106 protein-coding genes, 1 tRNA gene and 1 pseudogene (2 of these 108 running past the window's edge) are annotated in these 115343 nt (G+C 50.0%); 43 read left to right on the top strand and 65 right to left on the bottom strand.

Annotated elements, in window-relative coordinates:
* A protein-coding gene (gene aat, locus CWE21_RS01410; protein ID WP_198675039.1) for a leucyl/phenylalanyl-tRNA--protein transferase crosses the window boundary here: on the top strand, positions 1-281 show its end. 445 nt of this gene lie to the left of the window's left edge; 281 of the gene's 726 nt are visible here — the last part of the coding sequence; its start codon lies beyond the left edge, outside the window; its stop codon occupies positions 279-281.
* Positions 282-337: 56 nt separating this feature from the next.
* Positions 338-556, top strand: coding sequence for a translation initiation factor IF-1 (infA, locus tag CWE21_RS01405; protein WP_054487875.1), 219 nt, complete (start codon positions 338-340; stop codon positions 554-556).
* Between the two features lie 13 nt (positions 557-569).
* Here the strand turns inward: infA and clpA are convergent, their stop codons facing one another.
* The gene (gene clpA / locus CWE21_RS01400) at positions 570-2843 is read right to left on the bottom strand and encodes an ATP-dependent Clp protease ATP-binding subunit ClpA (RefSeq protein ID WP_126832432.1); all 2274 of its coding nucleotides are present in this window, start codon (positions 2841-2843) and stop codon (positions 570-572) included.
* Positions 2844-2893: 50 nt separating this feature from the next.
* Positions 2894-3214 (bottom strand): ATP-dependent Clp protease adapter ClpS, encoded by a 321-nt coding sequence (gene clpS, locus CWE21_RS01395; protein WP_126832430.1) that lies wholly within the window; start codon positions 3212-3214, stop codon positions 2894-2896.
* A 237-nt stretch (positions 3215-3451) separates the two neighbouring features.
* Here clpS and cspD point away from each other — a divergent pair, with 237 nt between their 5' ends.
* Positions 3452-3661: a cold shock domain-containing protein CspD gene (gene cspD, locus CWE21_RS01390; RefSeq protein WP_126761954.1), complete on the top strand. Its 210-nt coding sequence runs from the start codon at positions 3452-3454 to the stop codon at positions 3659-3661.
* Between the two features lie 253 nt (positions 3662-3914).
* Here the strand turns inward: cspD and CWE21_RS01385 are convergent, their stop codons facing one another.
* Complete coding sequence (locus CWE21_RS01385; protein ID WP_241970190.1) at positions 3915-4589, bottom strand: APC family permease; 675 nt, start codon at positions 4587-4589, stop codon at positions 3915-3917.
* Between the two features lie 197 nt (positions 4590-4786).
* On the opposite strand from CWE21_RS01385, the gene CWE21_RS13395 reads away from it, so the two are divergent.
* The gene (locus tag CWE21_RS13395) at positions 4787-4933 is read left to right on the top strand and encodes a hypothetical protein (RefSeq protein WP_008172239.1); all 147 of its coding nucleotides are present in this window, start codon (positions 4787-4789) and stop codon (positions 4931-4933) included.
* Positions 4934-5062: 129 nt separating this feature from the next.
* On the opposite strand, the gene CWE21_RS01375 is transcribed toward CWE21_RS13395, so the two are convergent.
* The 5 genes from CWE21_RS01375 to CWE21_RS01355 form a co-directional block, all read right to left on the bottom strand.
* Positions 5063-6166: an ABC transporter permease gene (locus CWE21_RS01375; RefSeq protein WP_008172526.1), complete on the bottom strand. Its 1104-nt coding sequence runs from the start codon at positions 6164-6166 to the stop codon at positions 5063-5065.
* Positions 6166-7260 (bottom strand): ABC transporter permease, encoded by a 1095-nt coding sequence (locus CWE21_RS01370; protein ID WP_126832428.1) that lies wholly within the window; start codon positions 7258-7260, stop codon positions 6166-6168. Before CWE21_RS01370 ends, CWE21_RS01375 begins: the two co-directional genes overlap by 1 nt.
* Positions 7257-8987, bottom strand: a complete 1731-nt coding sequence (locus CWE21_RS01365; RefSeq protein WP_058091965.1) for an ATP-binding cassette domain-containing protein — start codon at positions 8985-8987, stop codon at positions 7257-7259. Before CWE21_RS01365 ends, CWE21_RS01370 begins: the two co-directional genes overlap by 4 nt.
* A gap of 6 nt (positions 8988-8993) precedes the next feature.
* On the bottom strand, positions 8994-9956 hold the full coding sequence (locus CWE21_RS01360; RefSeq protein ID WP_157982715.1) for an HlyD family secretion protein: 963 nt from the start codon (positions 9954-9956) through the stop codon (positions 8994-8996).
* A 175-nt stretch (positions 9957-10131) separates the two neighbouring features.
* On the bottom strand, positions 10132-10392 hold the full coding sequence (locus CWE21_RS01355) for an MBL fold metallo-hydrolase RNA specificity domain-containing protein (protein WP_241970189.1): 261 nt from the start codon (positions 10390-10392) through the stop codon (positions 10132-10134).
* Here CWE21_RS01355 and CWE21_RS01350 point away from each other — a divergent pair.
* Positions 10381-11080, top strand: a pseudogene (locus tag CWE21_RS01350) (IS630 family transposase); the annotation flags it as partial. The gene CWE21_RS01355 and the pseudogene CWE21_RS01350 overlap by 12 nt on opposite strands.
* A 1052-nt stretch (positions 11081-12132) precedes the next feature.
* Here the strand turns inward: CWE21_RS01350 and yejK are convergent.
* Entirely contained in the window at positions 12133-13176 is a 1044-nt protein-coding gene (gene yejK / locus CWE21_RS01330) for a nucleoid-associated protein YejK (protein ID WP_126832424.1), read from the bottom strand.
* An 81-nt stretch (positions 13177-13257) separates the two neighbouring features.
* On the opposite strand from yejK, the gene CWE21_RS01325 reads away from it, so the two are divergent.
* The 3 genes from CWE21_RS01325 (at position 13258) to CWE21_RS01315 (ending at position 15247) form a co-directional block, all read left to right on the top strand.
* Positions 13258-13473: a YejL family protein gene (locus CWE21_RS01325; RefSeq protein ID WP_126832422.1), complete on the top strand. Its 216-nt coding sequence runs from the start codon at positions 13258-13260 to the stop codon at positions 13471-13473.
* An 18-nt stretch (positions 13474-13491) separates the two neighbouring features.
* The gene (locus CWE21_RS01320; protein ID WP_126832420.1) at positions 13492-15096 is read left to right on the top strand and encodes a DUF3413 domain-containing protein; all 1605 of its coding nucleotides are present in this window, start codon (positions 13492-13494) and stop codon (positions 15094-15096) included.
* 74 nt (positions 15097-15170) lie between these two features.
* Positions 15171-15247 (top strand) — tRNA-Pro (locus CWE21_RS01315).
* Here the strand turns inward: CWE21_RS01315 and CWE21_RS01310 are convergent.
* The 7 genes from CWE21_RS01310 to CWE21_RS01280 form a co-directional block, all read right to left on the bottom strand.
* Positions 15236-16588 (bottom strand): GTPase/DUF3482 domain-containing protein, encoded by a 1353-nt coding sequence (locus tag CWE21_RS01310; RefSeq protein WP_126832418.1) that lies wholly within the window; start codon positions 16586-16588, stop codon positions 15236-15238. The two genes, CWE21_RS01315 and CWE21_RS01310, sit on opposite strands and share 12 nt — an antisense overlap.
* The gene (locus tag CWE21_RS01305; protein WP_126832416.1) at positions 16575-17864 is read right to left on the bottom strand and encodes a DUF2868 domain-containing protein; all 1290 of its coding nucleotides are present in this window, start codon (positions 17862-17864) and stop codon (positions 16575-16577) included. Before CWE21_RS01305 ends, CWE21_RS01310 begins: the two co-directional genes overlap by 14 nt.
* An 87-nt stretch (positions 17865-17951) precedes the next feature.
* Positions 17952-18191: a hypothetical protein gene (locus CWE21_RS01300; RefSeq protein WP_126832414.1), complete on the bottom strand. Its 240-nt coding sequence runs from the start codon at positions 18189-18191 to the stop codon at positions 17952-17954.
* Between the two features lie 138 nt (positions 18192-18329).
* Positions 18330-18671, bottom strand: a complete 342-nt coding sequence (locus tag CWE21_RS01295; protein ID WP_126832412.1) for a YbjQ family protein — start codon at positions 18669-18671, stop codon at positions 18330-18332.
* Positions 18668-19099: a zf-HC2 domain-containing protein gene (locus tag CWE21_RS01290; RefSeq protein WP_126832410.1), complete on the bottom strand. Its 432-nt coding sequence runs from the start codon at positions 19097-19099 to the stop codon at positions 18668-18670. The genes CWE21_RS01295 and CWE21_RS01290 overlap by 4 nt, the downstream gene beginning before the upstream one ends.
* On the bottom strand, positions 19099-19617 hold the full coding sequence (locus CWE21_RS01285; protein WP_126832408.1) for an RNA polymerase sigma factor: 519 nt from the start codon (positions 19615-19617) through the stop codon (positions 19099-19101). Before CWE21_RS01285 ends, CWE21_RS01290 begins: the two co-directional genes overlap by 1 nt.
* Before the next feature lie 88 nt (positions 19618-19705).
* Positions 19706-21532 (bottom strand): ABC transporter ATP-binding protein, encoded by a 1827-nt coding sequence (locus CWE21_RS01280; RefSeq protein WP_126832406.1) that lies wholly within the window; start codon positions 21530-21532, stop codon positions 19706-19708.
* A 135-nt stretch (positions 21533-21667) separates the two neighbouring features.
* Here CWE21_RS01280 and CWE21_RS01275 point away from each other — a divergent pair, with 135 nt between their 5' ends.
* Genes CWE21_RS01275 through CWE21_RS01265 form a run of 3 tightly spaced genes read left to right on the top strand, consistent with a single transcriptional unit; the run spans position 21668 to position 24625 of the window.
* Positions 21668-23344 (top strand): carbon starvation CstA family protein, encoded by a 1677-nt coding sequence (locus tag CWE21_RS01275; RefSeq protein WP_126832404.1) that lies wholly within the window; start codon positions 21668-21670, stop codon positions 23342-23344.
* Positions 23325-23597: a cory-CC-star protein gene (locus CWE21_RS01270; RefSeq protein ID WP_126832402.1), complete on the top strand. Its 273-nt coding sequence runs from the start codon at positions 23325-23327 to the stop codon at positions 23595-23597. The genes CWE21_RS01275 and CWE21_RS01270 overlap by 20 nt, the downstream gene beginning before the upstream one ends.
* The gene (locus tag CWE21_RS01265) at positions 23597-24625 is read left to right on the top strand and encodes an ArsA family ATPase (protein WP_126832400.1); all 1029 of its coding nucleotides are present in this window, start codon (positions 23597-23599) and stop codon (positions 24623-24625) included. Before CWE21_RS01270 ends, CWE21_RS01265 begins: the two co-directional genes overlap by 1 nt.
* Positions 24626-24635: 10 nt before the next feature.
* On the opposite strand, the gene CWE21_RS01260 is transcribed toward CWE21_RS01265, so the two are convergent.
* The 3 genes from CWE21_RS01260 to CWE21_RS01250 form a co-directional block, all read right to left on the bottom strand.
* Positions 24636-25238 (bottom strand): YqaA family protein, encoded by a 603-nt coding sequence (locus tag CWE21_RS01260; protein WP_126832398.1) that lies wholly within the window; start codon positions 25236-25238, stop codon positions 24636-24638.
* On the bottom strand, positions 25235-26551 hold the full coding sequence (locus CWE21_RS01255; RefSeq protein ID WP_241970204.1) for a M28 family metallopeptidase: 1317 nt from the start codon (positions 26549-26551) through the stop codon (positions 25235-25237). Before CWE21_RS01255 ends, CWE21_RS01260 begins: the two co-directional genes overlap by 4 nt.
* A gap of 65 nt (positions 26552-26616) precedes the next feature.
* Positions 26617-27063 carry a hypothetical protein gene (locus tag CWE21_RS01250; protein ID WP_126832395.1) on the bottom strand — a complete coding sequence of 149 codons (447 nt, stop codon included), beginning with the start codon at positions 27061-27063 and terminating at the stop codon, positions 26617-26619.
* A 125-nt stretch (positions 27064-27188) separates the two neighbouring features.
* Here CWE21_RS01250 and CWE21_RS01245 point away from each other — a divergent pair, with 125 nt between their 5' ends.
* From CWE21_RS01245 to CWE21_RS01235, 3 genes are read left to right on the top strand one after another with little or no spacing between them, the layout of a single operon-like run.
* On the top strand, positions 27189-28337 hold the full coding sequence (locus CWE21_RS01245; protein WP_126832393.1) for an efflux RND transporter periplasmic adaptor subunit: 1149 nt from the start codon (positions 27189-27191) through the stop codon (positions 28335-28337).
* Positions 28338-28340: 3 nt separating this feature from the next.
* Positions 28341-31448 (top strand): efflux RND transporter permease subunit, encoded by a 3108-nt coding sequence (locus CWE21_RS01240; protein ID WP_126832391.1) that lies wholly within the window; start codon positions 28341-28343, stop codon positions 31446-31448.
* A 17-nt stretch (positions 31449-31465) separates the two neighbouring features.
* Positions 31466-32029, top strand: coding sequence for a DUF2937 family protein (locus CWE21_RS01235; protein WP_126832389.1), 564 nt, complete (start codon positions 31466-31468; stop codon positions 32027-32029).
* Here CWE21_RS01235 and CWE21_RS01230 read toward each other — a convergent pair.
* From CWE21_RS01230 to CWE21_RS01210, 5 genes are all read right to left on the bottom strand, one after another.
* A complete protein-coding gene (locus CWE21_RS01230) occupies positions 32004-32354 on the bottom strand; it encodes a hypothetical protein (protein WP_126832388.1) in 351 nt (116 codons plus the stop codon). The two genes, CWE21_RS01235 and CWE21_RS01230, sit on opposite strands and share 26 nt — an antisense overlap.
* A 48-nt stretch (positions 32355-32402) precedes the next feature.
* Positions 32403-32960 (bottom strand): YgjV family protein, encoded by a 558-nt coding sequence (locus CWE21_RS01225; protein WP_126832386.1) that lies wholly within the window; start codon positions 32958-32960, stop codon positions 32403-32405.
* A 104-nt stretch (positions 32961-33064) separates the two neighbouring features.
* Positions 33065-34729 (bottom strand): M28 family metallopeptidase, encoded by a 1665-nt coding sequence (locus tag CWE21_RS01220; RefSeq protein WP_126832384.1) that lies wholly within the window; start codon positions 34727-34729, stop codon positions 33065-33067.
* Entirely contained in the window at positions 34726-35253 is a 528-nt protein-coding gene (locus CWE21_RS01215) for a DUF192 domain-containing protein (RefSeq protein ID WP_126832382.1), read from the bottom strand. Before CWE21_RS01215 ends, CWE21_RS01220 begins: the two co-directional genes overlap by 4 nt.
* Before the next feature lie 153 nt (positions 35254-35406).
* Entirely contained in the window at positions 35407-36381 is a 975-nt protein-coding gene (locus CWE21_RS01210; RefSeq protein ID WP_126832380.1) for a DUF4382 domain-containing protein, read from the bottom strand.
* 313 nt (positions 36382-36694) lie between these two features.
* Here CWE21_RS01210 and CWE21_RS01205 point away from each other — a divergent pair, with 313 nt between their 5' ends.
* Together CWE21_RS01205 and CWE21_RS01200 are read left to right on the top strand one after the other, a co-directional pair.
* Positions 36695-37615 (top strand): gluconeogenesis factor YvcK family protein, encoded by a 921-nt coding sequence (locus CWE21_RS01205; RefSeq protein WP_198675038.1) that lies wholly within the window; start codon positions 36695-36697, stop codon positions 37613-37615.
* Between the two features lie 13 nt (positions 37616-37628).
* Positions 37629-40313: a M14 family metallopeptidase gene (locus tag CWE21_RS01200; protein WP_126832378.1), complete on the top strand. Its 2685-nt coding sequence runs from the start codon at positions 37629-37631 to the stop codon at positions 40311-40313.
* On the opposite strand, the gene dcd is transcribed toward CWE21_RS01200, so the two are convergent.
* Positions 40310-40900: a dCTP deaminase gene (gene dcd, locus CWE21_RS01195; protein ID WP_126832376.1), complete on the bottom strand. Its 591-nt coding sequence runs from the start codon at positions 40898-40900 to the stop codon at positions 40310-40312. The two genes, CWE21_RS01200 and dcd, sit on opposite strands and share 4 nt — an antisense overlap.
* Positions 40891-41952, bottom strand: coding sequence for an iron-sulfur cluster carrier protein ApbC (gene apbC / locus CWE21_RS01190; protein ID WP_126832374.1), 1062 nt, complete (start codon positions 41950-41952; stop codon positions 40891-40893). Before apbC ends, dcd begins: the two co-directional genes overlap by 10 nt.
* Before the next feature lie 127 nt (positions 41953-42079).
* Here apbC and metG point away from each other — a divergent pair, with 127 nt between their 5' ends.
* The 4 genes from metG to CWE21_RS01170 are packed head-to-tail and all read left to right on the top strand — an operon-like array spanning position 42080 to position 46599.
* A complete protein-coding gene (gene metG, locus CWE21_RS01185; protein WP_126832372.1) occupies positions 42080-44122 on the top strand; it encodes a methionine--tRNA ligase in 2043 nt (680 codons plus the stop codon).
* Between the two features lie 17 nt (positions 44123-44139).
* Positions 44140-45330 carry a class I SAM-dependent rRNA methyltransferase gene (locus CWE21_RS01180; protein WP_126832370.1) on the top strand — a complete coding sequence of 397 codons (1191 nt, stop codon included), beginning with the start codon at positions 44140-44142 and terminating at the stop codon, positions 45328-45330.
* 46 nt (positions 45331-45376) lie between these two features.
* Entirely contained in the window at positions 45377-45751 is a 375-nt protein-coding gene (locus CWE21_RS01175; RefSeq protein ID WP_126832368.1) for a histidine triad nucleotide-binding protein, read from the top strand.
* A gap of 11 nt (positions 45752-45762) precedes the next feature.
* Positions 45763-46599 carry a sterol desaturase family protein gene (locus CWE21_RS01170; RefSeq protein WP_126832366.1) on the top strand — a complete coding sequence of 279 codons (837 nt, stop codon included), beginning with the start codon at positions 45763-45765 and terminating at the stop codon, positions 46597-46599.
* Here the strand turns inward: CWE21_RS01170 and CWE21_RS01165 are convergent.
* Genes CWE21_RS01165 through CWE21_RS01150 form a run of 4 tightly spaced genes read right to left on the bottom strand, consistent with a single transcriptional unit; the run spans position 46517 to position 50599 of the window.
* Positions 46517-47167: a CDP-alcohol phosphatidyltransferase family protein gene (locus tag CWE21_RS01165; RefSeq protein WP_126832364.1), complete on the bottom strand. Its 651-nt coding sequence runs from the start codon at positions 47165-47167 to the stop codon at positions 46517-46519. The two genes, CWE21_RS01170 and CWE21_RS01165, sit on opposite strands and share 83 nt — an antisense overlap.
* Entirely contained in the window at positions 47164-47853 is a 690-nt protein-coding gene (locus CWE21_RS01160) for an ATP-binding cassette domain-containing protein (protein ID WP_126832362.1), read from the bottom strand. Before CWE21_RS01160 ends, CWE21_RS01165 begins: the two co-directional genes overlap by 4 nt.
* Positions 47854-47864: 11 nt before the next feature.
* Entirely contained in the window at positions 47865-49472 is a 1608-nt protein-coding gene (locus tag CWE21_RS01155; protein ID WP_126832360.1) for an ABC transporter permease family protein, read from the bottom strand.
* Positions 49469-50599, bottom strand: coding sequence for an ABC transporter substrate-binding protein (locus CWE21_RS01150; RefSeq protein ID WP_126832358.1), 1131 nt, complete (start codon positions 50597-50599; stop codon positions 49469-49471). The genes CWE21_RS01155 and CWE21_RS01150 overlap by 4 nt, the downstream gene beginning before the upstream one ends.
* Positions 50600-50681: 82 nt before the next feature.
* Between CWE21_RS01150 and CWE21_RS01145 the strand changes: the two genes are divergently transcribed.
* Positions 50682-51413 (top strand): DUF1499 domain-containing protein, encoded by a 732-nt coding sequence (locus CWE21_RS01145; RefSeq protein WP_241970188.1) that lies wholly within the window; start codon positions 50682-50684, stop codon positions 51411-51413.
* 21 nt (positions 51414-51434) lie between these two features.
* Positions 51435-52565 (top strand): peptide-methionine (R)-S-oxide reductase MsrB, encoded by a 1131-nt coding sequence (gene msrB, locus CWE21_RS01140; RefSeq protein WP_126832356.1) that lies wholly within the window; start codon positions 51435-51437, stop codon positions 52563-52565.
* Here msrB and ggt read toward each other — a convergent pair.
* The gene (gene ggt / locus CWE21_RS01135; protein WP_126832354.1) at positions 52562-54331 is read right to left on the bottom strand and encodes a gamma-glutamyltransferase; all 1770 of its coding nucleotides are present in this window, start codon (positions 54329-54331) and stop codon (positions 52562-52564) included. The two genes, msrB and ggt, sit on opposite strands and share 4 nt — an antisense overlap.
* Before the next feature lie 103 nt (positions 54332-54434).
* Here ggt and CWE21_RS01130 point away from each other — a divergent pair, with 103 nt between their 5' ends.
* A complete protein-coding gene (locus tag CWE21_RS01130; RefSeq protein WP_126832352.1) occupies positions 54435-55067 on the top strand; it encodes a rhomboid family intramembrane serine protease in 633 nt (210 codons plus the stop codon).
* A 1-nt stretch (position 55068) separates the two neighbouring features.
* Here CWE21_RS01130 and CWE21_RS01125 read toward each other — a convergent pair whose 3' ends face one another.
* The 11 genes from CWE21_RS01125 to gyrA form a co-directional block, all read right to left on the bottom strand.
* Positions 55069-55389: a ComEA family DNA-binding protein gene (locus CWE21_RS01125; protein WP_198675037.1), complete on the bottom strand. Its 321-nt coding sequence runs from the start codon at positions 55387-55389 to the stop codon at positions 55069-55071.
* A gap of 97 nt (positions 55390-55486) precedes the next feature.
* On the bottom strand, positions 55487-56185 hold the full coding sequence (pyrF, locus tag CWE21_RS01120) for an orotidine-5'-phosphate decarboxylase (RefSeq protein ID WP_126832351.1): 699 nt from the start codon (positions 56183-56185) through the stop codon (positions 55487-55489).
* Entirely contained in the window at positions 56186-57343 is a 1158-nt protein-coding gene (gene lapB / locus CWE21_RS01115) for a lipopolysaccharide assembly protein LapB (protein ID WP_126832349.1), read from the bottom strand.
* Positions 57336-57599, bottom strand: coding sequence for a lipopolysaccharide assembly protein LapA domain-containing protein (locus tag CWE21_RS01110; protein ID WP_126832347.1), 264 nt, complete (start codon positions 57597-57599; stop codon positions 57336-57338). The genes lapB and CWE21_RS01110 overlap by 8 nt, the downstream gene beginning before the upstream one ends.
* 100 nt (positions 57600-57699) lie before the next feature.
* A complete protein-coding gene (ihfB, locus tag CWE21_RS01105; protein ID WP_126832346.1) occupies positions 57700-57984 on the bottom strand; it encodes an integration host factor subunit beta in 285 nt (94 codons plus the stop codon).
* 45 nt (positions 57985-58029) lie between these two features.
* Positions 58030-59706: a 30S ribosomal protein S1 gene (rpsA, locus tag CWE21_RS01100; RefSeq protein ID WP_126832344.1), complete on the bottom strand. Its 1677-nt coding sequence runs from the start codon at positions 59704-59706 to the stop codon at positions 58030-58032.
* Between the two features lie 108 nt (positions 59707-59814).
* Positions 59815-60519, bottom strand: a complete 705-nt coding sequence (gene cmk / locus CWE21_RS01095; protein ID WP_126832342.1) for a (d)CMP kinase — start codon at positions 60517-60519, stop codon at positions 59815-59817.
* 114 nt (positions 60520-60633) lie between these two features.
* Entirely contained in the window at positions 60634-61914 is a 1281-nt protein-coding gene (gene aroA / locus CWE21_RS01090; RefSeq protein WP_126832341.1) for a 3-phosphoshikimate 1-carboxyvinyltransferase, read from the bottom strand.
* 1 nt (position 61915) lies between these two features.
* Positions 61916-63016 carry a histidinol-phosphate transaminase gene (gene hisC, locus CWE21_RS01085; RefSeq protein ID WP_126832339.1) on the bottom strand — a complete coding sequence of 367 codons (1101 nt, stop codon included), beginning with the start codon at positions 63014-63016 and terminating at the stop codon, positions 61916-61918.
* A 44-nt stretch (positions 63017-63060) separates the two neighbouring features.
* On the bottom strand, positions 63061-64146 hold the full coding sequence (gene serC, locus CWE21_RS01080; RefSeq protein ID WP_126832337.1) for a 3-phosphoserine/phosphohydroxythreonine transaminase: 1086 nt from the start codon (positions 64144-64146) through the stop codon (positions 63061-63063).
* A 7-nt stretch (positions 64147-64153) separates the two neighbouring features.
* Positions 64154-66811 (bottom strand): DNA topoisomerase (ATP-hydrolyzing) subunit A, encoded by a 2658-nt coding sequence (gene gyrA / locus CWE21_RS01075; RefSeq protein WP_126832335.1) that lies wholly within the window; start codon positions 66809-66811, stop codon positions 64154-64156.
* A 168-nt stretch (positions 66812-66979) separates the two neighbouring features.
* Here gyrA and ubiG point away from each other — a divergent pair, with 168 nt between their 5' ends.
* The 6 genes from ubiG to CWE21_RS01045 all read left to right on the top strand — a co-directional run bounded on the left by ubiG (position 66980) and on the right by CWE21_RS01045 (position 72861).
* The gene (gene ubiG, locus CWE21_RS01070) at positions 66980-67708 is read left to right on the top strand and encodes a bifunctional 2-polyprenyl-6-hydroxyphenol methylase/3-demethylubiquinol 3-O-methyltransferase UbiG (RefSeq protein WP_126832333.1); all 729 of its coding nucleotides are present in this window, start codon (positions 66980-66982) and stop codon (positions 67706-67708) included.
* Positions 67705-68373 (top strand): HAD family hydrolase, encoded by a 669-nt coding sequence (locus tag CWE21_RS01065; RefSeq protein ID WP_126832331.1) that lies wholly within the window; start codon positions 67705-67707, stop codon positions 68371-68373. Before ubiG ends, CWE21_RS01065 begins: the two co-directional genes overlap by 4 nt.
* Positions 68374-68730: 357 nt before the next feature.
* The gene (gene nrdA, locus CWE21_RS01060; protein WP_126832329.1) at positions 68731-71070 is read left to right on the top strand and encodes a class 1a ribonucleoside-diphosphate reductase subunit alpha; all 2340 of its coding nucleotides are present in this window, start codon (positions 68731-68733) and stop codon (positions 71068-71070) included.
* 18 nt (positions 71071-71088) lie between these two features.
* A complete protein-coding gene (gene nrdB, locus CWE21_RS01055; protein WP_126832327.1) occupies positions 71089-72219 on the top strand; it encodes a class Ia ribonucleoside-diphosphate reductase subunit beta in 1131 nt (376 codons plus the stop codon).
* 5 nt (positions 72220-72224) lie between these two features.
* Positions 72225-72485 carry a class I ribonucleotide reductase maintenance protein YfaE gene (gene yfaE / locus CWE21_RS01050; protein WP_126832325.1) on the top strand — a complete coding sequence of 87 codons (261 nt, stop codon included), beginning with the start codon at positions 72225-72227 and terminating at the stop codon, positions 72483-72485.
* Between the two features lie 109 nt (positions 72486-72594).
* On the top strand, positions 72595-72861 hold the full coding sequence (locus CWE21_RS01045) for a GrxA family glutaredoxin (protein ID WP_126832323.1): 267 nt from the start codon (positions 72595-72597) through the stop codon (positions 72859-72861).
* Here the strand turns inward: CWE21_RS01045 and hrpA are convergent.
* The 3 genes from hrpA to CWE21_RS01030 all read right to left on the bottom strand — a co-directional run bounded on the left by hrpA (position 72841) and on the right by CWE21_RS01030 (position 78130).
* Positions 72841-76578, bottom strand: a complete 3738-nt coding sequence (gene hrpA / locus CWE21_RS01040) for an ATP-dependent RNA helicase HrpA (protein ID WP_126832321.1) — start codon at positions 76576-76578, stop codon at positions 72841-72843. The two genes, CWE21_RS01045 and hrpA, sit on opposite strands and share 21 nt — an antisense overlap.
* A gap of 69 nt (positions 76579-76647) precedes the next feature.
* Positions 76648-77070 carry a CBS domain-containing protein gene (locus CWE21_RS01035; RefSeq protein WP_126832319.1) on the bottom strand — a complete coding sequence of 141 codons (423 nt, stop codon included), beginning with the start codon at positions 77068-77070 and terminating at the stop codon, positions 76648-76650.
* Between the two features lie 43 nt (positions 77071-77113).
* Positions 77114-78130: an isoaspartyl peptidase/L-asparaginase family protein gene (locus tag CWE21_RS01030; protein WP_126832318.1), complete on the bottom strand. Its 1017-nt coding sequence runs from the start codon at positions 78128-78130 to the stop codon at positions 77114-77116.
* 158 nt (positions 78131-78288) lie between these two features.
* Between CWE21_RS01030 and sbcB the strand changes: the two genes are divergently transcribed.
* On the top strand, positions 78289-79722 hold the full coding sequence (sbcB, locus tag CWE21_RS01025) for an exodeoxyribonuclease I (RefSeq protein ID WP_126832316.1): 1434 nt from the start codon (positions 78289-78291) through the stop codon (positions 79720-79722).
* A 2-nt stretch (positions 79723-79724) separates the two neighbouring features.
* A complete protein-coding gene (locus CWE21_RS01020; RefSeq protein ID WP_126832314.1) occupies positions 79725-81341 on the top strand; it encodes a GMC family oxidoreductase in 1617 nt (538 codons plus the stop codon).
* 16 nt (positions 81342-81357) lie between these two features.
* Here the strand turns inward: CWE21_RS01020 and CWE21_RS01015 are convergent, their stop codons facing one another.
* The gene (locus tag CWE21_RS01015; protein ID WP_126832312.1) at positions 81358-83697 is read right to left on the bottom strand and encodes an efflux RND transporter permease subunit; all 2340 of its coding nucleotides are present in this window, start codon (positions 83695-83697) and stop codon (positions 81358-81360) included.
* A gap of 7 nt (positions 83698-83704) precedes the next feature.
* A complete protein-coding gene (locus CWE21_RS01010) occupies positions 83705-84904 on the bottom strand; it encodes a YCF48-related protein (protein WP_198675036.1) in 1200 nt (399 codons plus the stop codon).
* Positions 84905-85118: 214 nt separating this feature from the next.
* Between CWE21_RS01010 and CWE21_RS01005 the strand changes: the two genes are divergently transcribed.
* Positions 85119-86474: a DUF1329 domain-containing protein gene (locus tag CWE21_RS01005; RefSeq protein WP_126832308.1), complete on the top strand. Its 1356-nt coding sequence runs from the start codon at positions 85119-85121 to the stop codon at positions 86472-86474.
* A gap of 100 nt (positions 86475-86574) precedes the next feature.
* Here CWE21_RS01005 and CWE21_RS01000 read toward each other — a convergent pair whose 3' ends face one another.
* From CWE21_RS01000 to CWE21_RS00985, 4 genes are read right to left on the bottom strand one after another with little or no spacing between them, the layout of a single operon-like run.
* A complete protein-coding gene (locus CWE21_RS01000; protein WP_126832306.1) occupies positions 86575-87444 on the bottom strand; it encodes an NAD(P)-dependent oxidoreductase in 870 nt (289 codons plus the stop codon).
* The gene (locus CWE21_RS00995; protein WP_126832305.1) at positions 87441-88331 is read right to left on the bottom strand and encodes a diacylglycerol/lipid kinase family protein; all 891 of its coding nucleotides are present in this window, start codon (positions 88329-88331) and stop codon (positions 87441-87443) included. Before CWE21_RS00995 ends, CWE21_RS01000 begins: the two co-directional genes overlap by 4 nt.
* Positions 88318-89100, bottom strand: coding sequence for a methyltransferase domain-containing protein (locus CWE21_RS00990; RefSeq protein ID WP_126832303.1), 783 nt, complete (start codon positions 89098-89100; stop codon positions 88318-88320). The genes CWE21_RS00995 and CWE21_RS00990 overlap by 14 nt, the downstream gene beginning before the upstream one ends.
* Before the next feature lie 31 nt (positions 89101-89131).
* On the bottom strand, positions 89132-89914 hold the full coding sequence (locus CWE21_RS00985; RefSeq protein ID WP_126832301.1) for a Nif3-like dinuclear metal center hexameric protein: 783 nt from the start codon (positions 89912-89914) through the stop codon (positions 89132-89134).
* A gap of 90 nt (positions 89915-90004) precedes the next feature.
* Here CWE21_RS00985 and CWE21_RS00980 point away from each other — a divergent pair, with 90 nt between their 5' ends.
* The gene (locus CWE21_RS00980) at positions 90005-90379 is read left to right on the top strand and encodes a hypothetical protein (protein ID WP_126832299.1); all 375 of its coding nucleotides are present in this window, start codon (positions 90005-90007) and stop codon (positions 90377-90379) included.
* A 73-nt stretch (positions 90380-90452) separates the two neighbouring features.
* On the opposite strand, the gene CWE21_RS00975 is transcribed toward CWE21_RS00980, so the two are convergent.
* The 10 genes from CWE21_RS00975 to CWE21_RS00930 form a co-directional block, all read right to left on the bottom strand.
* Positions 90453-90980 carry a DUF3833 domain-containing protein gene (locus tag CWE21_RS00975; protein ID WP_126832297.1) on the bottom strand — a complete coding sequence of 176 codons (528 nt, stop codon included), beginning with the start codon at positions 90978-90980 and terminating at the stop codon, positions 90453-90455.
* Positions 90980-91519, bottom strand: coding sequence for a chalcone isomerase family protein (locus tag CWE21_RS00970; protein ID WP_241970187.1), 540 nt, complete (start codon positions 91517-91519; stop codon positions 90980-90982). Before CWE21_RS00970 ends, CWE21_RS00975 begins: the two co-directional genes overlap by 1 nt.
* Positions 91503-92042 (bottom strand): DUF2878 domain-containing protein, encoded by a 540-nt coding sequence (locus tag CWE21_RS00965; RefSeq protein WP_126832295.1) that lies wholly within the window; start codon positions 92040-92042, stop codon positions 91503-91505. Before CWE21_RS00965 ends, CWE21_RS00970 begins: the two co-directional genes overlap by 17 nt.
* The gene (locus tag CWE21_RS00960; protein WP_126832293.1) at positions 92033-93268 is read right to left on the bottom strand and encodes an SAM-dependent methyltransferase; all 1236 of its coding nucleotides are present in this window, start codon (positions 93266-93268) and stop codon (positions 92033-92035) included. The genes CWE21_RS00965 and CWE21_RS00960 overlap by 10 nt, the downstream gene beginning before the upstream one ends.
* Before the next feature lie 53 nt (positions 93269-93321).
* Positions 93322-94065 (bottom strand): DUF1365 domain-containing protein, encoded by a 744-nt coding sequence (locus CWE21_RS00955; protein ID WP_241970186.1) that lies wholly within the window; start codon positions 94063-94065, stop codon positions 93322-93324.
* Positions 94055-95335 carry an NAD(P)/FAD-dependent oxidoreductase gene (locus tag CWE21_RS00950; protein ID WP_126832291.1) on the bottom strand — a complete coding sequence of 427 codons (1281 nt, stop codon included), beginning with the start codon at positions 95333-95335 and terminating at the stop codon, positions 94055-94057. The genes CWE21_RS00955 and CWE21_RS00950 overlap by 11 nt, the downstream gene beginning before the upstream one ends.
* Positions 95336-95370: 35 nt before the next feature.
* A complete protein-coding gene (locus tag CWE21_RS00945; RefSeq protein ID WP_126832290.1) occupies positions 95371-96087 on the bottom strand; it encodes an SDR family NAD(P)-dependent oxidoreductase in 717 nt (238 codons plus the stop codon).
* Positions 96084-96590, bottom strand: a complete 507-nt coding sequence (locus tag CWE21_RS00940) for a nuclear transport factor 2 family protein (RefSeq protein WP_126832288.1) — start codon at positions 96588-96590, stop codon at positions 96084-96086. The genes CWE21_RS00945 and CWE21_RS00940 overlap by 4 nt, the downstream gene beginning before the upstream one ends.
* 71 nt (positions 96591-96661) lie before the next feature.
* The gene (gene phrB / locus CWE21_RS00935; protein WP_126832286.1) at positions 96662-98065 is read right to left on the bottom strand and encodes a deoxyribodipyrimidine photo-lyase; all 1404 of its coding nucleotides are present in this window, start codon (positions 98063-98065) and stop codon (positions 96662-96664) included.
* Positions 98066-99004 (bottom strand): YbgA family protein, encoded by a 939-nt coding sequence (locus CWE21_RS00930; protein ID WP_126832284.1) that lies wholly within the window; start codon positions 99002-99004, stop codon positions 98066-98068.
* A 148-nt stretch (positions 99005-99152) separates the two neighbouring features.
* Between CWE21_RS00930 and CWE21_RS00925 the strand changes: the two genes are divergently transcribed.
* The 3 genes from CWE21_RS00925 to CWE21_RS00915 are packed head-to-tail and all read left to right on the top strand — an operon-like array spanning position 99153 to position 101122.
* Positions 99153-99764 carry an LON peptidase substrate-binding domain-containing protein gene (locus CWE21_RS00925; protein WP_126832282.1) on the top strand — a complete coding sequence of 204 codons (612 nt, stop codon included), beginning with the start codon at positions 99153-99155 and terminating at the stop codon, positions 99762-99764.
* 55 nt (positions 99765-99819) lie between these two features.
* Positions 99820-100440, top strand: a complete 621-nt coding sequence (locus CWE21_RS00920) for a sigma-70 family RNA polymerase sigma factor (protein ID WP_126832280.1) — start codon at positions 99820-99822, stop codon at positions 100438-100440.
* A complete protein-coding gene (locus CWE21_RS00915; protein ID WP_126832278.1) occupies positions 100433-101122 on the top strand; it encodes a ChrR family anti-sigma-E factor in 690 nt (229 codons plus the stop codon). Before CWE21_RS00920 ends, CWE21_RS00915 begins: the two co-directional genes overlap by 8 nt.
* Positions 101123-101223: 101 nt before the next feature.
* On the opposite strand, the gene CWE21_RS00910 is transcribed toward CWE21_RS00915, so the two are convergent.
* The 4 genes from CWE21_RS00910 to pheS form a co-directional block, all read right to left on the bottom strand.
* A complete protein-coding gene (locus CWE21_RS00910) occupies positions 101224-102114 on the bottom strand; it encodes a hypothetical protein (protein ID WP_126832276.1) in 891 nt (296 codons plus the stop codon).
* Positions 102115-102326: 212 nt separating this feature from the next.
* On the bottom strand, positions 102327-102620 hold the full coding sequence (locus CWE21_RS00905) for an integration host factor subunit alpha (protein ID WP_126832275.1): 294 nt from the start codon (positions 102618-102620) through the stop codon (positions 102327-102329).
* Between the two features lie 3 nt (positions 102621-102623).
* Positions 102624-105011: a phenylalanine--tRNA ligase subunit beta gene (gene pheT / locus CWE21_RS00900; RefSeq protein ID WP_126832273.1), complete on the bottom strand. Its 2388-nt coding sequence runs from the start codon at positions 105009-105011 to the stop codon at positions 102624-102626.
* A gap of 14 nt (positions 105012-105025) precedes the next feature.
* A complete protein-coding gene (gene pheS, locus CWE21_RS00895) occupies positions 105026-106006 on the bottom strand; it encodes a phenylalanine--tRNA ligase subunit alpha (protein ID WP_126770080.1) in 981 nt (326 codons plus the stop codon).
* 198 nt (positions 106007-106204) lie between these two features.
* Here pheS and gmtY point away from each other — a divergent pair, with 198 nt between their 5' ends.
* The 7 genes from gmtY to CWE21_RS00860 form a co-directional block, all read left to right on the top strand.
* Positions 106205-107662, top strand: a complete 1458-nt coding sequence (gene gmtY / locus CWE21_RS00890; RefSeq protein ID WP_126832271.1) for a gamma-mobile-trio recombinase GmtY — start codon at positions 106205-106207, stop codon at positions 107660-107662.
* A complete protein-coding gene (gmtZ, locus tag CWE21_RS00885; RefSeq protein ID WP_126832269.1) occupies positions 107662-110319 on the top strand; it encodes a gamma-mobile-trio integrase GmtZ in 2658 nt (885 codons plus the stop codon). Before gmtY ends, gmtZ begins: the two co-directional genes overlap by 1 nt.
* On the top strand, positions 110319-110996 hold the full coding sequence (gene gmtX / locus CWE21_RS00880) for a gamma-mobile-trio protein GmtX (protein ID WP_126832267.1): 678 nt from the start codon (positions 110319-110321) through the stop codon (positions 110994-110996). Before gmtZ ends, gmtX begins: the two co-directional genes overlap by 1 nt.
* Complete coding sequence (locus tag CWE21_RS00875) at positions 110996-111433, top strand: VPA1267 family protein (RefSeq protein ID WP_126832266.1); 438 nt, start codon at positions 110996-110998, stop codon at positions 111431-111433. The genes gmtX and CWE21_RS00875 overlap by 1 nt, the downstream gene beginning before the upstream one ends.
* On the top strand, positions 111430-113595 hold the full coding sequence (locus CWE21_RS00870) for an AAA family ATPase (RefSeq protein WP_126832264.1): 2166 nt from the start codon (positions 111430-111432) through the stop codon (positions 113593-113595). The genes CWE21_RS00875 and CWE21_RS00870 overlap by 4 nt, the downstream gene beginning before the upstream one ends.
* Before the next feature lie 494 nt (positions 113596-114089).
* Entirely contained in the window at positions 114090-114434 is a 345-nt protein-coding gene (locus tag CWE21_RS00865; protein ID WP_126832262.1) for a VOC family protein, read from the top strand.
* A gap of 87 nt (positions 114435-114521) precedes the next feature.
* Positions 114522-115343, top strand: the 5' portion of a protein-coding gene (locus CWE21_RS00860; RefSeq protein WP_126832261.1) for a glycosyltransferase. The gene runs 483 nt beyond the window's last position; only the first 822 of its 1305 coding nucleotides appear in the window; its start codon is at positions 114522-114524; the stop codon falls past the right edge of the window.

The following is a 115343-nucleotide window of genomic DNA, read 5'->3' as shown; positions in this document are numbered from 1 at the left end:
CGATTGCAGGTGTATTCTGTGGCGAAAGTATGTTTCACCATGCGACCAATGCCTCGAAACTCGCATTTTTGACCTTTAGCGAGGCGTTTTTCGCCGCTGGCGGACAACTTCTGGATGCGCAAGTACCGAATGAGCATTTGGCATCGCTTGGACAAATCGATCTACCACGTAGCCAGTTTCTTTACCTAATACGACGTTACGCCGCCAAAAAGCAAAGCGTAGCACCCGATTTCTGGCTCCCGAGAGAGCTAAACCATAAATCGAGTGGTAATTCAGCTTAAAAACAGCTAGAATTCTGACCACTTTTTCCGAGCTTAGCAAAAAATCGAGGATTTGAATGGCAAAAGAAGACAGTATTGAAATGCAGGGTACGGTTCTTGAAACCCTACCTAACACGATGTTCCGCGTTGAATTAGAGAACGGCCACGTGGTCACTGCGCACATCTCAGGTAAGATGCGTAAGCACTACATCCGTATTCTGACCGGTGACACTGTGACCGTGCAGCTGACGCCTTACGATTTGACCAAAGGCCGCATTGTCTTCCGCGCGCGCTAACACGCGCCTGCCGTTAGCCCGTAGTTGAGCTACGGGCTTCGCGCTCTTCAATTTTAAGCGTCAATTCATCACCCGCGACGCTCACCAACACATCACCACCATGGGTTAGTTTGCCAAAGAGAATTTCATTGGCGAGCGGCTTCTTCAGGTGCTCTTGAATCACTCGCGCCATCGGCCGAGCGCCCATTGCTTTGTCGTACCCCTTCGTCGCAAGCCATTTACGTGCCGCCTCGTCTAGCTCTAAGGTAACTTGCTTGCGATCCAGTTGCGCTTGCAGTTCGGTCACAAACTTATCAACGACTTGGGCGATAACTTCAGGGCTCAAGTGATTAAACCACACGACCCCATCGAGACGGTTACGGAATTCAGGACTAAAGGTGCGGTTGATTTCCAACATAGCATCCGGCGCGTGATCTTGCTGTTTAAAGCCAATCGACTGGCGCACCGTTTCTTGCACCCCGGCATTGGTGGTCATGACTAAAATCACATTACGGAAATCAGCCTTACGACCGTTGTTATCAGTGAGCGTACCGTGATCCATGACTTGCAACAGTATATTGTAGATATCGCTGTGGGCCTTTTCGATTTCGTCCAGTAATACCACCGCATGGGGATGTTTAATGACCCCTTCGGTGAGCAAACCGCCTTGGTCAAAGCCAACATAACCTGGAGGTGCGCCAATTAAACGGCTGACCGCATGGCGTTCCATATACTCCGACATATCAAAGCGCAAGAACTCGATACCCAGCGCTTTCGCTAATTGTTGGGTGATCTCAGTTTTACCAACGCCCGTTGGCCCGGCGAACAAAAATGAGCCAATCGGTTTATGTTCAGCACCCAAACCGGAACGTGAAAGCCTGATGGCGGCACTCAACTGGTCGATGGCTTGGTCTTGACCAAACACCACTAATTTTAAGTTGCGGTCGAGTTGCTTCAGTAATTGTTGATCAGAGCGCGAAACGCTTTGCTCTGGAATCCGTGCAATCTTCGCGATGATTTGCTCTATATCGCCGACGTTTATCGTCTTTTTACGTTTTGACGGTGCTACCAAGCGTTGGCTCGCGCCCGCCTCATCAATAACGTCAATCGCTTTGTCGGGCAAGTGACGCTCGTTGATATAACGCGCAGAAAGCTCCGCTGCAGCTCGAATCGCAGGTTGTGTGTAACGAATACCATGATGCGCTTCGTAACGCTCTTTGAGGCCCATTAGAATCTTGGTCGTATCATCCACTGACGGCTCAGTGATGTCGATTTTCTGAAAACGACGTACCAAAGCTCGGTCTTTCTCAAAAATATTCTTGAACTCACTATAGGTTGTTGAACCAATGCATTTCAGCTCACCACTACTGAGCAAGGGTTTGAGTAGGTTAGAAGCATCCAGCACGCCGCCGCTTGCAGCTCCGGCACCGACAATGGTGTGGATCTCATCGATAAACAAAATAGCGTGTGTTTTCGCTTTCACTTCTTTCAACAGCGCCTTGAAACGCTTTTCAAAGTCACCACGGTACTTAGTGCCGGCCAACAAGCCGCCCATGTCTAATGAATAAATGGTTGCATCAGCCATCACTTCGGGCACGTCATTGTTGACGATGCGGTAAGCTAAACCTTCAGCTATTGCGGTTTTACCGACGCCAGCCTCACCAACCAACAATGGATTGTTCTTGCGGCGCCGACACAGCACTTGTACGCAACGCTCGAGCTCTAAATCACGGCCAATAAGTGGATCAATTTTGCCCTCTTTGGCACGTGCATTTAAGTTGGTACAAAAGCGTTTAAGGTAGCTTTCCTGCTCTTCTTTACCGCCCTCTTGCTGCTCAATTTCTTCTTCATCCTGACGAATAATTGGGTCATCAACTTTTGATAAGCCGTGCGAAAGAAAATGCACGACGTCCAAGCGCGTAATATCGTGCTTGTTCAACAAATAAACCGCATGGGATTCTTGCTCACTGAATATCGCTACCAACACGTTGGCGCCGGTTACTTCGCTGTTGCCCGACGACTGCACATGAAACACCGCACGTTGTAAAACGCGCTGAAAACCTAGTGTGGGTTGGGTTTCGCTTTCGGCTGTTTCGCTATCGAAGCTGGGAGTGCTGCGATCAATATAAGCGAGCAATTCTTGTTTGAGCTTGGTAAATTCGAGGCCGCAGGCGCGTAGCGCTTTCGAGGCTTCAGGATTATCAAGGAGTGCTAGCAAGAGATGCTCAACCGTCATCAGTTCGTGCCGACGATCGCGAGCTATGCGAAAGGCATCGTTCAGGGTAATTTCTAGAGCTTTATTTAACATACGCACTCCTCATTCGGACCAGACCACGACAACGCAGGTGAGACAGCCATTTAGGCTTTTTCCATGGAACATAACAAAGGATGTTCATGTTCACGCGCATACTGGTTCACTTGTACTACTTTGGTTTCGGCGATTTCCGCCGAGTAGACCCCGCATACCGCACGGCCTTTATAATGAATGGTCAACATGGTGTCGGTGGCCCGTTCTTGATCCATCCGAAAGAACTTAATGAGTACTTCAACCACAAAATCCATGGGCGTGTAGTCATCGTTGTTCAAAATCACCTTATACATGGGCGGTGGTGCGAGCTTCTCTTTTTCGCTCTGTCGATCATGTACCGCTCCATGTTGCTGTTGGTCCATACTACTCATAACTATGCTTAACCTATTTATAGCTAGAAAACGAGAATTTCGCTCACTTTCCGATTAATTTTACTCAGCAGGTGCTCATTATTTGTGCGCGTCGATTATAAAATCAGCAAATTTGGCTTGACACTCCACAGAACTCACCTAGAGTAAAACATGGCGTTAACAAATGGCTTTTTAAAGGCCTCGACGTCATTCTAACAATAATTAAATAGTAACTGCAGAATTAAAGGAAGTAGAAGTATGGCAACCGGTAAAGTGAAATGGTTCAATAACTCAAAAGGTTTTGGATTCATTGAAGCAGAAGACCGTGAAGGTGATATCTTCGCGCACTATTCAACGATTGAGATGGAAGGTTATCGCACTCTCAAAGCAGGCCAAGATGTCGAGTTTCAACTCGAAGAAGGGCCAAAGGGTCTTCACGCCACGAATATAACTCCTGTGCAGAAATAACCCGTGCAGAAATAGCAAACTTTAAAGCTAAAACGCCAGTTCAGGGTTCTGAGCTGGCGTTTTTTGGGTATACGGATTTAATGGTTGATTGAGCTCTCTCACCCCACCAACCTGATACCGCCGTCAGATGGTTGATAGATCGACCCCGTAGTTGAGTTCCTCTGCGAAGTCCGGCAGCCCACCAACGTATAGATCACCACGCAGGCTGCAATGGAAATAATGATCGCCCGTCCTACGTTCCGCTTGGGGTCTATTACTTCGGAGCCGCTGTTGGTAATGGTATGGTGAAGCCCTTGAAAGCTAGAATTCCGAGCGCGGTTGCTCCAAGGAAGTTGCCCACAGTTCCGGCCTCTCCGGGATTCGAGAAGTCAACCGATATGGAGTCGGCGACCCATACCCCCACCAACCCGAAAATCAGTATGCCGCCGATTTTCAGGACGCCGATAAAGGAAGCCACACCCTGAATCATCCGGTTACCCAGCAGATTTATGAGAAACGCTGCCAGGATCAGTGACACCCCGAGAATGGGCACCATTCGCCCGCTTTCGTCGCCACCGAAGAGCTGCATGGTGTAGGAGCCGAACGTGCGGGCCAGAAAACTCTGGGCGATCACCATGGAAAAGTACATCAGCAAGGCGTTAAATGCGGTCGGCAGCCGGTTTCCGTAGGCCTTGTGTAAGTACATGCCGATACCGCCCGCAGACGGGTACGCATCGGAAATTTTGATGTAGGAATAAGCACTGAAGCTGACGATCACGGCGGCCGCCAGAAACGCCAGGGGGAACAGAACGCCCGTCATCTGTGCCATCTGTCCGGTCAACGCAAAAATACCAGCGCCTATCATGACGCCGGTACCCAGCATGACGGTTCCTGGCAGGGTGAGACTGCCTTCCTGATAGCGAGTGGTTCTGTCTTGCTCCCTGCTCATTCAACCTCCGGTTATTGTCGTTTCTATTTACGCTTCATAGGTGGGATTTTGGAACAGCAAAACGGATCATGTTTTGCGTTGGCCCGAACATTGTCGTCTGTAAACCGACACCACGCCAGTTTCCGCTGGGTCCACCACCCGGCCTGCAACCCGCCTCCGTGGGTTTTGATCAGTTCCATTAACTCGTCAAGAGACCAATGGGTTCCATCGTAGACGACATGCAGCTGGTTGTTCGGTTTGCGCTCGGCAAAATCAACACAGGGATGATGGTTGAGTTCATGGATGAAATCGCCCCACTGACTCTCGCCAAATCACTCACCATTTTGGCACGTAGATGCCGGTGAGGTGAGGAGGAGTCCATCCCATTGATTCAGGTTACTGATGAAAATGAATAATCACGGTAATCCTGATGCCTATGCGCCGTATCCTCTTGGCCGTGTAGCGACAAACGTCAGGCACTCACCCAACCGATCTCATTGTACCCGGCGTCGAAAGACCCAAAGGGAGAAAATAAACAGCGTGACACCGATTACCAGCAAGGCGAGAGCCTCATCCCAGAGAACCGCCAGGCCGGCGCCTTTGAGGAAAATACCGACGATGATATCCATGTAATAACGCAGTGGACTCAGCAGGGAGAGGCTTTGCAGGAAAGGCGGCATGGCTTCTACCGGCGTCAAACTGCCCGACAGGAACATCAGCGGGAAAAGTCCGAAAAAGGAGAGCAGCAACGCCTGCTGAAGGGTCCGGCTGTAGGCGGCAATCAGTACGCCCAGCGCAATCGCACTGAGCAAAAAGATGGCGGTCAGCACCAGAAATAAAAGCAGACTGCCCTGAAGGGGCACATCAAAGACTCTGACAATCACCAAACTCGGAAAGATGGACAGTACGCCCATGATCAGCGTGGGTGTGACCTTGGCCAGGAACAGTTCCAGGGTGGAAATGGGCGTCACCAGCAGCTGCTCGATAGTGCCTCGCTCCTTTTCCCGGACAATAGAGGCGGCCGGGTGAATAACGCCCACCATCATACCGGCCAGAGCAATCATCGATAACACGATAAAACCCGATGTTGTCAGATCGGGGTTATACCAGATACGGATCAGGGGTACCGCGACCCCCTTCTTCCCGGCAGCAGGGAGCGCTTCGCGCTCCTGGCGCTGGACGATCTGCAGAGCATCATTGACGGCATTGGCGGCAATGTTGGAATTGGTGCCGTCCTGGAGCAACTGGAGCTGAGCACTCTTACCAGCGAGAAGAGCACCTTCGAACCCGGCGGGAACGACCAACACCATGGTGGCATCGCCTTTCTCCAGGAGGTCAGTGGCGGTTGCCACACGGGTTTCCTGAAATTTCAGGTCGAAGGTTTCGCTCACCGCAAATTTCTGGATCAACGAGCGACTCAAGGCGCTGCGATCCTCGTCCACCACCGCCAGGGGCAGGTGGCTTACATCAAAACTGAGCGCAACGGCACAAATGACGACTTCAATGGTGTAAAGCCAAAGTATCAGGGTCAGTATCAACCGGTCACGAAAGAACTGCACGAGCTCCTTGCGCAACAAACCAAATAAGGCAATTCCCATCAGGCCACCTTCTGCTTCATTCGCCAGGCCGCGAAGACAAATACCAGGACCGTATAGACGATCAACATCATCAGATTTGGCAGAACGGCTTCAAGGCCGGCTGATTTCAGTACGATGCCCCGGGAGATTTCCATAAAATAACCGGCAGGGAAAAGCCAGCTATACAGTTGCAGGGCAAGAGGCATGGTGAACAGAGGGAACAGAAAACCGGAAAACAAAAACGACGGCATCAAGGTGACAATCAGCGTTATCAACATGGCCGCCAACTGGGTACGGACCAGGGATGAGACCAACAGGCCGATACCCACCGTGGTCAGCACATAAACGAAAGCGGACGTCAGCAGCAGTATCGGGCTGCCGGCAATGGGGACCTGAAACCAGGCAAACCCCACCACCATGACCATAAGAATCTCCAGGAAAGCCACCAGACCGTAGGGCACCAGCTTGCCGACAACAAACTCGGTTGAGGTGACCGGCGATGCATAGATCTGCTCAATCGTACCGGTCTCTTTCTCACGCACGATCGCCAGGGCGGTCAGCAGGGGTGGGAACGCCATCAGGATCACGGCAAATAACCCGGGGATGACGAAATTGACGCTGCGCAGGGAGGGATTGAACCAGACCCTGGCCTGGACCCGGACGGCGCTCTGACGCGGGGCGGGGAAATTTGCGATTACCGCCTCGGCATAGGCCGATGCCAATCGACCCAGAACAGGATAGCCGCCGTCCACGATCACCTGGACAGGCGCCTCGTCGCCTCTGAGCAGTTGCCGGGCGAAGCCGGCTGGAATCACCACGCCCATGCTGATGGTCGAGCTTTGCAGTGCCGACTCCAGATCGCGGAGATCGGTCGTTTTCTGCTCTAATTGAAAATACCGTGAGCTGTCGAAACGGGCTGACAGGTCGCGGCTTGCCGGCGTGTTGTCCAGATCGTAAATGCCCACGGCAACCTGTTCCACATCCAGATTGACCGCATAGCCGAACAGAAAAAGCATGATCAGCGGCATGATCACGGCCAACGCAATGGTAACCGGGTCGCGAATCAGCTCGCGACTTTCCTTGACGATGAGGGCTCCAAGCCGATGAGCCTTCATGGTCCCAACGCCCGGGAATTGGCCGTTCCCGCCTGTTCTATGGCCGCCGTGAAGAGCATCTCCACCGTGGCGTCGGCTTCGAGGCCGAGCGAATGATTCAGCGATGATCGGCTACCGTGTGCAAGCAGCCGCCCGTCCAGCATTAACGCCAAACGATCACAATAGGCCGCTTCCTCCAGGTAGTGGGTAGTGACCAGCACGGTCATACCGCTGGCGGCCAGCTCACGGATAACCCGCCAGAAACGGTACCGGGCGACGGGATCGACACCCGAGGTGGGCTCATCAAGGAACAAGACCCGGGGCCGGTGAAGCAGGCTGCAGGCCAGCGCCAGACGCTGGCGCAAGGCACTTGAAAGATCACCGGTGAGCTTGTCGGGAATATCTGTCAGCCCCGTTACTTCCCTGGCCCAGTCGATCGCAGCCCGCGCCGCGCCTCCGGCCAGGCCGTAGGCATTGGCAAAGAAGCGGAGATTCTCCCAGGGGGTCAGTTCCAGATAGAGTGAAAACCGTTGTGACATATAACCAATTTGCCGGCGCAATGCGGTGCTACCCCCGCCGGAGCTCACCCCGGCCACCCGGGCGTTGCCCTCATCGATGGCCACCAGCCCGCACAAGGCCCTGATCAGGGTTGTCTTGCCCGCCCCGTTGGGCCCCAGCAACGCAAGCAGTTCGCCAGATGGCGCCTCGAAACTCACCCGGTCAACGGCCTTGAAATGTCCGAAGCGGACGCTCAGGCCGGTGGCCACCAGCCCTTCCTCTTTTCCCCTGTCTTGCCGGGCCAATTCCGGAAACTGCTGCTCGCCGGCCCTCCTGTCCGTCCGCAGCACAAACAGATCCTCGAGCCGGGGCTCGGCCGCCGCCAGGTGGGTTCCCTCGGGCAATAACTCGGCGAGCTGGTTTTCAGCGATGTCCGCGTTCATCACCAGTCGCAGGTGATCCGGCAACCACTGCACTGAATGGACGCTGTCAATTTGAGCCAGGATGCCGGACAACTCCCGCAAGCCTCGTCCGGTATCTCCAGCATTTACAGTGAACACCCTTCCGGCGGCGGGCCTCAGCAGCTCTTCCAGCGACCCATCCGCAAGAACGCGGCCCTGTTCCAGCAGCAGTATCCTGTCGCAGCGCTCCGCCTCGTCCATGTAGGAGGTAGCCACAACCATGGTCAGGCCCTGCGACCGGAAGCGGTCGAGCATGGTCCAGAGATGGCGCCGGGACAGGGGGTCGACGCCGAGCCCCGGTTCGTCAAGGATCAGCAGCTCCGGTTCATGGACCAGATTGGTACATAGCGACAACTTTTTCTGCATGCCACCGGACAGTTTGGCGGCGGGCCTGTCAGTAAAGCGGCCAAGCCCCGACATGGATAGCAACCTTTCTGAACGCTCCCGATAGAGTTCGTCGGGCACATCCCGGATGCGAGCGGCAAAGCTCAGGTTTTCCTTGACGCTGAGTCGATCGTAAAGCGTAAATCCCTGGGACATATAGCCAATCTGGGCAGCAACCTGCTTGGCCTCACGACGGGTATCGAAGCCCAGGACCCGGCATTCCCCCACAGTGGGGTCCAGGATGCCAGCCAACATCTGTAACAGCGTCGTCTTGCCAGCGCCATCAGCACCGACAATGCCCACTCGTTGGCCGCGATCAACGGAAACATCCAGTGGCTCGATGACAACATTGTCTCCGAATTGGCGGCCAAGGCCTTTGGCGACGATGGGTTCCGGGGAAGACATGACGGCTCAGCGCGCCGGAACCGAGAGGGTCGCTGGCCACTCGGCGTCCGGATCCCAGCGAATCCAGGCATCTGCCGGCATACCCAGTTTCAGAGCATCGGCCGGATTATCCAGCACCAGGGTAACGCCATAGACCATCCGAACTCTCTCGTCGGGCATGTGGACATCGCGGGGGGTGAACTGGGCGAAATCGTCAATCCTGCCGACTTTGGCGGAAAAGTCCCCGGGCAAACCGTCCACGCGGATTCTGGCGGGATCCCCCAAGCTGATCCGGTTGAGGATATCACCGGGGACATAGACCTTGAGTTCGAGCTGCTGCAGATTCACCATCGTGGCCAGCGGCTGGCCGGTATCGACAACCTCTCCCGTCTCCACCGCCCGGATCAGGATGGTTCCGGAGAGCGGAGCGGCAACCTCCGCTTTGTCCAGTTGCGATTCAGCCAGTGCCACCTGCGCCGCCCTTGCAGCCACCTGTTCTTCGGCGGCATCCTTCTGCCGCTGGAGAGACTCAAGTCGGCCCCGGGCCTCACTGACGGCATTTTCCTCCTGATCCAGATCACTCGAGCTGGCCAGATTGCGGGACCGCAAGTCCCGGATCCGCTGCCGTTGTTTCTCGGCATTCTTGAGATGATGACGCCAGGTGGTGATTTGGCTGTCGAAGCCGTCACGGACTTCCCGCGCCGAGGCCAGCTCGGCCTGTGCCGAGCGCAGGCGGTCTCTGGCATCGGCGGGGTCGATCACGGCTACCGTGTCGCCAGCCGAAACCTTGCTGCCTTCCGCGAGATGGTGCTCGATGACCCGACCGGCCACTTCGGCCGCGATCCGCACTTCCCGCCCCTCGATATGGCCATTGCCATAGACGATTCCCTGCGGCAAGGGCTCTTCCCCAAACAGAACAAAAACCCCATAAGAACCGCCGGCGAGCACCAACACCGCTATCAGAGACCAGAGCCAGGATTGGGATTTCACCAAACACTCCTTATGACATTACTGTTCAGGTTGGAGCCGGGATCAGGGCCACTGCCTCTCACTCCAGCCAATGAGATTGTCCACTATAGCACTCGGCAGCCGCCGCGGTCAAGGTCGTTGCCGGATCTTAAGCGGCTCATTCAGGTCGCCCTCGAAGATGGCCGTCAGGGCATCGTCAAAGACGCAAAATGGATTGGTAGCCTGCCACATCCACCTCAAACCGGGTGTTCTGACGCAAGTGATCCCTCAGCGCCTCCAGCGCCTCCGGATCACCGTGGATCAGGTTGATCGGCGTTTCGGGGGCCAGGTCACTCTGAGCAAGCCACTGTTCAATCTCTGCGAAATCCCCGTGCCCGGAAAGCCCACTCAACACTTCCAATCTGGCTTTGACAGGAAACCAGTCACCGTGGATCTTGATCCTTTCCGCTCCTTGCATGCCCGCTTTCAGGAAGAGACCGGGAAAAACATCAGCATGGTGACGCTCCGCAGGGCGCTGAAAAAAAAATAGGCTCAGCTTCAAGCGTATTCGGCATTCACTAAAGGCACGGCGCGACGAAACGGATTTCCGCAACACTCAAGGCCTTCTCAAGGTGCTTCAGGAGCGGGAAGACCTGGGTGAGCACGAGCTCTATTACTTCGATGAGTCGGGCTTTTCGCAGTCGTCACCGGTTCCATACGCGTGGAGTCCCATTGGGCAGCCCTTTGAGATGACCGCCTACTCCCATAGCCGAAGGTTGAACGTACTGGGGTTCCTCAGCCGAGCCGGGAAGCTGGTCTACCATACCTCCACGGAGCCGGTGACTACCGAGACAGTCATCGAAGCATTTGATCAATTTGTGGCCCAGAAAGACCCCGATACCTTCGCCATCGTGGTGCTCGACAATGCCAGCATGCATCGCTCCAAGGCCTTCAGAAGGAAGATTATGGAGTGGATGTCGCATCGTGTGCATCTGGTCTACCTATCGGCTTACTCGCCGGAGCTTAACCTGATAGAGATTCTGTGGCGGCAGATGAAGTACGCATGGCTACCGTTGAGTGCCTATCTCTCATTTGACCACCTCAGCAAGGAGGTCTGTCGCCTACTCGGCGGCTACGGGTCTGAGCGCACGATAAATTTTGAATAGCCACTTAACTCCCGCTGGGTCAATCCTCCACCACCACGCTGCAGGCAGACCATGGTGAACCATCGAGCCTGGGTAACCCCAAGGTCTTTCAAGCGCTCATCCAGTAAACTTGCGCCAGCGCCTTGCCACCCGAGCACTGGTGAAAGGAAACTGATCTCGAGGGATTTGTGGGTCCATATCGCTGTCCTGCTATTGCTGACTCAGTAACAGTAAATCGTAAGCTAATCATTGAGGCCAACATAAGTCACACATTGATCTGGGATCAGGCTTGCGCCAGATCAATATGCAACATCACGCGGATTCCGAGGCTAGCTAAGGAACTTCTCCTTCCAGTGAGACAGGTAACTCCTCACTTTTTCAGAGACAGGAGGCCTTCAGCGTATTGTCGCCCTGGTAGACACCCTTGCACCGTGACCGGCAACCGGCTTAAAAAAGCTGGCGCCGAGCGCTCCACAACGCTGTAGCATCTTCACTCAAACCAGCCCGGTCTTCGGCACGACGTCTTCCAGGCAATCCGCATCCGCTAAGGTCAGTCCCCAGTCGGGTAGAGTATGCGGGGTCGACAACAAGGCCAAGTTCCGCTTATCGGCCAGAATGGCATGTACTCGGGAGGTTGGGTGACCAAAAAATCAGTAGTTCAATAGGTTGAGAGTGTTTTTGCGCTATTTTTCGCGTTTGTCTGCCAGCCCTCTATAACAGCGCCACGCAATTCAGCCGTGAATATAACCAAGTATTCGGCGCACCACCACTGCGCGACATTAAGCATTTACGACAGTCTGTTTCAAAAAAGATATAGATCGAAAGTTATTTGCTAATAATCAATTTTTCGCTCATGCAGTGGGCATTGTTGTCTTTAATTCGGCTAGCCGCACGATTCTTAGTTGACTATGAATTTTCTTACGTATGGCAAGTTAGTTGCTGCACAGCTACCTCAGGAGACCTCCACCAACCATTTTTTCCGTAGAGAAAATGAAAATAAAGGTTTTACGCACATAAGCTATCAACCAGATATTCCGTATACCCCGTTTTTTATTACCTGTTTTGCGGGTAAATCAACTATCAATGCCAAAATAACGACGCAACTGATCACGCAGGTTCGGTGGGGTACCATGAATCGTCAATTTATCACTGTGAGGATCATATTCGACACGTTCGCCTAAAAGGTCCTGATCAAAGCCAACGCTTAAACCGCCGCCCTGCCCCTGAAACTTCACCAGCTTTTTTAGCGTCGAACGATCCGTCGGAAACTCCGCAACGAGAGCACGTTCTTCTTGGCTTTGGTTAAAGTCAGCAAAACTCCGCTCGACCGGGACAGCATCGCGTAATTGCTCTGACAAATCTTTAATGCGAACTGGCTCGCCTTGCTGCCATTGATTGTCACAGATGTCATACACGGATTTACGCAATTGCCGAGCTTGTTCGTTTTCGAGTTGCTCTTCTTGCGCATAACGACTGACACTCTCGATGAGCTGCTGCGACTGCTTCTTAGCATTCAAGCCCTCGGCACAGCCGAGAAAATCGAGAAAGAAGTCGGAAACTTTGCGTCCTGCGCGACCTTTAATAAAGGAAATATAAGTCGTCGATTCAGGTTCGTCTTGCCATTCGGTTAAATTGATCGTTGCCGCCAATTGGACCTTGCTTATCGCTAATTGCGAAGATTTATCGACGCTTAAGTCCGGCGCAATAGTGACCCCCTCTTGGCTTGGCAGAAATGCCACAACAAGAAAATCTTGGCCACGTTCACGATAGCTGGCCACCAGTAAGAAGCCGGCTTCTAAGATCCCATAGTGTTGTAATTGCTGGTGCAGTAATTTGGCACTCTCTTGCGAAAAATTAACGAATTCCTCGTTGCCCTGTCGCCACTTTTCTAGCAATTCAGGAAAGTTGCTCTCAACACTGCGTTCGTGATCATCTTCAGGACGCAAAAAACGTGCATAACCTTTACTTGGTTTAGCTTGGTAAACTTCTGTTAACTCATCCAGTAACTGGCCCACCTCATCATTAATGGCTAAGGTCGCAGGTGCTACGCGCAGGCCTACTTGGCCGTCATTGGTATAAAACTGATGGATGATACTGTGCTGTACGTCTGCTTGCATGGTGCTGCATTCCTTTCTTACTGCAAATGGTTGCGCCTGTGATAAGATTGCGGGCATTCTAACATGTAAGGAAAAAAATCGATGCCAATCGTGTCAAAATATGATGCTGCCCAGCAGGAAAAACTTCTCAATGACGTGCTCGACACGTTACACAAAGAAAACGTGCCGGTGGACCTTGCACTTATGACCCTTGGCAATGCGGTGACGCATATCCTTTCCCAGCACTACGCACCACAACAAGCGCAGCAAGTGGCTGAACAATTTGGTAAAGTCCTGCTACAATCGTTGACTAAATAAGATTTTTTTAGGCCACGCATGAGACAACGCAAACAGCGCCGAGACAAAATTGCTCGCTTGATCAGTTGGGGACACTGGTTCACCTTCTTCAATATTCTGTTGGCGCTTGCCATTGGCACGCTCTACATTGAAGCTGCGGAAACACCCTCGACTTTCCTAGGTGGCTTCTACATGCTTATCAGCTGGCTGGGCCATTTTGCGTTTTTGCCTTTCATTACCTTTATCATTCTGATTTTTCCGTTTTGTTTGATTATTCCGTTCTCGCGTTTTCTGAAAGGAGTTGCGACCCTCGTTGCCGCCTTTGGGCTTATTGCCCTAGTGGCTGACGCGCTGTTCTTCCGTCAATACGGTTATCATCTAAATACTTACTCGTTGTCACAGTTGGCGCTCGATGCTGAAACTGCCTTTGCCGGTGCCAGCTTCGTTCTTCTATTGGGTATGTTGTTGGTATTCGTGGTGCTACTGGTGTTTGAGCTTGCCCTCGCCAACATCGCCTGGAAGCGTCTTGACCGTTTGCGTGAGAAACATTGGGGGGCCTCATTTAGTGCCGTCTTTGTGCTGTGTTTTTTAGCCAGTCACAGCATTCACATTTGGGCTGACGCAGTATTCTATACGCCGATCACCAAACAAGACGACTTGTTCCCATTGTCTTATCCCACTACCGCGCAAACGCTTATGAGCAAGCATGGTTGGCTGGCGGAGGAGCGCTCACAAGCCACCGATCGGTTACTGAAAGGGACTGAACAAATTAACCTCAATTATCCACCACAAAACCTGATGTGCGCACGCCAAGGCACCACAAACAATACCTACGTAGTGGTTTTCGATGCTCTCACAGCGGCAGAACAACAACGTTTAATGGGGATTTTGCCGCAACTTGAGCGCTTTGAATCGCCACTGGTTGGGCACACCACGCGCTCCGGAGGTCTATTTGAGCTGCTTTATGGTTTGGCGGATATCTATCGTGAACCGATCGCGGCGCAGCAGCAACCACCAGCGTTCTGGCAGCAACTCAACGACTACCAAGTCAGCGTCACAGTAACGGGCGAGCTCGAAGCCTTTACTGTGGGCGATTATTTGCGCGCGACACCCGCAGAAAGCTATCGCGACAGCCTGACCTTCGCATTACATACCGAAGTATCGAATGCAGTATTGGAGCGTTTGGCAACTGAGATTGTCGCGGGTCACCAAGTCGTCGTCACAGCGTTAAACAACGCCGCGACAACGCAAGCAAATAGCGAGAGCTATAGCTTGGCGGCCGTGCAGGTACCGCTTCTCTACACCTCTAACCTGCCGTTCGCACAACAAGACTTAGCGTTGTTAACCGATCTTGCGCCAACTCTTACGCAGCGTTATATGACCTGTGCTGGCGGTGTTGAGAGTTTTGCGACGGGCCGGAATATCTTCCTTACGCAAGAACGTGAGTTCCCGGTAATGACCAGTTTTGGCCGTGATCTTGTGGTCTACGATGTCGATGCGACAACGGTGATAAGCACTGATGGTCGTGTACGAAGTTTTGCCAATACGACACTCGAAACAATGCCCAATGTGGCTCCCGCAACACCAATCTTAGTCGATGGCATAAAGCACTTACAGCGCTTTAGTAAGCAAAGCGACGAATAAATCGCCAGTTAAACCCTAAGCGGTGCTTCATGGCTTGTTAAATTAGAAAAAAGCAGTAATATAACGAGCTCGGTCGGCGTGTAGCGCAGCTTGGTAGCGCACTGTCATGGGGTGTCAGGGGTCGCTGGTTCAAATCCAGTCACGCCGACCAATTCTCTTCTAGCTTTGCCATAACTTCCCTAATAACCTTCTGTTGGTCGACATCAGGCGAATGACTGCTGATGGGAGCCAAGGCTTTCTGAATATCTTTAAATTGCGTGCGGCTTAAGCGGTGATGCTTGGCTATCGTAAGCGTTTCGGTTGCGGCATGACCGCGCCGTGCCAATTGTTGCAATAAATACAACTGTCGCCCCGCCAAAGTCGCGAGGGTCGCGTGATCTACAGTGAGTTCACGCTGGCCACGCCAACGTTGCTTAAGTTTATCCCCTAAATGTCGCCAACTCTGATAAAGGCCTCCTGCTGCCGCGCCAAGAGCTGTCGCGGCGCCCAAGCTTAGCCCGCCGACCATAAGATCAATGCCTGCCCCGGCGGCAGCGCCGGCACCAATACCAAAGCCGGCATCCTTACTCCACGCCTTTAAGACTTCTGGAGCAAAAAGATCGTCCTGCCATTGACCGCTTTCACTATCAAGTTGCTCAGTGACCGCATCTTCAGGCAAAAATGCAAAGCGCCCCAAGAGGCTGCGTACTGTCTCTTGTTCACGTTCACGAATCCGTTGCTGCAGGCGCGATACAGCTACAGCAACCTCGGAGTCAGTCGCGCTATCCGCAACCACTTCGCGATACCCTGCAACCTCAACCAGTAGTGCAGCGATTGCACTTAAGGCACCTGTTACGCGTTGCTTCCGTTCTTGTTTACGCCATGCAATGAGTTGTTTGAGCGGTTGAGCTGCGGCAGGCACCACGGTCGCTAAGCTTTCCAGCAAATAGGCTTCACCGCCCTCTGGCGGCGTCACAGTGTCGAAGGCCACCACTGCATGCAAACTCAATTTCGCTAGCGCATCACGCCAAGCTTGTTCTTGCTGTTCCGGCGCTGCTGTATAGTTCAAAACTGGGATGAGTGGCTTGCCACAGCGCGTTAATAAGTGCAATTCGTCTTGATATTTTGGCAATACCGGATCGCGGCAATCAATAACATAGAAAGCAGCATCTGACTGTAATAGCTGCCGTAACACTTTGGCTTCTTGAGCAAAATTCGCTTCGCTCGCTGAGCTTTCGAGGAACGCCTTAATTTGCCCTGGCCCATCATGGCGATACTGCGCAACATAGGATTCGACTTCAACAAACAGTTCCGAACCCGATTCCAACCCAGGCGTATCGTAAAACGCTAATAACTGTTGTCCTTCAAGCCAAACGCCCTGTTCCAATACGCTACGCGTGGTGCTCGGCCGTTGATCTACTTCTCCAAATTCGCGCGCATGCAAGAGTGTGCGGAGTAACGAGGTTTTACCCGCATTGGTATGGCCAACGACAGCGATTTTAAGCAACGACATAGTCTACTCCATACTGATCGAGTTGTTGTTGCCACTGCGTTAAGTAGGTCGCTTGCTGACCGCGAACCAAAACCACCGTAAGCTGCTGCGTGGTCGCAGCGAGTTGAGCTAAATAACGTAAACTACTCCGGTCCGGCGTGAGTTGTGCGGCAATGCGAACCTGCAACTGGGCGCTAGGCACAGCTGTAAAACGTGTGACTAAGGCTTGTTTATCGGCATAGCTGGCAACGACACCGAGATAATCGTCACTTACTGTGGCATGCGGATCGGCTTCGTAATCCATACTCACGGTATAGTGACCGCTGCCATGTGTCGCATATTGGAAGCGTGGGCGTGCCCTCCCATCACCGCTATCGGCATCCACTGTGGTTCCGCGCTGTTGTGCATGGGCGATAGCTTGCACCACCGCAGCGTGTCCTTCTAACTGCACTGGTAATTGCATTTGTTGGCTCCGCCAAACCAACAACAGTAATGCACCGAATGCCGCCAAGGCCCGCGGTAGCACGCCATAGGTCAATACACACAACGTTAACCAACGCCCAGCGGCGTTGGCATCGGTTAGAGTCGCGGCAGAATCCGTCACCGGTGGCAGCGTTGCAGCGAAGAGTAGGTTCGGAACACTATTGATCAGCTGGGCAATGCCTTGCACTTGGTCAGTTACTAAGATCGTCGTCGCCCATTGAAAGCTATAGTCATTAAAGCTCAAGTAAATGATTAAGGTAAGCCACGCAGCGCTGGAAAGTAACAGCCAGAAACCATGGGTGGTAAGTGCCATCAAGGGTTGTAACAAGCGTTGTTGCTGCACGTGGTTAAGCCAACTTTGCTCAAGTGCACCCTCGCCTCGCTTGCGTTGCAAGAGCGTCAATAACGTATAAGCAACGCCGGTGACGCCCGTTGGTCGCGGGCGTCGCAGCGCAAAAACAACCCAAAAGACGAAAAGTAAGAGGTTCGGCAGTAGCAATAAACTCACTGCAAACAACAACGAGATCGGTTGTGGCTGACTTAATACGGCCTGACTGGTCCCGATACCCGCTAGCAGCGCAAGCAGGGCAAAAATAACTGATAGCAGACGTCTGAGTTGCTGCCAATGCCGCAACTGGGTCAAGACGCCTTGGCGTTCGCTCAGTCGCACTGCGCGCTGCAATAGCTGCGCTTGGGGTGTGGCGGCGGAAACCTCACTGAACTTAAATTGCGCTTGCTGTAATTGAGGATCAGTGATGTCACGCAAGCGCTGGTGCTCGGCAAGCCAAAACTGTTCAAAGCGAGTTAAATTCAAGAGTAGCCTATCCGCTGGTCAGCTTAGAGATCGAAAGGCTTAGATTACTGGAGAGCTTGATGAAGGTAAAGTGTTGTTAATGGCTGCTTAAAATCGTGTGCGCGGCTGACAATTGGCAGATTGTAGCGTTTCATCTACCGCAACATAGGTTCCTGCCGGACATTCAAGCTTCAACAAAGTAGGATCGCGTTTTTCTACCGCTTTTCGCTTCAAGTCACCCGCAACTTCACCAAGATCGATATCTGGCATCATGTGTGCACCGAAGCCGTAGTAATACTGATAAAAAGCAGCCGCGAAAATAGCTAAAATCAGCAATTTACGCATCATGAGTTCACTCCACGTTCTTTAACTTTGCCGCTGTGCCACGCCCTTCGTAACACAACGACAACTGTTCAATTATTAGCAGAGTAAGCAAAAAGCGCAAATCTGTCCGTAAAGTTAAGGTAAAGATACCCGTTGTAGATGCTAATTATCTGACTTATCAGCGCTTAATTTTACCGCAGTGCCATAAACGAGAAGCTCCGCAGCACCGTGCGCTAGCATAGAGGTGGTAAATCTCACACTTACAACAGCATCGGCACCTAGGCTCTCAGCTTCTGCCTGGAGCCGATCCAACGCTTGCTCGCGGCTTTCTGCCATGAGCTTCGTATAATCGGTGATTTCTCCACCCACTAGGTTTCGAAACGCGGCCAAAATATCGCGACCAACGTGACGTGCACGAATGGTATTACCTCTTACGATACCAAGGTGCGCTGCGATTGTTGCGCCGGCAACAGTTTCAGTGGTGACTACAGGAATATGTTTCATAGTTTTACCTTTTTATACGGGTCGGTTTTTGCTGCTTTTAGCCGCTGACGTAAAACGTTGATAAATAATAGTAACAGCCCAAGAATCGTCGCTGCGGTAGTGAGTTTTATCCACCATGGGATAGTAGCGTCTTGGCTGAACTGATAAATCGCATACAGAACTAGCGGAATCAGGCCTAATACAAGTAAACCAAAGCCAAAGCGATTCCAAAGTCGAACGCTTGGCGTCTCGGCATCACTCTCAGGCGGGAGCATGCCGAGTTTCACTGCTCCTCGTTGCTCCGCGAGTTCGCGATACAAGTTGGCGCATGCCTCACAACTGCCGAGGTGCAGATGCAGTTGCTGTCTTTGCTGTTGGGTCAATTCATTATCAAGCGCACCACTGATAAGCGGTTCAATGGCTCGACATGCTGGATCTCGCTGTGTCATCAACGCTCTCCTAGTTGTTGCAACGCTGAACGCATTGCCATTCGTGCTCGGTGTAGACGCGACATTACGGTACCTTCTGGGATGCCTACGATCATGGCAATATCTGCATAACTACAATCGTTGAATTCTCGCAGTACCAACAAATCACTTTGTTCTTGCGGCAGCAACGCCAACGCTTGCTGGACCAAGTTTTGTCGGTGCGCCTGCAAGGGATCTGGTTGCGGTGCAATGAATTCAGCTAAAGCAGTGTCATCACTATGACGCTGTAAAAGTCGTAACTCATCCAGGCACCGATGGCGTACTACCTGTAAAAACCATGGCTTGGCTTTTTGAGCTGCAGGAAAATGAGACGTTTGTAACGCTTTTTCCAAGGCATCTTGCACCATGTCCTTACCACGTTGCGGGCAGCGCATAAATTGCACCGCTAGTACCTGGGCACCGGCAACGTAGGGAGCGATTACCCGATAACGTTGCTGTGCGTCAGCACTGTTTTGTGGCATGGAATCAAATTGCGTCATAGGTGTGCTCAATAGCCGTTGCTAGGTTTTCATAGATTAGACGAAGCGCGCTTTTGTTTTATTCCAATTTATTTTTAATCGGTCATCTCTAATCCGCGATAAAGCCACCTGACTGACGTGCCCATAGGCTCGCGTACAAGCCATTTTTAGCCAACAACTCTTGGTGGGTCCCCTCTTCAATAATGCGACCTTCATCCATCACGACGAGGCGATCCATGGCTGCTATGGTTGATAAACGGTGCGCAATAGCAATGACCGTCTTGCCTTCCATGAGCCGATAGAGGTTTTCTTGAATTGCAGCTTCCACTTCCGAGTCCAGCGCCGAAGTCGCTTCATCAAGTATTAGAATCGGCGCGTCCTTAAGCATGACACGTGCGATAGCAATGCGCTGACGTTGACCTCCAGAGAGTTTTACGCCGCGCTCACCGACATGAGCGTCATAGCCACGTCGTCCTTGCGAGTCCTCTAATTCAGCGATGAACTGCGTCGCTTCTGCCCGAGCCGCAGCCTGTTCGATTTCGGCATCCGTGGCATTAGGCCGGCCATAGGCAATATTGCCGCGTACTGAGCGATGTAACAGCGAAGTATCTTGCGTGACCATGCCAATGTGCTCACGCAGACTGTCTTGCGTCACCGAGGCGATATCCTGCCCGTCAATCAGAATCTGTCCGTTATTGACTTCATAGAAGCGCAACAGCAAATTCACTAATGTCGATTTGCCGGCCCCCGAACGTCCGACAAGACCTATCTTCTCACCGGCTTTAATGCGCAGAGTTAGGTCGCGCAACACGGTTTTGTCGTCGGTGTAGTCGAAATTCACCTGCTGAAACGCAACTTCTCCGCGCGGTACCGAGAGCGCTTTAGCGTCGGCGTGATCCTGAATATGTTGGGGTACAGCGATGGTTTTGATGCCATCTTGGACGGTGCCGAGGTTCTCGAATAAAGCTGAAACCTCCCACATGATCCATTGGCTCATCCCCCACAAGCGCAGAACCAAACTCAGCGCCACCGCTATTGCGCCGACCGTAATCAGACTGCCGAGCCACAGCCAAATCGCCAGCGCCGCGACCGAAAACAACAACAATGAATTCAAGAGATACAGGCAAGTATAGAGCTTGGTGACTAGGCGCATTTGCTGATGGACGGTGCCAAGAAACTGTTCCATTCCTTCACGGGCAAAGGCACTTTCGCGTTGAGCGTGGGAAAATAATTTTACGGTTTGGATATTGGTGTAACTATCAACCACTCGCCCTGTCATCACCGAGCGCGCATCTGCCTGTTTGGCTGCAACTTGCCCCAAGCGCGGGACAAAATAGCGCAATAACACTAGGTAACACAGCAACCACGCAAGCAACGGCATCGCCAGGCGCCAATCGGCGCTCGCGACAATGACCACGGTACCGATAAAATAGACACTGACGTAGTTCAGTACATCAAATAATTTGATCACACTCTCACGGACCGCCAACGCGGTCTGCATAACCTTGGTTGCGATACGTCCAGCGAATTCATCTTGATAAAAGGTCAGCGATTGCCGAAGCAGATAGTTGTGCACTAACCAACGAATGCGCATGGGGTAATTCCCCAGCAACGATTGATAGGTCACTAATGAGTGCAATACAACCAGTAGCGGTAGTCCAAGAAGCACAATCGCCGCCATCCCGATGAGCCACCATTTCTGTTCCGCAACGAAGGTTTCACGAGACTGCACGCTCAGCCAGTCAACGATATTACCGATGAAACTGAACAACCAGACTTCGGTGAGTGCAATCAGCGTCATTAAGCAGCCGGTTGCGAAGATATAGGGCCAGGCACCGCGAGTGAAGTAACGACAGAAAGCAACCAAACCTGTTGGCGGTTGTTCTCCCGTTGCGGGCGGAAAAGGATTTAAACGGTTTTCAAACCAACGAAACATAACTATCCTTTAATTTGTTACTGTACCGGCTAAAGCTAGACCTTTGTCGAATGTTTTGCATGCGCCTTTGAGCTTATGATCTGGCGCACTTTAATGAGATGGATTGCGACTCATCATAAACTAAAAAGGTGCCACATGAACGCTATTTTACTGATGCTACTCGGTTTAGGCGGAATGTTTCTCGGCTATGTTTTTTACTCAAAATTCGTTGCCGAGAAGATATATAAGCTCGACCCTAATTTTCGTACACCAGCGCACGAATTTGAGGATGGCGTCGACTTTGTCCCCACTAACAAATACGTCCTCTGGGGCCACCACTTTACCTCGGTTGCCGGCGCTGCGCCTATTATTGGTCCGGCGATAGCGGTCATTTGGGGCTGGGTTCCGGCGTTCTTATGGGTGATTTTCGGTACTATCTTTTTTGCCGGTGTGCATGATGCGGGCGCTATCTGGGCCTCGAACCGTAATCGCGCGCGCTCTATCGGCGCCTTGACGGGCGATGTGGTCGGGCGCCGCTCGCAATCGCTGTTTATGATTGTTATCTTTTTAGTCCTGTTGATGGTGAATGCAGTATTCGCCACTGCCATTTCCGGGTTGTTAATCAACTTCCCTAGTTCTGTTGTGCCGGTTTGGGGTGCTATCTTCGTTGCGCTTATCATTGGTCAGTTTATCTTCCGTAAATGGTTAAACTTGGGTACCGTCTCGGTGCTCGGTGTCATCGCACTTTATGCGTTGATTGTTGTTGGACCTGAAGCTCCCCTAGCCCTCCCTGAGACGGTCATGGGACTTTCTGACAATGCGACATGGATTATCATTCTGTTCCTTTATGCCGCGATTGCTTCACTGCTGCCAGTTTGGATGCTTCTGCAACCCCGCGATTACATCAACGGTTTGCAGCTCTTTATTGGTCTGATTCTGATTTATGGCGCGGTATTAATTAGCGGTCCAGAACTGGTTGCCCCGGCCTTTAATACGGCAACACCGGAGGGGACCCCTTCTTTAGTTCCTTTGCTGTTCGTGACCATTGCCTGCGGTGCCATTTCTGGTTTTCATGGTCTGGTTGCTTCAGGTACGACGTCGAAACAGCTCGATAAAGAAACCGATGCTCGGTTTGTGGGTTATTTTGGTGCCATTGGCGAAGGTTCGTTGTCCTTAGCGACCATCATCGCCGTCACCGCGGGTTTCGCGACGCTGGCTGATTGGCAAGCGGTTTATCACAGCTTTGGCCAAGGTGGCGTTACCGCATTCGTCTCTGGTGGCGCGCGGATCTTACAAGAAGGCCTCGGTTTTAATGTCGGTATTGCCGAGACATTGCTAACCGTCATGGCAGTCTTGTTTGCCGGTACTACTATGGATACTGGCTTACGTCTGCAACGTTATATCTTTCAAGAGTGGGGCTCAATCTATAACATCAAATGGATGGAAAAAGCCGCCCCCGCCACCTTGCTTGCTGTGGGTTCCTGTTTGCTTCTCGCCTTTGGTGCTGGCGGCGCCGATGGCTCAGGCGGCTTAGCTATCTGGCCATTGTTTGGTACCACCAATCAGCTGTTGGCGGGGCTTACTTTACTGGTCGTCACAACCATGTTGGTGAAGCTCAAACGGCCTATGTATGTGACCTTGTTACCATTACTATTCCTCTTGGTAATGACCATCTTCGCTCTGCTGATTCAGTTGAAAGGTTTCTATGATGCGTCCGATTGGTTCCTCTTCAGTCTTGACTTGCTGGTGCTTATCGCCGCCATTTGGATCGCTTTAGAGGCGGCCTCAACGCTGACGCGACTACGGAAAGAAAATGCGAATTCGCGCGATTAAAGGTTGGCTAGCGAAAGCTGGCCAATTCGCTAATGAATATTACAATGCCCCCTACCGCGCCGCGGTAGCGCGGGCTAAGCGAGAACAAGAAGACTTGTTTATGCTGTATGTTTATTCCGAGATGATGGGCATACCCAATCCCGCAAGCTATTATACGCTGGAATTGCAGCCGCTGTTACTGGAGCAATTTCATGAGTGGCATTTGCGCATGGGTATGGAACATTCGCCCTTTGATGAGTTTCGTTGTTGCTAATGAGTCCAGATCTATTAACTCATCCTCCCAAAGTCATCTTCGTTGGTGGAAAAGGTGGCGTTGGCAAGACTTCTATCGCCGCGGCCCTCGCCTTGCACCACGCTGCGCTTGGGCGAAAAACCTTGGTGGTCTCGACCGATCCGGCACACAGTTTAAGCGACGCCTATGCGCAGCCGATTGGTGGTAAAATAACGGCGCTAAACGCGCGGTTAGATGGCTTAGAAATCGACCCTGACACTCAGGTCGACGAGCATATCGCCGAAGTGCTTGCCAGTATGAAAAGCATGGTGAAACCAACACTCTACCCGCAAATCGAGAAGCAACTGAGGCTTACCGCACAGTCACCAGGCACGCAAGAAGCCGCCCTACTGGAGAGTATTGCGCGTCTCATCGATGAACGGGAACAGCTTGGTTATGACTTGATCATCTTTGATACCGCGCCTACCGGTCATACGCTACGACTATTGACACTGCCTGAAGCTATGTCGGCGTGGACCCAAGGTATGCTGCAGACGTCGCAAAAAGCACATCAGTTACAAGGCGTCGTCGATCATTTATCAAGTTCTCGCCAGCGGGCCCCGCAACACCCACTTGCAGAACCCAAGCAACACGATGTTGCCGATTTGTCGGAGCGTAATCAACGCATCGCTGATCGGTTGCGGCGACGCCAACAACTTTTTCAACGGACCCGCGATGTCATCAAGGATCCGCAGCAAACAGCGATTGCATTGGTGTTGACGCCAGAAAAGTTACCGTTACTTGAGACTGAGCGAGCGGTACGACAATTACAGGAACAGCGACTCCCCCTTGCGGCATTGTGGGTGAATCGCAATATTCCAGCGCACGCTGACGGCGATTTTATGGCGCAGCGACGGCAGCAAGAACAACTGTACCGTGAGCAAATTCATGCGACCTTTGTGGGGCTACCCGCTGCGTTTCTGCCGCTGTTTGAACGCGATTTAGAGGGGGTGGCTGGCCTAGAGCTTTTGGTTAAAGCACTCGCGGAACATCCCTTAGAGCGCCTATGAACCTGTGCCTTCAGACAAAAATGACTAACAGATAAATCAGCAGGCCAACGACCAGCACGCCCCACCCCAGTTGCTTTTGTTGTTCTTGCCACCACGATAGAACCCGCTCCCCCAACCAATTGACGAGCAGTGCGAGACCGTAGTAGCGAATGCCACGAGCTATGAATGCGGCAAACATGAACAACATGAATGAATAGCCGGTGCTGCCCGCGGTCAACATACCCACTTGAAACGGTATGGGCGTGATCCCCACCAACAGCAAGGTCACAAAACCGTCGCTTTTGAACTCACTACTGAACTCCGCAAAAGCTTGTTCGTAACCCAAGAGACTGAGTGCCCACTGCCCCACGCTATCAAATAAAAAGTAACCGATACTGTAGCCAATTGCGGCGCCAACTAAACAGCCCGCAAGTGTCGCCGTGGCAATCGCAAACCAACGTTCGCGCTCATGCAGCAATAAGGGAATAAGTACAAGCTCAAGTGGGACAGGAATAATCGTCGCTTCCAGCATCGACAGGACGAAGATCATCCAGAGAATATGATTAGAATCTAAAATACGCTCAAGCCATTTATTGGCTTGAGCGTTGTCACTTTTAGGCGGCTTTGGGTTCATTCACCGAAGGCTCCGGCAGGTCCAGGAAAGACGACCGGGCTTTCAAAGCCGTCTTTACTCACGCTGGCAACACCAAAGAAGTAATTGTCGATAACGATGTTCTCGAGGGTGTACTCGTTCACTTTACCTACGTCACGACTAAACTCCCAGTTAGGAGCATCGGTGTGGCGCCAGTAAATTCGATAGCCGGCAATAAGGTCTTCTTCGGCAGCACTCGCTGCGTTCCATGACAACGAAGTGTCGGGACTCACCGCGCCTTTGATTTGAACATTTGCAGGTGGACTGGGTGCCCATGCCATACTCGCCAAGGACACGGCGTTTAATGCGGTGAGTTTGGCAGCGTAGTCAAAATCAACGCCATCAAGGGTATCGCCATAACGGATACCGTCTTCAACACGAATATCTTGATGCTGGCGGTGGTAGTTCTCGTTAGTTTCCATGATCCGTACACCCGGATAACCTAAATCGTTGAACGGCCGATGATGGCCGCCGCGACCAAAACGGTCCAAGCGGTATATAACCATGGTATCGAGGTTCGGAATGTAACGATCAGCCATCCAATCAATGTAACGCGCTAAATTGCGGCTTGGTGAGTCAACTTCGCCACCGGTGAAACGACGGCGGCGCTCGTCAGCATCAGTTTCATCCATACGCGTTCCTTCGGCGAAAATGCGCGCCGTAGTGTTGTTGATGACGCCATTGATACCTTCAATATTACCGATCATGTCGTTGTTTAACACCGCTTTGATCCGCCAGCCATCTTTTTGCGCTTGTTCAGCCATGATTCTGCCGCCGAATAGGCCTTGTTCTTCACCTGCTAACGCAGCGTATACAATGCTGCCAGCGAACTCGTATTGGCTCAGCACGCGCGCGGCCTCAAGCGTTCCCGCAACACCTGAGGCGTTATCGTTCGCACCCGGTGCATCTGAAACGGCATCCATCACATCGGAAACGCGTGAGTCAATATCGCCCGACATAATGACATACCGGCTCGGGTCGACTGAGCCACGTTGTACAGCGATTACGCTCACCACTTCAGTTGCTTCAGGAATACGCGTTTCACCGCTAATCACATCGCTTTGGTAATAAACCTCTAAGCAGCCTCCACAAGCTGCAGATATCTTTTCGAACTCTGCCTTTATCCAGCGTCGCGCGGCACCAATACCACGCGTATCTGAATCTGTTTGGGACAGCGTATGGCGCGTACCAAAGCTAACCAACTTGGTGATGTCTTGTTCGATACGATCTGCGGAAACCGCTGCGGCAATAGCATGCAGTTGTTCTTGGTCTTGGTAACTTGGCGTCTCAGCCATTGCGCTAGAGGTCACGAGCACGCTCAGTAGCGCTAGAGAGGTTGTTAATTTCATACTATCTACCTTTAGTCTGTCCGACAGTCGTCTGGACTAAAACGGAAATGAAAAATCTTTAGCTCATTCTGATCTAAGTACTGAAACTCAATGAAGTCCGCTCGCTCCCGATAAAAAGCGAGGTTGTCATCGTTGCAATAGGCCTCACGTAATTGCGGCTCGACTTGCTCTGCCAGTGCCGCTTCGTCATGGGTAAAGCGGTCCACACTCACGAGGCTGTAGTAAAAACGCATACCATAATTGACGACTTCGGCGCGCTCAAAACGCGTCTGACGATCCAAAAGACGCGGTAAGTCGCGATTTAACTGGCCAGAGAGCTCTAGCAACTCAGTGTATTGGGCGTTACGTTGGCGCGAGCCTTGGCTATCAATTGCGCTGTGCCACCACCAAATAGCAATCAATCCGACAATGAGAACCACAGCCCCAACAATTAAACTCTTGCGAAAGGTTAATGACATAAACTTTTACCAATAAGTCGACGTACCACTAATAAAAATGCGATTCACACTTACAAACATTCATGTATGTATGTATAATTGAGCACCTAAAAAAAACGCACCCCAAATGTATGAGGTAGATTTTAATGCGTCAACGTAACCTATCACCAATCGCCGCAGCTGTCTTGGCTAGCGCGCTCTTTATTAGCGGCTGTAGCGACAACAATGAAGGTGCTGCACAACAACAGCAAGCGCAACCACAGCAAACTGTGGGCGTCGTCACACTGCAACCACAAGATGTTGCGATCAATGTCACGTTACCCGGTCGTGCGACTGCTTATCGCAGCGCAGAAGTGCGTCCACAAGTAAGTGGTATCCTCGAGCAGCAACTCTTCACCGAAGGCAGCGAGGTCAAAGCTGGCCAGTCGTTGTATCAAATTGATGCGGCCACCTATGAGGCGGACGTAAGTGCAGCTGCAGCCGCAGTGGCGCAAACGCAAGCAACGTTGGCGGCAAGTAGTGCGCGCTTCGAGCGATTCCAGGGCCTGCTCGAAAAGAAAGCCGTCAGCCAACAAGAGTTTGACGAAGCCGAAGCCGCTTATTTACAAGCCAAAGCAGCACTTAAGGTTGCTGAGGCGGAGCTTGAACGTGCGCAACTCAATCTCGAATACACCAAAGTAAAAGCCCCGATTAGTGGTCGTATTGGTCGTTCTTTACTGACTGAAGGTGCTTTAGTAAGTGTGGGTCAGGCGCAAGCCTTAACCATGATTCATCAATTGGATCCCATCTACGTTGATATTCAACAAGGTAGTGAAGCGTATTTACAACTCCAACAAGCGATTGCCGCTGGGCGTATTAGTATGACGGCTGATAATCAGCCGCAAGTGCGTTTATTTGCCAATGGCAGCAAAGAAGTGCTCGCCGAAGGCAAGCTGCTTTTCAACGAAGTGACTGTAGATCCAACCACCAGCTCAATTACCTTGCGTGCGCAATTCGCTAATCCTGAGCGACGCATCTTACCTGGCATGTACGTCACCGCCGAAGTTGCCTCTGGCTCACTGCAAGGCGCGCTGCTAGCCCCGCAAACCGGTGTCTCGCGTGACCCTCGTGGGCGTGCCGTGGCCATGGTAGTTAACCAAGAAGGTAAAGTCGAACAACGTTACCTCGAACTCGACGGCACCAGCGGAAAATCATGGATTGTCCGCAGTGGCCTTGAGGCGGGAGACCAAGTCATTGTTGAAGGTCTACAGAAAATTCAACCTGGTGCGCCAGTGCAAACGGAAGAAGTGAAGTAACCTATGGCTAAATTTTTTATCGATCGCCCAATTTTCGCATGGGTGATTGCAATCGTAATTATGCTTGCGGGTGGTCTCGCCGTCACGCAACTGCCGGTCGAGCAATACCCTGAGATTGCCCCACCGTCGGTGCAAATTAATGCAACCTATCCAGGTGCGACTGCGGAAACACTTGAGGAAAGTGTGACTCAGGTTATCGAGCAGAACTTAAACGGTATCGATAACCTGATGTATTTCTCGTCGGCGAGTGATTCTGCGGGCAATGCCAGTATTACCCTCACCTTCGCCGCAGGTACCGACCCCGACATTGCGCAAGTACAGGTACAGAACAAGTTGCAGTTGGTGGTACCGTTGTTACCACAAGCGGTGCAAGATCAAGGCTTGGTGGTCGCCAAGTCGAATAACTCGTTCTTGATGGTACTTGCTTTGATTTCGAGCAATCCTGAAATCAATCAAATCGACCTTGGCGATTATATTTCAAGTAACATTAAAGACCCGATTGCGCGGACCCCTGGTGTGGGTAATGTACAACTTTTCGGTTCACCCTATGCCATGCGTATTTGGCTCGATCCGCAAAAACTAACCCGTTATAACCTAACCACCACCGATGTGGTGCTTGCGTTGCGGGAACAAAACAACCAAGTCGCCGCAGGTCAACTTGGGGGCACACCAGCGGTTGAAGGTCAACGCTTAACCTCATCTATCATTGCCCAAACCCGTTTAGAAACCGTTGAAGAATTCGAAAACATTCTTTTGCGGGTGAACAATGATGGCTCGGCAGTGAAGGTCAAAGATGTCGCTAAGGTCGAGCTGGGTGGCGAAAACTACACCACCATCGCACGCTATAATCGCCAAGCTGCAACTGGCTTAGCAATTAATCTAGCTACCGGAGCGAACGCCTTAGATACTGCCGCTGCGGTAAAAGAGCGTGTGGCCGAACTCGAGCAATTCTTCCCTCCGGGAGTTGAATTGGTCATCCCTTATGACACCACGCCATTTGTTGAGACCTCGATTACTGAAGTGGTTAAGATCCTTTTCGAGGCCTTTGTCTTGGTGTTCTTGCTGATGCTGCTATTCCTGCAGAATTTGCGTGCCACGTTGATCCCTACCCTCGCTATTCCAGTGGTCGTGTTGGGTACCTTTGGCATCATGTCAGCGTTCGGCTTCAGTATTAACACGCTTACCATGTTTGGCTTAGTGCTTGCCATCGGCTTGCTCGTGGATGACGCGATCGTCGTGGTCGAGAACGTTGAGCGCTTGATGCACGATGAGGGACTCTCACCACGCAAGGCAACCATTAAATCAATGGGGCAAATTACTGGCGCCCTTATCGCTATTGGTTTGGTGATGGCTGCGGTATTCGTACCGATGGCCTTCTTTGGTGGCTCCACCGGTGCGGTCTATCGTCAATTCTCAGTGACGATCATCTCCGCCATGGGACTCTCGGTCATGGTGGCGATTATCTTCAGCCCCGCCTTGTGTGCGACGTTGCTGAAGCCAATTGACGAAGAGAAGAAAGCTAAAGGTCTTCTTGGTGGCTTCAATCGCGGTCTCAATCGCCTCACCGAAAAGTATACCAACGGCGTAGGCAGTATTATTAAACGTAGTTTGCGCTTCGTGGCAATTTACCTCGCCCTTGTTGCAGTGCTCGTTTATATGTTTATGCGTATGCCAAGCTCGTTCATCCCGAACGAAGATCGCGGTGTATTCCTAACGCAGATGCAGTTGCCTGCAGGTGCCACGCAAGACCAATCCATGCAAACCATGAAGAAAATCGAGGACTACTACCTCGATCAAGCTTCGGGGATTCGCTCAATTTTCTCGGTGGTAGGTTTTAGCTTTAGTGGTCAAGGCCAAAATGCCGGTCTCGCTTTCGTGCGCATGACCGATTGGTCTGAACGAACCACACCTGAGCTGCAAATTGAGGCCATTATTGGCCAAGCGATGGGATACTTCAGCCAAGTTCGCGAAGCCATGATCTTTGCTTTCAACTTGCCATCCATTCCGTCATTGGGTAACGCGAGTGGCTTCAACCTCTACTTGCAGGATCGTGGTGGTTTAGGTCATGAAGGTTTACTCCAAGCGCGCAACCAACTGCTCGGTATGGCCGCGCAAAACCCTGACGTAGTCGGTGTGCGCCCGAATGGCTTGGAAGACACTTCACAATTCAAAATTAACGTCGACTTCCAGAAAGCCAAAGCACTTGGACTATCGATTGAGCAAATCAATGCGACCTTAGCCAACGGCTTCGGCTCGACGTACGTCAATGACTTTATCGACCGCGGTCGGGTAAAGAAAGTCTATGTACAAGGGGTTGCGGAGAGCCGTATGACGCCTGAAGACCTAGAGCAATGGTACGTACGCAATGACCAAGGCGAAATGGTTCCATTTTCGGCTTTTGCAACCTCCAGCTGGACCTTTGGTCCGCAGCGTCTTGAGCGTTACAACGGCGTGCCTGCCATGAATATTCAAGGTGAAGCAGCTCCAGGCAAATCCTCTGGTGACGCGATGATGGCCATGGAGGCGATGATCGAGCAGTTACCAAGTGGCGTCGGCTATGAATGGAGCGGTATTTCATTGGAAGAAAAGGTCTCCGGAAATCAAGCGCCGCTGCTCTATGCCCTGTCGCTATTGATTGTTTTCTTGTGTCTTTCAGCACTTTATGAAAGCTGGTCGATTCCCTTCGCGGTTATGCTAGTGGTACCGCTAGGGGTGCTAGGTGCCGTCATTGCGGCAACCATGCGTGGCCTAGAGAACGACGTTTACTTCCAGGTTGGTCTCTTGACCACGGTAGGTGTTTCGGCCCGAAACGCAATTCTTATTGTTGAGTTCGCCAAAGACCTTCAGGCACAAGGAAAAGAGCTACTGGCTGCGACCTTGGAAGCGGTACGGTTGCGTTTGCGTCCGATTTTGATGACATCGCTCGCCTTTACCTTTGGCGTATTGCCGCTCGCGCTTTCTACAGGTGCCGGTGCGGTGAGTCGTCAGGCAATTGGTACCGGCGTCATTGGCGGTATGATCGGCGGCACAATCTTAGCGATTTTCTTTGTACCGCTGCTGTTCTACATCGTTCGTCGCACCTTCCCACCAAAGGTCCGCGAAGAAGATTAGGCTGGTACCACAGCATCATGCTAAGGTTACCTCGAGCCATTGAGGTAACCTTAGTCATGATTTACCGCTACTTTATACTACTGATTGCCACTACCGCCCTACTTGTCGGCATTCAAGCTCCAAATCTCCTGACCCAATATCAGCAACGTCTTGCAGCACAATACGCTGAAGCCATGGTCTACTATCGAGATTATCAAGCACTTGCTGACCGCCACTACCAAGGCGATCTACAACGCCTCATCGAGGCACATCGGCAGAGTAACGAACCAGCATTTCAGGAAGAGGCTGCCATTATTGAAAAACTCGTTACCCGCGTGGCTTTATTTGAACAGCAGCTCCAACTGCACCAACAAAGCTATCCAGCACAGTTGTGGGCGCTCGCCTGGCAAAATAATGAGGAATTACTACAAGGTACGCTTACGGAGTACAGCTTTAATGTGCCACTTAACCAACGGGCGTTGGCTACCGGTGCCTTGTTTGCACTGGCCGTAGCTGTTTTGATTGATTTGCTATGGGCAGCGAGTAAACGTCTATTCACTCGCCGCCGCACCTTCACTAACGTGAGCGGTCGTCGTCCTTAACGGTATATTCGCCGTCAATAACGGAGTTATCATTACGGTCTTGCGCTTGTTGCCGCTGCTGCTGATAACGCTGTTGCGCATCGCGTTGCGCTTGTTGGGCGGCTTTCTTGAATTGCCACATTTGCTTCAGCTCACGGCGTTTACGCCACATAACGGGTAGCAAAAGAATCCAGCCGACCAGTAAAAACAACAGGCCCAACCCTAAAGCCAATAGTAAGAAGAAACCAAAAACCAACCAGCTGAACAGCACGACAAGCGGATTCGCGCTGGGTTGTGGTTTCATTTTTTCTTGCCATTGGCGAATGTAAATAAGCATAGGTCTCATATCTTCTACTTCGGAACTTAATCTTACTATTGTGGCGAATAGTGCAAATTACAAGCGTTGTGGGCGTCTATCCTGTAACAATTTAAGAATAATGCTAGATAAATTCACGATGTTGAATACCGTGCCTGAAACACTTCCAACGATGATCGCATAAGCAAGCCCGAGTAATTCGGCTAAGATAAACCAGCGGCGAATCAAGCTTGGGTCATTCAGTTTTATCGAGCCTACGGTAAAAATAATCGACGATGCGTAGGCAATCCAAATCGACCAGTGACTGGGCTGATCTGAGAACTCAATGTGAAAGCCGTCGCTGAAGTGGAGTGCCGTGATCGGAAATTGCCATTCGATAAAGAGGAAAACTACATGGATCGCCACGAAACTCCACAATACGATGGCGCCCTGCCAGCGCAAGGCAATGAAGTTACGTAATACCGCAATACCGGTAACAATCCCGCCGGCAATGGCGTCGAGCATAAAGAAATGTATCGACAAGGCACCAAGGGCCACGGCCGAAACGATGCGGTAACGGTCTGCCGTGGGCTGACGATAAGCAATAAAATTCGTGATTAACGCAATGACGCCAAAAATCTCTGCCGTATAACTCAAAACATTGGTTCCTTAAGGTCTTCCTTCACCAACTTGCTTGGTGACCATAAAAAACGGCGGCAACTGCTTTAAGTCGCCGCCGTACTTCACCTAGAGCTAATAGTTTACTGGCGTTCGCTCGCAGTTTCATCCCGAATTGCGCGGAACTCATTTCCAGCATACCAATTCGGCCAAGCGTCGGAGTTAGCTAACTCATCACCAATCCAGTAATACAGCCACAGGTCTTGCTGAATACCACGCAGATCCCACTCCGGATCATACTCGTCGGCCGGCTTGTGGTAAGCAATTTGCACGTATTCGGCACGTTTTTCTTTACCGTAAGCTTCACCATGCTCAACATGATCGTTACCACCTTTTGCGTACAGCATCGGCACGCCTTTCTTCGCTAGATTGAAATGATCTGAGCGGTAGAATGAACCTGCTTCAGGTGTTGGTTCAGGTGCTACGTAACGATCCTGCTGTTCAACATACTTAGCCAAGTACTCTTCAAGCTCTGAATTACCATGGCCAACGACCACCATGTCACGCATCGGTCCATAAACGTTCAGAACATCCATGTTAACTCCAGCTACAGCTTTACCAAGCGGCAACATCGGGTTGTTCGCGTACCATTGAGAGCCTAACAGACCACGTTCTTCAGCCGTAACTAAGATGAAAAGCACTGAACGGTTCGGCTGTGGCTGGCTTGCAAAGAATTCCGCAATCGCCATAACCCCTGCAGTACCAGAAGCGTTATCTTGCGCTCCATTGTAAATCTGGTCATCGCTGGCAATCGGATTCATACCCATATGATCCCAATGTGCCATGTAGATAACATGCTCTTCTGGATTGGTTTTACCCTCGATATAACCAATCAAATTTGGCGAATCAAGGTATTCAAAGTCTGTTTGCACGCTAACCGACATCGCTGTTTCTAACGGCACAGGTGCAAAGTCTGCTTGTTGCGCACGCTCACGCATTTCCGCGTAAGATGAGCCAACACGCGCAAAGAGCTTGTCCGCGGCTTCGGTGGTGATCCAACCTTCAATTTCGGTGCGATCCATATTTTTATTTTCGCGCGCCAAATCAAAGCGTACCGGAGAACCACCGGCAATCACGCCCCAGCCATACCCTGCTGGTCCGGTTTCATGAACAACGATGATACCGGCTGCGCCCTGACGCGAAGCTTCTTCAAATTTATAGGTCCAGCGGCCATAGTAGGTCATTGCTTTACCATTGAAGACTTCAGGATCGCCTGAGTCATAGCCTGGATCATTTACCAGTACCACCACGGTTTTGCCTTCGACATCGAGTCCTTCGTAGTCATTCCAGCCATATTCTGGTGCGACGATACCGTAGCCCGCAAAAACCATCTCGCTATCCGCTAACTCGACGCTTTCTTGCACGCGCGGTGACCAAGCCATCATGTCTTGTTTGTAAGCGAACTCACCCAGGTCATTATTTGAGAAGGTCATGTTAGAAACGCTATAAGGCGTCATTTTGACTAACGGGACTTGCTGCTGATAATTGTTTTCTTCTTGGTTGTATGGCTTGAGCCCCCAACTGCGGAATTTCTCCTCAACAAAAGCCACGGTCAATTGCTCGCCTTTACTGGCCGGTGCCCTGCCCTCAAATTCGTCAGAACTTAGCGTGGCAAGATAGTCACGGTAGTTTTCATTGAAACTATAAGGATCAACATCCACCTGCGGTGACGTTGTAGATTCAGGTTCACTGGCAGGACTGCACGCAATCACGAGCATGCTCGCAGCCAGTACCGAAAGCTTCTTCATCGGTTACTCTCCTGTTGTTGGCATTGTTGTAGTTGGGTTCCGACTTTAATGTCATGGGTAGCAAAATATCCAGCACTCATTTCCAGCGCCGACCAGTAATTTGCATCAGGTCGATACGAGGGACAATTGCGTGGATTCTTACTGGTACAGGGTTGCATTGTGAAGGTTTTCACAACACGTAAGTCTTTATCGAGATAAGCAATATCCAGTGGGATAAGAGTGTTGTGCATCCAAAAGCCAGAATAGCCGGGGCGTTCGGTTGGGTACACAAACCACATTCCTTGATCTTGCGCAAGCTGCTCGCGATGCATTAGACCGCGGGCGCGCTTGCCAAAAGTGTCGGCTATTTCGACCTGCATCATCGGTTGCTTGTGTTCGGCAACACAGAGTTGTGTAACTTCATAGCTGCAGGTCTGTTTGGCGTCAGTGCCGCACTCATCTTGCGCATGTTGCGCGTAAACTTGAGTACTTAAACCTGAAAAAACCAGCGCAACTGTGGTTAACAGAGTTGATTTCAGTTTCATACTGCATCGCTTGATTAAAATAGAATGAGGCTAAGTATGGCCTGAATAGCAGGGAAAAAAAAGCCATTGCCGCAGAAAACCAAAAAAGCCCCTTGCGGGGCTTTTAATTGGAGAACAAAGTGATAAACATGCACTAACTTAGTGTCAGCGTGTTTATCCAGAGATGTCTACAGCCGTCACTGCACCATCCCCATCAACGCTAACATTTACAACTCCATTAAATGTTAGGTCATCGTCTGCCTCAGGATCGTCATCCGTCTGGCAGCTCCACGCAGCGGAGTAATCAGCTGCCGCTACGTAACCGACAGAAAAGGTGTAGGCAGAAACGCCATCAAAGTACACCGCTGCAACGGCATACGGTTGATGGGTCTCTGCCCCACCCACATCTGCCAGGGTGGTGAGCTCTAAGTCAGTTCCTTCATAGAGATACACCACAGCCACTGGCTCAGACACGTCGCTTGGTGCGACCGTGCATGAATTATTAATTAACAGCTCTTCAGCAAGCGTCCCTTCGATATGGCCAATTTCAAGGTTATTCACCAAACGCACTCCACGTGGCTTAAGGAAATAACCAGCGATACCTACTGGGTCAACCATCGCCTGACGCAAATCAAATTCAACGGTATATGAAGCATTACCGTTGATATCAAGCGTTAAGCTGTCAAATTTAAGCTCATTGGAAGGTACCTGCAGTGGCAGTTGCTCGTCGCCAACCTGCACGTAAGAACCTTCACTCATAACGAGACGTAACTGACCATAGCTACCTGGCTCAACTTCGATTCCCTCGATTAAATTTGCTGAATCCGAACCGGTGTAGCTCAGCAAGTCCACCCCGAAGGTGTTGGGAATCGTGTCGCCGTTCTCGTCTTTACAAATGTCGTTGCTAGCAACGGTATTTTCAGTATCACCAACGGTGAACGTTTGTGTACCTTGTCCATTGCCCACTAGTTCCACAGCATTAAAGCATGCAACTACAGCATCCGCGTTATCGACCGGTGCATCACTTACACCTAGCGTAAAACGTGCCATTTGTGCTTCATCGTTACTGTCAGACGAACCGCCACAAGCAGTTAAACTGACAGCAACACTCGTAACAATTACACTACGAACTAGACATTTAGTTAACATGATTGTATACCTCATGTAATATGTGATGAATATTATATGAACCTACTAGGTAAATGCAATGGGGGTAACCCCCTTTACACGGCATTTACAGTGCAAATAAGTTCGTTTGCTTATTTATTAACCAAAACAATGGCTATATACCCTTAAGGTTAGTCGGTTGATGTATGCGCTGACTTTGCTTTTGCACAGAACTTACAAAATTCTAGGCTCCGCTCTCGGATAAGTAGTGTTTAGAATTGCGAAATAGCGCTTGCGCGCATAAAGTAGTGAGGAATTTACAATGTTCAACCGTGAACGCTTAGGAATAGCGCGAATGCCAACTTCTAAAAATCAGCACACTGGAACGCCATTAGATAGCATGAAACGAGTGACTGCCATTGGTGGCGGTCACGGCTTAGGTCGTGTGCTTGCCAGTTTGCGGTTTCTCGAACGACGTTTGGTTGGTATTGTCGCCACCACGGATAACGGCGGTGCGAGTGGCTTGTTGCGTCGTTCGCATCAAACCATTGCCTGGGGTGATATCCGCAATTGCTTGTCACAGCTGGTGGATCAACCACTGGCTGCCGATGTACTTAATTACCGTTTCAACGATGACCCGCAGCTTGCCGGGCATAACTTTGGTAACCTCCTCCTCCATACGTTGAATCAAGTTAGTGCACGTCCGCTCGATGGTATTCAGTTGTTGAGTCGACTATTGAACGTGAATACGCGCTTGCTCCCGATGTCCGAGTCACCGGTTGATTTGGTCGCCGATACCCATGAAGGATTCGAATGTTTTGGTGAGCTTTTGGTTGATCAATTGCATCATATGCCAAGTGATCTGCGGCTTTCTACAGCCGCTACGGCAACACCAGAAGCCATACAGCACCTACGCCGTAGTGAGTTAATTATTATTGGTCCAGGCAGCTTCCTAACCTCGATCATGCCGCCGCTACTCGTCGAGGGGATCGTGGAAGCTATCGAAAGCAGTCCTGCGCCAGTTATTTTTATTGATAATCTGTTACCCGAACACAGTCCTGCAGGGATTTTGCCGTTAAGTGAAAGGCTGCGATGGTTGGAGCAGCGGCTGGAGCGGCAAATGATTGATTTTGTGATCACCAACCATGCTGACACGCATCTCGACTTGCCACACATTAATAGTGTTCATGCGGATAGCACTGCGCCGCAACGACACGACCAAGCAAGTCTGCGCCAGGCATTGAATCGCGCCATTACACTACTAACAACAGCATAAAAGGCTCTTAATCATGAAGTTGAAACATTTATCTGCTGCGCTACTCCTGTGCTTAAGCACACCGCTCGCTGCAGCAACCCCCGTGAATGTTGATTCAGCAAATGAAACGCTTGGCTTAGACGTCAATTATGAAAATGCCAAAGTCGACTTAAACACCCTTCTGGGCTATCCGGTAGGCAGCAAAATTTCCAGCCCTGCGGCTATCTATCAAGCATTCTCAGAACTTGAACAAGCCTACCCGCAGCAAGTGGAAGTTATCCATTACGGGGAAACTTGGGAAGGTCGCCCGCTCTATTATGTCGTGATTAGCAGCGCCGAGAATACCAGCGAACTCGCCGACTACCGTGCTGGGATGGCCGCTCTCGCTAACCCTCAAAACATTAAAGAAAGCGATGCAAAAGAACTCATCGCTGAACTTCCAAGTAGTATTTGGTTGTCTTATGGTGTCCACGGTAACGAAATTTCATCACCTGAGGCGGCCTTACTGACGGCGTGGCACCTTTTGGCTGCCGGCGATGCCGACACCCAACAATGGCTCGACAACACTATGGTGTTCATCGACCCAGTGCAAAACCCTGACGGTCGCGCACGTTTTGTCAGCCGCTACTACATGACGGCCGGGCTTGAACATAGCAGTGATCGTATTTCTGCGGAACATAATGAACCTTGGCCGAGCGGACGCAGCAACCATTACCTATTTGACCTTAACCGTGACTGGCTCGCACTTACCCAACCTGAAGTTGCCGGACAGGTCGATGCCCTCCTCGATACCTACCCACTGATTTTTGTTGATTTACATGAGATGGGCGGTGATCAAAGTTACTATTTCACGCCGGAAGCCCGGCCTTACAACCCACTCATTGCCAAAAGCCAACGTGAGTCACTCTGGCTCATTGGCGAAAACAATGGGCGCTGGTTTGACGCGCAGGGTTATGATTATTTTACCCGCGAAATCTTTGATGCCTTCTACCCAGGTTATGGCGCAAGCTGGCCGCTGTACCACGGTACTTTAGCTATGACCTATGAGATGGCGTCAGCACGTGGACACAATTTCCGCACGAAAGATGGTGACATCCTCACCTATGCCGACGGGGTGCAGCGCCATTTCGTTGCTTCTTTGGCGACCATTGAAACGGCGAGTCGCGAACGCGAGCGGTTATTAAAGAACTTCTGGAACTACCGGAAGCAAGCCATCGCCGACGGTCGCGAAAGTGACGAACGCTATATTTATATCAATGCAGCAGAAGACAAAGCGGGTGCACAGCGCCTTGCCGGCCTCCTCACGCAACATGGCGTTGCTGTGCAACAGAGCAATGCAGCTTTCTCTGCTTGTGGGAGTGATTTTGCAGCGGGTAGTTTGGTGATTGATAGCGCACAACCCGCGCACTACATGATCCGCACCTTACTTGATGATCAGGTTGATATGGCGCAAGACTTCCTCGACGAGCAAGAACGCTTGCGCGCGAATAACTTGCCGGACCAAATTTACGATGTCACGGCTTGGTCGTTACCGCTGATGTTTAATCTTGAGCAGCAGCGTTGCCAACGTGCCCCGCGGGTCGACCTGCAAACGGCGAGTAAAGCGACCGTTGTGCCTGGCAAAGTGACAAACGCAGATGCCAAAGTTGCATTTTTATCGGCGTGGGGCGATATGAATGGCGCACGTTTACTCACTGCAGCTTTACGCGAAGGGCTGAGCGTGAAACAAAGCGACCTCGCTTTTACCCTTAAATCAGGTCAGCGCTACCCTGCCGGTTCACTGATCTTTACCGTCGCCGACAATGATGCTGACTTAGTAGATCGCCTCACTCAGCTTGCGCAACAATCAGGCGCAACCATCAATGGGATTGACTCGAGTTGGATCGTTGACGGTCCGAATTTTGGCTCTAACAACGTGCAGCAAATGCCTGCGCCAAATATCGCTATGGCTTGGGATGAACCTTTTAGTAGCTTAAACGCTGGTCACACGCGCTTTGTTATTGAGCGTCAATTAGGCTACCCCGTGACCGCTATTCGCGCAGACCAATTACGCCGTGCCGATTTAAGCCATTACCAGGTACTTATCCTACCCACCAGCTACGGCAATTTAGCTGGGGCTTTCGGTGAAGACGGGGCCAATAACCTGAAGCACTGGGTTGAACGCGGTGGCGTGTTAATCACGATGGGCACCAGTTCGGCGTGGGCAGTACAAAACGAACTGCTAGCCAGTGCCCTCGAGAGTGCTGCGAAAGACACACAAGTGAACGTGCACAAGGAGGCGAAAGTCGAAGGTTTACTATTGGAGTCGACCGCTCACTTGCATGACTATGTCAATGGCGCAACGACTGACCCCTACTGGACCTCTGGGGTTATCACTAAGCTTAACGTTGACCAAGAGCACTGGTTAACGGCGGGCGTGCCGGAGAACGTCAATAGCATCACCGTTGGCAATCAAATTTTCCGGCCTTTGACCATCACCAATGGCCGTAATCTGCTGACTTATGCAGCTGCTGATGAGGTCTTAGCAAGTGGTTATTTATGGGCAGAGAACAAGCAACAGTTAGCGCATAAGCCCTACTTGATGTGGCAGCCGCGTGGCCGTGGGATGGTGATTAGCTTCGCTCAAGAGCCAACTTATCGAGCTTATCTCGACGGCTTAAATATCGTTCTCAGCAATGCCATTTTTGCGGGCGCATCACACGCCCGCCCACTGCGCTAGTCTTTATCGTCGGCGCTGATGCGTGAAGCAACAGCGCCGCGTTGGTCCTTATACTTCGCATCCTTACGTTTGCTGTAGGGATGCTCACAAGGCTCGTCGAGCAATTCAAAGCTCAACGCACCAATCTTCATATTTGGCCGCAGTGCCAACGGTAATTTGCCGCTATTAAAAAACTCTAAAACAATCTGTCCTGACCAACCCGGATCAATCCGGTGCGCTGTCACGTGCACCATTAGACCCAAACGAGCCAGCGACGAACGCCCATCAAGCCACCCCACCATATCTGCAGGTAACGTCACGCTCTCATGTGTTACTGCCAAGGCGAATTCGCCCGGATGAATAAAAAACGCTTGCTCTGGCTGCAGGACAATCGGTTCGCTCATGATTTGGTTTATGGCACTTTCGATCGCTTCGCGCGGACCACTAATGTCGATATAGGGGGCGGCATGATCTTCAAGCACGCGAAATTCATTGCCCAAATGGATATCAACGGTCACACCACTGATGTCTTCCGCCTTCGGCCGTGGTTCAATGCCGATGCGTTGCGCATCTAAATAGCTCACAATCTGTCGATCGGTTAAGCGCATTTTGCTTTCTCCTGCAAATAAAGCTGTCCTGCTATCGCTGCGGCCATCGCGCGAAGCGGCTGGTTAAGTTCATGATCTGGGTCGCTAGCAAGTAACGGAGCCCCGGCATCCAAAGCTTCGCGCACAGCGCTTGCAAGTGGTAATTGGGCTAAGAGCGGAACGTCGTAATCGTGCGCTACACGCTCGCCACCTGCACGACCAAAAATAGCTTCTTCAAAACCACAGTTTGGACAATGGTAGAAACTCATATTTTCAACTAAGCCGGTCAGCGGAATCCCCACCTTACGAAACATCGCAATGCCTTTTTCAGCATCAGCTAGGGCAACGTTTTGTGGCGTCGTTACCACCACAGCGCCGGTGACGGGCATCTTCTGTGCCAAGGTTAGTTGGATATCGCCAGTGCCTGGTGGCATATCAATGACTAAATAGTCAAGCCGTGGCCATTGGCTATCGCGAAACAATTGCTGCAATGCTGCGCTCGCCATCGGGCCGCGCCATATTGCTGCTTCTTTGGCATCTGCTAAATACCCCATCGAGCTGACATGAACGCCGTGGCGTAGATGAGGGATAAGCTTATTTTGGGGCGACATGTCTTGTTTTTCGTCCCCGCCCCCAAGCATTGTCGGTAACGAAGGGCCGTAGACGTCAGCATCTAATAGCCCTGTGGTCGCGCCCGTTTCTGCGAGCGCTAACGCCAACTGCACCGCCACCGAGGATTTCCCTACTCCGCCTTTGCCCGACGAAACGACAATTACATTGCCGTAAATTAAAGGCAATTCTGGCTGTGAGTTCGACAACTTCTCAATACGACAGTTGATTTTGAATCGCATGCCAGCGAAACAAGCTAAGCTTCCTAGCTCGCTTAACAAGGATGAATGCGCGGCGAAGGGCAAATTCAAGGTGATGGTATCGTCATCTTTTTGCCACCACTCCTGCGGTACCGGCTGTTGCCAGCTTGGCAATCGGAACGCTTGTAAAGCGGCGGCTTGTTGCTCGGTAAAGGGGCCATCAGCAGGCGCTGGCTTCCGCGACCCTGATTTTTTCCAGAACATAACTTCTCCAAACACGCTATTTATGCCGTCCTATGGCCGCATGATACGGTGACTGTTGGTGGAATGCCAGCACTGTTTCAGGTACACTTTTACTACTTTCAAATGGGTAGTTAGACGGATAATTTCGATGACAAGAACACCGCGTAAGATTTTGGTTACTAATGCGCTTCCTTATGCCAATGGCCCAATCCATATCGGCCACATGCTCGGCTATATTCAAGCGGATATTTGGGTTCGCTTTCAAAAAATGCGCGGCCATGAGTGCCATTACGTATGTGCCGACGACGCACACGGCACACCGATCATGTTGAAGGCACAGCAGCTAGGCATCGAGCCTGAGCAAATGATCGCTGACATGAATCGTGCGCATCAGGCCGACTTTAGCGATTTCAATGTCGCGTTCGATCATTACTACTCAACGCATAGCCCGGAAAACCGTGAGCTAGCCGAGCTGATTTATACTCGCCTACGTGATGCCGGTCATATCAAAACCAAAACCATTTCGCAGCTTTACGACCCAGACAAAGAAATGTTCTTACCGGATCGTTTTGTTAAAGGCGAATGCCCAAAATGCGGCGCAGCCGACCAATACGGTGATAACTGTGATGTCTGCGGTGCAACTTACGCACCTACCGAATTGAAAAACCCGACGTCAGCAGTCTCTGGTGCGACTCCTGAATTGCGTGATTCAGAACACTACTTCTTTGATTTGCCGGCCTTCGAAGACATGCTGAAAGCATGGACACGCTCAGGGTCATTACAAGAAGAAATGGCAAACAAGCTAAACGAATGGTTTGAAGCTGGCCTGCAGCGTTGGGACATTAGCCGCGATGCGCCCTACTTTGGCTTTGAAATCCCTGACGCACCTGGTAAGTACTTTTATGTATGGCTCGACGCGCCAATCGGTTACATGAGTAGCTTTAAAAACTACTGCGAAACCACCGGTCATGCTGACTTTGAGAGCTATTGGCAGCCCGATAGCGACGCCGAGGTCTACCATTTTATCGGTAAAGACATTATCTATTTCCATAGCTTATTCTGGCCGGCAATGCTGCAAGGTGCAGACTTCCGCCAACCAACGAACGTATGGGCGCACGGTTTTATCACGGTGAATGGCACCAAGATGTCAAAGTCCAAGGGGACCTTTATTATGGCCCGTACCTATTTGGACCATCTTGACCCTGACTATTTGCGCTATTATTTTGCCGCAAAGCTGACCAGCCGTATCGATGATCTTGACCTCAATCTCACCGATTTTGCCCAGCGCGTGAATAGTGATCTGGTCGGTAAAGTCGTGAACATTGCGAGCCGATGTGCTGGTTTTATTCAGAAGAAATTTGACGGTAAATTAAAAGCCGAATTAAACGAAACAGCCCTGTTAGAGGAGTTCCAAGCAGCGGGTGATAGCATTGCCGAAGCTTTCGAGAAGCGCGAATTCTCGCGCGCCATGCGGGACATTATGGCGCTCGCCGATAAAGCCAATTTCTACATCGCCGAAGAAGAGCCATGGCAGCTTATTAAAGACCCAGCCAATGCCGAACGTGTGCATGAGATTTGCTCTATCGGTATCAATCTCTTCCGTCTGTTAATGATTTATCTCACCCCGGTGGTGCCCGATTTAGCACAACGCGTACAAGCCTTCTTGCAGGAAGAATTCACTTGGGAGAGCCATCGCACGTTACTGAAAAACCATGCGATTGAGCCGTTTAAAGCCCTTCTCCAACGTATTGATATGGAACACGTAAACAAAATGATTGATGCCTCGAAAGAAGCCAACGCTGCAGCACAAACGACCGCTGCACCAACGACTGCCAACGACGAGCTGAAGAAAGAGCCGATTGCTGCGGAAATTAACTTTGATGATTTCGCCAAAGTAGATCTTCGTGTAGCGCTCATCGCTAACGCAGAGCATGTCGAAGGCGCTGACAAATTATTGAAACTGACTCTCGATCTTGGTGGCGAGACACGTCAAGTGTTTGCCGGAATTAAGTCAGCTTATGATCCAGCGACACTTATTGGCCAGCACACGGTGATGGTGGCGAACTTGGCGCCGCGGAAAATGCGTTTTGGCATGTCGGAAGGCATGGTCTTAGCGGCAGGCCCAGGTGGCAAAGATATCTTTATACTTAACCCGCACGACGGCGCTTTGCCTGGCATGCGCGTAAGTTAAGTCGAGTCATTCCTCTAATGGTCGCAACGGTACATTTAAAACCACAAAAGTGTAAATCACTGCGCCGCTTACACCCTTGGGTGTTTAGCGGTGCAATTGAGAAAGTAAAAGGCGCGCCTGCACTCGGTGAGACAGTCAGTGTTCACAGCGCTGAGGGCGATTGGCTGGGCTACGGTGCATGGTCGCCACAATCGCAAATTCGCGTGCGTATCTGGAGTTTCCAGCAACAAGATACAATCGACGCGGCTTTTTTCCAGCATCGCATTCAAGCAGCCCAACACCTGCGCGAGGGACTTGCGCTAAACAGCAATGCTTATCGGGTGGTTGCTGCTGAGGCCGATGAACTACCCGGCGTCACCATCGATAAATATGATAATTGGCTGGTCTGCCAATTGCTGAGTGCCGGTGCAGAACTTTGGCGCGACAGCATCGTTGCCACCTTGCGCGCGATTTTCCCTGACTGCAATATCTATGAGCGTTCAGACGTCGACGTGCGTAGCAAAGAAGGCTTAGAACAGCGCACCGGCGTGTTATTTCAACACGATGGCGCCAACCCAAATGAGCTCATTTGGATTGCAGAAAACGGCTTGGAGCTTGGCATCGATATTGTGCAAGGTCACAAAACAGGTTATTACCTCGATCAACGTGACAGTCGCCTGGCGATACAAAAATACAGTGCCGGTAAACGCGTATTAAACGCCTTCAGTTATACCGGCGGCTTTGGTCTGTTCGCCGCTCATGCTGGCGCGACCGAGGTGGTGAATCTTGACGTTTCTGCTCCAGCACTTGCCCAAGCTGAGCAAAACCATCAACGAAACCAGCTACCAGGTGACCAGCTCACGAACTTACAGCAGGACGTGTTTCAAGCCCTACGCGACTTCCATCACCGTGGTGAACGCTTCGATACTATCGTACTTGACCCGCCCAAGTTCGTTGACAGTAAAGCGAATTTAACCAGTGCGTGTCGGGGTTACAAAGACATCAATCGCATGGCCTGTAAGTTGTTGAACCCGGGCGGTACACTGCTAACCTTCTCCTGTTCGGGTTTGCTAAGTAACGAGCTGTTCCAAAAGGTGGTGGCAGACGCAGCACTGGATGCTAAGCGGCCGTTGCATATTATTGAACGCTTATTCCAAGGCGCGGATCATCCGGTACGCACCAATTTCCCCGAATCGCTGTATTTAAAAGGGCTAGTACTCCGCGGCTGAGATGTCTACTATGGACCCAGCTAGATGTGTCGAAACGAGGTAAGTTATGAGTAACACAACGATTTTTGACAAGATTATCAACCGCGAGATCAATGCTGATATCGTTTACGAAGATGACCTTAGCCTTGCGTTTAAAGATATTAATCCGCAAGCTCCGGTCCACTTACTGATCATTCCGAAAAAGCCGATCGCGACTATCAACGACATTGAAGAAGATGATCGCGAACTGGTCGGTCACCTGTTTACGGTAGCGCGCAAAATCGCTATTCAACACGGTTTCGCCAAAGACGGTTACCGAGTGGTGATGAATTGTAATGAAGATGGCGGCCAGTCCGTCTACCATATTCACTTGCATTTGTTGGCAGGCAAAACCTTAGGTTGGCCACCGTATGCGAATCACGAACCTAAGCGCGTAGATTAAGGTCAACTGCCATGGCGGCGGAAATCTGGTGGCGGTTAGGATGCTTCGTGGGTGTGTTGGCCTTGATGCTGCTGTGGGAGCGGGCTCAACCTAAACGCCAGGCCCTGCTGCCAGCGCGGAAGCGTTGGCCAGCCAATCTTGGCATTGTGGTCATCAACACCGGCGCTTTACGCTTGCTTATCCCAGCCGGCGCGATTGGCGCTGCTGTATGGGCGCAAAGCAATAGTTTTGGCGTATTACAGCAAGTCACATGGCCTTTGTGGCTTACCGCGATAATTGGATTTCTGTTGCTAGACTGTGCGATTTACTGGCAGCACCGTCTGTTTCACCGCATTCCCCTACTCTGGCGTATCCACCGCATGCATCACGCCGACACCGACTTTGACACCACCACTGGGTTGCGCTTTCACCCCATTGAAATCGTGCTTAGCATGCTCATCAAGATCGGCGTTGTGGCTCTGTTTGGCATTGCGCCTACGACCGTGCTTATTTTCGAAATCGTTCTAAACGCTACGTCACTGTTTAATCACGGTAATGTGGCATTACCGCGGCGGTTAGAAAAGCCAATACGTGCACTTATTGTGACGCAAGAAATGCATCGAATTCACCACAGTCAGCTCCACCCCGAAACGGACAGCAACTTTAGCTTTAATTTGTCGCTTTGGGATCGGCTGTTTGGAAGCTACACAGCCGAACCGCGTAAAGGCTCCGATGGCATTGACATTGGTTTGCAAGAATACCCAGCGAGTGCTAACAGTACCAAGCTTAGCTATTTGTTGGCGATTCCTTTTCGTCAACCACAGAGGCAACACGACGCAAGGTCTGATAGCCAAGATAAAGACGCGTAAGCGCGGTAAAACCACATAGTGCGGCAAAAATACTAGCCGTATAAACAAACCACTGTGGCCATAGGCAGAACACACAAAAGGCCACTATGGTTTCAAAGCCCTCGGTTAATCCTCCCATGTAGTGCAACGATTTATTCGGATAGTCAGGGTTTTCAATACCATGTTTCCCAGCCAATACAGCGAACGCTAAAAAAGTAGCTCCGGTGCCCATGAAACTGAGCATAAGAAAACCAGCAGCGATACTGTGACCACCTGGGTCGGCCAGCAAAAAGCCTAGCGGAATGACCATATAAAAAATAAAGTCACAAACGCTATCAAGATAACCACCGGCGTCTGTTCGCTGCGTTTGTCGCGCCATAGCACCGTCAAGTCCATCACTTAAACGGTTGAGTAAGATGCAGAGTAAAGCGAGATCATAGCGCGCGAAAGCGAGTGCTGGTAATGCACAGAGCCCGATCGCGAAGCCCAACATGGTCATTTGATTGGCGGTCATACCAAGTTTCACTAAGGGTTTAGCGACTTTGTTTAGGCTCGGTTGCAGGTGCCGGTAAAGTAACGCGTCAATCATGATAATGCCTCATTTCTTTGCTCTTGCTGTGCTTGCGGCCACTGCAATCGATGGTGCGCTAACGTTAGGTCATTTTCATCATGGCTTACCACAATTGCGGCAACGCCTTGCTCACGGAGAAATTGATAGGTCCATTGGCATACCTGCTGCCGCCTTGCTTGATCCAAGCCATTAAACGGTTCATCTAACAAGATAAGTTCAGGTTTCGCCAGTACCGCTCGCAGGAGCGCGATGCGCGCGCGCTCACCGCCGCTCAATTGATGAGGCATGCGTTGTTGATAGTCAGGCAAACCAATTGATGCTAAGTTTTCGGCAATTAACTCACGCTGTTTAGAGCGTGATAACTTTTGTTGAGCCAATGCGAACATGAGGTTTTCTACAACATTGTAATGCGGAAATAGCGCTTGTTCCTGCATCACAAGACCAATGCCACTCTCTTCTATCGGCCGCTGCACCAACGAGTGGTTGGCAATTATGATGTCGCCTGTGACCTTCACATAGGGTTGTGTTACCCCAAGGAGCCAGCGCAACCAAGTCGATTTACCACAACCGCTGGGGCCCATAACGCCTAAGCTCTCACCGCGCGCCAAAGTGATGGTCGGTAAGTCAATAATGCGGCCCTCGCGCCACTTCAACTGGCACTCGCTCAGGCGCACATGCAGGTTTTGCTCAGGTTTATTCTTCATATTTGTTGTCTCTATTTAACACGCCGCGAAGCTAAAGCCACGAATATATTTCCGCACAGCAAAATCGCCGCAAGAGCCAGTAACCACAATAACAATGCCGCAACCGCCGGCGCTTGCAGCTCCGCGCCAGAACTGAGCACGACTAACTCAGTGGTAAGGGTGCTTAAATAGCCTTGCCCTAATAACAAGGTCGGCACGTACTGGGCGATACTCACCAAAAAACTCACTAAAAAAGCATAACCAATGGCTGCCGTTAACGCCGGACGTTTGAAGTACCACCAACTTTGCCAATAGCTGAAGCCTAAACTTCGCCCCGTGGTTAAATGCGCTTGCGTCACCGCCCGCTCGGCTGGCGCATAACTTAGATAAGCATAAGCAAAGGCAAACCAAGCGTGGGCATATAACGTAAGCCACCATGAACCAGCGGCTGAAAGTGCCGAAAATGGAAGCCAGTCAGTTTGCAACCAAGCAAGCACTAATGCCGTTTGCGGTACTAACAAAGCCCCCATGAAGACCACATCGGGGTAGTCACGTCCCCGCGCCCGTTGCCATTCCCGACAGACTATCAAAGCCACGCTTACCAATACCGCGGTTACAAGCCCCAAAGCCAGTGTTGTCAGTAATGGTGAGGCTAGGCGCTCGAGTGTGTTTGCCGCTGCTTGCCATGACCACTGTTGCGCCACTAACGCCGGATGAAACCACCCGTTACCCACGCTCAAGGCCACTAAGGCCAAACCGCTCGCCAACGTGGCCGCAAACAGCAGCCAACGTAGCCCTTTCACAAAAGTGATCAGCCCTATTTCGCGCCCGCTTGTGCGGCTTTTCCGAACGCGCGCCAAGCGCCATCTGGCGATTTGCCAGATTAACTTTTCTTGAGCATACAGCCAGCCAACCGCGATCATCGTAAGCGCCAACAATAACCACAAACCTTGCGCGGCGAGCTCGCGGCTTAGCGGGTCAAATTGCTGCTGCCAACTTACTAAGAGTGGTCCCAATAACGGCGGGTTTAACGGCCCGGCAAGCGTGGCAATATCGACCACGCCGACACTATAAATCGCCACCGCTATCAAGAGCAGACGCATCGCCCGCAGCCATGGCGGAAACACTAACAACCACCAGCTGTGCCAATGCGACGAAGCAAGGCTGCGGCCCTGCATTAACCACTGCTGGTAAGGTAACTGCAATAACTGTTGGCGTCCGAGCACGACCAAGAAAGGGGTTTCTTTAATAATTAAGATGAGCGTAAGCGTAATTAGCGACTGTTGCTCGAGCCATGCCCATGGCCCTGGAAGAAGACGGTCGAACCAGCCAAACGGGGTAAATAACCACAAAAATGCTACTGCAAAAGCTAAGTGTGGTGCCGTAAAGGTTAGCGCCCACAATTTACTTGGCTTATGTTGTTCAGCGAACAGTATAAGACTCGCCAAAACCGTACTCAGGAGTGTTGCGAACAATCCTACGGCGAGCGTTTGCAAAGTCGCACTTAAGATCCCGGGATAAGCCCAAAGCGCTGCACTTCCGAGCGGTAGCTTAGCACTTAATCCGGTTAGACTTAGCAACCAGGGTAGCAGTAATAAAGCTGCTAAAAACGTAGTCACAAAATAGCTGCGAAACTTCATCGTTGATACCTCGCAAGCCACGCTTGTTCTAAAATCTCATTCCATGACACATGTGGTTCTGGATGGCTTGCGACTAACAAGCTGGTGGTGTCTGCAAGGCGCACAACACTTGGGTCTGCCCAGCCTTGAGGTTGTGCTTTCTCACGCTGCGCGTCTGGACTAAGCAAAAAATTGATCACACGTAGCGCCGCCGCTTGGCGCTGACTTGCGGTGGGGATGGCCAGATAATGAAAATTCGTCAAGGCACGGTTGCCCAAACTGACACTGCGGGCATCGGGGGCAAGCTTCTGTTGCAACTGTAAGGCACGCACCTCGTTCGGATTAAAGGTAATACTATTATCGAGAACGCCTTGATTGTATAGCTGGCGCTGCCGTCCGGCGCTGATAGGAAATTCCTCTCCAGTGCGCCACAAATGGGGGTGCAGTTGATCAAGGTACTGCCATAATGGTTGCAGTATTCGTGTCGCCGTGGCCGGCTCTGCGGGTTCCAATAACAGCTCAGTGTCATCGATAAGCTGAAAGGCCAGTGCTTTCAACCAGCTTGTGCCGTGAAATGAAGGTGGTTTTGGGTACGAAAAGCGTCCTGGGTGCAGTCGGGCGAGCTGGTAAAATTCCTGCGAACTTAACACTGCTTGCTGTTCGCCCAACAAGTCGTTGCGGAGGATCAGTTGCAGTTGAGCAATGCCCCAAGGTAACTCATACCCCTCTACCGGCGTACCAAAATCAATTTGCCACTGTAAATCCTCACGCAGTTGGTTCGCATTTGGTACTTTAGCTGGGAGATCTCCCACCAGTTTGTTGGCATGCTTTAATGCCGCGAAGTTTTCGCCGTTGATCCACAGTAAGTCGATTGCGCTGGTCTGATTTTCCTCTGACGCTAGCAATAGAGCCACGGCCTCACTGATGTCGGCTACTTTAACATGTTGCAAATCGATAGCATGTGTCTGAGCCAGTTCCTTTTTGGCCCATTGAATATAAGCGTTGACCTCGGCTGAGCCGCCCCATGCATAAAAGCGCACAGTTTGCGGTTGTTGACCCTGGGTCTCTGCGTGCACGTTTACTTGCAATAGCACGCTAAGCCCCAGCAGTACGAGCAATGATCGTAAGATTGGTTTTAGTTGCTGCACCTAGTTGGGACTTCCTTTGCTTCTGATCTAGAGTATAGTCATGAACGTAAACGCTAAAAAATTAGACTAACTGGAGCGCGTCATGATTCGTAAACTGGGTACCTTGCTGGTTATTGTTGGCATTCTCGCCGGCTTTCTCTTGCTTGTTTCAGGTCCATTGTACCGTTGGCAGTGGTTGGACTTAGGAACCGCCTTTCTACTCTTACGTTGGGCTGCCTACATTGGTGTCGCAGCAACCGTTTTAATTATTATTTACTTGATTTGGCAACGCCCTCGCGGAATGCCACTCGCCGTGCTCACCTTCGCTGCAGTTATCGGGTTTATCAGCTTTTACCTACCCTACCAACAGTTGCAGACCGCGCGCTCAGTACCACCGATTCACGATATCTCAACCGACCTTGAGAATCCACCGGTGTTTGTCGCGGTTGCTAAGGAACGCGCCAATGCGCCCAATCCCGTTGAATATGCTGGCGAAGAAACCGCTAATCAACAGCGTAAAGCCTATCCTGATGTTCAACCACTGGTGCTTGAGAGCGACTACGAGAGAGTTTTCTCTGCCGCTTTAGCAGTGGTCAATGACCTTGGCTGGCAGTTGGTCGCCAGCGACTTAACTGAGGGCCGCATCGAGGCGACCGACACCACGTTTTGGTTCGGCTTCAAAGACGATGTAGTGATTCGAATTGATAATGGCGCTGATCAAGTCCGTGTCGATGTACGTAGTAAATCACGAGTCGGACGCAGTGACGTTGGTAAGAATGCCGATCGCATCATGCAATTCATGCAACAACTTCGGGAGCAACTCGCTGCGCAGTAACACGGTTATTGTGGAGGTTGTATGACAAAGCGAGGTCTTAACATCATGTGGTTGGCAGGCAGTGGCTTCGCGCTGCTGGCTGCCCTACCTGTTAATGCCGCAGAAGAACGTGTTGCAACGTTCGCTGGCGGCTGTTTTTGGTGTGTTGAGAAAGCTTTCGAAGAGGTCCCTGGCGTGCGTGAAGCCGTTTCTGGTTATGCTGGAGGCGAAGAAGAGAATCCTACCTATGAACAGGTATCACGTGGCCTAACCGGCCACACAGAAGCTGTACAAGTATTCTACGATCCTGCGGTTGTCAGCTATACGGGTCTTATTCAAGCTTTTTGGCGGATGATGGACCCAACCGATTTAGCTGGACAGTTTGTCGACCGCGGTAAGCAATACCGTCCAGTTATCTTTTACCACAATGAGCAGCAGCAACGTATTGCGCAACGCGAGCGCCTCCAGCTCGAAGCGATGCGGCTGTACGACGAGCCCGTGGTGATTCCAATCGAACCTTTCACCACCTTTTACGAAGCCGAAACCTATCATCAAGACTATTATAAAAAGAATCCCGTTCGCTATTGGGTCTATACCAACAACTCAGGTCGTTTCCAGTTTACCGAAGAAGCTTGGGGCAGTAATTATGAGGTTGATTACACAAGCTTCAAAAATGAACCTGAAGGCAAGGAAACAGACAATGAAGAGAGGTCAGCCATGAACTTTGAAAACTTCACCAAACCCAGTGCTGAAGAACTTAAAGAGCAACTGACTCCAATGCAATATGCTGTCTCGCAGCAAAACAAAACCGAGCGAGCTTTTCAGAATGAGTATTGGGATGAAGAACGGCCTGGGATCTATGTCGATATTGTTAGCGGTGAGCCACTCTTTTCATCGGCTGACAAATTCGAATCGGGTACTGGCTGGCCAAGCTTTACCAAGCCCATCGACGAGGACTTCGTCGTCACCAAGAAAGATCGTTCATGGTTCATGACGCGAATTGAGGTACGCAGTCGCTATGGCGACTCGCACCTTGGTCATGTGTTTGAAGATGGTCCGGCACCGACAGGTCTGCGTTATTGCATGAATTCAGCCGCCATGCGCTTCATTCCGTTAGAAAACATGGCAGCTGAAGGTTACGCTGATTATATTCCGTTAGTCAAAACGGATTAGTCTTGCGCGCTTAAAGCAACCCCTTCGCGGCGAGGGTCAGCGCCGCCTAGCAAACGCCCATCCGGCAAGATTGTAATACCATGCAGGCCACTATTGAGGTCCGTAACGCGGGCCTTGTGGCCTTTCCTTTCAAGTTTACGCTGCAACTCAGCCATGGCCGTGCCTTTCTCTAACGCAGTGTAATTGTTGAGATTGGTGATATGCGGTAGATCAATCGCTTGCTGCATGTTTAATTGCCAATCAAGTAAACCAACCAGCGTCTGCGCTACATAATTAATAATCCGCGCGCCACCTGGCGAACCCACCACATGGATTAAATCATCACCCTCGGCGTCAAATACCATCGTCGGTGACATTGAACTACGCGGGCGTTTACTGCCCTGCACTCGATTCGCAATCAGCTTGCCATCAACACTTGGCACAAGGGAAAAGTCAGTAAGTTGATTGTTTAACAAAAAGCCACTGGCCATGACTGCTGAGCCGAAGCCCATTTCAATACTGGTCGTCATGGATACTGCGTTACCTTGGGCGTCAACGATGGAAATATGGCTTGTGTTCGGAAATTCTGGCGACTGATCGTCGGCGAACGCGAGCGATTTAAACTCGCCGGGTACCGCTTTGTTTAAATCACGGTTACCAATACGACGCGAACGTTCTGCTAGATAGCTCTTTTGCAGCATGTGCGTCATGGGCACATCGACAAAGTCTTCGTCGGCAATGTAACGATTACGGTCGGCAAAGGCTAAGCGGGAAGCTTGGGTAAAGTGATGAGCGAACTCAACACTGTCCGGTTGCCAATTTGCCACGGGGAAATTCTCGAGAATACCTAAAATTTGCAATACCGTGAGTCCACCTGAACTTGGCGGTCCCATACCGCAGACGGTGTAAACGCGATAGCCATTACACACCGGTTCACGCACAATCGCTTCATAGTTTGCTAAGTCTTCAAGGGTTAGCAAACCAGGGGAACGTTCACTGGAATTAACCGCCGTGACTATTTTCTCGGCAATTGGGCCTTTGTAGAAAGCATCAGTACCTTGCTCAGCAACAAGCTTCAACGCCCAAGCCAGCTCAGGGTTTTGCTTAATTGTACCTGCTTGTAACGCTTGTCCATCGGGATAAAAATAATCGGCGCCCGCTTTCATATTCGGTAAGCCAGGATTTAATTCCATCTCCAACAAAAGCTCGAGACGTGGGGAAACCGTGAAGCCTTCTTCTGCGGCAGTAATAGTGCTGGCAAATAGCTCTGACCATGCGGTTTTACCCCAACGTTGGTGTGCCAGTTCTAGCCCTTTAAGCACACCCGGTGTACCTACTGAGCGGCCGCCAACGACCGCGTCCCAGAAGTTTTCAGGGGGTTGACCATTGGCATCTAAAAACAAGTCTGGTCCGGCTGTTGCAGGGGCTTTCTCACGCGCATCAATGGTATAAAGCTGTTTGCTTTGATTATCCCAATACAAAATAAATGCGCCGCCGCCAATTCCAGAAGATTGTGGCTCGGTCAATGTCAGCATCGCTTGCACGGCAACAGCTGCGTCAATAGCACTGCCCCCCTGTGCAAGAATCTCTTGTCCTGCGGCTGCGGCTTGTGGCGTTGCCGCAGCGACCATGTAATCACTGCCGATGGCGGCATCTTTAGCGATAATTCCAGTTGCAGCTTCTGGCTCGCGTTTGTCACGCTGGGCTTGTTGCTCCGTTGTATCCGTGCAAGCACTTAGCGCAAATGCCGAAGAAAACAGCAAGACCGCTAACATCTTAGGTTTCATAATCCTTCCTTTGCTGTTGATAACAGTTTACAGGGGGTAAGCTCGCTTCTATCATAAAGGGCTTAACTGCTTATCTCAACGCTGAAAGGTATATCTACGACCTATGTCTGACTCGATGTCTGCGCGCCCATCAGATCCTATCCAAGTTATTATTTGTGGCTTGGTGCTCGCCGCTATCACGATATGGGCTTATTACTTTCAATTTGAGTACGCTAACCTGCTCGAGGATTTCGACTTCGCTGGCGAGCTGGTCTGGCAAGAGCCATGGCGGCTATTGACTGCGCACTTTCTGCATTTGACGACGATGCATTGGTTGCTCAACAGTTTAGGTCTGCTCTTACTGACGGTTTTATTCGCGCGCTATTTCACCGTGCGTACTTACCTAAATGCGCTGATCTTAATCACTCTAGGCAGCTCGGTCGCCTTGAGTTTACTCGGTTTTGAACAGCGTTTTGTTGGCCTTTCGATAGTGAATCACGGGTTACTGGTGATGGGCGTATTGCTCGAGCTACAAGCTGCAAGCTCATCAACGCAGCGTAAGCTTATGTTTTTCATTCTTGTTTTAGTCGCCGCTAAATGGCTTGCCGAGCTTTTCGGTGTCTGGCAAAGCTTTTTAGCAGTCGGACAAGTTCAGCATATTTGGCTGCTGCATGGTCTCGGAATCCTTTCCGGCATCCTTGCCTGGTGGCTACACAACCGCCGCCTTGCCAAACTTGCCCAACTGGAAAGCGAGTAAACTAGAGCTCAATGCGTTCTTTGTTGAGCTCAATCAAACGTGGACCGATCCCCTTCACTTGCATCAACTGATTGGCATCGGTAAAACCACCCAATTGTTCGCGCAGGGCAATAATTGCCTCAGCCCGGCGTTGCCCCACTCCGGTAAGTGACATGGCGAGCTCGGCAGCGCTAGCGGTATTAATATTAACTTTGACCTGTTGCTGCTGAACCGCTTGCATCGGTTGGGTAGGTTTTACAGTAGTCAACAAAGGCGCGGCGTTGACTGTGGTTGAGGTGACCGCACCGACGAGCACTGCGGTCCATAGAGTTTTCCGTAACATAAACTAAGCTCCTTGTAGATAACTGCACAGAAACACTGCATAAGCAGTACAAGAAGCTTAGTTAAGACGCACTAAAGTAGCGAGCTGTGATAACGGATTAAGCTGTGAGAGAACTTAGTATTTGTTTGACTGCCAAAGCAGGATCGTCAGCTTGAGTAATGGGCCGACCAATGACTAAATACTGGATCCCTTGCGCCGCTGCATCAGCAGGAGTCATGATACGACGCTGGTCGCCCTGCTCACTGCCAGCCGGTCGAATGCCGGGCGTCACCAAAGCAAAGTCGCGACCACACTGTTGTTGCAGTATTTCCGCTTCTTGCGCCGAACAAACAACGCCGTCAAGTCCGCTCGCCTGAGTCAGCTTGGCTAACCGTACCACCTGCTCTGCCACACTGACATCAAGCCCTACGCCGTGTAAATCTTCCTCAGTCATACTGGTTAAGACGGTAACCGCAATCAGCAGTGGACGTTGTGGAAGGTCTTGCAATGCCTCGTGCGCCGCCCGCAGCATGCGCTCGCCACCCGACGCATGCACATTGACCATGTAAACACCCAGCTCGGCCGCCGCTCGTACCGCTTTTGCGACGGTGTTCGGGATGTCATGAAACTTCAGATCAAGAAATACTTTAAAGCCTTGCGCCACTAATTTGCGCACAAACTCGGGGCCAGCGGCGGTAAACAGCTCTTTGCCGACCTTTACGCCGCATTGTGTTGCGTCAAGTTGTTCCACAAGCGGCCAAGCTGCATCGGCATTAGGATAATCAAGGGCCACGAATACAAACGGCTGAGTGGTCATTTAATCTCCATCTAATCCAGTAATAGGTTTAATTTCACCCCAAACGCGGCACGACGGACAGTGCCAGTAAAGGGTACTACCAGCAAAGCCACAATGGCGACAACGGTATTTCGGCCGCTGTTGGAGCTGTTGCTGTACAAGCTTTTGTAATATTTGCAAACTGTCACGTGCGCGCCCCACATCCGCCGCGCGAATATGAAAGTCCATCAACTGGTGAAAGCCCTTCATGGTCGGATTACGAAGTAACGCAGCTTGCATAAATTGTTCTGCTTCTTCAATTGAACTATTTTTCGCAATGGCCTCAGAAAGCAGCATCGCTGCAGTAGTTGAGTTGGCCTCGCTCACACACTTGTGCAAAAACTGAATAAAACCAGCTTCGTCGCCTTGGCTCTCAAAACAAGCGCGCAGAATTGGCAGTGCTTCTGAAATGAACGCAGGATCGGCATCGAGAATCGCCATCAAAATCTTTTGCGCTTTGCTGTGCGCCCCCTGCTCATACCACATACGACCCAGCGCCAACGCGGCACGCACATTTTCCGGCTCATGCTTACGGGCCTTCTGATAATATTTCTCGCTCAACTCTGGGTCATCTTGCAAGCTGGCAAGCTCACAGTAAAGTTGTGCCACCAAGGGCTCAGCGCTGGCATCGCGACGTGCGAGTTTCAGTGCAACTTTGATTGCTTTATCCCATTCATGGGTGGATTCATACAGCTCAAGCAAGTAGCGCTGACAGGGCTCGGCAAATTCCTTGTCATTTTGCATCGCTAAGAGCATTTCTTCGGCGCGGTCAAAGATGCCTGCGGCAAGATAATCTAAACCGAGCTCAAACATGGCGAGGCGGCGTTGACGTTCACTAATGGTAGGCCGGGAGGTCAGATTCTGGTGAATCTTTATTGCGCGGTCGACTTCACCACGGCGCCGAAAAAGCTTGCCCAGTGTCCAATGGGTCTCGAGTGTATCGGTGTCGACATCAAGTAATTGGATAAAGAGATCAACTGCTTTGTCAGGCTGATCCGACAACAATAGATTCAAGCCCGTTACATATTGTTTGGAAAACTCTTCTTGCTCACGTCGGTCCTCATTGCGAACGCTGTTGCGTCCCATAAACCAACCATAGGCGGCGGCGACCGGTAAGAGCAGGAACAACAACTCAAGCATTCGGCTGCTCGCGTTGGGTGACCTGTTTGCGCAGCTTGCGGTTTTCGTTGCGCAGCGCTACCTGTTTCGCCGCCATGGCCGCAAGACCAAGTAGAAAACCCAGCCCAATAAAAAGCCCGGTGAGAACGGCAACAGGTAAAGTGATTTCACCAATGATGAAATTAAAAGAAATCGCATGTTTGTTTAGTGCGCCAAAGGCAACAGCTAATAAAAACATAAGAAGTAAGGGAAGACCAATGAATATAAAACGCAGCATTACAAGTCCTAGTGCTTAGTTTGAGCGCAACTCATAAAAAAACGGCATGCCTAACTATAGCATGCCGTTTTGCTGAACTCGACGCGAAATTAACGTCCGTCTAACTGATGTTATCTACGCGTTCACGTAGCTCTTTACCGGGCTTAAAATGGGGTACGTATTTACCATCAAGCTCGACTTTCTCACCAGTTTTCGGGTTACGTCCAACGCGCGGTGCTCGATAATGCAGTGAAAAACTACCAAACCCTCGAATTTCAATTCGATCGCCACCAGCAAGCTGTTGTGCCATTTGTTCGATAAGCTCTTTCACCGCATCTTCTACCTGACGTGGAGAAAGCTCTGGATACAATGCCGTTAACTGTTGAATCAGTTCCGATTTTGTCATCTTAAGCTCCTCTGTTATGCGTCAATACCGAGCACACTTACGTTCTTAGTCGTCGCTTTTCGCTGCTTTGAAAGCTTCCGCCATTGCGTTAGTGAAGTCGCCTTCGTCCTGCTGCTTGTTCACTGACTCAAGTGCTTCTTTCTCTTCCGCTTCGTCTTTCGCTTTGATTGACAAGCTCAGAGTGCGGTTCTTACGATCAACGCCCATGAAACGTGCTTCAACTTCGTCACCAACTTTCAACTCAGTTGTTGCATCTTCCACGCGATCACGCGAGATATCTGCTACGCGGATATAACCTTCAACGCTTTCGGCTAATTCAACTTTAGCGCCCTTGGCATCAACTTCGATGACCTTACCAGTAACAATAGCACCTTTTTTGTTGGCCGCCAGATAATTGTTGAACGGATCTTCTTCTAATTGCTTGATACCTAGAGAGATACGCTCACGCTCTGCGTCAACTTGAAGGACAACTGCAGTGACTTCGTCGCCTTTCTTGAATTCACGTACAGCTTCTTCAGCTGCAGTGTTCCAGCTTAGGTCTGACAAGTGAACAAGACCGTCGATGCCGCCGTCAAGGCCGATGAAGATACCAAAGTCAGTGATTGACTTGATCTTACCGCTAACTTTTTCACCTTTGTTGAAGTTCTTCGCGAACTCTTCCCAAGGGTTAGGCTTGCACTGTTTCAGGCCAAGTGAAATACGACGACGTTCTTCGTCGATTTCAAGAACCATAACTTCAACAACGTCATCCAAGTTAACAACTTTAGATGGGTGAACGTTCTTGTTGGTCCAATCCATTTCAGAAACGTGAACCAAACCTTCAACGCCTTCTTCGATTTCAACGAAGCAGCCGTAGTCAGTTAAGTTGGTTACGCGGCCTTGCAGACGGTGCCCTTCTGGGTAACGTGCTGCGATATCTGACCATGGATCTTCGCCCAATTGCTTAAGGCCAAGTGATACGCGCGTGCGCTCACGGTCAAACTTAAGTACTTTAACGTTGATTTCATCACCAACATTAACCACTTCACTTGGGTGCTTAACGCGCTTCCAAGCCATATCAGTGATGTGCAACAAGCCATCCACGCCGCCCAAATCAACGAACGCACCGTAGTCAGTAAGGTTCTTAACGATACCCTTAACTTCTTGGCCTTCTTGCAAGCTTTCAAGCAGCTCTTCGCGCTCAGCACTGTTTTCAGTTTCGATAACAGCACGACGTGAAACAACAACGTTGTTGCGCTTCTGGTCAAGCTTGATCACTTTGAATTCTAAATCTTTGTTTTCTAGGTGCGCAGTTTCGCGAACTGGACGAACGTCTACCAAAGAACCTGGCAAGAACGCACGTACGCCACCTAAATCAACTGTGAAACCACCCTTAACTTTACCGCTAATAATACCGGTAACAGTTTCTTGGTCTTCGTAGGCTTTTTCCAACTGCAACCATGCTTCGTGACGCTTGGCTTTTTCGCGTGACAAGATTGTCTCGCCAAAACCATCTTCAACAGCGTCCAAAGCAACGTCAACTTGATCGCCGATGTTGATTTCAACTTCGCCGTCAGAGTTACGGAATTGCTCTACAGGGATAGCACTTTCAGATTTCAGGCCTGCGTCTACTAATACAACGTCGCGGTTGATAGCTACGACAGTACCTTTAACGATTGAACCTGGGCGGGTTTCGACCTCTTTGAGGCTTTCTTCAAACAGTTGTGCAAAATTTTCGGTCATATGAGTTAACTTACTTCAGTTAAGTACATCCACCAAACAGTCCTGTGAGATGGGGTTGTTAGAATCAATCTGTTGGCTTCCGTGCTACAGACCCCTAAGTTGGCGAGGTTACGAGCTCGCCTTCTCAGTATTTGTTAGCTTGCCGTGGGCAAAGCGTAAGATTTGATCCACCACTTCATCGATGCTCAAATCTGTCGAATCTATATAAAGCGCATCGTCGGCGGCTTTCATTGGCGCTACCGCTCGATTTGCATCGCGTTCATCACGTTCTTCGATTTCGGCGATTAATTGGTCGATTTTAGCAGTAAAACCTTTCTCTAGCAATTGTTTGTAGCGGCGTTGGGCGCGTTCTTCAGCACTTGCGGTAAGAAATACTTTCGCTGCCGCCGAAGGAAACACCACAGTGCCCATATCACGTCCATCGGCAATCAATCCAGGCAGCTCTTTAAATGCCCTTTGGCGGCGCAATAGCGCTTCACGAACCCGAGGTAACGCAGCGATTTTCGACGCCATATTACCAACGGCTTCAGTGCGAATCGACATGGTGACGTCTTCACCCTCAAGGATGATATGCGTCAGCGCTTCATCGCTTTCCACCTCGAACTTGACGTCGAGATTGCTAGCTAAAGCAACCAAACTCTCTTCGTCTTCAGGGGCAAAGTCATGATGCAATGCAGCTAACGCCAAAACACGATAGATCGCGCCACTATCCAGCAAATGCCAGCCTAGGTTTTCCGCTAAAATGCGGCTGACTGTGCCTTTTCCGGCCCCACCTGGGCCATCAATCGTAATGACTGGAATCGAATCGGTCATAGCATCCTCTAGCAACTAAAAGCGCCGCAATTATACGGATTTGCCAGAAAATTGCATCTCAATTAGATGAAGCTTTACAGAATAGTTAATGACAGTTTGCGTAAAAGCATGATTTTACCCACACAAACGGGCAAACTCGGCAAAGTAATTTGGATAGGTTTTAGCGCAACACTGCGGGTCTTCAATGGTCACACCCGCACCACTAAATCCTAACAGTGAGAAGCACATCGCCATACGGTGATCGTCGTAGGTCGCAATCTGCCCGTGCTGAATTTCCGCAGGTGGCTGTATGCGAATAAAGTCTGCGCCTTCTTCGACAGTTGCCCCGCATTTGCGTAACTCGGTGGCCATCGCATGCAAACGATCAGTTTCTTTGATACGCCAATTGGCAATGTTGCGAATACAGGTTTCACCTTCGGCGAACAAAGCTAACGTGGCAAAGGTCATCGCCGCGTCAGGAATGGCATTGAGATCGGCATCAAGGCCCTTTAGCTTGCCGCCCGTCACTACTGCATACTCTTCGTGCAGCTCGACGTTACCGCCCATCTTGCGAAGATAGTCGACAAAAGCAATGTCGCCCTGAATACTTTTGCGCCCCACCCCGTACAGTGTCAGTGGCCCACCACCTAACACACCCGCTGCGAGCCAGTAACTCGCAGCACTCGCATCACCTTCAATCCAGTAACGCTCTGGACTCGTATAAGTTTGTCCGCCACGAATCACGAACTGTTGTGCTGAAGTTTGCTCGATAACAATGCCAAAGCTTTCTAACATTGCCAAGGTAAGCTTGATATAAGGCCACGAAACCACGGTACCGGTTAGTTCCAGCACGCTATCCTCAGCTAACAACGGCAAAGCCATTAAAAGTGCTGAGATGTATTGACTTGATGCGCTCCCGTTCACTTGCACGGTACCGCCATGCATGGCTTGTGTTAGGACTAAAGGTGGATAGCCGTCAGTCTGCAAGAAGCGAACACCTGCACCCGCTTGCTGCAATGCCTTCGTCAGGTCCAAGATCGGACGCTCTTGCATGCGTGCGTCACCGGTTAATTCGATTGGCTGTGTCAGGGTTGCTGCGAGCACCGCGGTGAGCGGTCGCATTGCCGTGCCTGCGTTACCGAGGTAAAGCTGCCGTGGTGCCGCTGTCCAGCGTCCACCGTTGCCAAGCACGCGTAACGTAGTCGGGGTCACCTCTTCAATCACTACGCCTAAGGCGCGCAGGGCCTCTAGCATACGTTCGGTATCATCACTGCGCAGCATGTGGCGCAGTTCTGTTACTTGCCCTGGGGCACATAACGCCGCCATCAATAATGCACGGTTGGCAATACTCTTTGAGCCAGGCAAATCCACCTCGCCGGTACAGCGCGATAGCCCCTTTAAGACAAGCGTTTCCACGTTACAACAATTGCTCCATAGCACGTATAAAGGCTTCGTTTTCTTCAGGCAAGCCGATACTCACGCGTAAATGGCGTGGCAATTCATAACCAGCGACAGGCCGCACAATGACACCGGCCTGCAATAATTGCTGGTATATTTCGCCAGCATTATCACCCACTTCTATGGTTAGAAAGTTGCCGTGCGAAGGGATATACGGTAAACCATGCTTGTCACAAAAGGCCACCAGCTGTTCCATACCTGCTGCGTTGACCGCGACCGATTGTTGCAAGTAGTCATCATCGTCAATTGCAACTTCAGCGGCACGTAAGCTTAAGCTGTTCATATTGAAAGGCTGCCGCGCGCGGTTCATTAAGTCTGCCACTTCTGGGTGCGAGACCATGTAGCCAGCACGCAAGCCCGCAAGGCCATAGGCTTTAGAAAAGGTGCGGCTGACTAATAGATTAGGGTATTGCGCAAGCCACTCGAATGACGGCGCACGTTCTGCTTCACTAACGTACTCGTAATACGCTTCATCCAGCACTACCAAGACATTGGCTGGTACCTTGGCAAGAAACGCTGAAAGTTCGTCAGTCGTCAGAAACGTTCCCGTCGGATTATTTGGGTTTGCGATAAAAATCATCCGAGTCTTGTCAGTAATCGCCGCCAGCATTGCCTCAAGGTCATGACCATAATCTTTCGCCGGCACAGCAACACCCTTTGCACCAATAGCTTGGGTGACTAGCGGATAGACAACAAAAGCGTGTTGCGAGAAGATCACCTCATGGCTGTCGTTAACAAAAGTACGGGCAACCAATTCAAGGCAATCGTTGGAGCCATTGCCTAAGGTGATTTGATTTGCCGCGATACCGAACTTTTTGGCCAGTTTCGCTTTCAAGTAGAAACCATTCGCGTCTGGATAGCGCGCTAACCCAGAAAGTGTATCTTGCAGTGCAGCTCGCACTTTTGAACTTAAACCGAGTGGATTTTCATTCGAAGCAAGTTTCACAATGTCACTGATCCCAAGCTCGCGCTCAAGCTCTTCGATCGGTTTACCCGCTTGATATGGCTGCAGATTTCGTACGCCTACATTGGCAAGTTGTTTCGCATCAAAAGTCGTCATAGCGTTGTTCTTTTATAGTTAAATCTACGAGTAAGAAGTAATCGTTAAGCGTGCTTTTGTTCAAATTCACGCATGAAGCTAACGAGTGTTTCGACACCCTCAAGCGGCATCGCATTATATATACTGGCGCGCATGCCACCCACATAACGGTGACCCTTCAGCCCCAACAGCCCTTGCTTTTCCGCTTGCGCAAGGAACTCACTATCGAGCTGTGCGTCGGCAAGTAAGAAGGGTACGTTCATTTTGGAACGAAAGTCAGGGTGTACCGGATTCGAATAGAAGTCAGAACTGTCAATATACTGATACAGCAGGTTGGCTTTCCGCTGATTCAATTCGCCCATCGCAGCAACGCCGCCTTGCTCTTTTAACCACTCAAAGACCAAGCCAGAGAGATACCACGCCCAAGTATTCGGGGTGTTGTACATTGAGCGTTCTTTGGCTTGCACTGTGTAGTCCATAATCGTTGACGTGGTGCCTTGTGCGCGGCCCAACAAATCATCGCGAACAATGGCTATAGCAAAACCAGACGGACCAATGTTCTTTTGCGCGCCGGCATAAATAATGCCAAATTTATCAACGGGTAATGGCTCTGAAAGAATGTTCGAAGACATATCAACCACTAACGGCGCAGCGACTTCAGGGATGGTGTGCAAAGCGAGGCCATCAACGGTCTCATTCGGACAGTAGTGAACGTAAGCGGCGTCTTCACTCAATTGCCATTGCGCTACTGGAGTAAGCGCACGGCCTAAATCAGTATCGATAACGCCGCCAATAACATTCACTTTGGCGACAAATTTTTGCGCCTCACGGATCGCAAAATCGGACCAAATGCCGCCATTTAGGTAGTCAACAGTATCATTCGGGCCCGCGATATTCTGCGGTACCGCGGTAAACTGGCCACGCCCACCACCATGCATAAACAACACTTGGTAGTTATCGGGAATAGCCATCAAATCACGCAAATCTTGTTCGGCCTTGAAGGCCATCTGCATAAAGGCTGGATCACGGTGACTGATTTCCATCACCGAAATCCCCGAGCCCCGCCAACTTCTTAGTTCTTCTTGCGCGCGTTGCAATACAGCAGCTGGCAACATCGCCGGACCAGCAGAAAAATTATACGGGGCTGACATAAGGCCTTTATGACTCCTCAGAATTGGTGTTGTCGTCGCTTGCCTCGGCGTCGTCGGTTACGTTCGCCTCAGCACCTTCCTCGGGCAACTCGCCATCCAGCATTTCACCGTCGAGGACTTCATCTTCATCAATGTCGTCAATCCGTTGCATGCCGACCACTTTCTCGTCACCACCGGTGCGAATCAAGCGCACACCTTGGGTGTTACGACCGACAATTGAAACCTCGTTGACGCGGGTGCGGACCAAGGTACCTTTGTTGCTGATCAGCATGATTTGGTTGGTATCGACGACTTCCATCGCACCTACAACAGCACCGTTGCGCTCACTGACCTTGATCGAGACCACACCTTTAGTGGCGCGACTCTTCGCTGGATAATCGGTAATCGGAGTGCGCTTACCGTAGCCATTTTCAGTCACTGTCAGAATAGTCGGAACTTCATCTTCAATGGTGCGCGGAACAATCAGCGACACCACACGCTGGCCTTCTTCAAGTCGAATCCCCCGAACACCAGTCGCAGTGCGCCCCATTGAGCGTACTTGATCTTCGCTAAAGCGGACCACTTTGCCTGCATCCGAGAACAACATGACTTCGTCGCCTGCCGAGGTCATATCGACGCCGATCAACTCATCTCCTTCGTTCAGATTCAGTGCAATAATACCGCCACTACGAGGACGCGAGTAGTCAATCATCGGGGTCTTTTTCACAGTACCGTTACGCGTTGCCATCAAGATAAATTTATCTTCTGGATAGTCACGGGTCGGTAAGATAGCTGTTATGCGCTCATCGGCTTCAAGCGGCAATAAGTTGACGATCGGACGGCCACGCGAGGTGCGGGTCGCCAGCGGCAACTGATAGACTTTCATCCAATAAATGCGACCTCGGGTCGAGAAGCACAAAATCGTATCGTGGGTGTTAGCAACCCATAAGCGCTCGATGAAGTCTTCGTCTTTCATCTTCGTTGCCGCCTTACCTTTACCACCACGACGCTGCGCTTCGTATTCGGTAAGCGGCTGATATTTCACGTAGCCGTGGTGCGACAGGGTCACCACCACGTCTTCTTCGTTAATCAAATCTTCCATCGAGATGTCATGTGCTGCGGCAGTGATTTCTGTCCGGCGAGCATCGCCGTACTCCGCTTTAACCTTCTCGAGTTCTTCGCGAATTACTTCCATCAAGCGCTCAGAACTATTCAAGATATGCAGCAACTCTTCGATTTGTTGCAACAGACCTTTGTATTCATCAAGGATCTTCTCGTGTTCGAGGCCGGTGAGCTTATGTAAGCGTAAGTCAAGAATAGCTTGCGCTTGCTCTTCGGTGAGGAAGTATTGGCCATCACGAATACCGTACTGCGGGTCGAGATGGTCTGGGCGCGCGGCATCAACGCCGGCCCGCTCTAACATGCTCGCTACGTCACCAAGGACCCACGAACGACCGATCAGTCCTGCTTTTGCTTCGGCAGCGGTTTGCGAGCGACGGATCAGTTCGATGACTTCGTCGATATTCGCTAGCGCAATCGCAAGACCTTCAAGGATGTGTGCACGCTCACGCGCTTTGCGTAATTCATACACCGAGCGACGGGTGACCACTTCACGGCGGTGAAGGATAAAACAGTCCAGCATGTCGCGTAAATTGAACAGGCGCGGCTGATTCTTATCAAGCGCAACCATATTGATACCAAACACCACTTGCATTTGGGTGTTGGCATAAAGATGGTTCAAAATAACTTCGCCCACTTCGCCACGCTTCAGCTCGATGACGATACGCATACCGTCTTTGTCTGATTCATCACGCAGGCCACTGATGCCTTCGAGGCGCTTTTCTTTGACCAGCTCAGCAATTTTTTCGATAAGTTTTGCTTTGTTAACTTGATAAGGGATCTCGTTAACGATAATCGCTTCGCGACCGTTTGCGTCGGTCTCGATTTCCGCTTTGGCGCGCAAGTGGATACGACCACGGCCCGTTTTATAGGCTTCTACAATACCCGCACGACCTGAAATCGTTGCTGCAGTCGGAAAGTCTGGACCAGGAATATATTCCATCAGCTCTTCGACGGTGATGTCATTGTTATCAATCATGGCCAAACAGCCATCAATGACTTCGCTTAGGTTATGCGGCGGAATATTGGTCGCCATACCAACGGCAATACCTGACGAACCATTGACGAGTAGATTCGGTACACGCGTCGGTAGTACATCTGGAATTTGCTCGGTGCCATCATAGTTAGGCACGAAATCCACGGTTTCTTTGTCGAGATCTGACAATAATTCGGCGGCGATTTTCGCCATACGGATTTCGGTGTAACGCATTGCTGCTGCCGAATCACCGTCTACCGAGCCAAAGTTACCTTGGCCATCAACGAGCATGTAGCGTAGTGAAAACGGTTGCGCCATACGCACGATGGTGTCGTAGACCGCGCTATCACCATGCGGGTGATATTTACCGATCACGTCACCGACAATACGGGCCGACTTTTTATAAGGTTTGTTGTAGTCATTGCGTAACTCGTTCATGGCGAACAAAACGCGGCGGTGCACAGGTTTCAAACCATCACGCACATCTGGCAAGGCCCGGCCGACAATGACACTCATGGCATAGTCGAGGTAGGAACTTTTCAGTTCATCTTCAATATTGACCGGAACGACTTCTCTGGCGAGATCACTCATAGTTATATCCCTAAACGATCTGTCTTTCTTATAATTGTCTTAGGCGCATCATTGTACCCTTAGCGCTGCGCCCTCGCATCCTTTTTTCCGACGCATTTTGAGTTGTGCTTTTTTTGCGTCGCTAGCTTGAGTACACTGTACCGAGTTTTTTCACGAAGCAGAAGTACTATGGCGCAATCCGACAACGTTGATCTGAAAGAAATTGAAAAATTCAGTGCCCTTGCCTCCCGTTGGTGGGATCCTGAGGGCGAATTCAAACCGCTCCACCTTATTAACCCGTTGCGTGTCGATTTTATCCAGCAGCAGTGTGACGGCGTGTTTGGCAAACGCGTGCTCGATATCGGCTGCGGTGGTGGATTAGTGACCGAAGCCTTAGCGCGAGAAGGCGCACAAGTCACTGGTATCGATTTGGCCGAGCAGTCACTGCAGGTGGCTCGATTACATGCCTTAGAGAGCCAACTCAGTATTGACTATCATTGCGTAGCGGCGGAGACCTTTGCCGAACAGCACGCCGATAGTTTTGACCTCGTTACCTGTCTCGAGATGTTGGAGCACGTACCTCATCCTGAAAGTATCGTGCAAGCCGCGGCTAAGCTCGTAAAACCAGGTGGCACCTTGGTCTTCTCGACACTCAATCGCAATGTGAAGTCGTGGTTGCTAGGCATTGTCGCCGCCGAGTATGTGCTGCGTTGGGTGCCGAAAGGTACGCACGAACACGCTAAATTTATTCAACCGGCAGAACTATTGCGTATGACCGATGCTGTTGGCGCCAAACCACTCGCGATGACAGGTATGCACTACTTACCTTGGCGCGGTTTTTATCTTGACCCCAGCAATGTCGACGTCAATTACATTGTCGCGCTGCGTATGCCAACGAGTGAAACCACTGACGCATGAGTAATAAAGTAGAAGCAGTTCTCTTTGACCTGGACGGAACGCTCCTCGATACCGCAGCGGACATGGGCGCGGCTCTTAATGCAGTGCTGCTTGAGGAAGGCCGTCAACCGGTCGGTCCGGAGGTAGCACAAGCATTGGCATCGCATGGTTCAAGAGGTCTACTGGAGTTCGCTTACGGCGCAGACTTCCAAGCACGCAAAAGCTATCTACGCGAGCGCTTCTTAAGCCACTACAGTGCCGCTATTGTCGCCCAGACTAAACTTTATGAGGGCGTAAAGGAGGTTCTTGCGTCGCTCCATAAGCATGGACTGCAAACCGCAATTGTTACCAATAAGCCAGCAGGGCTCACCGAGCAATTGATGCCCTACTTTCCTGAGTTAGAAGCAATTAAGGTGCGCGTGGGCGGTGACACGCTCCCGGTCGCTAAACCTGACCCTGCCCCTATCTTACATGCCGCCGCAATGCTTAACGTCGATCCGACCCGCTGCTGGTACGTCGGTGATGCGGAGCGGGACATCATTGCCGGACGCGCGGCCGGCATGCAAACCGTATTAGCGCGCTACGGCTATTTTATCGCTAGTGACACACCTGAATTGTGGGGCGCTGATATGGAAATTCAGCAACCTATCGAATTGCTCGATTTTCTAAACAAACACCATATTTAGACGGCGGACCTTTCATCGTCACTATATCTTGTGTAGGCGTTGATTCATCTAGCTTAGAGCGTTGATCTATTAGCAACGCATTTATAAGAGCAAAAAGTTATTTATAAAAAATTTTTAGTGCTTGCTTTTGCGGAAAGTCTTGAAGCACAAGACCTTGCGAAAGACTTACGATTACACGCCGACTTTTGCTCTAGTAAAATAACAAAATCACGCTTGATCCCCATGCGATAAGTGCTAGCATACATAGCATCTATCCAACCCAAGATATTGTGTATTTTTCACACGGAATGCCTATTCCATACCCATATCTTGTGGTACCAACAAAGAAACATAACGATAAATTGGTGGGTGCGCCGCATGAATCAAAAGCTTTTTGTTACTAAACGCAGTGGTGAACGTGAACCTCTTGACCTCGATAAAATCCATCGCGTGATCAGTTGGGCTGCTGAAGGCCTCGACAATGTCTCGGTTTCAGAGGTTGAAATCAAATCACGTATTCAGTTTTACGACGGCATCAAAACTGAAGACATTCATGAAACCATTATTAAAGCGGCGGCCGATCTTATTTCAGAAGATGCGCCAGACTATCAATATCTCGCTGCACGCTTAGCGATTTTCCATTTGCGGAAACTTGCTTACGGTGAGTTCGAACCACCGCACCTGTATGACCAAGTCAAATCAATGGTCGCTAGCGGACGTTATGATAAACATCTTTTAGACGACTACAGCGCGGAAGAGTTTGAGCAAATGAATGGTTTCATTGACCATTCACGTGACCTTAACTTCTCTTACGCGGCAGTGAAGCAGCTCGAGGGCAAGTACCTGGTACAAAACCGCGTGACGGGTGAAATCTTTGAGAGCGCTCAATTCCTCTATGTTCTCGTGGCGGCATGCTTATTTGCCAACTACCCGCGTGAAACGCGCTTGGACTATGTTAAGCGGTTCTACGACGCGACTTCAATGTTCAAAATTTCGCTACCAACGCCGATCATGTCGGGGGTTCGTACCCCGACACGGCAGTTTAGCTCGTGCGTATTAATTGAAGCGGGCGATAGTCTCGATTCTATCAACGCGACCGCAAGTGCCATCGTTAAATACGTGTCACAGCGCGCCGGTATCGGTATTAATGCAGGTCGTATCCGTGCACTCGGCAGTCCGATTCGCGGCGGTGAGGCTTTCCACACCGGTTGCATCCCGTTCTATAAATACTTCCAAACAGCAGTTAAGAGCTGTTCGCAAGGCGGTGTCCGTGGCGGTGCTGCCACCCTCTTCTACCCAGTTTGGCACTTAGAAGTTGAGAGCTTACTGGTTCTGAAGAACAACCGCGGTGTTGAAGAAAACCGTGTACGTCATCTTGACTACGGCGTGCAGTTCAACCGTTTGATGTATCAGCGCCTCGTAAAAGATGACTACATCACCTTGTTTAGCCCATCCGATTGTCCTGGGCTCTACGATGCATTCTTCGCTGACCAAAACGAATTTGAGCGTCTTTATGTGCAGTACGAAAACGACGACTCCATTCGTAAGAAGCGTATCAAAGCGATCGAACTGTTCAGCTTGTTCATGCAAGAACGTGCGAGCACGGGCCGTATTTACTTGCAAAACGTCGACCACTGCAACACCCACAGTCCATTTGATCCTAAGGTCGCGCCAATTCGCCAAAGTAACCTGTGCTTGGAAATCGCCTTGCCAACGAAGCCATTGGCCCACGTTAACGACGAAGAAGGTGAAATTGCTCTGTGTACGCTTTCAGCCTTTAACTTAGGTGCTATCAAGTCACTTGAAGACCTCGAGGAAATGGCCGAATTAGCAGTGCGCGCCCTTGATAGCTTACTCGATTATCAAGAATACCCAGTGCCAGCAGCGCGTAATGCGACCATGGGTCGTCGTACCCTCGGTATTGGCGTCATTAACTTTGCTTACTACTTGGCGAAGAACGGTGTGCGCTATTCAGACGGTTCAGCTAACGGCCTCGTTCACCGCACCTTTGAAGCGATTCAATACTACTTGATGAAAGCTTCGATGAATTTGGCGAAAGAAATGGGCGCATGTCCTAAATTCAACGAAACGACGTACGCTCAGGGTATTATGCCGATCGATACTTACAAGAAAGATCTTGATGCAGTATGTAACGAACCTTACCAACTCGATTGGGACCAGTTACGTGCTGACATCAAAAAGTATGGTATGCGTAACTCCACGCTGTCAGCACTGATGCCGTCGGAGACTTCTTCGCAGATTTCCAATGCCACCAACGGTATTGAACCGCCGCGCGGTCATATCAGTATTAAAGCTTCAAAGGATGGTGTAACCAAACAAGTCGTACCTGACTACGAACACCTGAAAGATGCCTATGAGTTGTTATGGACGATTCCAAATAACAAGGGTTACTTAGAACTCGTAGGTATCATGCAGAAGTTCGTTGACCAAACGATTTCGGCCAATACCAACTACGACCCAAGTAAGTTTGAAGGTGGCAAAGTTTCGATGAAGCAATTGCTACAAGATTTGCTCTATGCATACAAACTCGGGGTAAAAACGCTGTACTACCACAACACCCGCGATGGTGCATCGGACAACCAAGTTGACTTGCGCGATAAAGTCGACGCTAAACAGCGTGAACAAGAGAATCAACAAGCGACCGTGGCCGTCACTGAAGAAGATGACGATTGTGCCGGCGGCGCATGTAAAATCTAACAATAAGGCGCTAACAGCATGAGTTATTCAACGTTTAATAAAAATCAGATCAACCCACTACAGGAGCCGATGTTCTTTGGTAACTCGGTGAACGTAGCGCGATATGATCAGCAAAAACACAATGTTTTTGAAAAGCTCATCGAGAAACAAATTAGCTTTTTCTGGCGTCCTGAAGAAGTCGATGTAAGTCGTGACCGTGTCGACTTCCAAGGGCTAACCGACAGCGAAAAGCATATTTTTATTTCTAATCTTAAATACCAAACACTGCTCGACTCGGTGCAAGGACGTAGTCCGAATATCGCGTTATTACCGATCGTTTCGATTCCAGAACTCGAAACCTGGATTGAAACCTGGTCGTTTTTTGAGACGATTCATTCGCGCTCTTATACGCATATTCTTCGAAACCTCTTCACCGATCCGAGCCAGGTTTTTGAAGACATCGTGATTAACGAAGAAATTCAGAAGCGTGCGAATGATATTTCACAGTATTACGATGACCTGATTTTCTACACGCAGCTATGGCAAACCCATGGTGAAGGTGAAATCGAGGTTGATGGTGAAGTTCATAACGTCACTATGCGTAATCTCAAGAAAAAACTTTTCTTGTGCATCAACTCGGTGAATGCGCTAGAAGCGATTCGCTTCTATGTGAGCTTCGCCTGTACGTTCGCTTTTGCTGAGCGTGATTTGATGGAAGGTAACTCGAAAATCATTCGTTTGATTGCCCGTGATGAAAACCTACATCTCGTCTCAACACAAAACATCCTTAACTTGTGGCAATACGGTAAAGATGACCCAGAAATGAAAGAGATCGCTGAAGAGCTACGCGAAGAAGCCTTAGCGATTTTCATGAAAGCGGTTGAGCAAGAAAAAGAGTGGGCGCATTATTTATTCCGCCATGGTTCAATGATTGGCTTGAATGAAGATATTCTCTGCCAATACGTTGAATATATAGCGAATATGCGTATGGAAGCCATCGGCTTTGATGCTCCCTTCAAGCAGCGTAGTAATCCTTTGCCATGGATGAACAAGTATCTCGTTTCTGACAATGTTCAAGTTGCGCCACAAGAAGCTGAAATCACCTCCTATTTAGTGGGCCAGATCGATAGTTCTGTGAGTGCCTCTGATCTAGGAGACTTCGAGCTGTAACGCCAATGAGCAAAACTTTTAAAGTACGCGTCAACGGTCAGCATGAGCTGACCGTTGATCCATCCGCAGGATCACTTTTAGAAGCTTTGGAAGCTGCAGGCATCGAAACACGCTTTCACTGCCGCGACGGATTTTGCGGAGCCTGTCGCACCAAGGTAAACAGTGGTGACATCGACTACATCAATGAACCGCTGGCCATTGTTCGTCCCGGCGAGTGTCTAGCCTGTTGTTGCATCCCAGCATCCGATTTAGATATCGACCACTAATCGTTACGGCCGATTAGCTCAATAGATACAGATCATTAGCACCTTTGCTAGATTTCAGGCAAAATAAGCATCAATACGTTGTAACTATTTATCAAATGTGGGAGTAACTATGTTCACAGTAATTTTCGGCCGCCCTGGCTGCCCATTCTGCGTCCGTGCCGTGCAAATCGCTGAGAAATTGACTGAAGATCGTGATGATTTCGAATTTCGCTACATCGATATGCACGAAGAAGGCATCACCAAAGCCGACTTAGAGAAGACTGTCGGCGCACCGGTACAGACCGTGCCACAAATCTTTGTAGATGAGCAGCACATTGGTGGCTGTACCGAATTTGAAGCCTATGCGCGTGAAAACCTAGGGCTTTACGCCGCTTAAAGCTTGCTGAACCCGCTTTTCCGAGATCGGATAGCGGGTTCCTAGTTGCTGGGCAAAAAAGCTGACCCGCAACTCTTCTAACATCCAGCGTATCTCTACCAAATCATCACTCAGAGGTAAGTTCTTCGGCCACTTTCCAAGCAGTTCTTGGTAACTTCGCTCAAGCTTCTCAAGCGTCAGGGTATGCAAGCGATCGCGATTAGGATCCACTGGTAACTTTTCAAGTCGCCGTTCGATTGCTTTCAAGTAACGTTCGATATCCGCCAACCGCTCTGCCCCAGCAGCGCTAACAAAGCCTGGATACACCAAGTGCTCAAGCTGAGCTTTAATGTCGCCGTGCGCTTGAATTTGATCAAGTGGCACTGAACCTTTTAATTGTTTACGAATCTTTTGCGTCAACAGTAGGCATGGCTCAACCTGCTCAGCGATAGCGGTGACGCGTTCATTCAACTCACCACGCGCGGTTTCGACTAACTGTCGAAAACTGGCTTCATCGCGTATCTCTTGCGCATTGATAAGCTCATCCAAGGCAGCCTGAATACAATCGCCAATCAACGCATCGACCTTGCCCCATGGATTGTAATACATCGCTAATTTGGCTTTATTCGACAAATTCTGTTGTAAATAGCGCATCGGTGATGGCAATTGTAATTGCAGTAACTTACGCAGTGCTTGTTGATGCGCTTGCGCAGCTTGCTCCGGTTTGTCGAACAAGGTTTCGCGCACGCCCTCCTCGCTGACCTCTAACGCGGGATAAGCTTTTACCGCATAGCCCCGTTGCTGGCGCTCGCGTATCTCTGGTAGGGTTCCAAAGTCCCAGTCTGAAGCAACTTTTGCCTGCGGTTGCTCCGCTACGGCCTTACGAAGCGCATGTTGCACGCGCCCTTGTAGCTGCTGTTGTAAGGCGTTCAGATCTCGCCCATCAGCCACAGTCTTGCCATGCTCGTCTTCGATAACAAAGCGCATGCGCAGGTGCGCAGGTATCTGCGTCGCATCCCAGGCATCTTCCGGCACGGTCACACCTGACATTCGCCGTAACTTGTCGCTCAAAGAATCGAGTAAAGGCCGCTGCAATGCCTCTTTTGCGCCAGTATCTTGCAAAAATGCCTGGGCATAGTTAGGCGCGGGCACAAAGTGGCGACGTAACGTTTTCGGTAATGACTTGATCCAAGCAACAACCAACGGCTCACGTAAAGCCGGTACCTGCCAATCAAAACCTTCATCTTGAATTTGATTAACCAGTGTTAACGGCAGATGCACCGCTACGCCATCTTGTGGATCATTAGGTTCAAAGTGGTAACTCAGCGGCAAAGTAAAATCGCCCTGCTGCCAAGTATCAGGGTAATCCAACTCAGTAATATGCTCGGCACTTTGCGCCATCAGGTCGTCACGCTGAAAGTACAGTAGACCTTCCTGCGCTTTCACCGCTTTATGCCACCAGCCCGCCAACAGCTGCTCGTTGTAAATTCCTGAAGGAATATGCTGGTCATAAGCTTGGAATAAAGCTTCGTCGTCTATCAAGATGTCGCGGCGCCGTGACTTATCTTCTAGGTCCCGAATTTCTGTAATCAAACGCTGATTATGTTTGATAAACGGCAACTGGCGTCGCAATTCTCCGTTCACCAAGGCCTCACGGATGAATATCTCGCGCGCCTCAACAGGGTTTACCGGACCGTACTGAACACGGCGCCGTGGCACAATAATCAGGCCGTATAAGGTCACTTGCTCATCGGCCACCACCGAACCCGACTTTTTGGCAAAGTGCGGTTCAAAATAATTTCGTTTCACTAGATGTTGGGCGGCAGGCTCAATCCATTCAGGCTCGACACGCGCGTTAACCCGCGCGAACAACCGACTGGTCTCCACCAGTTCGGCCGCCATCACCCATTTTGGCGGCTTCTTGAATAACCCCGAACCTGGGAAAACATAAAATTTGCGGTTCCGAGCCCCTAAAAACTCGTGGCCTTCTTGCTTATTACCAAGATGCGAAAGCAAACCACTCAGCAACGCCCGATGCACCGCTTCATAGCTCGCCGGCTCTTCGTTTATGCTAAAGCCTAAGCCGCGCACTGTCTGGCGAATTTGACTGTAGACGTCTTGCCACTCACGCACCCGCAAGAAGTGCAAAAACTCACTTTTGAGTTGCTTACGAAACTGTGACTTAGAGAGCGCCCGTTGCTTCTCGCGCAAATACTCCCATAACTTCAGGTAACTCATAAAATCCGAGTCTTTGTCATGGAAGCGTTGATGAAACTCATCCGCTTTTTGTTGCGCCTGCTGCGGACGCTCACGCGGATCTTGAATACTCAGCGCCGCGGTAATGACCATGACTTCACGTACACAACCCAATTCACGCGCTGCCAGTACCATCCGACCTAGACGTGGATCAATAGGGAGCAGCGCTAATTGGCGCCCTAAGGCCGTCAACTGGGGCCCTTGCCCGCTATGACGTCGGCCACGCTTTTTGCCGCGTGCTCCGCCTGCTTTCAAAGCATGCAGCTCTTGCAGCAGGTTCATCCCATCTTTTACGAAACGCTCGTCGGGACGATCGATAAAGGGGAACTTGCGTATATCGCCCAATTTGGCTGCCGTCATCTGTAAGATAACCGCCGCTAAATTCGTGCGAAGGATCTCCGGTTCGGTATATTCAGCGCGTTGCAGAAAATCATCTTCGCTGTAAAGCCGTATGCAGATACCCGGAGCCACCCGACCACAGCGCCCCATACGCTGGTTGGCACTGGCTTGCGATATCTTCTCAATCGGTAAGCGTTGCACCTTGGTGCGGTAGCTATAGCGGCTGATACGCGCCGTACCGGGGTCAATCACATAGCGAATGCCTGGCACGGTAAGTGATGTCTCGGCAACGTTGGTCGCAATGACAATACGCCGCGTGCTGTGACTTTGAAAGACGCGGTTTTGCTCCGCAGATGAGAGCCGTGCAAACAGCGGCAACAGTTCAGTGTTCGGTAAATCTAACTCGGCCAGCGCCTCAGCAAAATCGCGAATTTCGCGTTCGCCTGACGCGAAAACCAGAATATCACCACTGGCTTCACGGTAGAGCTCTTGTGCTGCATCACACACCCCTTGCACCACATCACCGCTATCGTCCTCGCCCTCGAGGGGCCGGTAGCGCACTTCGACCGGATAGGTGCGGCCGCTGACTGAAATAACCGGAGCATTACCGAAATGTTTGGCAAAACGCTCGGTTTCGATGGTTGCCGAGGTAATTATTAACTTGAGATCGGGGCGCTGCGGCAATATTTTCGCCACCACACCCAAAAGAAAATCAATATTCAGGCTTCGCTCATGGGCCTCATCGATTATTAACGCATCATACTTTTTCAGTAACCGATCGTTTTGAAGTTCGGCCAGCAACATTCCGTCGGTCACCAGCTTGATTGCCGTGGTCGTCGCGGTTTGGTCTTGAAAGCGCACCTTATAACCGACTTTATCGCCGAGTGGCGTTTGCAATTCATCCGCAATACGTTGTGCTACACTTCGCGCAGCCAAACGCCGTGGCTGGGTATGACCAATCACCGTACCCTCTGCAGCCCGCCCATAGCCAAGCTCTAGCAACATTTTAGGCAGCTGGGTCGTTTTACCGGAGCCTGTCTCCCCCGCCACAATCACCACCTGATGATCACGAATCGCATTTTGAATCTCAGTTTTTGCTTGAACGACCGGTAAATCGCTTGGAAATGAAATGCTCGTGTGCACGCGGAATCCCGACTCTTGGCAGAAGTTACTTCTAGGAAACCGCTAGTTTAGCAGCGCGAGCGCCGCTTGTTAACGGCGCCGATAGGAATCTTGGTAGTATTGGTCGATTGCAGCGAGTACATCGGTACGCGTTATAACACCGACAAGTTGCTTGGTATCACCGTCAAGTACTGGATAGACTTTAGGCTTCTTCGCATCCATGCGCTGCGCAACGTCAGTGATTGACTCATCAGCGAAGACACTCAATACTTCGCCGCGATACATGCAATCACTGACATTCGCCGAAAGCTCTTTATGGTAAGTATCGCGCAGCATCGCCGCGAGGCAGTCCTGCTCAGATAAAAAGCCGATGACCTTTTGCTCAGTGTCCACCACAGGACCACCGCGTTGCCGCGATTGCAGTAAGCGTTCTACTGCTGCCTCAATAGGCAAATCCTCGGTAAACACAACAGGACGACGATGCATAAAATCTTCAACTTTCATTGACTGCATGACACTTACCTCAAGATCTTGAGAAACCTAAGGTTAAGTATAGTCAATCTTTGTAGATCGCAACGTTAATCTCGCCATTACCGACGCGACTTGCACGGTACATCCCTTCAGTATTGAAAGGCATATGCACATTGCCTTCGGCATCGACAATAATGACACCGCCCGTACCGCCTGCGGGCAACAGTACGTCATGAATGACTGCATCGCCTGCTTCAACAACAGACTGCTCAAGATATTTCACGCGGCTACAAATATCGGCCGCCACATGATAGCGAATAAAATACTCGCCATGACCGGTCGCCGAAACCGCGCAGCTCGCATTGTCGGCCCAAGTGCCGGCGCCAATAATCGGTGAATCGCCGATACGGCCATAACGTTTCGCGGTCATGCCTCCGGTCGAGGTTGCTGCAGCTAGGTTGCCATGCTGGTCGAGCGCAACCGCGCCAACGGTACCCATTTTATATTTATCATCCAGCGCTAAGTACGCTTGCTTGTCAGCAACGCCGAGTTTCTCGCGGGCCCGCTCGAGCTGTTCGAAACGGCGTTCCGTATTAAAATAGCTGTTATCGACCAATTCTAGGCCCTGCTCTTGGGCAAATTGTTCCGCCCCAGCACCAGAAAGCATCACATGTACGGACTTTTCCATCACCGCACGCGCCAATGCAATCGGACTTTTCACCGTTTTCACGCCGGCAACAGCCCCCGCCTCGAGGCTTGCACCATCCATGATCGAGGCATCTAGTTCATGCTCACCATCAAAGGTATAGACGGCGCCTCGCCCCGAATTAAATAAGGGCGATTCTTCCATGATCTGAATGGCCGCCACCACGGCATCCATACTTGTTCCGCCAGCCGCTAGAATCGCATGCCCGGCGTTCAACGCTTCGGTTAATTTCGCTTGATATGCGGCTTCTTGTTCAGCCGAAAGGTCAGCTCTCGTGATGGTGCCGGCACCACCATGAATCGCAATTGAGAAAGGTGCATCTTCGGCGGCAAAAGCTGGCGCGTTTAAGCCCGCAGCCAGTAACATAGCAGGTAAAAGCGTTGATAACTTTGTCATTTTAAAAGTCCCAAAAGTTTCTAACGATAGGTCATCTATCCTGCCATGCTTGCGATTACCCCGCCAGCGCTTACACGGACATTAAGCGCAGTAATTGCGGCAATGACCGCATTCAGGTAGTCTGCTTAAAAACCACAGTAAGCCTTGAAACGCCTGATATGACAGAAGAAACTTTTTATTGGCACGACTATGAAACGTGGGGCGCAAACCCACAAGTAGACCGCCCCGCGCAGTTCGCTGGACTGCGCACCAACCTTGCACTTGAGCCAAGTGGACGGCCCCTAACAATTTACAGTCAACCGACGCCGGATTTCCTGCCCCACCCGCAGGCTGTGTTGATCACTGGCATTACCCCGCAACATGCGCTGAAACAGGGCATGAATGAAACCTCGTTTGCTGGCAAAATTGCCGCCGAATTTAATGTCCCGCACACCACCATTGTTGGCTATAACTCGGTGAACTTTGACGACGAAGTCACCCGTCATCTGTTTTATCGTAACTTCATTGACCCTTATGCGCACACGTGGCAACAAAACAACTCCCGTTGGGATTTGATTGATGTGGTGCGCGCTTGCTATGCGTTGCGCCCCGACGGCATCGAGTGGCCAACCAACGAAGCCGGTCAGGTCAGCATGCGCCTAGAACATTTGACGAAAGCCAACGGTATTGATCATGGTCAAGCCCATGACGCGATGGCGGATGTTTATGCCACCATCGCTATCGCCAAACTACTGAAGCAGGCGCAACCTAAGCTATTTGATTATGCCTATGGCATCCGGCGCAAACAGGCGCTGAAACCTCTTGTCGACTTAGTTAACTTCACGCCGCTGGTGCATGTTGCTGGCTTTTACGGGACCAACAACGGTTGCTTGTCACTTATCATGCCGCTTGCGTTCCAAGAGGATAACCCAAATGCCTTGGTTTACTGGAACCTGCGAGAGGATCCCCGTGAGCTACTTGGGCTGAGCGTCGACCAATTGCAAGAACGTCGTTTTGCCAAACGCGAACAGCGCCAAAGCGAGCATTGGGGCATCTATGGTGCGCAGCAACTCATGTTAAATCGCTGCCCTTTCCTCGCTCCCGAAAAAGTACTCACCCCAGCGGTACAAGAACGCTGGCAGTTGCCGCTAGCGGAGATGCACGAACGCGCGCAATGGCTTGCCGGACAACCTGAGTTACGAGAACGCCTGATCGAGAGCCTACGCTTTGATAACAGCGCAGAGGGGCCAAAAGACCCGGAACTACAATTGTACAGCGGGACGTTTTTTAGCGACCAAGATCGCTCTACGATGGCGATCATTCGTAATACAGAGCCCCAACAGTTAGCCGCACTGCAGCTTAATTTTAGCGATGACCGTCTACCAGAGATGCTGTTTCGTTATCGTGCGCGTAACTACCCTGCTACTTTGACCGATCAAGAACTCCAACGTTGGCGCTTGTTTTGCCAGCAACGCTTGACCGAGCCATTGCCCAAAGCCCTCTCTGCAGAAGCATTTCTATTCGAACTCGAGCAATGTGCCGAAAACGTGAGTAATGACCCACGCAAACAGGCATTACTGAAAGATCTCTATCGCTACGTGGAGAGCTTATAGCCATGCCCAGCACCACTTTTGACTTCATCATTGTCGGCGGCGGTAGCGCCGGTTGCGTATTGGCTGAACGCTTATCGCGCTGTGGAGAGTATAAAGTGGCGCTGCTAGAAGCGGGTGGGAGTGGTAAGTCAGCTTTTATTACCATGCCAGGTGGTGTGGCGGCGATGATGCATAACAAACGCGTGAACTGGATGCTGCGTAGTGAAGATCAACACCTCCGCCAAGGCAAAGGTCTGTATACCCCCCGGGGAAAGGGCTTAGGCGGCAGTAGCGCGATTAATGCCATGATATATACGCGCGGCGCGCCGAGTGATTATGACCATTGGGCGAGCGTAAGTAGCGATGATTGGGCATGGCCCGCAGTGCTTGAACGTTTCAAAGGTATCGAAAACAATGTCCGCGGTGCTGATGACTTTCATGGCGACCAAGGCCCGCTCCACGTCAGTGACGTTGAGCCCTACTACCAAGTCTCAAAACAGTTTATCAAAGCTGCTGAGCAAGCTGGGATCCCGCATAATCGTGATTTTAATGGCGCCGAGCTTTATGGTGTCGGTGCTTTTCAGTTTACTATCCACAAGGGCGAGCGCTTTGGCACACGGCGGGCATTTTTAGAGCCCGCGCAAGAGCGTTCTAATTTGACAGTCTTCACCAATGCTCAAGTCGAGCGCGTTAGCTTTAAACAGCAACGCGCAGATGGCGTATTGCTGCGTAAAGGCACCCAGCTCGAGCATTTAACCGCCAAACGCGAGGTTATTCTGAGCGCCGGCGCCTTTCACTCACCACAGCTGTTAATGCTCTCCGGCATCGGCTGCCCAGAAGAGCTGCGCCGCCACGGTATTACTAACATTGTCGATCGACCCGCTGTAGGCGCTAACTTGCAAGAGCACGTAGACGTACTCGTGCACTACCGCAACGCTAAAAAGGACAGTTTGAGCCTGGGTCCTATCGGTTTAGGTAAGCTCGCCGGACAGACACTTAAATATTGGCGCTCGCGTGACGGTGCACTCGCCCATCCACCCGCAGAGGTCGGGGGCTTCTTGCGCAGCGATCCCAAGATTGCGACACCCGACCTACAATTACACGTGGTGCCCACGCGGTTTGATGACAGCGGCTATGACTTAACCGCTGCCTTCCAACACGGTTTCGCCTGCCATGTGTGTGTGCTGCGCCCCGAAGCGCGTGGCCGCTTATATTTGCATAGCAGTGATATTCGCAAAGCCCCCGGTTTTACCTATGACTTTCTCAAGAATGAGAGTGATCGTCAGGCGCTGCTCTCAGGCGTCGAACAAATTCGTGAAATCATGGCACAACCAGCTATGGCTGAGCATAATGGCGGCGAAATCTTACCTGGCGTAACGGAGAGTCAGGAAGAGTTACTCGAGCGTATCTACCGACATTGTGGACTGATTTATCATCCAACCTCAACCTGTCGCATGGGTAATGATCAGGATGCGGTGGTAGATGCCCAGTTGCGTGTGAGAGGTGTTCAGGGCTTACGTGTGGTCGATGCCTCGATTATGCCAACGGTCATCAGTGGCAACACCAATGCACCGACCATGGTTATTGCCGATATCGGTGCCGACTTTATTTTGGCTGACGCCACAGCCGGCACCGCATAGCGACTTCTTTTCCGCGTTAATGGATCCGTTTGCCGAAGCGCGCGAATAAACGCGCTAAGGCTGGGATCAAAATCAACGCACCGAGCATATTCCACAAGAACATAAAGGTCAGCAAGATCCCCATGTCCGCTTGGAATTTAATGGGCGAGAAGATCCACGTCGCCACACCAATCGCTAGGGTTAATCCCGTAAAGCCAACCGCTTTACCGGTATTGTCGAGCGCATACTTGTAACATTCGTTCAAATGCATGCCGCGCTCAAGGCCTTCTTTGATCTTAGCGTAGATATAGATACCGTAATCCACACCGATACCCACACCGAGTGCGATAACCGGCAAGGTAGCAACTTTCACGCCAATTCCCAGCACTGCCATAAGACCTTGACTCATAATGGTTGTGAGTGCCAATGGCAAGACGATACAGGCCACGGTACGTAGGCTACGGAAGGTAATAAATACCAGCACGATGACAACACCGTAAACCCACAACAGCATCTTGTACTGCGCAGTTTCAATAACCGAGTTGGTCGCCGCCTCAATTCCTGAGTTACCCGCCGCCATTAATAGCTCTAGCCCTTCTTGCTGGTACTGAGCATTGAAGTTATCAACGGCCGCAACCACGGTTTTGAGGGTCTCTGCTTTATGGTCGTTCAAATAGATGATAATTGGCGCCATTGAGCAGTCAGGGTTGATCAAACCTGGCGGTGTGCGTCCAGTGTTGGCGTTCAATACATACTGGTTACGGTTGAGACTGAACCACTTTAAATTACCTTCGTTGAGCGCATAACCACCCATTTTGGCCACATAGACCACCGATTTGACATCTTGCACGCCGGGGGTGTTTTCCATATGCCAACTAAAGCGATCCATCACCTCAAGGTTATCATAAGCAATACACTGCGACGGCTCAGTCGCTGCCATGACCACGAAGATATCAGTACTCGAGCTGTAGTTATCGACAATGAATTGGTTATCAAGGTTATAACGGCTGTCAGGGCGCAATTCAGGTGCACCTGCATCGAGGTCGCCGATCTTCATATTCTGGCCTTGAATCAAGCCCCACGAGAGACCAATTAACGCCACCACAAGTGCGCTGTACGCCCACTTAGGCTCAGAAAACCGCTCGAACATGGTTAAAACGGGGTGATCCTGGTTGCGTACGCGTTCGCTGTACGCGCGACCTCGCTCCGAAATACCACCGTACGACATGATAATCGGTAGTAAACCAAGGTTCGTTAAAACCACAACCGCAACACCGATACTCGCTGCAATTGCCAACTCTTGGATAACGGCAATATCAATGACCATCAGGGTGGTAAAACCGATAGCATCGGAAATCAACGCTGTTAAGCCGGCAATATAGAGTGCACGGAACGCAAGTCGCGCAGACATTTCCCGATCATGGCCGTCAACACGGTTGGCGCTCATGGCATTGATAATCTGCACCCCGTGGCTCACCCCAATAGCAAAGACTAGGAACGGTACCAGCATGGAGTATGGGTTAATCCCACTACCAATCAGCTTAATAATACCGAGTTGCCAAATAACCGCGATAATCGAACAACCGAGCACGGTAAATGAGCTACGCCAGCAACGACTGTAGGCAAACAGCATGACTAGCGTGATCACAATTGCAAGCAAGAAGAACAAGCCAACTTGCATTGCGCCTTCAATCAGGTCACCGATAATTTTGGCGAAGCCGGTAATATGAATTTTGACCGTTTCGGTTTGATACTTGTCGCGAATTTTTTCTTCTAATTGCTCAGAGAACGCTTGGTAATCCAATGCTTCGCCGGTATCAGGATTGACTTCGTTTAACGGCACATAAATAAGTGCTGACTTGAAGTTATTCGCAACCAAGTTGCCCACCTCACCCGAGCGCAACACATTAGTGCGTAACTGCTCTAACGACCGCTCAGAAGCGTCCCAATTATCCGGAATCACCGGACCGCCAACGAAACCTTCTTCCGTTACTTCGCTCCAGCGCACGTTCGGCGTCCAAATACTCTTAAGACCCGCGCGGTCAACGCCAGGAATGAAGAATACCTCGTCGGTGATTTCTTGTAAGGTTTTTTGAAACTCTGGGGTGAAAATCGTACCGTCAGTAGTTTCAACCACGATTCGCACCACGTTACCCAAACTAGCCAAATCATCACGGTATTCAAAATAATTTTGAATAAACGGATGATTGGTCGGAATCATTTTGGTCAGGCTTGCTTCAGGTCGAACCTGACTGGCGTGCCAACCTAAAAAGAGCGTCAATAGCGCAAACAAGACCATCCAAAACGGACGAAAATTAAAAATAACGCGCTCTAGAAACACGCTTTTGTCTTTTGCTTGTGATTGTTGTTCAGACATTGCGGTTTTACTCCTTCTCAGCTAGCGCACTGCTCGGCATGGTTAAAATGCCGCGCTGGCCGACCAAAGTAAGACTTCCATCGGCATTAATAACTAAATCGGTGAGGACAGCACCACTGTCGTGGGTTTTCTCGGTTAGCTCGCCTGAGTCACTTAAATAAGCCACGACACCAGCGTTACCGACAAAATACAGGCCACCGTTTGGCGCATCAATCGCATTGTTAATATTCACTGGGTCTTCCAATGATAGTTGCGTGAAACTGTCGCCTTGGTCTTCGCTGACAAAGATGTTGCCACGCAGACCATAAATCCACAGCCGTTCCTGTTGGTCGATGTGCACGCCAAAGAACGAGCCATAATAAGGTGAGTCCAGCGTTTCCCAACTCACGCCGCGATCTGAACTGCGAAACAGTAAACCCGACTCGCCGACCATGTAGACATAGTCGCCGTGAGCTTGGATTGCGTTTAAATGGAAACCATCAATATTGTCGACTAAGTGGTCAATGATTGACCAACTTTCGCCACCGTCCGTCGAATGCAAAAATGCGCCATAGGCGCCGGTAACAAAGATTTCTTGCGGCGATAACGCCAATACATCGAGAAACGGTTTGGTTGGCCCCTCTTCTAAGGCAATTTGTGCACTGTCGTATTTGAACAATGCATCGTCTAGCGCGAATTCAAGATCTTCACGTTCAACAGGGTCCATATCTTCCGCGTTGGCAAGCTGTTCCTCAAGCTGCGCCACCCGTTGTTCGTAATGCGCCACTTGCAAATCAATATATTCAAAGCCATCTAATTGCGGTTGCCACGTCCGACCGCCATCTTGAGTTTGTAAAATGACCCCATGATGACCCACAGCCCAACCCAATTTTGCATCGGCAAAATCAACGCTAGTTAAGAAAATACTGCTAGGTACTTCGGCCTGTTGCCATTCATCAGTACCGAGTTGGCGCGTCACAATGACACCATAGTCGCCCACCGCAACTTGTTGTTCGCTGGTCGCAGCGATCTCGGTGAGCACAGCTCGTGTTGCTTCTGGCGCACGCATTGCCGGCGCATAAATCACGTCATAATCGGTGACCGCGTCGGTCGTTTCGACCGCCGCTTGCGGCGCTTCTTGCAGTGCGGCTGCTGCGTGTATCGGGGCATTTAAGCCAGCACTGAAAGTCAGTGAAATCGCAGCGGCACAGACCTTAGCTCTTATCATGGAACCCTCTTGCTCTTTCTGTGTCTTAGAATTGTTATGTTTACTGTTGCAAATTTTTCGTAAGCCGTACATGCTATGGATAAATTAAGACAGGTCAAACCAGCTGATACCTTACCGTGAGATGGGTTCAAACGCTAGTATTAGCTGGGCATTTAATTTTTCTATTTTTTAATGTAGCTTTAGCTAGGTACATAGAACAAACAAGGAAAAAACCATGAATAAAACGATGCTGAAGGCTGGAGTTTTCGCTCTATCGGTAATTTCAGCCAGCGTTATGGCCAAAGTCACCCCTGAAGAAGCGGCGCGCTTAGGCAATGATTTAACCCCAGTTGGTGCCGAAATGGCGGGTAACGCTGACGGCTCTATTCCTGCTTGGACCGGCGGCTACAGTGTAGAGGCTGATGGTGAAATTCCGTCACGCCCTGCAGATCCGTATGCGGACGACGAAATCTTATTGACCATCACGAGCGCTAACCTTGATGAGCATAAAGATATGCTGTCAGCGGGTCAGGTAGCGATGTTCGAAAAATACCCTGACTATAAAATGAATATCTACCCTACGCATCGTAGCGCGGCGTACCCGCAAGAAGTTTATGACATTATCAAAGAAAACGCGACCAACGCAGAAATGGTTGCGGGTGGTAACGGTTTAGAAAACTTCAAAATGCACATTCCTTTCCCGATTCCGGAAAATGGTCTCGAAGTGATCTGGAACCACATCACCCGTTATCGTGGTGGCGCGGTAGAACGTTTAGTTAACCAGTTCCCGGTATTAGAGGACGGTAACTTTGTGCCGGTACTTCTACGCGAATCTCTTGTTTTCCCTGAATACTTAGAGAGTGGTCGTGAAGCTGCTGATGACAATATTTTGTTCTACTTCTTACAAGAAGTTTTAGCACCTGCACGTCAGACCGGTACGGTGTTGTTGGTTCATGAGACGATTAACCAGGTGAAAGAAGGCCGTCGCGCGTGGTTGTATAACGCCGGTCAACGCCGCGTACGTCGTGCACCAAACGTTTCTTATGACGGTCCAGGTACCGCTTCTGACGGTTTACGTACCTCAGACGGCCTCGATATGTTCAACGGCGCGCCAAACAAATACAACTGGGAATTGGTTGGCAAGCGCGAAATGTACATTCCATACAACAACTATAAGTTGTTGGATACTAGCTTAAGCTATGATGACATCATCAACGCTGGCCACATGGACCAAGACCTCGTTCGTTACGAGAAACACCGTGTTTGGGAAGTTAAAGCAACCCTTAAGGATGGTGAGCGTCATATTTATCAAACTCGTCATATGTACTTTGACGAAGATACTTGGACAGCAAGCGTCATCGACCATTACGATAACCGTGGCGAATTGTGGCGCGTAGGTGAAGCGTACAATACACAGTTCTATTATCACGATACGCCTTGGATGGCTGCTGAAGCTCTTTATGACCTTAACTCGGGTCGTTTCGTAGTGCTAGGTCTGGCCAACGAAGAGTCTGAGTATATGGACTTTGATATTGAGCCAGAGCGTAGTGACTTTAGTACTTCTGCTCTGCGCCGTATGGGTATCCGTTAAAAGCCGTTATTCGTTGTTCGTTATTCGTTATTCGGAAAACCTACAACAAAATCAAAAAAGCCCCAATTTTGGGGCTTTTTTTTGTGTTTAAAAGAGCTAGTTAGGTGTGTTTTTCTAGGCGGGCTAACAGGCTGGAGGTGTCCCAACGACTGCCGCCCATCTGCTGTACCTCTGCATAAAACTGATCAACGAGTGCTGTTAATGGCATGCTGAGCCCATTGCGATCGGCTTCTTCTAAGGCAATCTTTAAGTCTTTGCGCATCCAATCGACGGCAAAACCATGCTCGTATTGCCCCTTCCACATGGTTTGGTAACGGTTTTGCATTTGCCATGAGCCGGCTGCACCTTGGCTTATTGCTCGAATCAACGTATCGGCATCCAGTCCAACCTTGCGGGCTAACTGCAAACCTTCTGCGAGACCTTGAACAACGCCAGCAATGCAGACTTGGTTGACCATTTTCGCCAACTGTCCGTGACCGGCTGGGCCCATGTACTCGCGCGTTTTGCAATAGCATTTCAACGCTGCTTGCGCATCATCAAAGGCATCACGATCTCCGCCAATCATCGCCGTTAAAGCACCGTTTTCGGCGCCCTGCTGGCCTCCCGAAACGGGTGCATCTAGAAAATAGGCGACCCGGTTGTGGACTTCATCAGAGAGTTCCCGCGCAAGCTCCGCTGAAGCGGTCGTATGATCGATTACAATGGTATTTTCAGCGATGCTCGCGAGCAAGCCATCATCACCGTAGAACACACTGCGCACATCGTCATCATTACCGACACACACCAACACGACATCTGCACCTGTTGCTGCTTCGCGTGGTGTCTCCGCCGCATCACCACCATAGTCCTTAACCCATTGTTGGGCTTTCGCAGTGGTACGGTTATAAACGGTCGTGTGAAAGCCGTTGCGTTGTAGATGTCCGGCCATGGGATAGCCCATAACACCTAAGCCGATAAATGCACATTTCATTGTTCGTTCCCCTGTGTGTATACGTTTAACGCATTAACCCTAACGGATGCCGTTGCCGGCCCCTGCAATTCAATCGCGTCGCCATCTAATTCGATAATGTTGTTGGCATCCGCAATGGTAAAGGTAGCAGCTTCATGGCAATCTAACAGCTGACTTTTTTCCGGCTGCTTACGCAAAATCCAATACAACGCGCTGAGTTGACGCCAGCGCGATAACCTCGGTACTTGAAGAATTCCTAACACTTCGGTTGTGAGTTGTGCGCTTGGGTAGACGATAATGCCGCCGCCGATGGCGCGATTCACTGCCGCCACCTGAAATTCCCAATCGTTACCGTTGCTATCGGTGATCATGCAGCGCCGTCGCGGTGGCACAAATAGATAACGTACGAGCGCCCATAAATAAGAGTAACGCTTTAACCAACGCTTGCTCCATGCTCCTTGCAAGTCGCGTAAAGCGACACTGATGCCAGCACCGGCGTGGTTAATAAAAATATGCTCGCCAATACAACCTACCGAGCGTTGCCGCAAACGTGGAGTCCCCGTCATCCGCCAGCGCCAATCTTCTATGCCAAGTGCCGTCGCAAAATCATTGCCGGTGCCTGCAGGTATAACCGTCAAGCGCACTGTGCTCGAAACGCATGCCTGGGCAGCAATATTTACGCTACCATCGCCACCGACGACGAGCAGTTCTGCAGTAGTATCTGCATCAAGTTGCCCGACCCATTGCTTTAACTGACGAATATCGTTGCTACGATCAGCACTGCTTGGCAGTATTGTCACCTCAGTCGCACCTTGGTGTGACTGAAAGAACTCTTGATAAGCCGCGGCCTTATTAAAGTTAGCTGCTGAAGACGACTTTACATAAATCAGTACGTTAGTCGTCTGCATGGGTAATTTGCCAGTGTTGGTATCGACCAAGCGCAGCGAACGGGTGCTGCTGGTTATAGCGAAGTTCTAAGCGCAATAACTGTTCAAAGTGTTCTTTCGCTGCCTCGCGATGACGCAGGTAATCATGAAAACAACGCACCCCCGTACGCTGTGTGACCGCTAATTGGTGCTCAGCTAGCCAATTTTCCATCGCTGCGGAAGCAATAGGCTGCTGAGGACTCATGCGCACGCGTTTTTTTACCTGCAGGTCGGCCTCAACATAATCAAAATTGCCAAAAACCATATTGGCCATCACCTTGGCATCGCGGTTATAAAACATCAGCGATAACAGCCCTTGCGGCTTTAATAACTGCTTAAGTAGCGGTAAAGCATCCGCTGGGGTAGCCAGCCATTCAAGTACGGCGTGGCACAAGACAACGTCGAAGGTCTGCCCTTTCAGTACTTCTGGTAATTGCTGGAGACTGGCACAATGATAGGTATAGCTCTCGCTTAGCTCAGCCTCTTGATGTCGCTGACGCGCGGCGGCAACCATGTCTTCCGCAATATCAGTATGGGTCACATGATGGCCATGGCGGGCAAAGTATTCGGAAAATTGCCCAATACCTCCGCCAACATCTAAAACCCTCAATGGCTGCTGCTGTTCATAATATGGTGCAAGGTCGCGCGCCAACACCGCTAAACGGATCTGCCCTTTTGCAGTTGCATAAATATTCTTCGCGAATTTTTCCGTAAGTCCGGCAAAGCTTTGATCTTTTTTGCTCTTGGCCACAAAACTACTCTTTATTGTAAAACCCGGCCACTTAGGCTGGACTGTCGATGTCGATAAAACGGTGTGCCAGACCGAATTGTTCTTCGAGGTGCTCACCTAAAGCGCGAATACCGTACCGCTCAGTTGCGTGATGCCCCGCGGCATAAAAGGCAATGCCTTGTTCACGCGCACTGTGAATCGTTTGCTCCGAAACTTCACCCGTGACAAAAGCGTCGCAACCGGTCTGTGCCGCAGCGTCAATAAATCCTTGACCGCCTCCGGTACACCAAGCGATGCGGCGAATCGGTTGTGCTTGGTGGACGGCACAGAAAAGTCGACGCCCAAGCTTTTCTTCTAGTTGGAGCGCGAGTGCGCCGGCGTCTTCATCATGCGACAACTCGGTGCACATCACCACGCCCTCAGGTTCTACTGTGGTTAACGGTGAGGGATCCGGCCAGCCCATGAGTCTTGCCAATTGTGCGTTGTTGCCAAGCCGTGCGTGCACATCGAGCGGCAAATGGTAGGCAAACAAATTAATATCATTGCGCAATAGCAGCTGCAGCCGACGTTTCTTCATTCCCTGAATCTCTGCGGGTTCACCTTTCCAGAAATAACCATGATGTACCAAGATTGCGTCAGCATCTTCAGCAACGGCATGTTCAATGAGCGCTTGGCAGGCCGTCACTCCAGTGATTATCTTATGAACCTCGTCACGCCCTTCAACTTGCAGCCCGTTGGGACAATAATCTTTCACGCGGTCGACCGCTAAAAATTGGTTTAGGTAAGCCTGTAATTCCGCTCGTTTCACGTCCTTGGCTCCTCTTTTGTTACGCATTATCGTCGAAAATAAGACAAAATTAGACATATTGCGCAAAAAACGGTATAAAAATGGAGAACTTTTACTCAATATGCAAAGGGTTTTTCCATGAGCAAACTTGATAAAGACCAAGTCATCGCCGATTTTACCGCAGCCTACGAAAAGGCTCACGGTAAAAAACCTACTATCGAGGCCAAAAGCGGTTGGTACAGTATAGATGGTGGCAAAAATATGCGCTTGGCACAACTCGCCGAAGAAGCAGAGGCTTTGTCTGGCGCTAGTAAAAAGCCGGCAGCTAAGGCTGAGAAGCCAGTAGCAAAGAAAGCAGAAAAACCTGCTAAGGCAGCCGCTAAAAAACCTGCGGCGAAGAAAAAGGCAGCAAGTAAAACAACTAGCTCAGGGAACGGTCTTACGGCTCGCGAACTGTGGCGTCAGAAGCTAGAAGCAGGATCAAGCTTGTCGCGTCTGCCGCGCGGCTACTAAGTTTTACGATTTTAGATTTTGACATTAAAAAAGCAGCTCAATTTGAGCTGCTTTTTTTGTTTTTTACTTGGTCCTACTTCTTACCAATATAGAGCGTGATTTCACCCACGTTGATACCAAACTTGTACATCTGAGTGCGGTTAATCATGTTGTCCTTATCCACCAAATAAAGCCAATCGTCGAGTTTCACCGAGAAAGGTTCGCCATCAAGCTCAATATTCAGTACATACGTCCAATTAAGTGTATTTCCGGCGACTTTGCCTTCAGCTACGCCTTCAACGTCACTGGCACGACCTTCATAACGGTCTGGGGCTATCTTTGTCAGATACCAAATACGCTTTTGCGTTGAGCCATCGGCATAGTAAAAAGTTTCATCAAGCACGCCCTCATTGCCTTCCCAAGTGCCTACCAAGTCTACTTTAAAGCGTTGAATCACTTCTCCACTGTAGTCTTGCACCATCCCGTAAGCTTCGAGTTCACCGTTAAAGAACTCTTCTAGCTTGAGGTGTGGTTCGACATTTTTGTACGCATCTAAGGATGTTGAGCATCCCAGCACGATAAAAGCCATCGCGCTTATCACTAAAAGTTGTAGGCGTTTCATTACTTAGCTCCTATCAATTCATTGCGTTCGTCTTTGAAGCGTGAATTAGGACTCAGCCAAATGGCTAGAAAGTCATCGGTAAACTGTGCCGAGTCAATACCACCCAAACGCCCTTCGGCATTGTAGAAGGAACTATGTCCCTGCTCGGTCTCGACTAGCATCAAACAGTCCCCATTGCTTACGTCCGGCCACATTTCCTGGAGCTTTTCGAGCCACTGCTCATGCTCACTGGTGACCGCAATATCCATCCGCTGCCATTCCTCTTTGGTGGTTTCCACCAAGTCCTTAGCCTTGATATCGCGTAAGTAACTCAACCGTAAAGCGCGACGATCATAGTCGTCGTAATTACCACTATCGGTCAACAGCTGTGCGTCGTAGACATCCCAAAACCACACACTTAAACGCGTTTTTCCTACTGCCTGGAGATCTTGCGCTGAGTCAGGCTCGCAAGCTAACGCCATGGTTGGGGCAGCAACGCAGCACAAGGCAAGCCCTGTAACCCAACGTTTCAAACTTTTTCTATTATGACGATTTGGCATAATTCACCTCGCTCGCTTTCATTAACCACGCAAACACCGCCATGTAAGCACCCCAAAGAACTCCGTAGGCAAGCCACATGATCCACTCCTCAACTAACAACTCTGCGGCACCGAGCCGGCTGCCGATGGCATAGGTGAGCGGCCCAGAGGCCACGCCAATCAATGCAGCTAAAAGGTAACGGCCCGAAAGCCAGTCAAGGGTCGTTGTTACCATTGCTGCAAAACCACACCACAGCGCGATAAGCCACAAAGGCAACCAGCCACCGGTAAAGTCGAGAATCCCGAGTCCCACCACACTGGCTTCCAGCAATAACCCTAAAGCCAGTAGCTTCACGTACAGCAACCAGTTAAAGCCGCGGCGTGTACTACTCAGAAAAATCTGCACGGCAACGACGGGTACGGCTAACCATAGCCAATCGTTGCGCCCTGCGACTGTGCTAAACCAAACCAAATCAAACCACAATAAACCTGCAACGCGGCGCAGGTTATCCTTGGCTAGCCAGGCTTTAATGTTCAGCGACATGCTGGCTTCGTGGCGACCAATTGCAGCGCCGACACGCTGCGTTCTAGAAAGCCGCCCTCGCAATAACTAAGATAAAAGTTCCAAAGGCGACCAAAGCGCTCGTCGTAGCCATGTTCTTTCAACTGCGGGTGGGCCGCATTGAACTTCTCGCGCCAGTCACGCAATGTGCGGGCATAATCAAAGCCAATGTCATCAACGTGGCGCACGACCATGTCCGTATGCTTAGTAAACATTTCCGTGATCATCGTTAACGAAGGCAAGAAGCCACCGGGGAATACGTGTTGTTGGATGAAATCCACCGAATTGGCATAGCTCTTCATTCGTTGGTCGGCGATAGTAATGGCTTGCAACGCAAACTTACCGTTAGGTTTAAGCAAACGACTACAGGTTTTAAAGTAGGTCGCCATAAATTGCCGCCCAACAGCCTCGATCATTTCAACCGATACCAATTTGTCGTATTGCCCTTCAAGGTCACGATAATCCTGCTTCAGCACGGTGACACGGTCACTTAACCCTGCCGCCTCAACTTGTGCCTTGGCATGACGGAACTGCTCGTTTGAGATTGTCGTAGTGGTAACTTTACAACCATAATTTTGCGCCGCAAACAGAGCCAAACCGCCCCAGCCGGTACCAATTTCGAGCAAATGGTCTTGTGCACTTAACTCGAGGCTATCACACAGTCGTTTAAGCTTGTGTTGCTGCGCTGCAGCCAAGTCTGCCTCGGCGCTCGGGTACACCGCACTTGAATATTGCATGGCAGGATCTAGAAACGCTTCGTAAAGGTCATTGCCTAAATCGTAGTGCGCAGAAATATTCTCTTTCGCTTGTTGCTTGCTATTGCGCCGACGCCAGTGTTGAAACTTTTGCCAAGGCATTAAGATCCAGCTAAAGCGCGCCTCAAAGGCGTCAAGCGCAGGCAAGTTACGCGCGAACAATTGGATTACCTTGGTTAGATCGGAGGTTTCCCATGACTGATCGATATAGGTCTCACCCGAGGCAATGCTGCCACCGAATAACAAACGACGGTAAAAGCTCGGTTTTAACACGTTAATTTCGGCTTTTAAGTCGCTTTGTTCACGACCGAAATGGCCAATTACTTCGCCTTGCTCGCGCAACGTCACATAACCGTCTTGCAATTCTTGCAATAAACGAAGCACTGCACGGCGGGCCCACTTATCTGTGGTGCTTGCCTGCTGCATTGTCATCAGTGCAGATTCTGTATTCATGGCTTCCCCAGTTTTCTTCAAAATTGGTACGCGCTGTGTTGTTATTATCGCCCCTACGGATGATCATAGATGGGCGTTTTCTTTAACCACAACCGCAATGCTTGCCAATAAATTGCAAACACTGTGGTCAATGTATTTATTGGATACCTCAAAAATACGTTGCGGATCGTTTTCCGGTTCACTTCGTATCGCTGCAAGCGCATCGTCGCAGAAAAATGGCGCTCGCCTTTTACCGCAGCGAGGTGAATGGTGCTGCTATGCTCGGCTTCATTTCGTGGCGCACGAATCTGCCATTCATAACGCATATCGATGGGGTTAAACGGCGACACGTGAAAAGCTTTGTCGTGGGCAAGTTCTTGACCAAGATCAAGTAAATAGTAATGTCGTTCATTCCACGGTGTATTGCTCACTTCTGCCAACATATAGCTGTATGCACCACTGTCATCCTGTTCTAGGAAGTAACAGTTGATCGGACTGAAGTACAACCCGAAGGTTCTTAAATTCCCAAGAAAATAAACCCGGCCGTGTAGCTGTTCACCCGCCAACTCACTCATTTTCGTGCGTACCGCAGCAGCAAGGTCACCTTCGCTGCCACGCAGATAATCTTGCCGACGAAACCACAACGGTGCGAACTTATCAGTCGATAATAGGCGGCTCAGTTTTTGTAGCCGGGGCAATTCATCTAGCGCGATCCACCACTGCGCGGTCGGATAATCAAACGCATGTTGCGTAGGCCGATAGCGCCGATGAAAAACGCGGCCTTTTAAAATCGCGCTTCTCAGCTCACTAGCTGCCATGCCAAACCACTCCAAGGCGTTGCGTCACGTCAAGCGCACTACGCACGCCATCCTCATGAAAACCGTTGTACCAATAAGCACCGCAAAAGTGGGTATGGTTATGGCCACAAATTTCCGCACGACGTTCCCGCGCCCGCATTGATTCGAGACTGTAAACTGGGTGAGCATAGGTAAAGCGACGTAAAATACGTTCAGGTTGAATCGCATCGGTATTATTCAACGTCACACAGAAGGTCTCTGGTGCTTCAATGCCCTGCAAGATGTTCATATTATAGGTGACCGAACTCGGCCGGGTGCGTGCATCCTCGCCATGATGAAGCAGGTAGTTCCAACTCGCCCAGGCACGCTTCTCGCGTGGCAGTAAACGGATATCTGTATGCAATACCACATCATTGTCTTGATAATGGATCGCCCCCAATACCGCAGTTTCTTCCGCGGTGGGTGCAGCCAATAGCTGTAAAGCTTGGTCACTATGACAAGCGAGGATCACCTCATCAAAGTCTTGCAAGCTGCCGTCGCTGAATTCTAGGGTCACTGCGGCGTCACGTTCCGGCATTTGACGATGCACAGCTTTGATCGCCACGCCTAAATGGATATGCTCTCGCAAATGGCCCACCAAGGGCTCAATGTAAGCGGATGAACCACCCTTAATGGTTGCCCACTGCGGTCGGTCAGCAACATTCAACAGTCCATGGTTTTCAAAAAAGCGTAAAAAGAAATCCAATGGGAAATCTGCTGCATCGTCAATGCTTGCCGACCAAATCGCGGCAACCATGGGTAACAAGTAATAATCGGCAACTTCTTGTGGTAGGTTTTGTGCAGCTAAAAACTCACCCAAGGTTTGTTGCTTGGCCGCTGCAAGATCAGCATGGGCAGCCTTAGCTTGTTTATTGAACTTTAGAATTCCAGTGAGCAGCTTATAGAACGACGGTTTAAATAAGTTCTTACGCTGCGCGAACAAGGTATTTACCGAATGACCGTTGTACTCGAGTCCAGACAGCGGGTCGCGTACGCTGAAACTCATTTCAGTATCACGCCACTCAACGCCTATCTTGCGCATCAAGGCTCGAAAATTCGGGTAAGTACGGTCATTGAAAACAATAAAACCGGTGTCAACGGCATACTCTTGCCCCTGAACTTCAACATTAACGGTGTGAGTATGGCCACCGATATAATCGTTGCTCTCAAACAATTCGACCTGATGCTCTTCGCTTAATAGATGCGCACACGTCATCCCTGCAATACCACTGCCAATTACTGCTATTTTCATTTAATGTCCTTTCGACCAAGCTTAGTAGAGGATAACTAAGTCATGCGGCGTGATAACGCCACTTGCCAACTTTGTGGTAAGCGTGAGGCAAACTTAAGAAACCAGCCAAACACGCGTGGGAAGGTGATATCGATTTTGTTTTTGTCGATACCTTTGCGAATTGCTTCAGAGGCAAATTCAACACTTACCTGCATCGGCATTTCAAAATCATTTTGCGCGGTCATCGGCGTTTCAACGAAGCCCGGTGACACGTGCAACACTTTTATACCGCGCCGCGCTAAATCCACCTGTAAGCTACGGGTAATGTAATGAATCGCAGCTTTTGAGCCGCCATAAGCCTCAGCGCGCGTGAACGGGAGTAAGCGCGCTGTGCTGCCGACAATGACTAATTTCGAGCCTGATTTTAAGTTAGGTAACAAAGCTTCAACGCAACGCATCGTACCGACCACATTTACCTCAAATACGCGCGCAAATAAGTCAGCTTCGAAGGCCTCGATATCGAGGTATTCACATACCCCTGCGGCAAGGATAACAACATCAATGTCGGTGTACGCGCGGAGTGCTTGCAGCGTATGTTCGGCATCCGAGATATCGAGTTTTTGCCCAGCGATGTGAGCACTGTCAGTACGTTCTAGTTCGGCTAACGCCTGCTCATTCCGACCGCATGCAATGACGTGATGACCAGCAGCTGCGTAGTCCAAGGCTAATTGCTTACCGATGCCAGAAGTCGCCCCTGTGATTAATATATTCATGATGGCACCATACGCGCTTTGACTTTACCTATAACATAGCCAAGCAGGCTCACGTGTTCGTAGATCATCGCCCCCAAATCATAGTAATCCCGCTGCATGATGATCTTATCTTCTTTGAATTCAATATGGCTTACGCCTGGGACGACGATTTCTTGCCCATCAGCAAGTTTGGGATGACGCAAACGCATCTGCCAATTAACAAACAGATGGTCATCGTTTTGCGCATAATCGGTAAACGCAAAGTGACATTCTTCAACGTTTTCCATGGTGTGTTTGAAGTAATGCTTTAAGTCCTCAAGACCATGCAACTGATGAATAGGATCAATGAAGGTCACTTCGTCATGGTAGAGTTCGCCGAGCTTGTCGATATTAACGTCGCTGAACTCATCATAATATTTCAGCAAACGTTGGATCACCGCAGGTTGATCTTTCTGAGCCTCGAGCTCTTCCGTACGATCTTTGGGCTGTTGTTCATTATCGTTACTAGAATCTTGTTTCGACATAGTATTCACCTCCGTTTCGCCTTTTCCCTTGCCGAACTCGTCTAAGCTACCATCAAGTATAGTTGTAAAAGCTAAAGCGCCTTGAATTTCCTTAAGAAAGTTTCCCGCGCCTGCGCGTGATCAACGATTGGCTCAGGGTAATCGACTTGTGCTGCTCGCGCCCACTTTGCGGGAGCATGGATTTCCTGTGTCGGACAGTTGACTAATTCCTTAACAAATCTACGGATATAGCTACCGTCAGGATCAACTTTTTTGCTTTGGGACGTAGGATTAAAAACCCGAAAATACGGCACCGCGTCCGTGCCCGTCGAAGCGCTCCACTGCCAACCGCCATTGTTAGCAGGAAAGCTGCCATCAATCAGGTTTTGCATAAAGAACTTTTCACCGCGCCGCCAATCGATATGAAGATCTTTAACTAAAAAGTTAGCCACAATCATGCGCACACGATTATGCATCCAACCTTCTTGCTGAAGTTGCCGCATCCCCGCATCAACAATCGGATATCCCGTTTGGCCCTCGCACCAAGCTTGAAACTGAGCGTCGTCATCGCTCCAAGCAAAAGCATCGGTATGCGCTTGAAAGGCTTTGCCATAACTAAGTCGTGGTTCAGCGTCCATCAGGTGCTGGTAGAACTCACGCCATGCCAGTTCGCTTAACCAAGTTGCAGCCCCCTCAGCTAAACCATGCGGAAATTCTGGCGCTTGTTGTTGCAGCAGCCGCGCGGCGGTCACCGGCGAGAGGATTCCCAACTCCCAATAAGGTGAAAGCCTAGAAGTCCCATGAATTGCTGGTAAATCGCGGTCGGTATCATAATCCGCAACCCGTTCATCAACGAATTGTTGGAGTTGCTGATAGGCTGCTTCTTCGCCGACGACATAGGCCCCACTATCGCAGCGGGGATAATCAGGCGCCGACGGCATGCCAAGAGGCTTGAGAGCTTTGCGTTCTGGCTTTTCATAAGGTTGCGGCAAGCCGCTCCGCTGGATATGTGCTAACCACGATTTGTAATACGGTGTGAACTTTTTATAGTAATCACCCGCTTGTGTACGCAATACCGGCGGTACAATAACCATGCCATGAAAGCTATTCACAGCAATTGACTGTTCCGCGAGCCAGCTTTGTGTCGCGCGGTCACGGCGTTGCTCATGAACTGGGTATTCACGGTTAAAGCTTACTTCGGTAATACCATACTCACCACAAAAATCGCGGACAACACGCGGCACGGTCTGCCAATCGCGACAACTCTTGATATGCAGCTCTATGCCCCACTCTGCTGCCTCTTGCTGCAACAATTCCAAATGACGCCAGAGTAAATCAACCTTGATCGGTGCCCAGTCGTGACGGCGCCACTGCTCCTCGCTGTAGAGAAACAAGCCATAGACGTTGCCATTCTCGCCCGCCCGTTGCAGTGCGCTTGCCACTGCGGGATTATCCCGCAAGCGTAAATCATTTCGGAACCATATTAGCTGCGCCATTTAGAGTCCATACCGTAATTTAAGATCTTTGGGATAAGGGTTAAGGTAGCGCTGTCCTGCAAGGTACTCGTTCGGAAACTCGCGTAGATAGTGGCGCAACAGGGTTAATGGCACCAGTAACGGTTCAATGCCCTGTCGATAGGCAAGAATCGCCTCGGTGAGTTCCGCGCGTTGGTCCTCGCTCAGCGCCGCTTTAAAGTAGCCTTGGATATGCTGCAAAACGTTGGTGTGATTCGCTCGTGTCGCCGGTTGAGCCAGCGCCGCCATGACGGTTTCGATATAGCTTTTCAAAAACGCCGCAGTCATGTCTTGCTGTTGGGCAACCTGGCGCCCCAAATCGCGATAGACTTGCTGATTATGTGCCAGTAAGAGCAGCTTTAGGCTGGTATGAAACGCCAACAGATCGGCTTTACTTATGGGCTCTGGTAATCCCTGCCACGCGGCGTAAACAAACACCCGCATGACAAAGTTTTCACGCAACATAGGATCGTTTAGGCGCCCGTCTTCTTCCAATGGTAAAGCCGGATAACGCTGTTGTAATTGCGCCGCGAAAATGCCAGTCGCTTCTTTGCGTGCATGGCCGTTTTCCGGGTTATACAACTTGACTCTTTCCATGCCACAGCTGGGTGATTTTGCACACAAGACGTAACCACTTATCTGCGCCAAGTGGCCCTGTGCACGCGCGGCGAAATCCTCTAAACGTTGGGTAACATCCTCACCTGTCTTCGGTACGATCGCGCGAACACCGTTGTCGCGTTGCTCAAGTCGAATAGTAGGCCGCGGCACCGGCATACCAATACCGACCTCGGGACACAACTTCACAAACTCCACATGACGACCCAACTCATCGGTACAAAACGCCGAGCGCTTATGACCGCCATCGAAGCGAACTTCGTCCCCTAATAAACACGCACTGATCCCAACTTTTATGGTTTGCATAACTACTCTCAAACAGCCGGTGAAAAACCTTGCAGACGTTTACGCTGCAAACAAAAAAAAGTTCAAAAAAAAAGATCTCAATAAGCAGAGATAACGTAACCACAGAATAACAAGTGAAACAAGTGATGTTTCCAATGAGGCGTTTAAGATGAATCGTGCACTAACAAACATTCCATTGTTTCCACTTTCAGGCCATGTTTTGCCTGGCGGTGTGATGCGCTTGCGGATCTTTGAACCACGCTATTTACGCATGGTTCGTGAAGTCTGCGCGCAAGGCGACGACGGTCGCGTAGGCATGTGTATGTTCAATGACAATGGTTCAGTCGAGCACAACACCCATATCCATTCCGTAGCAACGCTGGCTCGCGTGATCGATTTTGAACACCGCGATGACGGCTTGCTGGGCATCACGGTCGAGGGCGTTGAGCCGTGCGAAATAACCGCTATCCGAGTTGATTCTGATGGTCTCCGCCGCGGTGACGTTACCATTCGCGAACCATGGCAAGAAACTCCATTACCTACAAGCTATACCCATTTAGCAGAGCGCTTGTGCCAAGTTTACAGCGAGTATCCCGAGCTCGGCGAATGTCCTAGTGATGACCGCTTAGCTCGCGCTGATTGGGTTTGCCAGCGTTGGTTAGAACTGTTACCCGTCGACGCAAAAGTAAAACAAGAACTTTTACGCGAGCCATGTTGTTCCCGCACGCTTGATTATCTCGCCGGATTAATTCACGAGAGTGAGCATAAAAGTGATCCGTAGTTATACAACCGACGTAAAGGAAAGTAACTTGAGGAAATCTCGGACAGGTATTACTATGCAGTTAGCGACTGATACACAACAAAAACGGAAATCTATGTCCTCTGCGCAGCCTGATGATCCAGACCATGCTGCGGCTTTACTCGCCCTTGTTGCAACGGAGCAATCTCGCAAAGCATTTAGCGAATTGTTTAGTTACTTCGCTCCGCGCTTAAAAGCCTACGCTACTCGCCAATTCGGCAACGAACAGACGGCGATGGATCTCGTCCAAGAAACCATGACTAACGTCTGGAACAAAGCACATTTATTCAAGCCTGATCGAGGTTCAGCCTCTACCTGGATATTCACCATTGCGCGTAATATTCGGTTCGACTTTTTGCGTAAAAACAAATATCGCCAACACGATTTGAGCGCCGATGAACTTTGGCCGGTGCTGGCTGAGCAAAATGATAGCTTGGATGACGATTACGCGCTCGATGACGATTTGTTGATGCAGCAGCTGGCGGGTTATTGCGAGCTATTGCCAAAAGCCCAACGTATCGTGATTGAGCTAATTTATGTGGAAGGGAAGTCACAACAGGAGGTCGCTGACGCGCTCGGTATTCCGCTAGGTACCGTAAAATCGCGTACGCGGTTAGCACTACAAAAGCTGAGAGAGTTGATACATAGCGATGATTAAGTTTCACCCTAATGAAGAACATTTGTTTCATTACGTCACCGGCGACCTAAGCCCGGCGATGCTAATGATGGTCGGCACCCACGTCGACATGTGTCCACATTGCCAAGCGCAAGTGCGCGACATGGAGGAGCTGGTTGCCAGTAAACTATTTGGCCAAGCGCAAGCACCACAAGAATTTGTTGCCGCTAACGATGACTTTAATGGCGATGAGATGCTGCAACAAATTATGTCGCAAGCGCCTACTCGCGAGCCACAAGCCGCAAGCGCCCTGCTCGCCGACGAGTTGGTGTTGGAAGGCAAACGGTTTAAGTTGCCAGCTACTTTGACACGTAGCCATCACCGCATTGGTGAATGGCAAAAGCTAATTGGGCAAATGTGGCGTGCACCGGTGCAAATTGGTGGAGAGGATGTGTTGACCTTTATTTACATGGATAAAGGTACCAAAGTACCAGAGCATACACACAAAGGTAGCGAAGCTACACTCGTAGTGAATGGTGTATTTAACGATGAAAACTCAGAGTACCGTGATGGTGACTTTGTATTTCTTGACGGCACAGTGAAACATACGCCGGAAACCCGTGACGAAGACTGTTTAACACTGGCAGCTCTTGATGCCCCTATGCAGTTTACCTCGGGCTTGAGCCGCTTACTGAATCCGTTCAGCAGTCTATTTTTTAAATAAACTGGAACGTAGTCCGATACTCAACGCTATTTCACAAGCTCTCATATAGAAAAGCTGGTCAGACGGAATCTGACCAGCTTTTTTTTCAACTAATGCCTTAATTAAAATTCCTGTTGCTGATAAGACTGATACAAAGCATCACGCAAACGGCGTGCCTCACTATAGTCAATCATACCCTCGCCCACTAAATCGTAAGATACTGCTTTCTCGCAGCTTGATGGGCCAGAGCGCACTGAACGGATACCACGTCTCGGAGCTTCTTCCTCAACTGGGCATGAAGCGTAATGATCCATCACGGTGCAGCCTGAGCTATCACGATAGTTGGTTACGCCAGAATCATACCAGCCTTTGAACACAACTGTCGGGTCCATGATAGAAGCTTCACATTGGTCAAGCGCATCATTGATGCCATCGCGGTCGGTATCGTTAGATTCGATATTTAACGATTGCGTAACCCCCAAAAGCTCGAAGGTTTGTGGTCCGCCCAAAAAGTAAGTAATAAACAATTCGGCGGCGACATCACCATCAACGATCATTGGATAGCCTAGATTTTCAATGAAAATCTGTTGTTCCAATTCGCGAATAGCGATTGTAAGAGGGTCAGGATTACCTCGGTCTCCGAAAAAGGTAATCGATTGACCTTCTGAACTTTCAAAAGTCATACTCGTCTCATCATCGCTGTAATAATACCAAGTCCCAGTCAACCGATAAGCCCCGGCATCTAAATCAGTCAATAAAAAATCGATGTATTGGATATTATTGACGTATCGCACGCCAGTTGGCGTTGTAGCGTCCGGAACCGTGTCAACACTGTAAATAATCTCAACATCGATGACATCAAGCGTATCTGTGTTTGTAGATGTTGTACCGGTCCACCAAACGTAATCGATATCAGCACGGAACGTTAAGGTCTCAGTGTCTTGTGCGCTACTTGCAGCACTGGCGGTAAGTGCACCTATAGCTAAAATGGAGCATGCAAAAAAGTTTTTCATGATTCTTCCCTGTTTTGTTTAGTTCTAATGTCGAAAAACAAACTAAGCTACAGAGAGTACACTAGTTCTAACTTTGCTTTATATATCTCTATTAGGTATACACATTGTTGCTTTTTTGTACAAAAATCACAGTAAGTTTTGCCCGGACATAAAAAACTCCAGCGTTTTTGGCGCTGGAGTTTTTCCTGAATCGTACGTTATTGTGCAAAAAACTATTTAGGTTTCGCTGTGCTGACCCGTTGTTTCAACTTTTGACCAGGTCGAAACGTCACGACACGGCGAGCCGAAATGGGAATGTCCTCGCCAGTTTTCGGATTACGCCCAGGTCGTTCATTCTTGGTCCGAAGCTCAAAATTACCAAAACCTGAGAGCTTAACTTCTTCGCCCTGCTCTAAAGTGCGTCGAATTTCTTCAAAAAAGTTCTCAACCAGATCTTTAGCATCACGCTTATTGATACCAAATTTATCAAACAAATGTTCAGCCATATCTGCTTTGGTCAGCGCCATTGCTTACTCCCTAAGGGTTGCCCCAAATTCGTTGGTCAGCATATCAACCACTGCTTTCACGGCAGTATTGATTTCTTGGTCTTCTAACGTTCGCTCTGGATGCTGGAGGGTTAACGACAAAGCTAAACTACGATAACCGTCAGCAACTCCAGAACCCTCGTAAACGTCAAATAAGTTTAGGCCAACTAAATGATTTACGCCAATACTTTCAATAGCCTTTAGGACTTCTCCGGCAGCTAATTGCGTTGGGACAACAATTGCAAGGTCACGTCGAATTGATGGGTACTTCGATACTGGGCTCGCCTGTGGCAACGCTCGTTGCTGAATTGCTGCTAATTCGAGTTCGAATACATAAGTGCGGCCATTTAAGCCGAGCTTTTTCTCAAACTGCGGATGAACAGCTCCCACATAGCCAACACATTTGCCGTTTTTAAAGATCGCTGCCGATTGCCCTGGATGTAAAGCTGGATGTGAATCTGCGACAAAAGTGTAACTTTCAGCTTCGCCGGTGAGTGCCAACAAGGCTTCAACGTCACCTTTGACATCATAGAAGTCAACCGCACGTTCACCTTCTTGCCAGTGTTCAGCAAAGGCTTTCCCGGCACGGACACCGCCAATCATAGGCTCTTGGCGAACGCCGTTTTCGGCGCTCTCATCGGGTACGAAACGTAAGCCTGTTTCGCAGAATGCTAAGCTCTGTTGCTGACGCTTTTGGTTGTGCGCAACCGCACCTAACAGGCCTGGCCAGAGGCTCACGCGCATGGACGACATTTCCACACTGATTGGGAAAGGCAACGTAAGGGCTGCGGCTTCGTTAAATAACAAAGCTTGATGCTTAGGATCCACAAAACTATAGGTAATTGCTTCCTGATAGCCACGGTCGATGAGCAGACGCTTTAATTTTGTCGTGCTTACCTGCGCTTCTTTGCGCGGCACCATACGTAATTGCGCCGCAGGTGCTGCCGCTTGAATGCGATGATAGCCGTAAATACGCGCAACTTCTTCAATCAAGTCTTCTTCGATACTAATATCGAAGCGGAACGTCGGTACGGTAACCTGCCAGATGCCATCAGTAAAGCTTACGCCAAAACCAAGCCGTTCAAGGATTTCGGTCACTTCGTTAGCATCGAGCGCAATCCCCAAAACTTTGTTTAGGCGCTCTTGGCGCAAGGTCACTTGTTGTGCTTGCGGGATAAAACGATCTTCTTTCGCCTCGACAATAGGGCCAGCTTCACCGCCGCAGATGTCAAGAATCAACTGCGTTGCGCGCTCCATCGCGGTACGCTGTAGCTCAGGATCAACGCCACGTTCGTACCGGTGTGACGCATCGGTGTGTAAACCAAAGCGGCGCGCACGACCGGCGATAGCGTCAGGCGCAAAGAAGGCACTCTCAAGGAAGATTGACGTGCTCTCTTCGGTTACACCGCTGCCTTCACCGCCAAAGATCCCCGCCATAGCAAGCGGCTTTTCTTCATCAGCAATCACTAATACGTCGTCTTGCAGGGTAACTTCGTTGCCGTCTAACAAGGTTAGCTTCTCGTCAGCATTGGCCATGCGAACATGCACCGCACCGCTTAATTTCTCATTGTCGAACGCGTGCATTGGGTGTCCGAGTTCGATTAACACATAGTTGGTAACATCAACCACTGGGTCAATACTACGAATACCACTACGACGCAGGCGCTCAGTTAACCATAACGGTGAAACCGCTTTAACGTTGACGTTGTGAAGGACACGTCCTAAGTAACGAGGACATGCTTCAGGAGCGTCTAGCACTATCGCACGTTCATCCGAGTGCGCAGCCGCGACTGGCGCAATCTCAGGTTCTGTTACCGCCAGTCGATTGAGAACCCCTACTTCACGCGCAATGCCACGCAGACCTAAACAGTCGGCGCGATTCGGCGTTAAATCCACATCGAAAGTTACATCGTTGAGTTCTAAATACTCACGATAATCCATCCCCACAGGAGCGTCCTGTGGCAACTCAATAATTCCGTCGTGATCATCGTTCAAACCTAGCTCTGAGCTCGAACACAACATACCGTGAGACGGCTGACCACGTAACTTCGCTTTCTTGATCTTGAAGTCACCAGGTAGTACCGCGCCGATAGTTGCGACCGCAACCTTTAAGCCAAGGCGACAGTTTGGTGCACCACATACAATCGTTGCTGGCTCGTCTTCACCAATATTGACTTCAGTCACCTGGAGCTTATCAGCATCGGGATGCTGCCAGCATTTTGTAACTTCGCCGACCACAACTTTACTGAACGCTTCTGCGACTGGTGTTACATCATCAACTTCAAGACCCGCCATGCTCAATTGCTCGGCTAGCGCGACTTGATCAAGTGCCGGATTTACCCAACTACGTAACCACTTTTCACTAAATTTCATCACTGCACCCGAACTTAATTAAACTGTTTCAAGAAACGTACGTCATTTTCGAAGAACGCACGTAGGTCGTTAACGCCATAACGCAACATGGTCAGTCGCTCAACGCCCATACCGAAGGCAAAGCCGGTGTATTTTTCGCTATCAATGCCAACCGCTTGCAAGACTTTGGGGTGCACCATGCCGCAGCCCAGTACTTCGAGCCACTGGCCATCTTTGCGACGCACATCCACCTCAGCTGAAGGTTCGGTAAACGGGAAGTAAGATGGGCGGAAGCGCACTTCGAGCGACTCTTCGAAAAAGTTAACCAAAAAGTCTTCCAAGATACCTTTGAGTTGCGTGAAACTTACATCGGTATCGACCATCAAGCCTTCTACCTGATGGAACATTGGCGTATGGGTTTGATCGTAATCGTTGCGGTAAACGCGACCCGGTGAAATGATCCGTAGCGGCGGCTGTTCTTTTTCCATCGTCCGAATCTGCACGCCCGAGGTTTGCGTTCGCAGCATCGTTTTCGGTGTGAAGTAGAAGGTATCATGGTCGGCGCGCGCCGGATGATTCGCTGGAATATTTAACGCGTCAAAGTTGTGGAAGTCATCTTCAACTTCTGGACCTTCTTCTACGCGGAAGCCTAAATCACCAAAGAATTGTTCAATACGTTGAATCGTTTGTGTCACTGGATGAAAACCACCTACCGCAGCACGGCGGCCTGGCAGGGTCACATCAATACGTTCCGCTGCGAGCTTTTCTGCGAGCTGTGCTTGCTTGAGTTCTTCATTACGCGCGTTAATAGCTTGCTGAACTTCTTGTTTCGCTTGGTTGATCGCTTGACCCGCTGCCGGACGCTCTTCCGCCGACAACTTACCTAAGCTTTTTAATTGTTCAGTTAACAATCCTTTTTTGCCCATATACTCAACCCGCACGGCGTCAAGCTCTTGTGGGCTAGTAGCGGCAGCGATGGCGGCTTCGGCCTTCGCAACAATGTCATTTAACTCCATGACCTTCCTCGGTGATGTGTTCTTTAGAAAGCGCTTATAATAGCGAAAAACCATAAAAAAAGGGAGCAATCATTTATATATAGTACCTTGAACTATGTATATTGTGTATTAAGGCAGAGAAATCTGCCTTTTTATTTGACAACAAACACTTTAGCATTTTAGTGTATTGTATGTTTAATGTGTATAAAGGAATGAACCTTGTCATCGGTTAAAGTCAAAGCAACTATCGTAGAAGATAATACTGGCATTAAAAGTCAGCTCCCCATCTTGATCACCGAACAAGGTGAAGTTGGTTCAGTTACCGATTACTTGCTAAAGATGGAAGCTGAGGGTGCTAGTAATGCTTTAATGAATGGTTTTATACAAGCCACTTCTTTGCTCTTGGATTACATGGAAGCCAACAAAGGATTATTTGAAGATCCTAAAATGCTATTCCAAACCTTTGCTAAGCGTCTTTACACAGGCACCATCGGTGAAGATGGTTTAGATCCCTCTGGCTTGTACTGGGTGCCAAGCTCAACTGATAACGTCAATAAACATATTCATCGATTAACGGCATTTACTGATTGGCTGGCTAACAAGCATGGCGCAGAGCCAATGAACCCTTTGCGAGATGCCACACCTCATGAGCAACGCCTTAATTACGCTGCTTGGTATCGAAAAAACCAACATGACTTCCTTGGACATATTGAAGATAAAACCGTTAACAAAACCATCCGTAAAGCTCGCACAATGAAAGGACGCACTCCATTGACGAAAGCCGAAGACGATGCTTTAGCATTCCCAGATAAGCATTGGGAATCATTCTATAAAGATGGTATTGGCGGAGCAAAAGATCCACGAGTTGCGCTGAGAGATAAGCTTATGCTGCTCTTGATGCACGGTGGCGGTTTACGTGAAAGCGAAGCTATTATGCTGTGGGTGACTGATGTATTTGAAGATCCGTATGACCCTGAAAAAGCGATAGTTCGAATTTACAACGAAATCGATGGTAAAGCACCCGAAGGTTGGCGTAGTCGCTCAGGGACAAAAACCAGAGAAGCCTATTTACAAGAAAAATACGCTCGTTTACCACGCAAACGAATGAAAGGCACGGCATACGTTGGCTGGAAAACAAGAGTTGTAGACCATCGAGATAACTACATACAAGTTCAGTGGTTTCCAACGGATTATGGCAAGGTTTTTATGTCACTGTGGAAGAATTACCAAAAATATCGAGCCAGTATTGACTGCCATCACCCCTATGCGTTCATTTCATTCCATCACAGCGCCCTTGGAAACCCATACACTTTGAATGCGTTTCACCAAAGCTATGCGGCGGGATTAAGGCGCATTGGCTTAGAGCCAAACAAATCGGAAGGGTTAGACCCGCACGGTCATCGTCATAGCTATGGCAGACGCTTAGAGCGTTCAGGACTTAACCCGTTGGTGATACGACGATGTATGCACCATAAATCACTGGAGTCTCAAGTTCCCTACACAGGTAAAGGGCAGCAGGAAATCTCCAATGAACTCAACAAGGCCACGCTACAACTGGCAAATCCTGAGTCCAAAGTAAAATCGCTAGATTGGAATGAGTTGGTCGAGCACGGTTTTGACGATATTGACCCGCATGGGTATTTCACAGGCAAGCATCCGAAATTACGAGGTAAATAATGGCAAAAAAAGTCAAGAAACATGACGGGCGCTCATCGGACTTAACGTTTAAATGGATGCTCACCACCCTTGGCCCTGAGTGGGAGCAATGGCAGGAATTAGCCGCTGAGTGGATGGCGACACAGCATGCGGGGGTTGATGACAGGCGTAAAGCGTTGAGCCATTTTTTTGAGTCCTACCTGTTGGAGTACGCTCCCTATGCAACTGATATTGGTCTGTTTTTCAAGGGCTACAATGGCCATATCTGCTCCACTGAAGAGCTAGAAGCTAGCGTGAGAAAAACTATTAACGACCCCGCCAGAGTATCAAAATCTATCAACTACCCCTGTGACTTCATTAATTACGTCATTGAGCATCATCTATCTGAAGGAGATGATAGCGGCAACTTAACACCACTGGTTCGCAATCCGCTGAGCAAAATTAAGACCCAAGGCTCACACACTGAAACCGTGCGCAACCCACTTCCGTATCGTTACATCCAAGACCTGCGCCAAATTCTGTGTCCATTGCCAGATAAAGCGGAACTGACGGTGATTGAGCAAAACCTACCACAAGGCGAGTCGTTACTGCCTAGCTATCACTACCGCCATTTCAAGCATTGGACATGGGCACAAGAGCAGACAGGGCAAGGCAAAAAGAGTGGCGATTGGTTTGAAGTTGAGCCTGACTTGATTGATAAATCCGACCCCGATTGCGTGTGGCGCACTAAAGAAGTGACTAGAGATAAAAAAAGAATCACCCTCCACCAAATCTGGTCACCTGTCAAAGCGATGGTTATATTTATGAAGCTGCATCTGCCACTGCGCACCTATCAAGTGCGTATGTTAGACAGTGGTGAAGCGGATACGTGGCGTTATGAAAGCGGTCATTGGAAGCTCAATGACAAGCATGACTTTGCGCTCGGTAGCGAAAAACGCCCTTTTGGTAAAGGCATCTTTCGCCGTATCCATGACACCATGACAGGCCAGTATTCCACAGGTTTGTATATCAACACCAACAAAACCGCCGACCAGAATAAAGATGAACTTGAGCGGGGCTATATTATTCCTTGGCAAAACGAAGAGGTACTATATTGGCTGGAAAAACTGCGTAACTGGCAGGGAAAGTATAACCCTATAGCGAAACCGACAGATTGCACCGCACTGCTAAGGAAACATATTGGCAAACAGTATTCACAAACCCAGTTAGAGAGCATGGGGGAAATTGCCTTTCTGTTTCGGGATGCGTCAGCGAAAGGGGATGACCGCTCTAAACCAATTATATATACGGCTATGGATACTTTCTGGTATCAACTCTTGCAAACACTGGAAAACCAGCTTGCTGAGCAAGGCAATACGCTTGATAATGGAGAGCGACTTAAACTGGTTGTGGATTACCCAGAAGACACTCCAGAAAAAGCTAAGGTTGCCACAAATTTCCCCCTGCACAGCTTGCGTGTATCGCTGATAACTGCCTACACGATGGATACCCAATTGCCACTACCTGTCATATCCAAACTACTGGCAGGGCACTCACGTATCCTAATGACCATCTACTACAACAAAATCACCCCGTCCGTGATGGCGGAAAAAATGAGTGAAGCCGAGGGGGAGCTTGAGGGTAAAGCCAAGCAGTCAGTGCGCAACTTCCTCAAAGATGCCTCACTAGCGCAAATTCAATGCAATATGGTCTACCACAAAGAAGATAGCATTCAGGCGGCATTAGTTAACCGTAACCCCATCGGCTGGGAGGAGCGTTCAGCTGGCTTATGTTTGGTCGGAGGCAACACCGTAAAATCCGATGAAGTCAGTACGCTGGGCGGGTGCTGGAACGGTGGTGAGTTGACTAAAGATGCAAGTACTGCCGCTAAGCGTATCTATAGCAGCGTGCCGCATGGCCCTGAAAACTGCATTCGTTGCCGTTGGTTTATTACTGAGGCGCGATACCTGCCAGCGCTTAATGCTCAGTTTAATCAACTCAGTTACAAGGCGCACCAAGCGGCTAACCTATCGGTTGAAATCGAAGGTGAGCTAGAAGCACTCAAAGACGAGCAGTTCTTCTGTGAAGAGCAAGGTAAACCCTTCACCAAACACAGTGAGCTACAGACGCTGCAACGCCGCCATGAGAAGCAGCAAGTCGAAGCGGATGAGTACGCAAAAGACTGGATAGCGTGCTTCGAGCTGATCAGCAAAATCATTCGTGTCGAGGAAGCCAGAAATGAGGATGACACCAAAGATAAGCTGATTGCCGTGGGTGCGAAGCAAGATATCAGCTACGCCTTGAAGTTTATCGAAACCGACTCAGAGCTTTTACACCTCTCCTTGCTATGTGACGATGCCGAATTCTTCCCTGACTTGCAGGATGAACTTCGTAAAACGCCCGCTATTGAAAAGCGCTCCCGCCAACTTAGTCGTGCTCTGATAAAGAAAGGCTTTGAGCCTATCTTTATGGAAATGGATGAGAAACAGCAGCTAATCGCTGGTAATGCCATGCTACGCCAAATGGCAAAGATAGCCGACCCTGACGATAAAATGGAAGGCTACCGTAAAGTGGCTAATTACATCGAAGCGGGTGAATACCTTGAAGAAAACAAACTATTTAGTGCAGGTATGAGTGCGCTCACTGGTAAAGCATTGCACCTAGAAAATCTCACCCAACCTGCGCTCTTGGAGGGTTAATGGACATTAATATTGATATCATCTTGGCTGACTTAAAAGACGACAAAGTGCCAAGAACCCAAAAAAACCTAGATAAGCTTAACGACATCCTGAGAGCCTATGTAGAATCGGGGCAGCGTGATTTCTCCATTACACAAATGGGGCGAGTATCAGCAGCAGAGGGTGGCCCAGGTTACGAAGCGTTACGAGCAACCAAAAACAAGCACTACCGCACCTTGATTGAAGCATGGGCAGCAAAGTGCAAAACAACCACCAAAAAGCCGTTATCGTCAACCTCACGCTCTAAGTCTGTTCCACAGGATAATAAACTGCTTGAGCGTATTCCAGACCCTGCGGTACGGGCTTTGTTTGGTCAGATTATTGCCGAGCGCAACCGTTATCGCAAAGAGGTTAATCTGCTAAAACAGCACGCGAATATTACCATTGATAAGCGTCCTGTACGTCAGTTTGATGCAAGCGCAGAGCCGAGTGTTGAAGTCTTGCCTTCACTATCTGGCATCTTGACCGAATCTGAGAAGAACGCCTTAGCCTACGCTATCTCTGACGAATGTATGGAAAAACATAACTGGCAAACCACACAAGCAGGCCAAGTAAAAGACATGGAATACAACACAGAAATATTCCCTAGAGGCTTTGCGACAGGTCTACGCAAGTTGTTAGGTGAGGTAGATGATTAATGGCGAACGGTCAGCAAAGAGCGCAGCAAAACCTCGAAGCATTTGAAGTATGGCAAGCCACTCAAACTGATGATGACTTTAAGCAGATCGCCTTTAAAGGCAAGCTCAACCGTATCGAAGTAGCAAAAGGGGTCGGTTGCGGCAAGTCTGCCCTTAACCAAAATCCAGCGCTTAGAAAAGCGCTCAAGGCATTAGAAGACAAACTGCGTGATAAAGGTATACTCCCGCCACTGACCGAATCTGCAAGGAACAATGCTGACAAACCAAAGCAATACGACAACACGGCTAATCGCAAGCTGCTCGACTCAAAACGAGTATCGACCTTAGAGGCTGAAAACATTGAGCTAAAAGCCAAAGTTAAAGAGCTGGAAGGTAAACTAGAGCGGTTTGGCGAACTGAATGAAACCTTGTCAGAAATGGGGTTCATGCCACGATGAATGTTGCACTCCATCAAGACCAAATGCGTGTCACGAGTATTCCTTACAGCTCTACCAAAATGGTGATATTCAGTGGCGTGCCACTGAAAAAAAACTCATACAAAACTAACAGTGGCAAGTATTTCGTCACCATCAAAGCTGATCCAGAAACCATCCCCGTTAAACCAGCCCTCGGCCAGCACTGGTCGGTTAAAGGCCATCGTTTAATAGAAGAAATGGAAACGGGTGATTACGTGATGCAGCAGCATACCTATGAATCACCAGAGCACATCGAATGCAGCCTGCCAGAAACGGGTGAACAGCTTATTCGCTTTATTGCCAGAGAAAGTGATTTCAAAGGTATCGGTGAAAGTAAAGCTAGAGCACTCTGGGAACTGTTAGGAAAGGATTTTCACCCAACGGTTGGAAAAGACACTCGTGAATCAAGAGAGCGCCTTAGAAGTGTCCTGAGTGAAGATTCTATCAATGCGTTATTTGAAGGTTACGCCAAATATAAAAATCTGGCCTACTGCAACTGGATGACCGAACACAAGATACCAGCAAGTATTCAGCAGCGCTTATTGAAGCATCATGGAGAAGAGTCCATTGAGGCTATTAAACAAAATCCGTATGTCCTTATTGGGTTTGGGATGTCGTTTACGGATGTCGATAAACTGGTTAATTTTGACCAGTTTAAGATCACAGCTTGTGATCACCGCAGACTAAGTGCCGCACTTGAAACCGCGATTCGCAAAGAGATTGAGAAAGGCCACACCTATACAACTCAAGCGTGCTTACGCCCATACCTAACCAAATTGCTCAAAGATAAGGAACTGGTGACGGAAGCGTTTAAAGCAGGTCACAACAAAGCGCAATACATCCTAAACCCCGACACTGGCTCTTATCATCCAACCGCCCAGTTGTTGATGGAAAATGTCGTTGCCAAACGACTTAAAGCACTAGCTAATCAAAACAACCTTTATGACGAAGTTGCAAATTCTGCATATTGCTCTTCGGTTGGTGAATTACCATACGAGCTAACCAAGAAACAGATTGAAGCAGTGACAACGTGTTTGGATAACGCCGTGAGCTGTATTACGGGCGGAGCTGGCACAGGTAAAACGACGGTACTTAGAACCGCACTTCGAGCCTACCATCAAATGGGATTTGAAATACATGCGGTCGCGCTGAGTGGCCGAGCTGCTATGCGCTTGCATGAGTCAATTGGCTTTATCACCTCAACTATCGCTAAGTTATTACGTAGAGAGCCTATTGAGCCAAGTTCAGACCAGCCAAAGCATTTACTGGTAATAGATGAAGCCAGTATGATTGACTTGCCAACCATGTATCGCCTGGTCAACCATATTCACCCATCGGTTCGTATTATCTTTACTGGCGACCCTGACCAGTTACCACCTATAGGTTGCGGCAAGGTTTTGGCTGATATCGTTCTATCTAAAGCCATTGCTAATACTATGCTAGATATCGTTAAGCGTCAGAAAGGCTCAACGGGTATTCCTGAATACTCCAAGCTCATTAATCAAGGTATCGTGCCTGAAAAACTAAGTACGGGGGCTATTCACTTCCACGAAACGGCAAAGAGCGACATTGCTCAAGCCTGTTGTGAGTTGTATCAGCAATCACCTGAAAATAGTCGCGTCATGGCACCGACCAAGGCACTCGTTGCTGAAATTAATAAACTGACCCAAGAGGCTGTTAATCCAAGCGGTAGAAGGCTTGAGTTTGAAATGCACGGTGAGAGATTCTTTCAAAACCTCAGATTGAATGATGCGATTCTATTTACGCAAAACCACTATGATAAAGGCATTCAAAACGGCTCTCTTGGTACGCTTACCAGTATTGACTCATCAGGTGAAAGTTATGGTGAAGTAACGCTGGATACGGGCGATAAAGTTAAGGTCACACAATCCGTGCTCGATTGCATGGAGTTGGGTTATGCAATAACTCTTCACAAAGCCCAAGGTTCTCAATTTCCAAGAGTAATCGTTGCACTTCAAGCGGGACGCATTGTTGACAGGGCTTGGTTATATACAGCAATCACAAGGGCCGAGGCTGAAATTCATCTTGTTGGCACAGAGGATGATTTCAAGAAAATTATAGAGACGATGAGCAACTCGCATAAACGCAATAGCTACTTGAGTGAACTACTACACCAAAATTAGCAAAGCTGCAAAACATCACCCAAATTTATCACCACGAACAATCGCGGCTTACAACCCGTTGCACTTTCATGTAACCACCAGCTTCAGCAGTCATACAATTAATTGATCGTCAGCTATGAGCGAACAGCGGACCTTCTGACTTTCAGCCTACTCCAACTAGTGACTAGCCGTTCCGTTATTCGTCAGTGTGGGTGTCGCTAGCGGTGCACGGCACATTCACGTCGGCAATATTGCGCGTTTTGTTGTTGTGTTGTGTATTTAAGTCGTTTACTGTCAGTGACATAACAAAAAATGAAGGTTGGATATTGTGCGCTAGGTAGAGTGTAACTGAGCATTCTCAAATAGCCTTTGCTAACTCGGGACTTTTCAAGTCAGGAATGCCTGCTTGATCAGTAAGTTAAGAACCGAAAACTATCAATTGGACGAGTTTCTATATGCGCACGCACAATATACAAATGTTAGCCGCTTGAGTTACCCATGTTCAGGAGAAAACAATGGATGTTGTCGATATAAAAGTTTTTGTTCCGAGTAAAGACTATGAAATTTCAAAAGCTTTCTATTCAGAGATCGGATTTGAATCAGAGTTCGTTTCTGAGGACTTAACCCTTTTTCAAAACGGAGATTGTCTTTTCTTCTTGCAGCACTTTTTCAACGAAGACTTGGCTAATAATTTTATGCTTCAGGTTTGCGTTTCAGATATCGATACAGCATACAGCCTTTGCTCTCAATCAAAGCACAAAACAAAAATCACTCCAGTTCAGAGTGAGTCGTGGGGTAAGGTATTTTATTTGTGGGGGCCAGTTGGTGAACTACTACACATTACGGAGTTGGGCGGCTAACAATGCGCATCACTCGCTCCCGTTGGTCGCTGGGACGCCAACCCGCTGCGCGGCTCGTCGCCCGTGTGCTTTGCGTTAGGCTAAAACATGAACATACTTATACTGACCTACGGAACCCGAGGCGATGTGCAGCCATATATCGCATTGGGGCAAGGCTTAAAGCGAGCTGGTCACTGTATCACATTAGCCACGAGCTCACGATTTAGAAAGATTATCGAGCATGCTGGGCTGCACTATGCATTCATGAACGACGGCATGCTAACTTTATTGGATGCCCCAGAAGACCAAGGCGCATTGGAAGACACAAACAACATATTTCAAGTTGTGAAGCGCACGCTAGGCTTACTCAAGAAAATAGGCCCAATACAGCGTGCCCTCGTGGACGAGAGTTGGCTCGCAGCACAGCAGTCCAAACCAGATATTATTGTGTTTCACCCCAAGGCCTTTACCGCCCCCGACATTTCCGAAAAGCTCGGTGTTCCAGTTCTGATGGCGCTTGTCGTGCCAGGGTTAGTGCCTACTGCTGAATATCCAAACATGATGTTGCCGCGGCTGAGGTTGGGTGGATGGTATAACAAATTCTCCTACAGCTTTGTGAATCGGCTGATTGGGTTGTCAGTGGCTAAGTACGCTCGAGCTTGGCGCAAGGCTCATCATCTGCCGAAAGCAAAGCGCTTTAGCCTCTTACATACCGCCGATGGCACACCCATTCCTGTTATTCATGGCTTTAGCAGTTTGGTCGTACCACGACCTGATGATTGGCCCCAAACTGCTAGTATCTGTGGTTACTGGCATACTGAAGATGACGACCATTATGAACCCTCACCAGAGCTTTCAGCCTTTTTGAACACAGGTCCACCGCCGGTGTATGTTGGTTTCGGCTCAATGATAGGACGTGACCCTGAACGG

The organism is Pseudidiomarina aquimaris (genome assembly GCF_003987395.1).
GTDB classification, from domain to species: domain Bacteria; phylum Pseudomonadota; class Gammaproteobacteria; order Enterobacterales; family Alteromonadaceae; genus Pseudidiomarina; species Pseudidiomarina aquimaris.
The sequence above is the reverse complement of the archived record's forward strand: the minus strand, read 5'-3'. Positions and strand labels throughout refer to the sequence as shown.

Coding starts and splice junctions, on each gene's coding strand:
- CWE21_RS01290 (WP_126832410.1), bottom strand. CDS start 19,099: ATGACACAGCGAGATCCAGCATGTCGAGCCATTGAACCGCTTATCAGT.
- CWE21_RS01200 (WP_126832378.1), top strand. CDS start 37,629: ATGAAGTTGAAACATTTATCTGCTGCGCTACTCCTGTGCTTAAGCACA.
- lapB (WP_126832349.1), bottom strand. CDS start 57,343: ATGCTTGAGTTGTTGTTCCTGCTCTTACCGGTCGCCGCCGCCTATGGT.
- CWE21_RS01165 (WP_126832364.1), bottom strand. CDS start 47,167: ATGATTGACGCGTTACTTTACCGGCACCTGCAACCGAGCCTAAACAAA.
- CWE21_RS01365 (WP_058091965.1), bottom strand. CDS start 8,987: ATGTCTTCCCCGGAACCCATCGTCGCCAAAGGCCTTGGCCGCCAATTC.
- yejK (WP_126832424.1), bottom strand. CDS start 13,176: ATGCAAGCAGACGTACAGCACAGTATCATCCATCAGTTTTATACCAAT.
- CWE21_RS01035 (WP_126832319.1), bottom strand. CDS start 77,070: ATGCAGTCAATGAAAGTTGAAGATTTTATGCATCGTCGTCCTGTTGTG.
- CWE21_RS01210 (WP_126832380.1), bottom strand. CDS start 36,381: ATGTTAACTAAATGTCTAGTTCGTAGTGTAATTGTTACGAGTGTTGCT.
- CWE21_RS01320 (WP_126832420.1), top strand. CDS start 13,492: ATGAGACAACGCAAACAGCGCCGAGACAAAATTGCTCGCTTGATCAGT.
- CWE21_RS00930 (WP_126832284.1), bottom strand. CDS start 99,004: ATGCAAACCATAAAAGTTGGGATCAGTGCGTGTTTATTAGGGGACGAA.
- CWE21_RS01310 (WP_126832418.1), bottom strand. CDS start 16,588: ATGTCGTTGCTTAAAATCGCTGTCGTTGGCCATACCAATGCGGGTAAA.
- CWE21_RS01285 (WP_126832408.1), bottom strand. CDS start 19,617: ATGACGCAATTTGATTCCATGCCACAAAACAGTGCTGACGCACAGCAA.
- CWE21_RS01215 (WP_126832382.1), bottom strand. CDS start 35,253: ATGAAACTGAAATCAACTCTGTTAACCACAGTTGCGCTGGTTTTTTCA.
- CWE21_RS01230 (WP_126832388.1), bottom strand. CDS start 32,354: ATGAGACCTATGCTTATTTACATTCGCCAATGGCAAGAAAAAATGAAA.
- CWE21_RS01020 (WP_126832314.1), top strand. CDS start 79,725: ATGCCCAGCACCACTTTTGACTTCATCATTGTCGGCGGCGGTAGCGCC.
- CWE21_RS00920 (WP_126832280.1), top strand. CDS start 99,820: ATGCAGTTAGCGACTGATACACAACAAAAACGGAAATCTATGTCCTCT.
- CWE21_RS13395 (WP_008172239.1), top strand. CDS start 4,787: ATGGGTTCCATCGTAGACGACATGCAGCTGGTTGTTCGGTTTGCGCTC.
- hisC (WP_126832339.1), bottom strand. CDS start 63,016: ATGACGACTTTTGATGCGAAACAACTTGCCAATGTAGGCGTACGAAAT.
- CWE21_RS01030 (WP_126832318.1), bottom strand. CDS start 78,130: ATGACAAAGTTATCAACGCTTTTACCTGCTATGTTACTGGCTGCGGGC.
- CWE21_RS01255 (WP_241970204.1), bottom strand. CDS start 26,551: ATGGCTGAGACGCCAAGTTACCAAGACCAAGAACAACTGCATGCTATT.
- CWE21_RS01370 (WP_126832428.1), bottom strand. CDS start 7,260: ATGAAGGCTCATCGGCTTGGAGCCCTCATCGTCAAGGAAAGTCGCGAG.
- CWE21_RS00980 (WP_126832299.1), top strand. CDS start 90,005: ATGAGCAAACTTGATAAAGACCAAGTCATCGCCGATTTTACCGCAGCC.
- CWE21_RS00875 (WP_126832266.1), top strand. CDS start 110,996: ATGGCGAACGGTCAGCAAAGAGCGCAGCAAAACCTCGAAGCATTTGAA.
- CWE21_RS01265 (WP_126832400.1), top strand. CDS start 23,597: ATGAGTCCAGATCTATTAACTCATCCTCCCAAAGTCATCTTCGTTGGT.
- CWE21_RS01125 (WP_198675037.1), bottom strand. CDS start 55,389: ATGTTACGGAAAACTCTATGGACCGCAGTGCTCGTCGGTGCGGTCACC.
- CWE21_RS00910 (WP_126832276.1), bottom strand. CDS start 102,114: ATGAAAAACTTTTTTGCATGCTCCATTTTAGCTATAGGTGCACTTACC.
- gmtZ (WP_126832269.1), top strand. CDS start 107,662: ATGGCAAAAAAAGTCAAGAAACATGACGGGCGCTCATCGGACTTAACG.
- CWE21_RS00940 (WP_126832288.1), bottom strand. CDS start 96,590: ATGTCGAAACAAGATTCTAGTAACGATAATGAACAACAGCCCAAAGAT.
- CWE21_RS01110 (WP_126832347.1), bottom strand. CDS start 57,599: ATGCTGCGTTTTATATTCATTGGTCTTCCCTTACTTCTTATGTTTTTA.
- CWE21_RS00965 (WP_126832295.1), bottom strand. CDS start 92,042: ATGTCGCTGAACATTAAAGCCTGGCTAGCCAAGGATAACCTGCGCCGC.
- apbC (WP_126832374.1), bottom strand. CDS start 41,952: ATGTTCTGGAAAAAATCAGGGTCGCGGAAGCCAGCGCCTGCTGATGGC.
- pheS (WP_126770080.1), bottom strand. CDS start 106,006: ATGGAGTTAAATGACATTGTTGCGAAGGCCGAAGCCGCCATCGCTGCC.
- CWE21_RS00955 (WP_241970186.1), bottom strand. CDS start 94,065: ATGGCAGCTAGTGAGCTGAGAAGCGCGATTTTAAAAGGCCGCGTTTTT.
- clpA (WP_126832432.1), bottom strand. CDS start 2,843: ATGTTAAATAAAGCTCTAGAAATTACCCTGAACGATGCCTTTCGCATA.
- CWE21_RS01295 (WP_126832412.1), bottom strand. CDS start 18,671: ATGAAACATATTCCTGTAGTCACCACTGAAACTGTTGCCGGCGCAACA.
- CWE21_RS00865 (WP_126832262.1), top strand. CDS start 114,090: ATGGATGTTGTCGATATAAAAGTTTTTGTTCCGAGTAAAGACTATGAA.
- infA (WP_054487875.1), top strand. CDS start 338: ATGGCAAAAGAAGACAGTATTGAAATGCAGGGTACGGTTCTTGAAACC.
- CWE21_RS01220 (WP_126832384.1), bottom strand. CDS start 34,729: ATGAAGAAGCTTTCGGTACTGGCTGCGAGCATGCTCGTGATTGCGTGC.
- serC (WP_126832337.1), bottom strand. CDS start 64,146: ATGTCAGCCCCGTATAATTTTTCTGCTGGTCCGGCGATGTTGCCAGCT.
- CWE21_RS01180 (WP_126832370.1), top strand. CDS start 44,140: ATGGTCGCAACGGTACATTTAAAACCACAAAAGTGTAAATCACTGCGC.
- CWE21_RS01000 (WP_126832306.1), bottom strand. CDS start 87,444: ATGAAATGTGCATTTATCGGCTTAGGTGTTATGGGCTATCCCATGGCC.
- CWE21_RS00995 (WP_126832305.1), bottom strand. CDS start 88,331: ATGCAGACGACTAACGTACTGATTTATGTAAAGTCGTCTTCAGCAGCT.
- CWE21_RS01260 (WP_126832398.1), bottom strand. CDS start 25,238: ATGAACCCAAAGCCGCCTAAAAGTGACAACGCTCAAGCCAATAAATGG.
- sbcB (WP_126832316.1), top strand. CDS start 78,289: ATGACAGAAGAAACTTTTTATTGGCACGACTATGAAACGTGGGGCGCA.
- CWE21_RS00925 (WP_126832282.1), top strand. CDS start 99,153: ATGAATCGTGCACTAACAAACATTCCATTGTTTCCACTTTCAGGCCAT.
- CWE21_RS00905 (WP_126832275.1), bottom strand. CDS start 102,620: ATGGCGCTGACCAAAGCAGATATGGCTGAACATTTGTTTGATAAATTT.
- CWE21_RS01045 (WP_126832323.1), top strand. CDS start 72,595: ATGTTCACAGTAATTTTCGGCCGCCCTGGCTGCCCATTCTGCGTCCGT.
- CWE21_RS01205 (WP_198675038.1), top strand. CDS start 36,695: ATGCCAACTTCTAAAAATCAGCACACTGGAACGCCATTAGATAGCATG.
- ubiG (WP_126832333.1), top strand. CDS start 66,980: ATGGCGCAATCCGACAACGTTGATCTGAAAGAAATTGAAAAATTCAGT.
- CWE21_RS01355 (WP_241970189.1), bottom strand. CDS start 10,392: ATGCAAGGAGCGGAAAGGATCAAGATCCACGGTGACTGGTTTCCTGTC.
- CWE21_RS01175 (WP_126832368.1), top strand. CDS start 45,377: ATGAGTAACACAACGATTTTTGACAAGATTATCAACCGCGAGATCAAT.
- gyrA (WP_126832335.1), bottom strand. CDS start 66,811: ATGAGTGATCTCGCCAGAGAAGTCGTTCCGGTCAATATTGAAGATGAA.
- CWE21_RS01325 (WP_126832422.1), top strand. CDS start 13,258: ATGCCAATCGTGTCAAAATATGATGCTGCCCAGCAGGAAAAACTTCTC.
- CWE21_RS01235 (WP_126832389.1), top strand. CDS start 31,466: ATGCTAAGGTTACCTCGAGCCATTGAGGTAACCTTAGTCATGATTTAC.
- CWE21_RS01160 (WP_126832362.1), bottom strand. CDS start 47,853: ATGAAGAATAAACCTGAGCAAAACCTGCATGTGCGCCTGAGCGAGTGC.
- CWE21_RS01240 (WP_126832391.1), top strand. CDS start 28,341: ATGGCTAAATTTTTTATCGATCGCCCAATTTTCGCATGGGTGATTGCA.
- CWE21_RS01170 (WP_126832366.1), top strand. CDS start 45,763: ATGGCGGCGGAAATCTGGTGGCGGTTAGGATGCTTCGTGGGTGTGTTG.
- CWE21_RS01275 (WP_126832404.1), top strand. CDS start 21,668: ATGAACGCTATTTTACTGATGCTACTCGGTTTAGGCGGAATGTTTCTC.
- CWE21_RS01130 (WP_126832352.1), top strand. CDS start 54,435: ATGTCTGACTCGATGTCTGCGCGCCCATCAGATCCTATCCAAGTTATT.
- pyrF (WP_126832351.1), bottom strand. CDS start 56,185: ATGACCACTCAGCCGTTTGTATTCGTGGCCCTTGATTATCCTAATGCC.
- rpsA (WP_126832344.1), bottom strand. CDS start 59,706: ATGACCGAAAATTTTGCACAACTGTTTGAAGAAAGCCTCAAAGAGGTC.
- CWE21_RS00975 (WP_126832297.1), bottom strand. CDS start 90,980: ATGAAACGCCTACAACTTTTAGTGATAAGCGCGATGGCTTTTATCGTG.
- clpS (WP_126832430.1), bottom strand. CDS start 3,214: ATGAGTAGTATGGACCAACAGCAACATGGAGCGGTACATGATCGACAG.
- cspD (WP_126761954.1), top strand. CDS start 3,452: ATGGCAACCGGTAAAGTGAAATGGTTCAATAACTCAAAAGGTTTTGGA.
- CWE21_RS01280 (WP_126832406.1), bottom strand. CDS start 21,532: ATGTTTCGTTGGTTTGAAAACCGTTTAAATCCTTTTCCGCCCGCAACG.
- CWE21_RS00960 (WP_126832293.1), bottom strand. CDS start 93,268: ATGAATACAGAATCTGCACTGATGACAATGCAGCAGGCAAGCACCACA.
- pheT (WP_126832273.1), bottom strand. CDS start 105,011: ATGAAATTTAGTGAAAAGTGGTTACGTAGTTGGGTAAATCCGGCACTT.
- CWE21_RS01385 (WP_241970190.1), bottom strand. CDS start 4,589: ATGAGCAGGGAGCAAGACAGAACCACTCGCTATCAGGAAGGCAGTCTC.
- CWE21_RS01145 (WP_241970188.1), top strand. CDS start 50,682: ATGATTCGTAAACTGGGTACCTTGCTGGTTATTGTTGGCATTCTCGCC.
- CWE21_RS00950 (WP_126832291.1), bottom strand. CDS start 95,335: ATGAAAATAGCAGTAATTGGCAGTGGTATTGCAGGGATGACGTGTGCG.
- CWE21_RS00870 (WP_126832264.1), top strand. CDS start 111,430: ATGAATGTTGCACTCCATCAAGACCAAATGCGTGTCACGAGTATTCCT.
- CWE21_RS00915 (WP_126832278.1), top strand. CDS start 100,433: ATGATTAAGTTTCACCCTAATGAAGAACATTTGTTTCATTACGTCACC.
- nrdB (WP_126832327.1), top strand. CDS start 71,089: ATGAGTTATTCAACGTTTAATAAAAATCAGATCAACCCACTACAGGAG.
- ggt (WP_126832354.1), bottom strand. CDS start 54,331: ATGAAACCTAAGATGTTAGCGGTCTTGCTGTTTTCTTCGGCATTTGCG.
- msrB (WP_126832356.1), top strand. CDS start 51,435: ATGACAAAGCGAGGTCTTAACATCATGTGGTTGGCAGGCAGTGGCTTC.
- dcd (WP_126832376.1), bottom strand. CDS start 40,900: ATGCGCTTAACCGATCGACAGATTGTGAGCTATTTAGATGCGCAACGC.
- ihfB (WP_126832346.1), bottom strand. CDS start 57,984: ATGACAAAATCGGAACTGATTCAACAGTTAACGGCATTGTATCCAGAG.
- phrB (WP_126832286.1), bottom strand. CDS start 98,065: ATGGCGCAGCTAATATGGTTCCGAAATGATTTACGCTTGCGGGATAAT.
- CWE21_RS01015 (WP_126832312.1), bottom strand. CDS start 83,697: ATGTCTGAACAACAATCACAAGCAAAAGACAAAAGCGTGTTTCTAGAG.
- gmtX (WP_126832267.1), top strand. CDS start 110,319: ATGGACATTAATATTGATATCATCTTGGCTGACTTAAAAGACGACAAA.
- CWE21_RS01245 (WP_126832393.1), top strand. CDS start 27,189: ATGCGTCAACGTAACCTATCACCAATCGCCGCAGCTGTCTTGGCTAGC.
- metG (WP_126832372.1), top strand. CDS start 42,080: ATGACAAGAACACCGCGTAAGATTTTGGTTACTAATGCGCTTCCTTAT.
- CWE21_RS01005 (WP_126832308.1), top strand. CDS start 85,119: ATGAATAAAACGATGCTGAAGGCTGGAGTTTTCGCTCTATCGGTAATT.
- CWE21_RS00945 (WP_126832290.1), bottom strand. CDS start 96,087: ATGAATATATTAATCACAGGGGCGACTTCTGGCATCGGTAAGCAATTA.
- CWE21_RS01010 (WP_198675036.1), bottom strand. CDS start 84,904: ATGATAAGAGCTAAGGTCTGTGCCGCTGCGATTTCACTGACTTTCAGT.
- CWE21_RS00970 (WP_241970187.1), bottom strand. CDS start 91,519: ATGCCAAATCGTCATAATAGAAAAAGTTTGAAACGTTGGGTTACAGGG.
- yfaE (WP_126832325.1), top strand. CDS start 72,225: ATGAGCAAAACTTTTAAAGTACGCGTCAACGGTCAGCATGAGCTGACC.
- cmk (WP_126832342.1), bottom strand. CDS start 60,519: ATGACCGATTCGATTCCAGTCATTACGATTGATGGCCCAGGTGGGGCC.
- CWE21_RS01300 (WP_126832414.1), bottom strand. CDS start 18,191: ATGATGCGTAAATTGCTGATTTTAGCTATTTTCGCGGCTGCTTTTTAT.
- CWE21_RS01155 (WP_126832360.1), bottom strand. CDS start 49,472: ATGAAGTTTCGCAGCTATTTTGTGACTACGTTTTTAGCAGCTTTATTA.
- nrdA (WP_126832329.1), top strand. CDS start 68,731: ATGAATCAAAAGCTTTTTGTTACTAAACGCAGTGGTGAACGTGAACCT.
- CWE21_RS00985 (WP_126832301.1), bottom strand. CDS start 89,914: ATGCGTAACAAAAGAGGAGCCAAGGACGTGAAACGAGCGGAATTACAG.
- CWE21_RS01065 (WP_126832331.1), top strand. CDS start 67,705: ATGAGTAATAAAGTAGAAGCAGTTCTCTTTGACCTGGACGGAACGCTC.
- CWE21_RS01375 (WP_008172526.1), bottom strand. CDS start 6,166: ATGGGAATTGCCTTATTTGGTTTGTTGCGCAAGGAGCTCGTGCAGTTC.
- CWE21_RS01270 (WP_126832402.1), top strand. CDS start 23,325: ATGCGAATTCGCGCGATTAAAGGTTGGCTAGCGAAAGCTGGCCAATTC.
- CWE21_RS01250 (WP_126832395.1), bottom strand. CDS start 27,063: ATGTCATTAACCTTTCGCAAGAGTTTAATTGTTGGGGCTGTGGTTCTC.